The organism is Sulfuricurvum sp., assembly GCF_049587615.1.
In the GTDB taxonomy this organism is placed as follows: domain Bacteria; phylum Campylobacterota; class Campylobacteria; order Campylobacterales; family Sulfurimonadaceae; genus Sulfuricurvum.
Genome location: NZ_JBAVEF010000020.1, coordinates 1 through 84,569, shown reverse-complemented (window position 1 = coordinate 84,569; position 84,569 = coordinate 1). Strand labels below are relative to the sequence as shown.

Annotated in this window: 84 protein-coding genes and 1 rRNA gene; 54 read left to right on the top strand and 31 right to left on the bottom strand. The window is 44.5% G+C overall.

Features of this window, described 5'->3' with window-relative positions; genetic code table 11:
- Positions 1-111 (top strand): 5S ribosomal RNA (gene rrf / locus WB308_RS03960); the annotation flags it as partial.
- Positions 112-225: 114 nt separating this feature from the next.
- The gene (locus WB308_RS03955) at positions 226-780 is read left to right on the top strand and encodes a GNAT family N-acetyltransferase (RefSeq protein WP_424189216.1); all 555 of its coding nucleotides are present in this window, start codon (positions 226-228) and stop codon (positions 778-780) included.
- Here the strand turns inward: WB308_RS03955 and WB308_RS03950 are convergent.
- From WB308_RS03950 to WB308_RS03920, 7 genes are all read right to left on the bottom strand, one after another.
- On the bottom strand, positions 777-2,054 hold the full coding sequence (locus WB308_RS03950) for a trypsin-like peptidase domain-containing protein (RefSeq protein WP_424189214.1): 1,278 nt from the start codon (positions 2,052-2,054) through the stop codon (positions 777-779). The genes WB308_RS03955 and WB308_RS03950 overlap by 4 nt on opposite strands.
- 9 nt (positions 2,055-2,063) lie before the next feature.
- On the bottom strand, positions 2,064-2,525 hold the full coding sequence (locus WB308_RS03945) for a DUF420 domain-containing protein (protein ID WP_424189212.1): 462 nt from the start codon (positions 2,523-2,525) through the stop codon (positions 2,064-2,066).
- Positions 2,526-2,633: 108 nt separating this feature from the next.
- Positions 2,634-2,891: a 30S ribosomal protein S18 gene (rpsR, locus tag WB308_RS03940; RefSeq protein ID WP_424189210.1), complete on the bottom strand. Its 258-nt coding sequence runs from the start codon at positions 2,889-2,891 to the stop codon at positions 2,634-2,636.
- 21 nt (positions 2,892-2,912) lie between these two features.
- Positions 2,913-3,419 (bottom strand): single-stranded DNA-binding protein, encoded by a 507-nt coding sequence (locus WB308_RS03935; RefSeq protein ID WP_424189208.1) that lies wholly within the window; start codon positions 3,417-3,419, stop codon positions 2,913-2,915.
- Positions 3,420-3,438: 19 nt separating this feature from the next.
- Positions 3,439-3,822 carry a 30S ribosomal protein S6 gene (gene rpsF / locus WB308_RS03930; RefSeq protein WP_295013249.1) on the bottom strand — a complete coding sequence of 128 codons (384 nt, stop codon included), beginning with the start codon at positions 3,820-3,822 and terminating at the stop codon, positions 3,439-3,441.
- A 207-nt stretch (positions 3,823-4,029) separates the two neighbouring features.
- Positions 4,030-4,995, bottom strand: a complete 966-nt coding sequence (gene holA, locus WB308_RS03925; RefSeq protein WP_424189206.1) for a DNA polymerase III subunit delta — start codon at positions 4,993-4,995, stop codon at positions 4,030-4,032.
- Positions 4,988-6,973, bottom strand: coding sequence for an RNB domain-containing ribonuclease (locus WB308_RS03920; RefSeq protein WP_424189204.1), 1,986 nt, complete (start codon positions 6,971-6,973; stop codon positions 4,988-4,990). The genes holA and WB308_RS03920 overlap by 8 nt, the downstream gene beginning before the upstream one ends.
- Before the next feature lie 70 nt (positions 6,974-7,043).
- Between WB308_RS03920 and WB308_RS03915 the strand changes: the two genes are divergently transcribed.
- Positions 7,044-7,370, top strand: a complete 327-nt coding sequence (locus WB308_RS03915; protein WP_424189202.1) for a hypothetical protein — start codon at positions 7,044-7,046, stop codon at positions 7,368-7,370.
- A 174-nt stretch (positions 7,371-7,544) separates the two neighbouring features.
- Here the strand turns inward: WB308_RS03915 and WB308_RS03910 are convergent, their stop codons facing one another.
- Complete coding sequence (locus WB308_RS03910) at positions 7,545-9,170, bottom strand: hypothetical protein (RefSeq protein WP_424189200.1); 1,626 nt, start codon at positions 9,168-9,170, stop codon at positions 7,545-7,547.
- A 403-nt stretch (positions 9,171-9,573) separates the two neighbouring features.
- Here WB308_RS03910 and WB308_RS03905 point away from each other — a divergent pair, with 403 nt between their 5' ends.
- Genes WB308_RS03905 through greA form a run of 3 tightly spaced genes read left to right on the top strand, consistent with a single transcriptional unit; the run spans position 9,574 to position 10,755 of the window.
- A complete protein-coding gene (locus tag WB308_RS03905) occupies positions 9,574-9,810 on the top strand; it encodes an antitoxin (protein WP_424189198.1) in 237 nt (78 codons plus the stop codon).
- Positions 9,810-10,211, top strand: a complete 402-nt coding sequence (gene vapC / locus WB308_RS03900) for a type II toxin-antitoxin system tRNA(fMet)-specific endonuclease VapC (protein WP_424189196.1) — start codon at positions 9,810-9,812, stop codon at positions 10,209-10,211. The genes WB308_RS03905 and vapC overlap by 1 nt, the downstream gene beginning before the upstream one ends.
- A gap of 13 nt (positions 10,212-10,224) precedes the next feature.
- Positions 10,225-10,755 carry a transcription elongation factor GreA gene (gene greA, locus WB308_RS03895; RefSeq protein WP_424189194.1) on the top strand — a complete coding sequence of 177 codons (531 nt, stop codon included), beginning with the start codon at positions 10,225-10,227 and terminating at the stop codon, positions 10,753-10,755.
- 2 nt (positions 10,756-10,757) lie between these two features.
- Here greA and WB308_RS03890 read toward each other — a convergent pair whose 3' ends face one another.
- A complete protein-coding gene (locus WB308_RS03890; RefSeq protein ID WP_424189192.1) occupies positions 10,758-11,240 on the bottom strand; it encodes an Hsp20/alpha crystallin family protein in 483 nt (160 codons plus the stop codon).
- 133 nt (positions 11,241-11,373) lie between these two features.
- On the opposite strand from WB308_RS03890, the gene purL reads away from it, so the two are divergent.
- The gene (purL, locus tag WB308_RS03885) at positions 11,374-13,587 is read left to right on the top strand and encodes a phosphoribosylformylglycinamidine synthase subunit PurL (RefSeq protein ID WP_424189190.1); all 2,214 of its coding nucleotides are present in this window, start codon (positions 11,374-11,376) and stop codon (positions 13,585-13,587) included.
- Positions 13,588-13,851: 264 nt separating this feature from the next.
- On the opposite strand, the gene murA is transcribed toward purL, so the two are convergent.
- Positions 13,852-15,114, bottom strand: a complete 1,263-nt coding sequence (gene murA, locus WB308_RS03880; RefSeq protein ID WP_424189188.1) for a UDP-N-acetylglucosamine 1-carboxyvinyltransferase — start codon at positions 15,112-15,114, stop codon at positions 13,852-13,854.
- 85 nt (positions 15,115-15,199) lie between these two features.
- Between murA and WB308_RS03875 the strand changes: the two genes are divergently transcribed.
- From WB308_RS03875 to WB308_RS03825, 11 genes are all read left to right on the top strand, one after another.
- Entirely contained in the window at positions 15,200-15,634 is a 435-nt protein-coding gene (locus tag WB308_RS03875; protein WP_424189186.1) for a hypothetical protein, read from the top strand.
- Between the two features lie 2 nt (positions 15,635-15,636).
- The gene (locus WB308_RS03870) at positions 15,637-16,338 is read left to right on the top strand and encodes an exonuclease domain-containing protein (RefSeq protein WP_424189184.1); all 702 of its coding nucleotides are present in this window, start codon (positions 15,637-15,639) and stop codon (positions 16,336-16,338) included.
- A 105-nt stretch (positions 16,339-16,443) separates the two neighbouring features.
- Complete coding sequence (locus WB308_RS03865) at positions 16,444-18,408, top strand: diguanylate cyclase domain-containing protein (RefSeq protein ID WP_424189182.1); 1,965 nt, start codon at positions 16,444-16,446, stop codon at positions 18,406-18,408.
- 79 nt (positions 18,409-18,487) lie between these two features.
- Positions 18,488-18,868, top strand: coding sequence for a hypothetical protein (locus WB308_RS03860; protein ID WP_424189180.1), 381 nt, complete (start codon positions 18,488-18,490; stop codon positions 18,866-18,868).
- The gene (rsmD, locus tag WB308_RS03855) at positions 18,858-19,445 is read left to right on the top strand and encodes a 16S rRNA (guanine(966)-N(2))-methyltransferase RsmD (RefSeq protein WP_424189178.1); all 588 of its coding nucleotides are present in this window, start codon (positions 18,858-18,860) and stop codon (positions 19,443-19,445) included. Before WB308_RS03860 ends, rsmD begins: the two co-directional genes overlap by 11 nt.
- Positions 19,446-19,495: 50 nt before the next feature.
- Positions 19,496-20,542, top strand: coding sequence for a flagellar basal body P-ring protein FlgI (locus tag WB308_RS03850; RefSeq protein WP_424189176.1), 1,047 nt, complete (start codon positions 19,496-19,498; stop codon positions 20,540-20,542).
- The gene (locus tag WB308_RS03845; protein ID WP_424189174.1) at positions 20,542-20,832 is read left to right on the top strand and encodes a rod-binding protein; all 291 of its coding nucleotides are present in this window, start codon (positions 20,542-20,544) and stop codon (positions 20,830-20,832) included. The genes WB308_RS03850 and WB308_RS03845 overlap by 1 nt, the downstream gene beginning before the upstream one ends.
- Before the next feature lie 67 nt (positions 20,833-20,899).
- Positions 20,900-21,106, top strand: a complete 207-nt coding sequence (locus tag WB308_RS03840; RefSeq protein ID WP_424189172.1) for a flagellar biosynthesis anti-sigma factor FlgM — start codon at positions 20,900-20,902, stop codon at positions 21,104-21,106.
- 17 nt (positions 21,107-21,123) lie between these two features.
- Positions 21,124-21,552 (top strand): hypothetical protein, encoded by a 429-nt coding sequence (locus WB308_RS03835; RefSeq protein ID WP_424189170.1) that lies wholly within the window; start codon positions 21,124-21,126, stop codon positions 21,550-21,552.
- Positions 21,553-21,555: 3 nt separating this feature from the next.
- The gene (flgK, locus tag WB308_RS03830) at positions 21,556-23,388 is read left to right on the top strand and encodes a flagellar hook-associated protein FlgK (RefSeq protein WP_424189168.1); all 1,833 of its coding nucleotides are present in this window, start codon (positions 21,556-21,558) and stop codon (positions 23,386-23,388) included.
- Positions 23,388-24,182 carry an ABC transporter permease gene (locus WB308_RS03825; protein WP_424189166.1) on the top strand — a complete coding sequence of 265 codons (795 nt, stop codon included), beginning with the start codon at positions 23,388-23,390 and terminating at the stop codon, positions 24,180-24,182. The genes flgK and WB308_RS03825 overlap by 1 nt, the downstream gene beginning before the upstream one ends.
- A gap of 3 nt (positions 24,183-24,185) precedes the next feature.
- On the opposite strand, the gene WB308_RS03820 is transcribed toward WB308_RS03825, so the two are convergent.
- The 12 genes from WB308_RS03820 to WB308_RS03765 all read right to left on the bottom strand — a co-directional run bounded on the left by WB308_RS03820 (position 24,186) and on the right by WB308_RS03765 (position 35,966).
- On the bottom strand, positions 24,186-24,389 hold the full coding sequence (locus tag WB308_RS03820; protein ID WP_424189164.1) for a (2Fe-2S)-binding protein: 204 nt from the start codon (positions 24,387-24,389) through the stop codon (positions 24,186-24,188).
- Positions 24,386-25,564, bottom strand: a complete 1,179-nt coding sequence (locus WB308_RS03815; RefSeq protein WP_424189162.1) for a glutathionylspermidine synthase family protein — start codon at positions 25,562-25,564, stop codon at positions 24,386-24,388. Before WB308_RS03815 ends, WB308_RS03820 begins: the two co-directional genes overlap by 4 nt.
- A gap of 2 nt (positions 25,565-25,566) precedes the next feature.
- Positions 25,567-26,154, bottom strand: a complete 588-nt coding sequence (locus WB308_RS03810; RefSeq protein WP_424189160.1) for a hypothetical protein — start codon at positions 26,152-26,154, stop codon at positions 25,567-25,569.
- Positions 26,155-26,165: 11 nt separating this feature from the next.
- Positions 26,166-26,597, bottom strand: a complete 432-nt coding sequence (locus WB308_RS03805; protein ID WP_424189158.1) for a Sua5/YciO/YrdC/YwlC family protein — start codon at positions 26,595-26,597, stop codon at positions 26,166-26,168.
- A gap of 3 nt (positions 26,598-26,600) precedes the next feature.
- Positions 26,601-29,858: a carbamoyl-phosphate synthase large subunit gene (gene carB, locus WB308_RS03800; RefSeq protein WP_424189156.1), complete on the bottom strand. Its 3,258-nt coding sequence runs from the start codon at positions 29,856-29,858 to the stop codon at positions 26,601-26,603.
- Between the two features lie 66 nt (positions 29,859-29,924).
- On the bottom strand, positions 29,925-30,686 hold the full coding sequence (gene mreC, locus WB308_RS03795) for a rod shape-determining protein MreC (RefSeq protein ID WP_424189154.1): 762 nt from the start codon (positions 30,684-30,686) through the stop codon (positions 29,925-29,927).
- Positions 30,679-31,716, bottom strand: a complete 1,038-nt coding sequence (locus tag WB308_RS03790; RefSeq protein WP_424189152.1) for a rod shape-determining protein — start codon at positions 31,714-31,716, stop codon at positions 30,679-30,681. The genes mreC and WB308_RS03790 overlap by 8 nt, the downstream gene beginning before the upstream one ends.
- A gap of 8 nt (positions 31,717-31,724) precedes the next feature.
- On the bottom strand, positions 31,725-32,957 hold the full coding sequence (gene clpX, locus WB308_RS03785) for an ATP-dependent Clp protease ATP-binding subunit ClpX (protein ID WP_424189150.1): 1,233 nt from the start codon (positions 32,955-32,957) through the stop codon (positions 31,725-31,727).
- Positions 32,954-33,739 carry an acyl-ACP--UDP-N-acetylglucosamine O-acyltransferase gene (gene lpxA / locus WB308_RS03780; protein WP_424189148.1) on the bottom strand — a complete coding sequence of 262 codons (786 nt, stop codon included), beginning with the start codon at positions 33,737-33,739 and terminating at the stop codon, positions 32,954-32,956. The genes clpX and lpxA overlap by 4 nt, the downstream gene beginning before the upstream one ends.
- A gap of 5 nt (positions 33,740-33,744) precedes the next feature.
- On the bottom strand, positions 33,745-34,188 hold the full coding sequence (fabZ, locus tag WB308_RS03775) for a 3-hydroxyacyl-ACP dehydratase FabZ (RefSeq protein ID WP_424189146.1): 444 nt from the start codon (positions 34,186-34,188) through the stop codon (positions 33,745-33,747).
- A 51-nt stretch (positions 34,189-34,239) separates the two neighbouring features.
- The gene (locus WB308_RS03770; RefSeq protein WP_424189218.1) at positions 34,240-35,322 is read right to left on the bottom strand and encodes an epoxyqueuosine reductase QueH; all 1,083 of its coding nucleotides are present in this window, start codon (positions 35,320-35,322) and stop codon (positions 34,240-34,242) included.
- A 137-nt stretch (positions 35,323-35,459) separates the two neighbouring features.
- Positions 35,460-35,966 carry a peptidylprolyl isomerase gene (locus WB308_RS03765; protein ID WP_424189144.1) on the bottom strand — a complete coding sequence of 169 codons (507 nt, stop codon included), beginning with the start codon at positions 35,964-35,966 and terminating at the stop codon, positions 35,460-35,462.
- A gap of 102 nt (positions 35,967-36,068) precedes the next feature.
- Here WB308_RS03765 and WB308_RS03760 point away from each other — a divergent pair, with 102 nt between their 5' ends.
- The 22 genes from WB308_RS03760 (at position 36,069) to WB308_RS03655 (ending at position 58,587) form a co-directional block, all read left to right on the top strand.
- Positions 36,069-37,277 (top strand): sensor histidine kinase, encoded by a 1,209-nt coding sequence (locus WB308_RS03760; RefSeq protein WP_424189142.1) that lies wholly within the window; start codon positions 36,069-36,071, stop codon positions 37,275-37,277.
- Positions 37,258-37,923 carry a response regulator transcription factor gene (locus WB308_RS03755; protein ID WP_424189140.1) on the top strand — a complete coding sequence of 222 codons (666 nt, stop codon included), beginning with the start codon at positions 37,258-37,260 and terminating at the stop codon, positions 37,921-37,923. Before WB308_RS03760 ends, WB308_RS03755 begins: the two co-directional genes overlap by 20 nt.
- Positions 37,924-38,057: 134 nt before the next feature.
- Positions 38,058-39,398 carry an OprD family outer membrane porin gene (locus WB308_RS03750; protein ID WP_424189138.1) on the top strand — a complete coding sequence of 447 codons (1,341 nt, stop codon included), beginning with the start codon at positions 38,058-38,060 and terminating at the stop codon, positions 39,396-39,398.
- Between the two features lie 13 nt (positions 39,399-39,411).
- Entirely contained in the window at positions 39,412-39,726 is a 315-nt protein-coding gene (locus WB308_RS03745; protein ID WP_424189136.1) for a DUF485 domain-containing protein, read from the top strand.
- Complete coding sequence (locus WB308_RS03740; RefSeq protein WP_424189134.1) at positions 39,726-41,390, top strand: cation acetate symporter; 1,665 nt, start codon at positions 39,726-39,728, stop codon at positions 41,388-41,390. Before WB308_RS03745 ends, WB308_RS03740 begins: the two co-directional genes overlap by 1 nt.
- A gap of 105 nt (positions 41,391-41,495) precedes the next feature.
- Positions 41,496-43,319, top strand: a complete 1,824-nt coding sequence (locus WB308_RS03735) for a putative nucleotidyltransferase substrate binding domain-containing protein (protein ID WP_424189132.1) — start codon at positions 41,496-41,498, stop codon at positions 43,317-43,319.
- On the top strand, positions 43,319-43,933 hold the full coding sequence (locus WB308_RS03730; protein WP_424189130.1) for a 3'-5' exonuclease: 615 nt from the start codon (positions 43,319-43,321) through the stop codon (positions 43,931-43,933). Before WB308_RS03735 ends, WB308_RS03730 begins: the two co-directional genes overlap by 1 nt.
- 12 nt (positions 43,934-43,945) lie before the next feature.
- Positions 43,946-45,904, top strand: a complete 1,959-nt coding sequence (acs, locus tag WB308_RS03725) for an acetate--CoA ligase (protein ID WP_424189128.1) — start codon at positions 43,946-43,948, stop codon at positions 45,902-45,904.
- Positions 45,905-46,199: 295 nt separating this feature from the next.
- Positions 46,200-46,727, top strand: coding sequence for a YaeQ family protein (locus WB308_RS03720; RefSeq protein WP_424189126.1), 528 nt, complete (start codon positions 46,200-46,202; stop codon positions 46,725-46,727).
- Positions 46,728-46,895: 168 nt separating this feature from the next.
- The gene (locus WB308_RS03715) at positions 46,896-47,297 is read left to right on the top strand and encodes a prepilin peptidase (RefSeq protein WP_424189124.1); all 402 of its coding nucleotides are present in this window, start codon (positions 46,896-46,898) and stop codon (positions 47,295-47,297) included.
- Positions 47,290-47,556, top strand: a complete 267-nt coding sequence (locus WB308_RS03710) for a hypothetical protein (RefSeq protein ID WP_424189122.1) — start codon at positions 47,290-47,292, stop codon at positions 47,554-47,556. The genes WB308_RS03715 and WB308_RS03710 overlap by 8 nt, the downstream gene beginning before the upstream one ends.
- Positions 47,557-47,564: 8 nt before the next feature.
- Positions 47,565-49,202 (top strand): hypothetical protein, encoded by a 1,638-nt coding sequence (locus WB308_RS03705; protein WP_424189120.1) that lies wholly within the window; start codon positions 47,565-47,567, stop codon positions 49,200-49,202.
- 9 nt (positions 49,203-49,211) lie between these two features.
- Positions 49,212-50,408 (top strand): AAA family ATPase, encoded by a 1,197-nt coding sequence (locus WB308_RS03700; RefSeq protein WP_424189118.1) that lies wholly within the window; start codon positions 49,212-49,214, stop codon positions 50,406-50,408.
- A complete protein-coding gene (locus WB308_RS03695; RefSeq protein ID WP_424189116.1) occupies positions 50,399-51,970 on the top strand; it encodes a CpaF family protein in 1,572 nt (523 codons plus the stop codon). The genes WB308_RS03700 and WB308_RS03695 overlap by 10 nt, the downstream gene beginning before the upstream one ends.
- A complete protein-coding gene (locus WB308_RS03690; protein ID WP_424189114.1) occupies positions 51,952-52,896 on the top strand; it encodes a type II secretion system F family protein in 945 nt (314 codons plus the stop codon). Before WB308_RS03695 ends, WB308_RS03690 begins: the two co-directional genes overlap by 19 nt.
- Positions 52,893-53,723 carry a type II secretion system F family protein gene (locus WB308_RS03685; protein WP_424189112.1) on the top strand — a complete coding sequence of 277 codons (831 nt, stop codon included), beginning with the start codon at positions 52,893-52,895 and terminating at the stop codon, positions 53,721-53,723. The genes WB308_RS03690 and WB308_RS03685 overlap by 4 nt, the downstream gene beginning before the upstream one ends.
- 13 nt (positions 53,724-53,736) lie before the next feature.
- A complete protein-coding gene (locus WB308_RS03680) occupies positions 53,737-54,660 on the top strand; it encodes an SAF domain-containing protein (protein WP_424189110.1) in 924 nt (307 codons plus the stop codon).
- Positions 54,650-55,084 (top strand): hypothetical protein, encoded by a 435-nt coding sequence (locus WB308_RS03675; protein WP_424189108.1) that lies wholly within the window; start codon positions 54,650-54,652, stop codon positions 55,082-55,084. Before WB308_RS03680 ends, WB308_RS03675 begins: the two co-directional genes overlap by 11 nt.
- Positions 55,081-56,490, top strand: a complete 1,410-nt coding sequence (locus WB308_RS03670; protein WP_424189106.1) for a pilus assembly protein N-terminal domain-containing protein — start codon at positions 55,081-55,083, stop codon at positions 56,488-56,490. Before WB308_RS03675 ends, WB308_RS03670 begins: the two co-directional genes overlap by 4 nt.
- Before the next feature lie 167 nt (positions 56,491-56,657).
- Complete coding sequence (locus WB308_RS03665; RefSeq protein WP_424189104.1) at positions 56,658-56,852, top strand: hypothetical protein; 195 nt, start codon at positions 56,658-56,660, stop codon at positions 56,850-56,852.
- 148 nt (positions 56,853-57,000) lie between these two features.
- A complete protein-coding gene (locus WB308_RS03660; protein WP_424189102.1) occupies positions 57,001-57,723 on the top strand; it encodes an ATP-binding protein in 723 nt (240 codons plus the stop codon).
- 9 nt (positions 57,724-57,732) lie between these two features.
- On the top strand, positions 57,733-58,587 hold the full coding sequence (locus WB308_RS03655) for a DMT family transporter (protein ID WP_424189100.1): 855 nt from the start codon (positions 57,733-57,735) through the stop codon (positions 58,585-58,587).
- 1 nt (position 58,588) lies between these two features.
- On the opposite strand, the gene WB308_RS03650 is transcribed toward WB308_RS03655, so the two are convergent.
- Positions 58,589-62,092, bottom strand: coding sequence for a sensor domain-containing phosphodiesterase (locus WB308_RS03650; protein WP_424189098.1), 3,504 nt, complete (start codon positions 62,090-62,092; stop codon positions 58,589-58,591).
- Positions 62,093-62,308: 216 nt separating this feature from the next.
- Here WB308_RS03650 and WB308_RS03645 point away from each other — a divergent pair, with 216 nt between their 5' ends.
- Together WB308_RS03645 and WB308_RS03640 are read left to right on the top strand one after the other, a co-directional pair.
- Positions 62,309-63,016, top strand: coding sequence for a YebC/PmpR family DNA-binding transcriptional regulator (locus tag WB308_RS03645; RefSeq protein WP_424189096.1), 708 nt, complete (start codon positions 62,309-62,311; stop codon positions 63,014-63,016).
- Positions 63,017-63,133: 117 nt separating this feature from the next.
- On the top strand, positions 63,134-63,700 hold the full coding sequence (locus tag WB308_RS03640) for an outer membrane protein (protein WP_424189094.1): 567 nt from the start codon (positions 63,134-63,136) through the stop codon (positions 63,698-63,700).
- Between the two features lie 57 nt (positions 63,701-63,757).
- Here the strand turns inward: WB308_RS03640 and WB308_RS03635 are convergent, their stop codons facing one another.
- Positions 63,758-64,411, bottom strand: coding sequence for a lytic transglycosylase domain-containing protein (locus tag WB308_RS03635; RefSeq protein ID WP_424189092.1), 654 nt, complete (start codon positions 64,409-64,411; stop codon positions 63,758-63,760).
- Between the two features lie 98 nt (positions 64,412-64,509).
- Between WB308_RS03635 and WB308_RS03630 the strand changes: the two genes are divergently transcribed.
- The gene (locus tag WB308_RS03630) at positions 64,510-65,148 is read left to right on the top strand and encodes an HAD family hydrolase (RefSeq protein WP_424189090.1); all 639 of its coding nucleotides are present in this window, start codon (positions 64,510-64,512) and stop codon (positions 65,146-65,148) included.
- Between the two features lie 47 nt (positions 65,149-65,195).
- Here WB308_RS03630 and WB308_RS03625 read toward each other — a convergent pair whose 3' ends face one another.
- From WB308_RS03625 to WB308_RS03605, 5 genes are read right to left on the bottom strand one after another with little or no spacing between them, the layout of a single operon-like run.
- Positions 65,196-66,407 (bottom strand): ABC transporter permease, encoded by a 1,212-nt coding sequence (locus WB308_RS03625; RefSeq protein WP_424189088.1) that lies wholly within the window; start codon positions 66,405-66,407, stop codon positions 65,196-65,198.
- The gene (locus tag WB308_RS03620) at positions 66,404-67,117 is read right to left on the bottom strand and encodes an ABC transporter ATP-binding protein (RefSeq protein WP_424189086.1); all 714 of its coding nucleotides are present in this window, start codon (positions 67,115-67,117) and stop codon (positions 66,404-66,406) included. The genes WB308_RS03625 and WB308_RS03620 overlap by 4 nt, the downstream gene beginning before the upstream one ends.
- Positions 67,114-68,328 (bottom strand): efflux RND transporter periplasmic adaptor subunit, encoded by a 1,215-nt coding sequence (locus tag WB308_RS03615; protein ID WP_424189084.1) that lies wholly within the window; start codon positions 68,326-68,328, stop codon positions 67,114-67,116. Before WB308_RS03615 ends, WB308_RS03620 begins: the two co-directional genes overlap by 4 nt.
- On the bottom strand, positions 68,325-69,539 hold the full coding sequence (locus tag WB308_RS03610) for a TolC family protein (protein ID WP_424189082.1): 1,215 nt from the start codon (positions 69,537-69,539) through the stop codon (positions 68,325-68,327). The genes WB308_RS03615 and WB308_RS03610 overlap by 4 nt, the downstream gene beginning before the upstream one ends.
- A 57-nt stretch (positions 69,540-69,596) precedes the next feature.
- The gene (locus WB308_RS03605) at positions 69,597-71,726 is read right to left on the bottom strand and encodes a WD40 repeat domain-containing protein (protein WP_424189080.1); all 2,130 of its coding nucleotides are present in this window, start codon (positions 71,724-71,726) and stop codon (positions 69,597-69,599) included.
- Between the two features lie 130 nt (positions 71,727-71,856).
- Between WB308_RS03605 and WB308_RS03600 the strand changes: the two genes are divergently transcribed.
- Positions 71,857-72,180 (top strand): hypothetical protein, encoded by a 324-nt coding sequence (locus WB308_RS03600; protein WP_424189078.1) that lies wholly within the window; start codon positions 71,857-71,859, stop codon positions 72,178-72,180.
- A gap of 20 nt (positions 72,181-72,200) precedes the next feature.
- Here the strand turns inward: WB308_RS03600 and WB308_RS03595 are convergent, their stop codons facing one another.
- A complete protein-coding gene (locus tag WB308_RS03595; RefSeq protein ID WP_424189076.1) occupies positions 72,201-73,127 on the bottom strand; it encodes a class I SAM-dependent methyltransferase in 927 nt (308 codons plus the stop codon).
- 199 nt (positions 73,128-73,326) lie between these two features.
- Here WB308_RS03595 and WB308_RS03590 point away from each other — a divergent pair, with 199 nt between their 5' ends.
- The 8 genes from WB308_RS03590 to WB308_RS03555 all read left to right on the top strand — a co-directional run bounded on the left by WB308_RS03590 (position 73,327) and on the right by WB308_RS03555 (position 82,626).
- Positions 73,327-76,353, top strand: a complete 3,027-nt coding sequence (locus WB308_RS03590) for a chemotaxis protein CheB (protein WP_424189074.1) — start codon at positions 73,327-73,329, stop codon at positions 76,351-76,353.
- Positions 76,313-77,644, top strand: coding sequence for a sensor histidine kinase (locus tag WB308_RS03585; protein ID WP_424189072.1), 1,332 nt, complete (start codon positions 76,313-76,315; stop codon positions 77,642-77,644). The genes WB308_RS03590 and WB308_RS03585 overlap by 41 nt, the downstream gene beginning before the upstream one ends.
- Positions 77,631-79,520, top strand: coding sequence for a putative bifunctional diguanylate cyclase/phosphodiesterase (locus WB308_RS03580; RefSeq protein ID WP_424189070.1), 1,890 nt, complete (start codon positions 77,631-77,633; stop codon positions 79,518-79,520). Before WB308_RS03585 ends, WB308_RS03580 begins: the two co-directional genes overlap by 14 nt.
- A gap of 415 nt (positions 79,521-79,935) precedes the next feature.
- Positions 79,936-80,700: a BON domain-containing protein gene (locus WB308_RS03575; protein WP_424189068.1), complete on the top strand. Its 765-nt coding sequence runs from the start codon at positions 79,936-79,938 to the stop codon at positions 80,698-80,700.
- A 19-nt stretch (positions 80,701-80,719) separates the two neighbouring features.
- Entirely contained in the window at positions 80,720-80,869 is a 150-nt protein-coding gene (locus WB308_RS03570) for a lmo0937 family membrane protein (RefSeq protein ID WP_424189066.1), read from the top strand.
- A gap of 22 nt (positions 80,870-80,891) precedes the next feature.
- Positions 80,892-81,182 carry a hypothetical protein gene (locus WB308_RS03565; protein WP_424189064.1) on the top strand — a complete coding sequence of 97 codons (291 nt, stop codon included), beginning with the start codon at positions 80,892-80,894 and terminating at the stop codon, positions 81,180-81,182.
- Between the two features lie 96 nt (positions 81,183-81,278).
- Entirely contained in the window at positions 81,279-81,662 is a 384-nt protein-coding gene (locus WB308_RS03560) for a PA2779 family protein (RefSeq protein ID WP_424189062.1), read from the top strand.
- The gene (locus WB308_RS03555; RefSeq protein WP_424189060.1) at positions 81,637-82,626 is read left to right on the top strand and encodes a PA2778 family cysteine peptidase; all 990 of its coding nucleotides are present in this window, start codon (positions 81,637-81,639) and stop codon (positions 82,624-82,626) included. Before WB308_RS03560 ends, WB308_RS03555 begins: the two co-directional genes overlap by 26 nt.
- 83 nt (positions 82,627-82,709) lie before the next feature.
- Here the strand turns inward: WB308_RS03555 and WB308_RS03550 are convergent, their stop codons facing one another.
- The gene (locus WB308_RS03550; protein WP_424189058.1) at positions 82,710-83,396 is read right to left on the bottom strand and encodes a TIGR01621 family pseudouridine synthase; all 687 of its coding nucleotides are present in this window, start codon (positions 83,394-83,396) and stop codon (positions 82,710-82,712) included.
- A 133-nt stretch (positions 83,397-83,529) separates the two neighbouring features.
- Here WB308_RS03550 and WB308_RS03545 point away from each other — a divergent pair, with 133 nt between their 5' ends.
- Positions 83,530-83,748 carry an SHOCT domain-containing protein gene (locus tag WB308_RS03545; protein WP_424189056.1) on the top strand — a complete coding sequence of 73 codons (219 nt, stop codon included), beginning with the start codon at positions 83,530-83,532 and terminating at the stop codon, positions 83,746-83,748.
- A gap of 17 nt (positions 83,749-83,765) precedes the next feature.
- Positions 83,766-84,569: YHS domain-containing protein (locus WB308_RS03540; protein ID WP_424189054.1), on the top strand; the 804-nt coding region annotated here is incomplete at its 3' end.

The window sequence follows — 84,569 nt, the reverse complement described above, 5'->3', positions numbered from 1 at the left end:
TGGCTATAGAGAGGGGGAAACGCCCGGCCCCATTCCGAACCCGGAAGCTAAGACCCTCATCGCTCATAATACTGCATCTTTCAGGTGTGGAAACGTAGGTCGCCGCCTGGCTCTCAGATTTTTACTCTCCTCTTTTTAATACAATCCCAATTCAAGCAATCAAAAAAAAAACCTCATTATCACTCAAAATTAACATCTTAGCATCAATGCGGTATACTTTCTTTTATGAAACCAACACTTTATTTTCTCAGATCCTCCGAACAAAAAATTGTCACCGATATGCTTCATTATGCTATGCGCTTAGATGAAGTTAATATGAAGCTAGCGGATATACCCAAGCTCGCTATCTATGAAGAATTTTACGGCTTTACTAGTAAAGATTTGGGTTTATATGCACTCGTAGATAACAAGATCGCCGGTGCGGCATGGATACGCCGTTTAAATGAAGATCATGGCTCAAATGGCTATATCAACGACAACACACCTATTTTAAACATTGCCGTACTTCCTGAATTCAGGGCTAAAGGGATCGGTTCTGCGATATTAGAGCAGTTGTTTATTGAAGCAGGGGCATTGCATGAACAAATCAGTCTCAGCGTTCTGAGGGATTCTCATGCAATAGACTTTTATGAACGTCACGGGTTTATTCGCTACGATAACGGCAGTGCAGAGAAAAGTTTTGTTGATGGCTCTGATGTTATCACGATGACAAAACGATTGCATAGGGGTGAAATAACGCGTCCTAGTGAGGGATATGATCCAAGACGTTGGATGGATTAGTTTCGACTCATATATCCTTTGAATGCGGTTTTAGATCCAATAGGAAGTATATGGGTAGTGCCGTTACGTCCAATGGTGAGTAATGCGATTTCACCCTCTTTGAGTTTACTTAGCTGAGTATTGAACTCTTGTATTGATTTAACTGCGGTGCCATTGATCTCAAGGATTCTGTCATTTGGATCGATTCCGACAGTTTTTGCAATGCTGTAGCTAACTATCACTTCAATCCCTGTTGTATTTTCACGTAAAACCAATCCTGATTTTTCACTGATATCGGCTGTTCCTGCATTGGTCGTCTCTTTTTTTTCTATCGGAGTTGATCCCAGTTTTACTTCCAGTGTTTTTCGCTGCTTATCTCGAATCAATGTCAATGTTATTGTATCACCAGGACGGGACTGCTCAAGAGAGCGGTGAAGTTCCCCTCCGTCATCGAGGTTGATATCATTGTAACCTATAATGATGTCACCGCTTTTTAATCCACTTATGTGTGCTGGCGAATCCGGATCGATACGACTTAAAAATATTGAAGCCTTATACCCAAGTTTTCGTGATAGTCGTTCGGATACGAAGATCTCAGCCCCAAAATATCCCCGATCGATTCTTTTTTCATGTATTAGATGCGAGGCAACGCGATGAATATCGGCTATGGGGAGAGCAAAAGCGATATTAGTATAACTTCCCTGCTTTGAAAAATAAGTCGAGGTCATTCCGATCAATTCACCTTGCTGGTTAAAGAGCGGCCCACCCGAGTTTCCAGGATTAATTGCGGCATCGATTTGGATGAAACGGATATAGGGATAGTTAGGAAGGAAGCGATTAACAGCACCGACGATTCCATACGAAACACTATGACCTAATGAAAAAGGTGCTCCGATAGCAAAAACTCCATCACCAGCTGATACGCTCATATTTCCCTCAAGGAGAGTCGGTCCATTAAAAGTAGGTGCTTCTAAAACGGCTATATCCGTTTTATTATCTTTTGCGATGAGAATGGCAGAATATTCATTGTTGTTATGATCGATGATAGCAATTTTTTTAGCATCGCCGATTACATGGGCATTGGTTACGATATGGTGCTTATCATCGAGAATAAATCCGGAGCCTCCTGAATCGGCCGCGGTGAGTTCGCTCTCATCACCGCTTGGTTCACTTTTTTGCACTTTGATTTTGACAATGGAGGGGAGAACGGTTTTGACCTGCTTTGATATCCCATTAAATGGCTCAGAGGTTGCTAAACTACAAAGGAGAATTGCAATAAAGAAAAATATTTTCATGCGTATTCTTTAAAACAAAAAGAGATAAATAGAACATCCCATAATCGATGTCAGTGTCAATGCGGAAAATATCCATTTACCCATTTTCCGATGTTTTTCACTCTTTTCTAATATACCATTCTGATACGATTTATAGGTGGAAATGATCAGATAGATCCAACCGCCAACCGCCATAAGTGCAATAAAAATATGAACTACAAGGAAGAGAAGGAGAAAATCATACGAGAGAGGGCTTTGTTTCGCGTATTCGACAAATCCCCCTGTAAGACGTACTCCGATTTCAAAAATAAGTACCATAACGATCGTAATCGCCAGTATTATAAATTGACTTTGGTAATGGAGCTTGATATTGCCGCGGATCGCTTGATAGATGGAGAAAGCCAATAAAAAAGGGAGTATCGCAAAATAGAGGGTGACAATATCCATGTACATTAAGGCTCTAGTGCCTAAAAAACCCGGTTCAAAAAACATACGTATCCTCATAATGTAAATGCGACATTATAGCAAGTGATGAAAGTGATTGAAGTGCGATATAAAAGGAGGGAAAAAGTATGCCGGCAAAGTGCCGACATGCTGGGCTTAACTTTCGAAAGGAGCACCCGCGATCACTTTACGTGATACTGTGTATGGAATCAACGCAGCAGCGCGTGATTGTTTGATCGCGATCGTAACCATATCTTGGTGACGTTTACAGTTACCTGTCAAACGACGTGGCATGATTTTGAAACGCTCAGAGAGTGAATATTTCAATGAAGCTACATCTTTGTAGTCAATGAAATCAACTTTTTGCTCGCAGTATTTGCAATAACGTTTTTTGTATTTTCTTTTTTCTGACATGGTACTATCCTTGTGCTTTTTCTAAAACGGAATTTCGTCTTCGTTGATATCAATCTCTGGGAGATTGTTTTCCGGCATTCTTACCGGTGCGGGTTTAGAATACGACGGTGGCGGAGTATAAGCCGCTTTAGGTGCCGGAGCATCATAGCCGCTATTACCAGCATCGCTGTATTCGTTATAACCGCCCTGAGAACCACCCTCGCCACGTGAATCGAGCATTTGCATCGTTTCAACGATAACGGAGTGTTTAGAGCGCTTTTGGCCGTTTGTCTGGTCAACCCACTGTTCAAAACTAAGTCGTCCCTCGACGAGGATTTTACTCCCCTTGCGAAGGTATTGGTTGGCTACTTCACCTGAACGGCCGAAAAAAGTGATGTCGACAAAACATGTCTCCTCTTTTTTCTCGCCGTTTACCGTAAACTTACGGCTGGTTGCAATAGCGGTTTTTGCGATTGCCGAACCGTTTTGTGAATATCGAAGCTCGATATCTCGGGTAAGATTTCCAACCAAAATGACTTTGTTATACATAGGTTTTCCTTGTAATGACTTAAGAAGCTACTTCTTCTTTTTTCTCAGCAACAGCAGCAGTTGGAGCAGGTTTTTTGGTTTTTTCAACCATACCGTTCCAAGCAGCAATTTCACGTTTTGAATCGTATTTCATTGTTACGAAACGCAAAATCTCTTCGTTGATACGGAAACGACGTTCAATTTCAGCAATCGCAGCAGGTGCAGATTTGTAATACATAACGTAAAAATAACCGCGAGCGTTTTTCTCGATAGGGTAAGCCAATTTTTTCATTCCCATTGCGTCGCGAGCAACGATCTCACCGCCGTTTGCAGTGATAACTTCTTCAACGAGAGCGATGGTGTTTTTAATCTCTTCTTCTGTAAGAGTAGGTTTTACGATTACTAGGTTTTCGTAATGTCTCATAGCGTATGTCTCCTTATGGTGTTCGCCCCTTATGGTTGTTATACAGCACGACAGTCGTGTTGCAAAGAGCAAGGAACGCGCGGATTATACTAAAAATCCGCTTAATTTAAGTTTTGGTTATTAGCGGACACAGCTGTGTCCGGGCACTCTGCCGAAGAGAACACAGCGTTAGCGTAGTAGGGGGGACTTTGTTCCGGCGACGTATTTTTAAAGTATGCTTTGCAGTTTCAGCAGGGCGGATAGGAGGAGTGATTCTTGATCCGGTGAGCCGGTTGATTTCATCTTCAGCTCGGTATCGAGGAGGAGATTTATCCCCCGTTTGTACCCTTCAGGCGAGATTTTGATCGAGAGGGCGGCACGCTCTTTTTCGACAAATCCCGGAAGTTTGTACCCCAGTACGAGTGCCGAATCGGCGACACCGTGAATTTTGATAGCACTGTTAAAAAGATAGAGCTGTGTCAAAAATCCGCTGATAGCGGTGAGGAGCTGGATCTCATTTTCCCCTGATTCGAGGAGATGGCGCAGGAAGGGGAGGAACTCTTTTTTCTCGATGACACGGGCGATAAAGTGGTCGAGTTTGATTTCGCTCAGACCGAAAACGTGCTCGTCGATCTCTTTTATCGTGATCGGTTTACCTAAAATGGAGAGTTTGGAGAGCTCGTTGCAGGCGAGGGAAAGGTCATTGTTGTGGATGTCGAGGAGGTGAAATGCCGCCTGATTATCGAGCTGCACCCCTAGCGCTTGCGCTTCTTGCATGACAATGGCACGTGTTTCATTGGCAAAGGGATGAAAGAAACGAACCGATCCCGAATGGGAGCCTTTGAACGCGGTATCGGTCCCTTTGACATCCTCGCCGTAGTAGCAATAGATGAAGGTATTGTCAGGATTTTTTCCTACGAGTTCGACGAGGGTATCGAGTTCGGCTTTGGGGAGCTTTTTTTCGTGTTTGACGATCAGGAGGTTTTGATCACCGAAGAGGGATCCCTGAGATAGGTGGGCTTTGGCGGCGTTGAAATCGTATTCGTCATGATAGAGGCTGAGTACGGAGGCCCCCTCGATTTGAGAAAGTCTGTGAGCGTATCGGTCGATCAAAAAATGGCTCTCTCCAAAGAGTGACATGGCCCGCGGTGCGCTGTTGTTTTGGAGATGGCGGTCTAGCTCTTGTCTATTCATATAATTTTCCTGCGATATGACCGCTCGGATGAGTTTCATCTTCTTTTTCAATACGGCTTACAAATGAGGCGGTGATTTTTGCGGTGGCGAGGTTGGCGGTTTCGATTTTAACGATGATGTCATCGAAGAGCATAAGACCAAATTGTGAGGAAATCTGTACTTTTGCCCCCGTGATAGTGTCGTGAATCTCGGCGATGAACGGCTCTTCGGCGCGCATGACACGGGCTTTGAACTCTTGACCGATGACGGTGGCTGCCCAGCGAGCGAATTTACGCTCTTGGAATCGGATTTCGATGTCGCTTGCTTCACGCTCTTTTTCACTGATGGAGGTACAAAGAGACTCGATATTGCGCAATACATACGATCCCTCTTCGGTATCTCCTGCCGCAATTGCTTTGAGGAGGCGGTGGACGATCAGGTCGCTGTAGCGGCGGATCGGAGAGGTGAAGTGGGTGTAGCGATCAAATCCTAACCCGAAATGTCCCATGTTATATGGTGCATAGCGTGCTTGCATCTGGGCGCGGATGATGAGGGTATCGACTTCGCTGATCAGATCGCGTCGCTCCGCTTCGGCTTGGATCGCCATGATCGTCTCTTTGATCGAGCCTTGCGATTCGACGAAAATACCGATACTCGCCAACTCAGTGTAGAGGCTTTGGAGTTTCATCGGGCTAGGGGATTCGTGGATACGAAATACTCCCCGCTCGTACATCGATGCCGCCGCTTTGTTGGCTAGGAGCATACAATCCTCGATCAGTGCGTGCGACGGTGTCTCGACGGCAAACTCGGTGGAGAGGATATTTTGTTCCTCGTCAATCCGCATTTCCAGTTCGCTGGAGCGGAAGTTGTACCCTTTTTTCATTCGCTCTTCGCGCAGTTTGTAGGTGAGCACATTGAGGAGAGGGATATAGGCTAATACCTTCGCCTCTTTTTCGGTTTTGGCTTCCAGATTTCCCTCTAAAAAGGCATCGATCTCCTCATAGCTGAACCGGCGGTGGGAGTGGATGATAGATTCGTAGAGTTCAAAGGAGTCCATTTCATAGGTTACGGGATCGATGTGTATCTCAAAGGTGTAGGCGAGACGATCGACGAGAGGCTGAAGCGAACAGAGGGTTTCGCTGAGTTCTCTCGGGAGCATCGGGATGGAGCGGTGGGGGAGATAGATAGAGAAACTGCGGTAAATCGCTTCGGCATCGATCGCACCGAAAGGGTGGACGTATTCGCTCACATCGGCGATAGCGACGTAGAGGGTGGAGGTTTCGGGGATATAACAGATGGCGTCATCGAAATCTTTGGCGGTGACGGGGTCGATGGTGCAAAACGGCAGATGGCGCAGATCACGGCGGTTGGGATAGAGCGAGGCATCGACCTCTTTGGGAAACTCTCGTGCCATGGCCAAAACATCATCTTCGAACGCATCGTGTTTGTTGTAGAGGGCGAGGACGATTTTCTCATCCACTTTCGGATCACTGAGGTTGCCCAGATAGGCGGCTATCGTTCCGCTTTGGTTGTTGATCTGATAGAGTGAGCCTTCCGCTGTTTCGGGAAGATCATTTAGGGCAAATCCTGCGGGGTGATCGGTGCGGATGTCTTGGAGGCTCAAATAGCCGTTTTTCATCGTGACAACGGCGACACTGAACGTTTCGCTTCGCCCTGCGATGACGACGACTTTCGCCTGAGGACCGCCCCGTTTTCCGAGTAACCGTTGGGCGATGACCAAATCGCCGCTTTTCGCCCCCATCAGGTTATTGGTTTCGATAAAGTGGTCGCGGATACTCTCTCCCAATGTCTGAAGATAGGCACCGCTCTCAGAAGCCAAAGAGATGATACCTGCGCGGTATTGAGACGCGAGCTGATATTTGTTATCTTCATGAGTTAGAAGTTTTCGTGTAAGCCATTCATTAATGTGCTCACGCTCTTCGGGTGCGATATCTTGGTCATAAAGACCATGGGTAAGACGAATTAGGAGTGATTTCATGAGAGATATTATAGTCAATAAATACTTCTATGATAGAATAACTCCTCTAATTTTACAAAGGAACACACTAATGACACATGAAGCGATTTTAAACCAACTCGGATATGCCCCTAATGAAGCATTAAGCCTCCAACTTAGCCGTATCGAAGAGAATACTGGCGGGTATGAAAAAATTATCAAACATATTTTGGATTTGCACGAAGCACTTAAAACCGATGAATCATATGTGGCGATGTCGAACAGTAACGACTATTTTAAAATCAAGATCGATGCGACGAGTGAGATCAGTGCCGGTGACGCAATGGAGAAAATCAACCATTTTGCGGACAAGTATAAAGTGAATCTCCAAAAAGTAGAGGGGAAACCGACCTATTATATTCTCGGATTTGCGGCGTAAATGAAGTGGGGCGTTAGCCCCGCTTTTTGCATAACTCAAAAGTAAAAGATATGTTCCCGTTCGCCCTGAGCCTGTCGAAGGGTGTTTCGTTTATGGTTCGACGAGCTCACCACGAACGGAAAAGTAGGTTATAGGTCTCACCTGACACCTCAATTTCTAGCTTTTGTTAGAAATTTAAATGATTTTAAACTCATCAGGATCAACTTTAAAAATAGTTGAAAATGCATGTTTAGCCCATTTATTAACTTCCTCTGGAGTGTATTTACTAGTTAGCCATAGATAGTCATACTCAAACTTGCCTTCTTTTGTGATCCATTGCCTTGTCAAATCATAGGCACTAATCCAAGTATAAAATGTAGTCATTACATCTGTTAATTGTTTTTCTGCTTTATTTGGAAGTTTTCTAGGATAAATATCTCCATCAATATCATCAATAAATAAAGCTTCATGCTCAGCAAACATGTTAAAAGTTTGTTCGCAAATATTTTCTGCGGTAAAGTGATAACCAGCCCAACAAAAAAAAGCTGGATTGATGTATTTATCCTTTTGAAAATTTACAAATTTAGAGAACATCAACCTAATAGGGAAATTTTCTAAATTAAAAGCAAAAGTTTTCTCTTCCTCAACTAAATCTATAAATGAGGGAATGCTTTTACTCCAGTCAACTATTTTCTTTGCTCCATCCAATGGTGATTTGTAATTTGCAGCTTTACAAAGTTTATTGGATACTTCATAATATTCTTCCGAACTATATTTTTGTATGCTGTTTTTTACTTCAGGAAACTTTTCTTTAACAAGTTTGCATAAAGTTATAAATCTGATTCCTGGATCAGTAATATTTATGAAGTTTTCAAAATTCTCAATTTCAAAAGGAAACCCTTCCATAGGATTGATTGCAATATCACAAATCAATAAATATAATCCAACTAGTGGGTCATTTATACTTTCTGGAAATTGACTATCTGTTAAAGTTAAGAAATAATTGAATGCTTCAATATAGTCCCCAGAAAGCATTCCTAAATCATTAAAATCGTTCCAAGTTAATTTTTTTCCAACTCCAAAATATAAATATTGTATTTGTATAAATCGTGCTTGTCCTTCGTATATAGCCTTTAAACCAATTGGAGAAATGTACACATCGGAACCGTGATAAAAACCAGTTACTTTATGTTCATTCAATTTTCTGAATTTCTCATCCCAATTTTCAATTTTTGGAAAATACTTTTGTTCTTTGTCAAAACATTCAGTAAGTAGGTGGACAAATGCTGAATATGTTATATGAAAAGTGTGTCCAATACTTTCAAAGAAAGGGTCATTTACAACTTGTTCAGCTTTTTTAGGAAATATCACTAAGTATTTAAAAAACTCAATATCACTAAAATTATTTATAATGTGATTTATAACTTGAAATTCTTCATCAATAGGTTGAAACTCTTTTGCATTTAGTTCATTATATTTTTGAATTGATTTTACCGCACCAGTTATTTGTAAAAATCTATCTAAAAACGTTTTATTGGTATGCATTTGTATAGGATGAGTTAAACTCAACAAAAGTCCTGATGTTGAACCCATATGTTGCCACCAGTGGATTGTCTCATGTAAATAAGTTGAATAAGCTTGTATACCATCAAAATCAACTTGATCCATTGATACAATACCACTAGGGAGTGACTTAATTTTAGTATGGATGTCAGTTCTTAAACGCAATACAAATTGCATAGAATCATACAACCCAAGAGCATTATGAAATCCATTGTATTGTTCGTCATATGTTTCTAAATATTTTGAATTTAATTTCATGTCATCCTGTTCAATGTATTTCTAACTATTTATTCATACCCAAAATGTAGCATTTTGCTAGACATTCAAAATGCCCTACTATCAGAAATATCCAAGCAAATTTTTACATACCAACATATTTTTAAACATTTTACACCGATTTTCTTAAAATTATTTCCCTATCTCGTATCTTCAGCATACGAATGCAAAGGGTCAAAATTGCGTTACGGTACTCTTAGAAAAACATAGAAGAACGATATGATCCCGTTCGCCCTGAGCCAGTCGAAGGGTAAAAAAGTTCATGGTTCGACAGGCTCACCACGAACGGAAAAGCAGGTAATACAAGAAGCCTATTCACTATCTATTGACACAGGCTATTGTTTGGTATATACTTATGATATATATCTTTCAGAAAGGATCTGAAATGACAGTTATGGCAAAAGTGTTTCAAAACGGTCGTTCACAGGCGATTCGTATCCCAAAAGAGTTCCGCGTCGATACGGATGAAGTGTGCATTGATAAAATAGGCGATACACTGATTATAAAACCGAAAATAGAGAAGAAATGGGACATGTTTTTTGATGCTCTAGAGGATATTGATACTGGGGGATTTCTGGAAGATCGAGAGCAACTACCTCTTCAAACGAGAGAGATATTTTAATGCTCTATATGCTCGATACCAACATTTGCAGCTATATTATCCGCAATAAGCCCCAGAACATCAAAGAAAAGCTCAAATCTGTTGAAAAAGATCATACGATAGCTCTTTCTACGGTCGTCGTGTCTGAACTGATCTATGGCGCAAAGAAAAAGGGGGCTGAAAAGCTCTTTGATCTCGTCCTATCATTTATTGAGAATTTTCAGATCATGGATTTTGATAAAAACAGTGCATTGTCGTATGCTACCATTCGGGTAGAGTTGGAAACTACCGGAAATAGCATCGGTTCAAATGATCTGTTTATTGCCGCCCATGCCAAAGGGTGCGATGCGATATTGGTCACTAATAACACCAAAGAGTTTGAACGGGTTGAGGGGTTACGGTTGGAGAATTGGGTATGCTAAAAAGGACAAATAGATGAGTCAAAATGAACCCATGACCCCGCGAGGGTATGATGAACTCCTGCGCGAGTTTAAATTCCTAAAAGATGTCGAAAAACCTCGTGTAAATGTCGAAAAACAGCGTGCGGCGGAGCTGGGGGATCGAAGTGAAAATGCGGAGTATCATGCGGCGAAAGAGAAACTGCGTCATATCGATAAACGACTTTTTTATCTCAATTCGATGATTCAAAAAGCCCAAATGATTGATCCCTCATTACTCGATCACTCCCGCGCCCATTTCGGTGCAACGATCACGATTATGGATGTGAACACGGAGGCGGAATTTACCTATACGATTTGCGGAACATTGGAAAGTGAACCCGAAAACGGACTTATTTCGGTTCACTCACCACTCGCACGTGCAATGCTGGGAAAAGAGGAGGGGGACGAATTTAGCGTCTATCTCCCAAATGGAAGAAAGAGCTATGAAGTGAGTTCAATTACCTATATTGATATCTTTTCACTCAAGAAAAATCTGCGCAGTGAAAAAGAGTATAGTTTTCATTGATCCTATTTGATCTCAATTTTTTTTGAGGTTTTTTTCCCCGTTTTGGGAACGGTTATTTTTAAAACCCCGTTGGTTGATGCAGCGGTAATTGTTTCAAGATTAGCATCCTCAGGGAGCGAAAAACTTTGATTGAATTGCCGATACGATTTTTTCGACCCCTCTTTATTCTCCGATTCCTCTTTGCGTTCTCCCGAAATCATTAATCTATTTCCTGATGTTTCGATGGAAATATCTTTTTTATCCATCCCCGGCAGATCAATACTGATGAGGTACGCTTTATCACTCTCTTTCATGGATGAGGAACTGTAGGGAGAAATCATGCGGGGATAAGGGCGTTCGAAAAATCGTTCCATATCCTCCATATTCCAAAATGCACACCGTTCATCACACGGTTTTTCCGATTTGGATTGTGAAGTGGATACGGCCGCTGTTGCTACTAAAGGGACAGCGCACATTAGAACTAAAACAGATTTTGAGAAAGTCATAGGTGAACCTCCAAGAAATAATTTTAGGGTGTAAATGTAAACTCATTTTGTAAATAGAGGGTAAATTAAGGGGGCGCTTGATTAGCCTTTGGTATAATCGCGTTACTATTATTATTTTACTAAGGAAACTGCCGTGAGCACTCCCCTTCCAGACATCGAAAAAGTTCTAAAACAGCATAAATTGTCAATGGACGATTATGCCCATATTAAAAAAATCCTCGGACGCGAACCGAACCTCGTAGAAATCGGGATTTTTTCGGCCATGTGGAGTGAACACTGCAGTTATAAATCGTCTAAAAAACATTTGAGCGGTTTTCCGACTAAAGCGCCGTGGGTTATTCAAGGACCGGGTGAAAACGCAGGTGTCATCGATATCGGCGGCGGATATGCGGCGGTTTTCAAAATGGAGAGCCATAACCATCCGAGTTTTATCGAACCGTATCAAGGGGCTGCAACCGGTGTCGGCGGGATTATGCGTGACGTATTTACGATGGGTGCACGCCCGATTGCCAACCTCAATGCTCTCCGTTTCGGAAACGTATTGAACAAAGATGATATCAGTGCCCATCAGCGCTATTTGGTACGCGGTGTCGTATCGGGTATCGGCGGATACGGTAACTGTATGGGAGTCCCGACGATCGGCGGTGAGACGAGTTTCGATGAGTGCTACAACGGGAATATCCTCGTAAATGCCTTTACACTAGGGCTTGCAAAAAGCGATGAGATTTTCTACGGAAAAGCGGAAGGGATCGGCAATCCGGTTATCTACGTCGGATCTAAAACAGGACGAGATGGTCTCGGCGGAGCGGTTATGAGTTCGGATAGCTTTACCGAAGCGTCTAAAGGGCTTCGTCCTACGGTACAAGTGGGTGATCCGTTTACTGAAAAACTCCTTCTCGAAGCGTGTTTGGAACTTTTCAAAACCGATTACGTCGTCGGTATTCAGGATATGGGAGCTGCGGGGCTTACCTCTAGTTCGTTTGAGATGGCGGGACGTTCAGGCAGCGGTATGATTATGCATCTCGACAAAGTTCCTGCTCGTGAAGAGGGGATGATGCCGTATGAGTTTATGCTCTCCGAATCCCAAGAGCGTATGCTCATTTGTGCGAAAAAAGGGTCAGAACAAGCGATCATCGATATTTTCGAAAAATGGGATCTGGACTGCGCCGTGATCGGTGAAGTAACGGCGACGGGAAATATGGAGCTTTTCTGGCACGGTGAAAAATGTGCTGAGGTTCCGGTTGATCCGGTGAGTGAAGAAGCTCCGGTGTTGGATCGTCCGATGAGCCGCCCTGCGTATCTCGATGAGATTGTAAAAGTTAAACTTTCCGATTTCGAAGCGGTTGATAATCAAAAAGCGTTTGAAAAATTGATTGCTTCTATGGAAGTGGTGGATAAGCATTGGATTTATGAGCAATACGATTCAATGGTACAAACCAATACGGTTAAAAAAGGGGGCGAGCTCGATGCCTCCGTTATCCGCATCAAAGAAAACGGCGTAGCATTGGCGATGAGTGCCGATTGTAACGTTCGCTACTGCTATATCGATCCGAAAGCCGGAGCGGCGGCAGCGGTTATCGAGAGCGGTCGTAACGTTGCAATGAGCGGTGCAACCCCTAAAGCGATTACCGACTGTCTTAACTATGGTAATCCTGAAAACCCTGAAGTGATGTGGCAGTTCGGTCAAGGGTGTTTGGGAATCAAAGAGGCATGTGCTGAGTTGAATACTCCGGTTATCGGTGGAAATGTATCCCTCTACAATGAAACCAACGGAAAATCGGTATTCCCGACTCCATCTATCGCGATGGTTGGGGTAAATGAGGATCAAAATAAAGTATTGATGTCTGCTTTCCAAAAAGAAGGGAATGTACTCTATATAGTTGGTGAAAGCCGTTCGGAATTCGGCGGATCACTCTATATGAAAGAGCTTTACAATGTTGTAGCGGGAACGATTCCGGCTATCGATTATAATAAAGAACGTGCTCTTTGGAACCTCGTTATCGAAGCGAATAAAAAAGGGCTCCTTGCAGCGGCAAAGGATTGTAGCTCAGGCGGCGCGGCAATCGCACTTGCTAAAATGGCGTGTGTAAGCGATAAGGGGGTGAATGCCTCTATTACCGTTACGGATTCTCGTGATATTTTTGCGGAGAGTATGTCACGCGCAATCATTGAAGTTGCACCTGAAAACTGCAAGCCGTTTGAAGCGATGGTTGGATCTTTGGGATGTGAAAAAATCGGAACAGTTGGCGGCGATACTTTTACCCTTAATGATGTCTCCATGAGACTTCCTGAGATGCAAAATATTTACTACAATACTTTCAAAAATGTCATCGAAGGTGACCTGTAATTCTTCGTCATACCGTACTTGATACGGTATCTTTTTATTCTTTATGGATTCCGTGTCGTGGCACGGAATGACAGAAAAAATTCTACTTTCTTTCTTCTAATTTGGAACACTTTTTGCATGCTGTACTGTATGAAAAAGCTACTCAGAAAAATATTTCGAATCCGTCCGAAAAACTATTGCGAATACTATATTACTAACCTTAGCTATCGTTGCGGAGAGTAAAAAGAAGAGAGCGAGAGTTTTCCCGCAAAAAGGGGAAGGAAGTTATTCTTGTAAGCGCTCGATAGAGGCACCGAGTGCACGTAGTTTTTGCTCCAAATTTTCATATCCGCGATCGAGGTGATAGATACGGTGGACGTTTGTTGTCCCCTCAGCCGCCATGGCTGCAAGAACCAATGCACTCGACGCTCTTAGATCGGTTGCCATAACATCGGCACCTACGAGTTCGCACGGCCCGATAACGGTTGCGGTGTGTCCGCTGAGTTTGATTTCGGCTCCAAGACGCTGCAATTCACTGACATGCATGAAACGGTTTTCAAACAGACGCTCTTCGATAGTACTGGCACCTTTCGCACGGGTAGCAAGAGCTAAGAACTGCGCTTGCATATCGGTTGGGAATGCCGGATACTCTTGGGTCACGATATCGACGTGTTTGAGCTCAGCTGCGGGATACACCGTCATGGTATTTTCACTACACTCTACACGGCATCCCATTTGCTCTAACTTTGCCGTAACGGCATCAAGATGATCCGGGCGAACACGCTCTAATGTAACAACAGAATCGGTAATCGCTGCGGCACACATATAGGTTCCTGCTTCGATACGGTCAGGGATGACTTCAAAATCGACCATATCAATTGTTTTTCCACCGGTACCGATAATGGTGAGTTCTGAGGTTCCGATTCCGGTGATGTCGATACCGCTGTCACGGAGGATTTCGCACAGTTGAACCACTTCGGGTTCTTTGGCACAATTTACGAGGACACTTTTACCGTGTGCCAATGCGGCTGCCATGACAACGTTGGCTGTTCCGGTAACAGTGATTTTATCGAAGATGATATGAGCCCCTTTGAGCCCTTCGGGTGCTACGGCATGGACGTATCCGGCATGGATAGTGATCGTAGCCCCCATTTGTTCCATCGCTTTTAGATGTAAATCGATAGGGCGCTGACCGATAGCACATCCGCCTGGAAGGGAGACTTCACAATGTCCGAAACGGGCAAGGAGCGGTCCGAGAACGAGAATCGAAGCACGCATCGTTTTCACGATATCATAATTTGCCATCGTATGGTTGACGGTTGAGGTGTCGATTTTTAGAATATGATCTTCCAAAGTATAACTTGCACCGAGGTTACCGAGGAGCTTGAGGAGTGTTTTAATGTCAGCGACTTCAGGGGTATTGCTCATAGTGATAGGATTGTGTCCCAACAACGTTAAGGTAATAAGGGGCAATGCCGCATTTTTAGCGCCGGAAATGGTAACCGTTCCGCTGAGTTTTGTAGGGCCTTGAATACGTAAATAGTTCATTTATATCCCAAATAATAAAAGTTTCATATTATAAGCTAGTTGTGGTTAAAATTATCAAAATAGAGAGATATTTGAAGGAGAAAATGTGAGTTCGGCACTGGATAGACTGAAAAACCTGACGGCACAAATCTCCAGTTATGAGTTAGAGCGCAAAAGCAACCTCAAAGCAGTCGAAGATCTTTACGCTAAATTGGGTATTGATTCGAAAGTTGAACACTTTGAGGATTTGTTTGAGTATAAAGCGGTCAACCTCTCGGGGTTATCTTTATCAGATGAGGACTTAGGGGCTATTAAAGAGGGAAAATACGCTCAAATTATTGCCATTATTTACGATAAAAATGCAAAAGTTAAAAATAAAAATGTTTCTTTAGGGTATTACGGGCGTGTTGAAAAATTAAGCCCGGAACAAAAAAAAGAGATTATCGCTTTTGTTTTAGGATGGCGTTTTGAAAAAAGTTTCCGTACATTAGAACATTATCATAATCTAATGGCTTCGCTAAAATCTTCCGTTTCAGAGTAGTGATGCTGATTTTTCTCGATACGGAAACAACGGGTTTGGAGATCAAAGACCGACTATGTGCCCTGGGAATGATTACTGAAGAGATGAATCATTTTGAATTGATTAATCCCGGTAAAAAAATCCCTCCTTCTGCCTCGGCTATTCACCATATTACGAATGAGATGGTGAGTGATGCTCCGTCGTTTTCTCAATCGATCAGTGCTGAACAACTCAAATCCCTCAATACACCGGAAAACATACTCGTATCCCATAATGCTCCGTTTGAACTCTCCATGTTAGAAAAAGAGGGGATAACCTGGCAAGGAAGCGTTATTGACACCCTAAAATGTTCCAAATCGCTCATGGACGATTTGGAAGGGTACAGCCTGCAATTTTTGCGCTATGAACTCCGATTGTATCGTGATGAAATTAGAGTCTTTGCGGAGGCCGGAATACCTATAATTGCGCATCATGCCCTCAGTGATGCCTTGCATACCCGTATGATTTTGGACTATTTGCTCGATTTGGCAGATATGGATCGTCTCATAGAAATATCGAAAAGCCATGTTTTGTTATCACGTTTACCCTTTGGAAAATACGCTAAAAAAAGGATCGAAGAGATCGCTCTCAAAGACCCTGGATATTTGAAGTGGATGAGTGAGAGTTTGATGGATATGGATGAAGATTTGCGTTACAGTATCGGCTACTATTTAAATCGATTGTGATTCATATTCTAACAAAAATAATTTTTAATATTATTTTGTGATCATTATCTGTTAGAATATTGGCAGTAAAGTTTACCGATGTATTCAAGAAGGGCGGAATCTCTGATGAAAGGCCTTAAGTCATGTTTGATTGAAACGTTTGCGCGTCATAAAATTGAATATACTCCGTATTATCTTATTGTACTGTTCACCATTAACATGCTTATTGTCGCAAGCGTATCGATTGGATTACTCTACAATATTGGATTCGAGAGACAAAAAAACCGCCTTATCGATCTTGTAGAGACGCAGAGTGTGATGATTGATATCGTTGCAAGTCAAGCTACTATAGCTCATAATATGCATTCTTCCAATACCGTTATGCGTTCTATTGCGGCGAAATTTATTCGGCAGATCAATACAAAATACCCTGCTTACGGGGGGATCGGAAGAACCGGAGAATTTGCTTTGGGGCAACGGAATGGTGGTTCCATCGGATATATTCTAAAACAACGCTACTTCGATGAAAAAAATCAGATGGATATACCCTGGAAATCAAGCTTTGGGGAACCTATGCGCCGAGCATTAAGCGGGAAAAAAGGGGCCGGTGTTTATTTGGACTATCGTGGGGTTCCTGTTCTCGCCGCTTACAAACCGATTTCTAATCTTGGATGGGGGCTTGTTGCAAAAATAGATCTTGATGAAATTCGAGCTCCATATATCAAAGCAGCAGGCTATGCATTCTTCTTTACGTTGCTTTTGGCCGTTATCGGGAGTATTGCTTTTTGGTTTTTTGTAAATCCGCTGGTCAGTGAGATTGAAGACGCTCGTCAATTTAACTGTTTGCTTATTTCTAAGTCATCGATTGGATTAGTATTGTGTACAAGCGACGGACAAATAATGAATGCAAACCAATCATTTCTAAAAATTGTGGGACGAACTCTTGAAGAAATTTTGACGTTTAACTATTTTGATCTGATTGCTGAAAAATATATTGAAGAAGAAAAAAAGCGTTTAGCGGGACTGATCCAGACCGGGTCGCTCTCCACGTGTGAGAGCTACTATATCAACAGTGATGGAGCGTTGATTCCAATCAGGCTGTCGGGTGAATTGGTGACAATGAAAAATACTCACTATCTTTGGCTGAGTATTGAGGATATACGTGATTTTAAAAAACGGGAGGCAGAACTGTTGCTTTCATCTGTCGTTTTTGAAAATTTGCAGGAAGCTATTTTTATCACCGATAGCAAGAAAATAATCATTAAGACCAACAAAGCATTTGCGGCTGTAACCGGTTTTCCGATTGAAGAAGCGTTGGGAAAATCTCCGAGTTTCCTGAAATCGGGGCGTCATGATTCTTCATTTTACGAAAAAATATTTCTGGAGATTGATGCGACCGGAACATGGCATGGGGAAATATGGAATAGACGTAAAGACGGCACAATATATCCTTCGTTACAAAGTATTTCCGCTGTGTATGATGAGAATAATAAAGTGATCCGTTATGTCTCCGTACTTACGGATATCAGTATACAAAAAGCATATGAACAGCAGCTTTATGATCACGCACATAACGATACATTGACAGGACTTCCTAATCGTCTCTATTTCGAACAAAAATTTGATCAGACACTTCTTCGTGCACAGTATACGCAGCAAAAATTTGCCTTATTTTTCATTGATCTGGACCGATTTAAAGAGATTAACGACACGATGGGGCATGATATAGGTGATTTCGTGCTCCAAACAGTTGCTAACGCTTTAAAAGATGGGGTTCGATCTGAGGATTTGGTGGCACGCTTAGGGGGAGATGAGTTTGTTGTGATTATTGCTTCGATTTCCAATAGCCATGAAGCGATTCAAATAGCCCGTCATTTGATGGAGAAAGCACAACAAGTTGTCCAGATAGATGAACATACCCTTCAGCCTTCACTCAGTATCGGTATCGCTATGTATCCTGACCACGGTACTGAACGATCCGTATTGCTAAAATGTGCTGATGAAGCGATGTATTATGCCAAGCAAAATACTCAAGAACATTACTATATGTTTTCGATTGATGAAATTTCACAGAACACTTTAAAATCATAAGTGTCAAATAATCTATGCTAAAATACCGATAATATTTAATTTTTAATGTATTGAACAATATACATGGAGGGAGAGCATTGTGAAAGTAGCTATACAATGTGATTCGCCATTGTTGCAACGTTCCTTGGAACTTTTTCTCGATGGTCATTTAAGCTCACTCCGCCAGTGCGATATTTTGATTCGGGACAAAGATATCCGTGATGAACAGCACCCTACCTTTGTTGTCGGTGTGGGTGAAACTTCCGATTTGATTAAACCATTTTCCAAAGCACAGCTGCTTCACGCGTTAAGTCAAAAATTTGATTCCAAAAAGAACAACGCAGAGATGGCTGAAGAGGAGAAGATTGTCCCTCAAGAAGACGTTGTGAGTTTCGAAATTCTGGAGCGCCATATCGAGAAATTAACACGTGAATACCAGGCAAACATCCTCAAAGCAGTACGGGCATTTTATGAAAAGTAATCCAACCATCACTAAAAAAATTATTGCGGGAAAATACAAAGGGAAAACACTGAAGCTTCCCTCTAAAGAGACGACACGAAGTTCAAAGGGGATCGTTTTAGAATCTTTTTTTAATACGCTTCAGTTTGATATTATCGATTCGGTTCTGGTGGAAGTTTTTTCCGGAAGCGGTTCGATCGGGCTCGAGGCTCTTAGTCGCGGAGCCAAAAAGATCATCTTTATGGAAAAAGATCGCGATGCGATACGAACGCTTCGAGAAAACATCGCCCAAACGGATCCGAGAGCGTGTGAAATTGTCGAAGGGGACAGTTTCAGCAATATCGTTCAGGTAAAAAAGCGTCTCTCATCACTCGGAGAGAGTGCTTTTATTTATGTCGATCCACCGTTCGCTTACCGAGAGGGGATGGAAGAGATATACGATAAAACCATTGATATGATCGCATCTTTTCCTCTGGAAATGGCAAAATTGATCATTATCGAGCATATGAGTACATTGGAGTTGCCTGACTCAATCGGCCACTTTAACCGCCTTAAATCCAAACGTTTCGGGAAAACCTCTCTTACTTATTATGCGTAAGCTATTTTTGGAATAGCCTTTGCTTAATCCTTTTATCATAAAGGATGGGCATGAGAATTTTTATACTACTTTTTTGCGTACTTACCCTCTCTCAAGCGACCCGTATCAGCGAAGTCGCTAATATCGTCGGCGTACGTGACAACCAAATTATCGGTTATTCGCTTGTTGTCGGTTTGAAAAAAACGGGTGACGGTACGACATCCAAATTTACCCTCCAATCGATCGCGAATATGCTTAAAGCGATGAACATCGATATGAATCCGGTCGATATCAAATCCAAAAACGTTGCCGCCGTCGTGGTTACGGCTAAATTTGCCCCTTTTGCCCGTCAGGGTGATGCGTTTGACGTCACCGTATCTTCTATCGGAGATGCAAAATCACTGGAGGGGGGGACATTGTTGATGACTCCTCTCAAAGGGGTGGATGGAAAAATTTACGCGCTTGCACAAGGACCGATCACTATTGGCGGTAAAAATGAAAGAGGTTCCGGTGCTGAATCGCATCCAACCGTCGGGATGGTATACGGTGGCGGTTTGGTTGAGCGTGAAATTAACCAAGATATGGCGCATCAGCAAACGGCAACCTTATCTCTAAAATCGTCTAATTTTGCTAATTCGGTTGCCATCCAAAAAGTAATAAATACCAAATACCGTTCAAATGTTGCGACAGCCGTCGATCCTAGAACGATTACGCTGCAGCTGCCTCAAAACAAATCGATGGTCGAATTTTTAGCGGAAGTACAAAGTCTCAACATTGATTATGAACAAGATCAAAAAATCATTATCAACGAGCGTACGGGGACCATTGTCGCGGGTGTCGATGTTGAGGTGAAACCGGTAGTGATTACCCAAGGGGACATCACCGTCAAAATACTTTCCCAAAATTCCGTAGCTCAACCGGCAGGAAGTGTTGTAATGGATAAGAGTCTTGTTATCGGTTTGAATGAAAATGAAGTCTATACTGAAAAAGGGACGACAACGGTTGCCAATATCGCCCGGTCGCTTCAAAAATTGGGTGCCAGCCCCAAAGAGATGATTTCAATACTGCAAGCGATGAAAAGTGCCGGAGCTATCTCGGTTGATTTGGAAGTGATCTAATGGATATTTCATCGGTTCAGTATCATAAAGCGGTTCCTACCATAGGGACGAAAGATGGGGATGCGGTTTTACGTGAGAAGACCGATCAGTTTGAAGCGATTATTGTCAAAATGATGCTTGATGAAGCGATGAAAGAGGAAAAAAACCTTTTTAATACAAACGATCCGGGAGATAAGATTTTCAAATCAATGTATCGTGAAGAGTTGTCCAATGCCAGTGCCGGAGGATTCGGATTTTCTCAAATGCTATTTGAACACCTGAGTCAAAAGGGTGTGAAAACAGGGCAATAAACTAAATTTTTAATGGCTTTGGCCGATATAGTTGTTATACATCATAAACGGATAACAAGGATTCACCATGATCTCAAGTGTGAACGGTTCACTCATTCGAGGGGCATATCAAGAGCCATCATTAAAAATTAAAGAGCAGGAGAAATCCGTGCAATCTATTACAAAACAAGGTGACACAAGCCGGATCGAAGAGCTTAAAGCTTCTATCGAAAAAGGGGAATATCGTGTCGATATCGAAGCGTTGGCCAAGCGTATCGCGCAAGAGCTGACTTAAAATCAGAGGAGTTTATGATGTTGTCTTATCAATTGCAAAGTGCTATCAAAGATCTTGAATCTCTCATCTCTTTGTCACAAGAAGATATCAATGATATCAAAGAGGCGAATCATAATTCTCAGTTTGATCGTTTGGCGATAAAAGAAGAGAAAATTAAAAATTTTGAACATAAGAAAGCGATGATCGACCGCGAAATTTCAAAACTTATGACACAGCATCCCTCACGTCCTCTCTCTGAGCTTTTGGATAATGAACAACATCAACAACTCGATTCCCTCAAAGAACACCTTTCCCTGCTTCGGGAAGTCAATCAGCAATACGCCAAAATGGTTTTAAGTGTCGGCTCATTCTACAATACACTCTTAGAAAGAGTCGTTCCGACAGAGATGAATGGTTATCAAAAAATAGTCTCTGCCGAAGCATCTTTTTTGGAAGTACGAGTATAGACTATGGCATCAATATTTAACGCATTACATATCGGATACAGCGCTCTCAACGCAGCTCAAGTTGCTATCGACACGACAGGACATAATATTGCCAATGCTGAAACCGAGGGGTATAGCCGCCAGCGTGTGGTGACGGCTGCGGCCACCCCCATCAGTATCGATCCGGGACAGCGGGGGAACGGGGTACAAATCACTGAAATTACCCGTATCTTTGATAAATTCGTTTCCGATCGCTATATGAGCGCATCGCAAAATAAAGAGTATTCCGATACATTGAAAAAAAATCTCGAAGAGCTTTCCACCTATTTTCCTGAAATCGATAATGTCGGGATCAAAAAGGATATGCAAAACTATTTTGACATGTGGCAGTCACTTGCAAATAATCCAAATAACAGTGCTTTGAAAGTAGCATTGGCACAGCAGACACAAACTTTGACGCAGCATATAAATGAAACCCGTTTTCAGATAACCAAATTACAAGGCTCTTTAAACGATCAGCTGGAAGTCAATATTAATGAAGTCAACAGTATCGGAAAGCAGATTGCCGAACTTAACAAATCGATCAATGAAGCGGAAGCCGGCGGTATCAATAATGCGAATGACCTGCGTGATCAGCGAAACAAACTGGAAATGACACTTTCAAAGCTCATCGGTTCCAAAGTTTTAGTCGGGGGAGTGGGAAGCCGAAATGATATTGATAGAAATATCGCTATCGAAGAGGGGAGTTATACGATCCAAGCCGGAGGATTTAACCTCGTTGACGGAATCAGTTTCCATCCGATCGGTGTCGATAATCTAAGTAATAAAAATGGTTATAACGATCTTTATTATGAACGGCAAGATGGTGTAAGAATTCCGTTTGCGAGTAATATTACTGGGGGAAAAGTAGGAGCAATTTTAGAGCTTCGTGGTTCTATTATCGGTGAGAACGGTGAATTTGAAGATGGTTTTTTACAAGAAACCGTGAATAACCTGGATACTTTTGCCCGTGGAATGATTGAATCAACGAACAATTTGTATGCGCAAAGCGCCACATCGCAGATGCGTTCCAATCCAATGAGTTTTTCGGCCAACCAGCCGTTGATGAATACGGATGAGAATTTTAATACCGGTACATTCGATGTGGTTGTGTACGATATCGATGGCCAAGAGATTAGCAGACGTTCGATCACCATCGATGATATGACCGTCATTTCCGGTGCGAGTGGTGGGGTTGTTGAACAATTCGCCGCCTCGAAGGATGACAATAGTGATAACAATGCACTTAATGATATTGATGACATTTTAAATGCAAGTTTTGTCTCCAATGTTTTTCAAATAGATTTGAAACCGGGATTTGAATCACAAGGGTATACTTTTGCAATCGAAGATCAGGGGACAAATTTTGCCGGTGTGACCGGAGTGAATCGTTTTCTTGATGGTTATGATGCTAAAGATATTGCTCTTAACAGCGACTTTAAAAATGATCCGACACAAATAAGAGGCTATAAATCTCCGGAGGATGGAGATAATCAAGCGGCTTTAGATATGGTAGAACTCCAGTTTTCTTCCCTGGTATTTAAAAATGGGACCAATCTCTCTTCAGATACGTTGTACGGCTATTTTGATCGATTGGTGACGAATGTAGGGACACAAACGAATTCAGCTATCCAGAGAAATGAGTCGATTACGGCACAATACAATGCAATCAAGCAAGAGTACGATTCGGTGAGCAAAGTCAGTATGGATGAGGAATTGGCCAATTTGATCCGTTATCAAACTTCATACGGGGCAGCCGCGAAAATTATTACGACGATTGATGAGATGATGACAACCTTGTTAGGTATTAAGGCCTAATGCCTCTATTTAGTATTGCCGCGCTGGTTGGGGTAATCTTTTTCTCCTTTATCGGACCGTTGCTTTATACGGTCGATCCTTTGTTGTTGGACGCTAACGCTATTTTGCTTTCACCGTCGATGGACCATTGGTTCGGAACCGACAGATTGGGACGCGATTTGTTGTCCCGGTTGATGGAAGGGGGGCAGGTGTCGCTGTTAATCGGATTTTCCAGTGCTCTTATTTCTACCTTGATCGGGTTGCTGTACGGTGTGAGTGCGGCATTATTGCGCGGAGGATTTGATAAACTTTTTATCGTTATTGTGGATCTATTTTTAACGTTTCCGACCCTCTTTTTACTTTTGACGCTTGTGAGTTATGTCAATGCATCGATTTGGATTTTGGTGTTGATTATTTCCATTACAGGATGGATGGGGACGGCACGGCTTATTCGTTCCGAGAGTTTTGCCCTTGCGTCTAAACCGTTTATCCGTATATTGGACATTGCAAATGTCCATCCGCTCAAAGTTATTTTCAAATACTACGCTCCGCTTCTCGCTCCGATCGTATTGGTCAGTTTTACTTTCGGGGTAGGGGGAGCGATTCTGGCTGAATCAGGGCTTTCATTTTTAGGTTTGGGGATCGTTGCACCGCAGATGAGCTGGGGGAGTATTCTCAGCGGCGGTAAAGAGGTGATCGATATTGCATGGTGGGTAAGTTTCTTCCCCGGCCTCATGATCTTTATCGTCACTTTTGCGCTGATGAATATTTCCAATGCACTACAGACAAAAATGAATCAAAAAGAGGTAAGGTAAGCTTTAACCCTGTTTCAAAAGGGATTCGGCCGCTTTGAGGGCATCGGGGAAGGGGAGATCGACGTCAGGACATCCGCTCTCCATACACTCGCTGCATCCTCGCCCCGCGTCGGTCCGTTTACGGATCGCTTCGGCGTCGTTTCCGACCTCTTTCATCGCTTCGATAATCTCATCAAACATGATGTTTTGACACGCGCATACTTTCATCTCAGTATATGCCCTACGAATTTGGACATATTATTGAGGATTTTACCGCCGCGACGGAAGCCTAAGCCGCATGCTTCGTAGGCGAAAAAGACTCCGGCTTGGTAGCTGTTTCCTTGAGGATCACGTGGAAATTCGACGTACTCTTGGTAAATGGGTTTAAAGTTACCGTAAGGCCCGTCATTGGCTTCGATCACAGAGCCTGAGACATCCATAATCCGTACATTCGCCCCTTCGCGTCCGAACATACGTTTCTCTACCTGTTGTGTCCCTTTGAGAGGCTCGAACGACGTTTTGAGCAGATAGGGGGAATCTGGAAACAGGTCGCAAAGAATTTTCATCATCCCTTTGGATTGAAAGAGGAGTGTGTAGGCGGGATTGAGGATAATCGCTTTTTGATTTTGCATAATGGTAGTAAGCTGGGTTGCAAGTTCGCTCTCTTCGATGGCGATATCTTCCCACGGGTAGAGTTTGAACCAATATTCATAGGGCTCTTCCGCACTGTCATAAATCCCCTCATCGTCAAATTTAACACCGCCGAGGGGTTCGAATCCCGTCTCAAATCCGGCATCGATGGCCATTTGTTGTAACAAACGAACGGTCTGTTCCTCTTCGATATTGCCGCTGATGGAACTAAAGAGAATTTTCCATCCATCGTAGTGCTTCTCGAATCCTTCGGGATCGTCAAAAAGGGTAACAAGTCGGCGGAAGTTATCGCTGATAGCCTCATAGACGTTGTTAAACTGACGCTCTTCATCCATGCCGTTATGTTTGAGCAGTGCCCACTGTAAAATAGCAGTTTCAAAAAGGGACGTCGGGGTATCGGCATTAAACTCGATCAGTTTTATCGGTGCTCCGCCGATTCCGCCGGCGAGGTCGAATCGTCCGTAGAGATGCCAGTGTACATCGTTTTCCCAGCTTTTTTTAATCGGTTCAATCAGATTGAAAGGGATGCCGAGATCGAAAAAGAGGTTGTTGTCGATAACGTGCTGGGCAGCACGGGTATACATATCGTAGAGTTCATTGACCGCTTCGTAGTACGCTTCGGCTTCAGCATCGCTGAGTACAACCAGCTCGTTGGCAATATATTTAGTAGTATCGCTATCCGTATGCCATCCGAATCCGAATTCTTCTAAGGTACGGTCATCTATCGCTTTGATGCTTTGGAGGGAGACCATACTCATCCTCCGAAACTGCTGCTCGAAGCAGTACTTTTAGACGCGGAATTACCAAAGAAACTTTTTTTCTGTGTATTTGATGTGGCGGTAGAAGCTCCGCCGGCAGCTGAACGGTGATAGGCAGATCGGTTGGAGGCATCTTGGTGTCTTTGAACATTTTTGTTATTCATTAACGCATTTCCGATCATGTTACCCAATAATGCTCCCCCCGCGGCGGCAAGGATAGTTCCTGCGAGTCCCATCCCTTCACCTTGAGGTTCGGCGTTGAGCTCTGATTTTCCCTCCTCCATTTTTTTGTACTCTTGGTCGGCGAGTTCTTTCATCTCGGCTTCGCTCATGACCCGTTCATGTACGGTGCCGTTTTCATCGGTTTCTTTGATAATCGCACGGCTTGGGCCCTCTGTCGGCATCTCTTCAACGATAACGTATTTTCCGCTGCTGAGTTGTTCGACAACGAGGAATTTGTTTTGTCCTTCAGCTTGTCCGGCTGATTGTTCTTCAGGAGCGCTTTGGCATCCGCTGAGGGCACTGAGGACGATGATCCCCATGGTCCCCATCATAATATGTTTGGCTGAGGTAAAATGTTTCATGTGATAGACTCCTAACGTAATTGTTTTAAGTGGATGGTGTTGAGGTAAAATATTTTTGATGCAGATTGTTCATGAAGACCGCGAAAATCTTCAATGATAACGTCGCTTACAGAGCGGCAAAAGGCACTATCGTAATTTTTGCCGCTTTCATTGGCCGAGGTTGAATAAAGCCATCCGTACGGTTGAATCAGTCGTGCATGTTCTGGATCGTTGACATAGCGAAAGGCTTGGTTTTTGACGACAAAGGTCGTTTTTCGTGCATACCGAATACGGCGCTTGTGGATGGAGGGGATACGAATGTCTTGGCGCAAGTTTTTCAACTCTGCATAGACTTTTAAAAAGGGCTTATTTCCTGGGCGCTGTTTGATCTCTTCTAAACGGTTAGCATCTTGCGAGAGAAAACCGACAGTGGTGTCGGTTTGGGCGAGGAGGATTTTTCCCATTGATTAGGGGATGAGATAATCTTGGATAGCGTGAGGTTCCATCCAGCTGTCATCTTGCATGTGTGACATTGCTTCGATTGCGGCTCGGGCTGCACTGAGCGTCGTGAAATACGGGGTTCCCATACGTAATACGATTTGGCGGATCTGCTCGGCATCTTTTTTTGAGGTTTTGTTATCGGAAGTGTTGATAGCCAGAGAAATTTCTCCGTTTTTCATGACATCTTCAATATTTGGACGCCCCTCGCTGATTTTAAGAACCGCTTCACATGGGATTCCTGCTGCTTCAATCGCCTTTTGGGTTCCGCGTGTTGCCACAAGTTTGAATCCTTGTTTGTGCAATCCGCGTGCGATTTCAGGAGCATGGACTTTATCCATTTCGATAAACGAGAGAAAACACGTTCCCGATGTCGGAATTTTATTTCCGGCTGCTAGCTGGCTTTTTGCGAAGCTCACGCCAAAATTTTGGCTGATACCCATAACTTCTCCGGTCGATTTCATCTCTGGAGAGAGAACCAAGTCGGCGCCGTAGAGTTTGTTGAACGGGAATACCGCTTCTTTGATCGCTACGTGCCCTTTGAGACGTGGTTTCAATAGACCGTCCGCTTCCATAACGATGTTGTAGTTGTCGTAGAATTTCAACGCATTGCGTAATGTGTCGCCGAGCATAACGCGGGTAGCGACTTTTGCCAACGGCATTCCGGTTGCTTTGGAAACAAACGGTACGGTGCGGGATGCACGAGGGTTAACTTCGATGAGGTAAACTTCGTTTTGGTAGATCGCGTATTGGATATTGAGCAACCCGATTACACCGAGCCCCAAGGCGATTTTTTTCGTTTGTTGTTCAACTTGCGCTTGAATCTCAGCACTAAGGCTCACCGGAGGGAGCGAACAGGCACTGTCTCCCGAGTGAATCCCTGCTTCTTCGATGTGCTGCATGACCGAACCGATATAGACCTCTGTACCGTCGGAGATCGCATCCACATCGAGCTCAACTGCTTGATCGAGGAATTTATCGACGAGAACCGGAGAGTCGTTACTGACCGATACCGCTACATCCATATAGGTACGGAGTTCATCTTCGTTGTAGACGATACGCATAGCCCGTCCGCCTAAGACGTATGAGGGACGTACGAGTACCGGATAACCGAGCTTGTTAGCGATCTCAAATGCCCCTTCTTTAGTCATTGATAGACCGTTTTCCGGTTGTTTGAGCCCTTGTTCTACAACGAATGCGGAGAATTTTTCACGGTTTTCCGCCAAGTCGATGACTTCCGCCGAAGTCCCCGCGATTTTGGCACCGATTTCGTGGAGGCCGTTTGCAAGTTTTAGCGGTGTCTGTCCTCCGAAGTGGACGATGATCCCATCAGGCTGCTCCGCTTCGACGATAGAGCGGACATGTTCGAAATCGATCGGTTCGAAGTAGAGAACATCAGAGGTATCGTAGTCGGTCGAGACGGTTTCAGGGTTACAGTTGACCATGATCGTCTCGATCCCCATCTCTTTGAGGGCGAACGAAGCGTGAACACAGCAATAGTCAAACTCAATCCCCTGACCGATACGGTTTGGTCCGCCGCCGAGGATCATCACTTTTTTCTTGTCGCTTTGACGCGGTGTTTGAAGTCCGAGGCGAGTGATGTTGGTGGTTGAATAGAGATACGGGGTCAATGAACCAAACTCTGCTGCACAGGTATCGACTTCGTTGTATTCGAATGCGATTGCAAGGGCTTTGCGAGCATTATAGACATCACTCTCTTTTGCACTGCCGCCGTTTTGAGTGATCAATTTTGCGATCATTTTATCGGAGAACCCTTCGGTTTTGAGGCGGCGAAGTTGAGGTTCATCTGTAAGTGTTGCTGTTGAGATAGTTTTCTCTTGAGCGATAATTTCTTCGATTTGGGTTAGGAACCACGGGTCGATTTTAGAGAGTTCAAAAATTTCCTCTTTTGAAAGCCCCATACGGAAACCCTGTCCTACATAGAGGATACGCTCCGCATTCGGGCGACGAATTTCGTGTTTGACAAATTCGAGATCGCCCTCAATTGGGTCGAATCCGCTCAGACCCGTCTCAAGTGAACAAAGGGCTTTTTGAACCGATTCTTTAAAAGTACGGCCGATCGCCATCGCCTCACCGACCGATTTCATACTGGTGGTAAGCGTCGATTCGGCTTCTGGGAATTTTTCAAAGGTGAAGCGTGGGACTTTGGTAACGATGTAGTCGATGACCGGCTCAAACGCCGCAGGAGTGCCTGTAATGTCGTTGGTGATCTCATCGAGAGTGAAACCTACCGCAAGAAGGGTTGCTACTTTGGCGATCGGATAACCGGTTGCTTTGGATGCAAGTGCCGATGAACGGGATACCCGTGGATTCATCTCGATGACGATCATCCGTCCGGTTGCCGGATTGACGGAGAACTGTACATTCGATCCTCCGGTATCGACACCGATTTCTCTTAGAATCGCAAACGATGCGTCACGCATACGCTGATACTCTTTATCGGTCAAGGTGAGAGCAGGGGCAACGGTGATGGAGTCTCCAGTATGGACACCCATCGGGTCGAAATTTTCGATCGAACAAACGATGATACAGTTATCGTTACGGTCACGGATAACCTCCATCTCGTACTCTTTCCATCCCAAAAGCGACTCTTCGATCAAGATTTCAGTGATCGGAGACTCATCAAGCCCGCGCTGTGCGAGAAGTTTGAATTCATCGATGTTGTACGCAACACCGCTTCCACCGCCCGCAAGGGTATACGACGCACGGATAATGATTGGGAAGCCAATCGCTTCCGCTGCGGCTAAGGCTTCTTCCATGTTGTAGGCATAACGGGAGATAGGGAGGTCCATCCCGATTTTAACCATGCACTCTTTGAACGCTTGACGGTCTTCTCCCTTTTTGATAGCACTTGGATTGGCACCGAGAAATTCGATCCCTTCCAACATCCCAAGTTCATGCATTTTCATCGCGGCATTAAGAGCCGTTTGCCCCCCCATGGTAGGGAGGATAGCGTCAACCTTCTCTTTTTTGATAATCTCGGCAATAATTTCGGGCTTGATAGGTTCGATGTAGGTACGATCGGCAAATTCGGGGTCGGTCATGATGGTTGCCGGATTCGAGTTAATCAAAACTACGCGGTAGCCCAGCTCTTTGAGCGTCTTGACCGCTTGTGTCCCTGAGTAGTCAAATTCACAGGCTTGACCGATGACGATCGGGCCTGATCCGATGAGTAATATCGTTTTGATGTCGTCGCGTTTTGGCATTGAGACCCCTCGTCATAAAAATTTTATTATTATAGACGAGAAGCACTTAAAATCCGATTACAGCGGTTATCTTATCTGTGTAATGACGTGGAAATAAGCGGGATTTTTGCCGTAAAAATAAGGTTCGATTACCGCACTTTGATAACCGCTTGCTTTGGTGATGGAGACTACTTTTCCAACCTTTAGCCCTGCCATAAAAATACGATCCAATCCAGAAGTGAGCACTTCATCTCCCACGGAAATCGGAATCCATGTGGGAATAAATTCGACGATTAAACGGCGTCCGTTATTGCCGCGAACAATCCCCGGTGCCTGTGACGCTCCTACATTAACGGCATAAGAACTTTTCACATCCCCGTTGAGCAATGCTATAGGACGTTTATTATTGGAAACGACAATTCCTGCGGCATAGCCGCGATAGAGGAGGCCATACACTTTTTTGGGATCGAATTTCTCCATTTCTATCCATACACGGTGCGGATCGCCGAAACGAACATACGAAAGGGTACGGACTAAATGGGTTTGCGGGGTAGTTTGGAAGCTGCTGTTGTGCTCTTGAAGCAATTTCTGGTACTCATCGGCTATTTGATGAAGGTTTAAAAGCTCTTGTTCATAAAAACGATTTTTTTGGCGAAGATCTTGAATCGTTGCTTGCTGATTAAAATGTTCATCTACGGTGTGCTGAATGGATTCTACACTATCTCGATACGATGATTTAAGGGCAAGATTCAGATGAATGATTGGAGATTGGAACAACGGGGTAAAATAGAGTGCGCCACCCACCAAAAGGGCGAGTAGGGCAAGAACGGATAACGTCTGTTTATTCATTGTCGAAGAGTTCGTGGAGTTGATCGATCTCTTCTAAGGCACGTCCGGTTCCGCGAGCAACGCACAGGAGTGGTTCATCCGCAACGTAAACCGGAATTTTTATGATTTCCGAGAGATATTTATCGAGTTGGCGGATCAATGCTCCCCCTCCGGTAAGGATAACACCGTTATTGACAATATCACCGGCCAAATCCGGCGGCATGTTTTCGAGTACATCACGGAGAGCTTCAAGGATCTCTTTAAGAGGATCGCGCATGGCTTCACGGGCATCTTCACTGGAGAGTTCGATTGAAGTGAGAAGACCCTCAACCTGGTCACGTCCGTTGATGATCATTTTAAGTTCTTGTGCGAGCGGCATTGCCGTACCGATATTGATTTTGATATCTTCAGCGATACGTTCACCGATTAGGAGATTGTATTTGCGTTTGACATAATCCATGATCGCACGGTCGATTTTATCTCCGGCAACGCGGATCGAGCGACAAAGGACCAAACCACCCAATGAGATAACACCGATTTCAGTCGTTCCGCCGCCGATATCGACGATAATATTCCCTTTGGGCTCACGAATATCAATCCCTGCACCGATTGCGGCTGCCATAGGTTCATCAATCAAATACACTTCTCTCGCACCCGCACTCATCGCCGATTCGCGTACCGCTTTACGTTCAACCTGTGTCAGTCCATAAGGGATACAGATGATAATGCGGGGACTGATAAGGCTGCTCCGTCCGTGCGCTTTTTCGATAAATTTACGGATCATTTTTTCGGTCATATCGAAATCGGCGATAACGCCGTCTCTCATAGGGCGAATCGCTTTGATATTGCCCGGAGTTTTTCCGACCATCTCTTTGGCTTCACGACCGACGGCTAATACTCTTTGTTGGCCGTATTTTTCCATTTTTACCGCAACGACGGAGGGTTCATCGATAATGATCCCTCTTCCTTTTGCAATGACAATGGTATTGGCTGTCCCTAAATCGATAGAGAGATCGTTTGAAAACATTCCGATAAGTTTATTAAATAGCATGGACTCTCCTAGGCACTTTTTTGATTCGGTTTTTTGATATAAACAGGCTGTGTATTTTTTTCTACGACATCTTTGGTGATAATCACCTCATACCCTTTGTATTCAGGAAGTTCATACATGGTATCACCCATGATCTCTTCCATGATCGCACGAAGTCCGCGTGCTCCTGTTTTACGTGCTAATGCTTTGGTGGCAATTGCCGTTAGGGCTTCTTCTTCAAAAGAGAGTTCAACATCGTCGATCGCAAACAGTTTTGTATATTGTTTTACCAAACAGTTTTTCGGTTCGGTGAGGATTCTCACCATCTCCTCTTCGGTGATTTTGTTCAGCGATGCGATAATCGGCAAGCGCCCGATAAGCTCAGGAATGAGTCCATAGCTTACAAGATCATCCGGCTCAACGTTTTCAAAGCTGTCATCGATGTCGGTAGTGCTCCGTTTGTCATGGCCGAATCCCATGACATTGTTCCCTTTTTTACGTTCTAAGATTTGACCAAGACCGTCAAATGCTCCGCCGCAGATAAAAAGAATTCCCGATGTATCGATTTGGATGAAATCTTGATTCGGGTGTTTGCGTCCCCCTTTAGGAGGGATATTGACGACGGCACCTTCGATGATTTTGAGAAGTGCCTGCTGTACCCCTTCTCCCGATACATCACGGGTGATAGAGCGGTTTTCGCTCATTCGGGAAATTTTATCGATTTCGTCGATAAAAACGATCCCCTGTTGTGCACGTTCAACGTCACCGTCTGCCGCCTGGAGGAGTTTTGTGAGAATGTTTTCGACATCTTCACCGACGTATCCCGCTTCGGTAAGACTGGTGGCGTCAGCGATAGCGATCGGGACGTTTAGGACCCGTGCGATGGTTTGCGCCATCAGCGTTTTACCGCTTCCGGTCGGTCCGATGAGCAAAACATTCGATTTGGCAATTTCGGTTTCATCTTCCACATCCGTGTGTTTGAAAATGCGTTTGTAATGGTTGTAAACGGCAACGGAGAGGAGTTTACGTGCGCGTTGCTGACCGATAATGTACTGCCCTAAAAAGGTATTGAGCTCTTTGGGGGTTAAAAGCTCAGTGCTTTTGTGCTCATGGGGAATACTGTTGTCTCCCTCGGAGTCTCCGAACATAATCTTATAAGCGGAAAAGACACAATTTTTACAGATATAAACATTGTTTCCGGCGATGAGCGGATTGTGATCGCTCTCCTGAGCGTCACAGAAACTGCAATGGCGGTGAATCATGATTGATTCCTTTCATACGGGATACCCCGTTTGGTGTTGACAATAAAGGTACAAAGATTTTTAACGAATTCGCTTGTAGCGCTTTCAAGCAAGGCCGCGGCCTGCTCTTGGAGCGGTTTTCCCGATTCGAACAATTCACGATACGCACTACGGAGCGCATCGATGTCGCTTCGTTCGACATGGCGGCGTAAACCGTTGAGATTCAAGCCGCGCAGGACCGCACGATTCCCTTCTGCCAAACAATAGGGAGGGACGTCTTGAGAAAGAGCAGATGCCCCTGCGATCATTGCATAATCGCCGATTTTGACAAACTGATGGACCGGAGTCATTCCGCCGATAACAGCGTAATTACCCATCTCGACATGTCCCGCCAACGTCGCGGCATTGGCAAGGATACAATGGTCCCCGATAATAACGTCGTGACCCAAGTGAACGTATCCCATAAAGAGATTGTGGTTTCCTACGACCGTTTTACCGCCGCCGCCGGCAGTACCGGGGTTAAAGAGGGTGAATTCACGGATTTTGTTGTAATCGCCGATGATAAGTTCAACTTCTTCACCTGCGTATTTTAAATCTTGGGGTACCGATCCAAGGACGGCATGAGAAAAAATCTCGTTGTACTCACCGATCGTTGTATTGCCGTAAATACACGTGCCCTGTGCGATTTTTGTCCCTTTCCCGATTTTTGATTTACCGGAGATAAAGCAAAAAGCCCCTACTTCTACATCGGGTCCGATGATAGCACCCTCTTCGATAATAGCCTGTGGTGAGATTAGACTCATACGACCTACTTGTCCACGATCATGGCTTTGAGTTCGGCTTCAGAGACGAGGGTGTCATCCACGTACGCTTTTCCCTCCAGCACCCAAATCGAGCCTTTGTGTTTAACCACATTCATTCGGTATTCCAAACGATCTCCAGGGCGTACCGGAGCACGGAATTTGGCACCGTCGATACTCATAAAATAGACGACTTTTTGTGCCGCTTCTTCTTCGGTCATATCCATGCTTTGGAACGCCAATATTCCTCCGGCTTGCGCCATCCCCTCTAAAATCATAACGCCAGGATAGATCGGATGGCCTGGAAAATGCCCTTCGAAGATCTGTTCGCCGATGGTGACGTTTTTATAGCCGATAAGGGACTCATTAGGAGTCAATGCGGTGACGCGGTCGACAAGGAGAAAAGGAAATCGGTGAGGTAAAATTTTTTGAATTTGAATCACATCTATCATATTATTGGACACCTTAGGGTAAAAAATCGCCCAATTTTACCGTAAAATCGGTTAATCAATGATAATGAGTTTCTCTTTTGTGTCGTCGTAGGTTTTGGTTTCTAATATGAGATTGATTTTAGCGGTTGGAATCACATCGACAACCATGATAGCCGAGGTATTAAAGGGACTTTGGGTGAGGTGTGAGCGCAAGGCGATTTCGATATCGATACTCGGCGGAGAAAACATTAATGCTTTAACATTTGCATAATCAAGGTGTGTGAGGGCATTGAAAGTTTCGCAGGTGATAAAGCGGACCTCTTCGCGGTTGAGGTAAAACTGTCCATTAATCTCAAAATCAATTTTTCCCTCGGTGGTCGTACGGCTGATTGTGGAGTAAAAGAGGGGATAGGATGGGATAACGCAACCGCCCGATTTTACCGAAGCACGCACGAGGCGGTAGTTCAAAAAACGTTCTTTGACGATGCGGTAGGGAGTGTTTTGTTCTTCGAGTTCCATCCGTTTCGTATAGAGTTCAAGTCGCTCTTCAATCGAGGCGGGGAGAATCTGGTTGGAAAGAGGGGAGAACATCTCATCCATCAGCCGATGCTGCTGATCACGCTGCATCGTGAGACCATAGATACATCCGCAGTAATCCTGACGATAGAGCTGTTCTTCTTTGCTGACACGGCTTTGATCGTTCGTTCCCCCGTTTTTGCGGTAATCGAAAGCAATAAATTCTACACCGTGGGAAGTATGAAACGCTTCACCGCTGCGGATCAGCTGCTCTTGGGATTTCTTGGGGCTGACGAGAAGGGTGGTGGTCATGGAACGTTCACCGAGTTCGAGTGCTTTATGGGCACTTACTTCAAAACGTTTATCAAAGCATACTTCACAGCGCGCCCCTTTTTCGGGTTCTTTTTCAAGCCCCCGAACGGCATTTATCCAGTTTTCATAATCATAAGGCCCTTCTATGAGCTCAATCCCCAGTTTTTTGCAGCTTCGCATAACGTCTAAAAGGCGGAGGCGGTATTCGCTGTAGGGGTGGATATTGGGGTCATAGAAGAACCCGACGAGTTTTTCATCGGGGTATTCGTGCTGCAACTTCTCGATAAAGAAATGGGAATCGACGCTGCAGCAGATATGGACGAGCATAGTTAAAAGCCTTTGAAAAGTTTTTGAAAAGTGCGGTTCACTGCACGTGGGCTTTCCGCCGAGGACATTGTGCCCCTTGCGGGTAAAACTCAGCGTTAGCGTAGATACATGGGCTTTGCTCATGTGTCGTTTTGAAATTAATTCTTCTCTGCGAGAATTTCTACACTTTCGATGGTGTCGCGCATTTGGATGCTGTCAAGAACCGCCATTGATTCTGCATCATCGCTTTCGATACCGCCGAAAACGGTATGAACACCGTCAAGATGAGGAGTGCTTACGAAACAGATAAAGAATTGGCTTCCGCCGGTATTCGGGCCCGCATGCGCCATAGAGAGAGCACCTTTGACGTGACGGTGTTTGTTGAGAGCCGTTTCACATGGGATAGCCCAACCCGGTCCGCCTGTACCGGTGCCGTGAGGACATCCGCCTTGCGCCATGAACCCCGGGATTACGCGGTGAAAGTTAAGACCGTTGTAAAAGCCGTCATTTACGAGTGCAGCAAAGTTGGCAACCGTATTTGGGGTTTCATCATTATAGAGTTTGATCCACATAACCCCTTTTGCCGTAGTCATTTTTGCCCACTGGTAGCTTGCGAGCTCTTCAGCGGTAGCGTTGTAATTTTTAAGTTCTTTGCGTCCGAACATGAATGTGATCCTTGGAGGAAATTTTTGAAATTATAGTAGATCATTCTTAACCAATCGGTTGTAATCGGTTATAATAGAGCGAATTAATTACTCGGGGGTCGTATGGAATCATGGTTGCAGCGCCGGCTGTCTGATATCTCTCTACGCGATCTCAATTTTTATACGATTGTTTTCATTTTACTTTTCACGGTTATTTTTTCCTCTCTTTTGATTTACGATGAGTATCGGCAGTTTGCACTGGCTTCGGATACGACCTTATTCGGAGTACGAGGTGATCCTCATGCTCTCAAGGGAAGGCTCATTAAAATCATTGTCGAAATCGCTACCCTCGCGTTGATTTTATTCGGGTTTATTATCGGGATCTCTAAAATAGTCAGCAGTATGATTGCCCGGGATATGGAACGGTTCATGGATTTTTTTGAAGCGGCTCATGAAAAGATGGCATCGATTGACAAGGAAGAACTTTATTTTAGCGAATTCAAACGTATGGCAGGTTATGCCAACGAAATGGCAGTGACTCTCCAGGAACAAAAAGAATCGTTACAAGAACTTAATGCCGGATTGGAAGAGAGAGTCCGTTTTAAAACCCAGGTGCTTCAACAAAAAAATGAAGCATTGGAAAAAGAGCAGCGTTTTTCACAAGGATTGCTGGAATCGCACAAGCAATTTATCCGCTACGCCATTCACGAAACCCATACTCCGCTCTCGGTCATAATGGCAAATATCGAGTTATTTTCAATGAATGAGGGGCGTAACCGTTATCTGGCCAAAATCGAAGCGGCCGTCAAAAATATTTTTAGTATTTACGATGATCTGAGTTATTTGGTGAAAAAAGATCAGATCGAGTACCCTAAAAAAGCGATTGATTTAGGAGAATATGTTGAAAAGCGGCTGGAGTTTTTCGATGAGGTTGCCCATTTTTCGAATCTCTCTTTTGAATACGTCAAGCTTCCTCACCCCGCATGGATCTTTTTTAATGAGACAAAACTTCAGCGTGTCATCGATAACAATCTGACCAATGCGATCAAATACACCAAAAGCGGCGAAGTGATTCATGTCGGGATTGAAGACAATGTGGAACAATGTATGTTTTGGATCGAGAGCCGTTCAGAAAAAATTCTTGACGCACAAAAGATTTTTGAGGCATACTATCGGGAACGTAAGAAAACGGATGGATTTGGTCTTGGGCTGAGTTTGGTTAAATCGATCTGTGACGAGGACGGGGTCGAAATTAAAACGTTTTCCGATACCCAGTCCACACGTTTTGAATATGTATTTAAAAAGGGAAGCGGTGAAAATCTTCTTACTTGAAGATGAGCCTATGCTCAGCGAAGCGATTCATGAATACTTGCTTTCATTAGGACATCGTGTCGCACTCTGTGATAACGGTACACAAGCGTTTGAGCGGCTGAAAGATGAGACGTTCGATTTGTTAATCCTCGATATCAATGTTCCCGGGATGAATGGGTTGGAACTCTTGGAAGCGCTTCATACCTTTAAAGTCCGTACTCCGGCGATTTACATCAGTGCCCTCGTTGACATCGAAGGGATCAGTCGCGCGTATGATCTAGGATGTTATGATTATCTAAAAAAACCGTTTCATCTCAAAGAACTCTCCTTGCGGATTGATAAAGTGATGCAAAGTTGTACTCTTCCCAGAAATCATCTTCGCCTTTCACACAGTTACAGTTATGATGCTTCTACATCCACATTGATGTGTGAAAACGTAACACATCCGTTAACCAAAAGACAGCTGCAAATCATTGATTTATTGGCACGTAATCGGGGGCGGGTCGTTGATTTTGATCAATTTAGAACCTATGTCTGGGACGAAGAGTACGTGGATAATGCAACGATTCGGGCTGAAGTGAGCCGTTTGAAAAAAAGCCTCAAAGAAGACTTCATCCAAAATATTCGGGCATTAGGTTACATGATCGATATTCACCGCAGCCATTGATGTTACTTTTCTATACATTTGCCCCTATTAATTTTCATTTTTAACGATAAATTTTTCTAATTTAACGATTGCTACGTTCGTGCTACGTTTTGTTTTCATAATGACAGTGTGAAAAACTAGTTCAAGGAGTGAGAATGAGAGGTATAGTATCTCTGTCGCTTGTAGCGTCGGCTTTGGTTGTCAATGCTTTTGGCGCCGATGATTTGGCCGGAATGTTCAAAGAAGGGAAAGCAAGCGGACAAATCCGTGCTTTCTATATTGATCGTGATTATTCGGGAGGAGCTACCGTTCATAGAGACGGGCTTTCTCTCGGGGGTTACTTGAAGTATGAAACGGGTGCATGGAATGGACTGAGTCTGGGTGCGGCATTCTATACAACTAACAAACTGGACAGTAAAAGTTCCGTCGCTGGCGAGAATGATACCACTCTCTTCGGTGCAAATGGAGAGAACGAGACATACCTGGGTGAAGCGTATGTACAGTATAAAAACGGTAACACGGCATTCAAAGCAGGGCGTCAAAAATTGGATACCCCAATGGCAGGGAGCGATGACGCACGTATGCTTCCCAATCTTTTTGAAGCGTATGTCCTCAGTAATACCGATGTAAAAGATACGACGTTAATCGCAGCACATGTCACCAAATTTGCAGCGGGAACGTTTGCCAATGCTTATAACTTTACAAGTGGGGTATCAGGCCAAACGTTAGCATTGACTTCTGGTTACAGCGGTGTGGCAAATGCTACCAACTATGTCGGACAATTTACGGATATGGGTGAATACGCTATCGGTGAAAATACCGGTGGAGTGAGTGTTGCAGCCGCTGTATATACAGGCATCAAAGGGCTTAAACTTCAAGTATGGGATTACTATGCCCATGACATCTTGAACGCAGTGTATGCGGAAGCTAACTATGGATGGTCTTACTCAAGCGGTGTAGCTCCGTATGTGGCAGCGCAATGGATTAATGAACGCGATGTCGGTTCTAACAGTGTAACGGACAAAATCGATAGCGATTTTATCGCGGCTAAAGCAGGGGTAAAAGTAGCGAACTTTGACGTATACGGTGCGGTTTCACATAACAGCAAAAATGCCGATGCGGCTATCAACGGCGGAACCATCACTCCATGGGGCGGAATGCCGGCGTATACACAAGGGATGGTTACGCGGCACCAGTTTTTGGCGGGGACTGATGCGTGGAAACTTGCAGGAACTTATGACTGGAAAGATTCCGGCATCAACTTGACCACGGGAATATATTACTCCTCTTTTGATATGGATGCTTTAAATGATTATGGCACTGACCATTCTTGGACTGCAACCGAAGCAGGATTTGATATCATATACAATCCACAAGCGATCAAAAATCTCCAATTGCGTCTTCGTGGAAATTTCCCGCGTGATTTTAAAGAGACAAGCGACGGTGTTGGAACCGGTTGGGACGAATACCGCGTTATCGCAAACTATAACTTTTAAAGGAGGTTAACTTATGAAACAAGAGATGGTTGATCGTATTAAAAACGATCCTGATTTTATTCATCTTGTCAAAACACGTAGCAAATTTGCTTGGACATTGACAATCGTTATGTTGGTGATCTATTTTGGCTTTGTATTGGTGATCGCATTTGATCCTTCACTTTTGGGTACTCCACTTTCTGCGGGGTCCGTGACCACGGTCGGGATTCCGGTCGGTGTAGGTGTCATTGTCAGTGCGTTTATTCTTACCGGGATTTACGTTCGTCGTGCAAACAGCGAGTTCGATGATCTAACCGCTAAAATTAAAAATAAAGCTAAGGGAGAGTGATGAAAACGTTATTGATGGTACTTCTCTCTTCTTTTGCGGCGTTCGCAGGTGACGCACTGAGCGGTGAAGTTGAAAAACAAGCATTGAACATGTCAGCAATTATTATGTTCTTAATCTTTGTAGGGGCAACTCTCGGGATTACCTATTGGGCGGCAAAACGTACCAAAACGGCAAAAGATTTCTATACGGCCGGCGGAGGGATCACAGGGTTCCAAAACGGTATGGCGATCGCCGGGGATTATATGTCTGCGGCATCGTTTTTGGGGATTTCAGCCCTCGTTTATGCGAAAGGGTATGACGGTTTGATCTACTCGATCGGATTCTTGGTCGGTTGGCCGATTATTTTGTTTATGGTGGCTGAACAGCTCCGTAACCTCGGTAAATACACATTCGCGGACGTTGCATCGTACCGTTTGCGTCAAACCCCTATCCGTACTTTGGCGGCATTCGGTTCGATCTTGACGGTTGTATTGTATTTGATCGCTCAAATGGTAGGGGCTGGAAAACTGATTCAACTCCTTTTCGGTTTGGATTATGAGATCGCCGTTATCCTTGTCGGTGTATTGATGATTCTCTACGTAACGTTCGGGGGAATGCTCGCAACAACATGGGTTCAAATCATTAAAGCGTTCTTGCTCCTCTCAGGTGCGACGTTTATGGCTATTGCGGTTATGGCTCACTATAACTTTAACTTCGAATCCTTGTTCGCAACTGCGGTACAAATGAAAGAGACAACCTCTATTATGGCTCCGGGCGGATTGGTCAGTGATCCGATTTCTGCGATCTCTTTGGGTATTGCGTTGATGTTCGGTACAGCGGGTCTTCCGCATATTCTTATGCGCTTTTTCACTGTTAGTGATGCAAAAGAAGCACGTAAGTCGGTTTTCTATGCGACAGGGTTTATCGGGTATTTTTATATCTTGACCTTCATCATCGGTTTCGGTGCGATTGTTATGGTATTTCAAAACCCGCAATATCTTGACCTTGCAAAACAAGCGGTAGACGGCGGAGCTCCGATCCTCGGCGGTGATAACATGGCAGCGATTCACTTGAGCCATGCAGTAGGCGGCGATTTCTTCCTCGGATTTATCTCAGCCGTTGCGTTTGCAACCATCCTCGCGGTTGTTTCCGGTCTTACATTGGCCGGTGCATCTGCAATATCCCATGATTTGTATGCGAGTGTTATCCGTAAAGGTAAAGCGGATGGAATGATGGAGATGAAAGTTTCTAAAATCTCAACGGTTATTTTAGGTATCGTAGCAATTTACCTCGGTATCGCGTTTGAAGATCAAAATATCGCGTTCATGGTCGGATTGGCGTTTGCGATTGCGGCAAGTGCGAACTTCCCGATTTTGTTCCTCTCTATGTATTGGTCAAAACTTACCACTCGCGGTGCATTGCTCGGCGGATCACTCGGGTTATTGACAGCGGCAGTTCTTGTGGTACTTGGGCCGACCGTTTGGGTAGACGTTTTAGGAAATGCGGAAGCAATTTTCCCTTACAAATATCCGGCTCTTTTCTCAGTGAGTGCAGCGTTTATCGGAATCTGGTTCTTCTCGATTACCGATAGTAGTGAAAACTCACGCAAAGAAGAAGAGGCGTACGAAGCACAATACATCCGAAGCCAAACCGGTATCGGTGCTGAAGGTGCAGTAGAACATTGATTTGAACGCCGAAGGATCATATGCCCCTTCGGCTACGCTAGCCGCTATGGCACTGAAGCTTGCCCTGTGCAGGGCAGATTTCTTTCATCGAATTAGGAGTTACCTTTGAGTCTGTTTGACCAAAAAGCACTATTGATGTCGATCCACCCTTTCGACCTTTTAGGCGAGAGGATGATCGAAAAACTGATGACCCAGATGGATATTGCCTATTATCCCAAAGAGACGGTATTAATCGCTCCGAGGGTGAGGGCAGAATCGCTCTACATCATCATCAAAGGTATTGTCAACGAGAGTATTGACGGTGAACTCCAAAACGTCTATGGGGAGCGCGACAGCTTTGACGCCAACTCCCTCATATACGGTAATACCCAAAGCACCTTTAGTGTCGCCGAAGATCTTATCTGCTACGAACTCCCCAAAGAATCTTTCCTCAATCTCCTCCAAGATGTCGAACCGTTTCAAAACTACTTTATGCAAGATTTCATTACCAAACATCAAAACCTTAAAGAACGACAGCACCAAAGTGAACTGACACCGTTTATGGTTTCCCGTGTCGATGAAATCTATCTCCATTCTCCGTGTTTCGTTGAGGCAAATTCCGCTATACGTGAAGCACTCCAAAAAATGGCGGATCAGAATGGCAATGTTATTTTGGTTCGTGATGGGGAGAGAGTGGGAATCGTAACCGATACGAACCTTCGTGAGAAAGTTTTGTTGGCGGATAAGAGCAGCCGTGATCCGATCGGTGAAATCGCAACGTACGGTTTGATTACGATCGAGCGGAGCGATTTTTTATTCAATGCGCTGCTTTTGTTTACCAAACACGGTGTTAAACGGCTGGTTGTTACGGAGGGGGATAAAATCGTCGGGACTTTGGAACAGCTTGATCTGCTGAGCCATTTTGCCAACCATACCCATCTGATTGCGGCATCGATTGATCGTTCTACGAGTATCGACGAACTTCAAAACGCTCAACGTTCATTGACCCACCTTGTCCGATCCTTGACGACTAAAGGGGTTCGGGTACGGTACGTTTCCAAGCTCGTCAGTGAACTGAATGCCAAGGTGTATCGAAAAGTATTCGAGATGGTCGTTCCTCCATCACTTCAAGATAAATGTGCTTTGATCGTGATGGGAAGCGAAGGCCGGGGGGAGCAGATTCTCCGTAGCGATCAAGATAACGGTCTGATCATTCGTGATGGCGAAGACGAGACTGTTTTTGAACCTTACATGGTGCAATTCAGCGAGTACCTGCTTCAGTTGGGATTTCCGAAATGCAGCGGTAATGTTATGGTTTCGAACCCCTATTGGCGACATACCGTATCGGGATACCAAAAGTTGATCGCAGGATGGCTTGATACCCTTAATGAAGAGTCGTTGATGGGACTCTCAATTTTTATGGATGCTCATTGCGTAGCCGGGGACGAAAAACTATTGGAAGCGTGTCGAGAGTCGTTGTTAACGCAGTTTGAAGGGAGAAGCGATATGCTGGCTCACCTTGCAAAATCGGTTTTGGCTTTTGAAACCCCCTTGAGTCTATTCTCAGGCTTCGTTTTGGGGCGTGCCGAGCATGAAAGTGAATTTGATATTAAAAAGGGGGGGATTTTCGCCATCGTCCACGGTATCCGAATCCTCTCTTTGGAGCATAAAATCATACAGACCAATACAACGGAGCGGATCAAAGAGCTTAATAATATCGGATTGTTTGATAAACGATTCGCCAGTGAATTGATCGAAGCGTATGATACCTTATTGAGCATACGGCTCCGTTTTATCCTTGCGCAAAAGCAGGGGAGTGATGAACAAAATTACGTTAATCCTAAACTGCTGAGTAAAGCCGAGAGAGACTTGCTCAAAGATGCGTTTAAAATCGTCAATACCTTTAAAAAGTTTCTCACCTACCATTTCCATTTGGGAATGGTGGTTTGATGTTCGCTTCGATCAAACGTGCATGGAACCGTCGTGGACTAAACGACGAAAATTATGCATGGATGTTTGAGCCGTACAGCGGAGATGAAGTGGTCGTTTTCGATACAGAAACGACAGGTTTGGACACCAAAAAAGATGCGGTACTCAGCATCGGTGCGGTGAAGGTCAAAGGGGATCGTATTTTGACCTCGGAAAGTTTTGAAATTTTTTTAAAACCATCCAAGGAAATCAGCGTAGAGAGCATCAAAATTCACCATATCCGGCCGTGTGATTTGGAACATGCACTTGAACCGTTAGAAGGGGCAAAAAAGTTTCTCGAATTTATCGGAAATCGCCCTCTGGTAGGGTATTATTTAGAGTTTGATATGGCGATGATGAATCGCCTGATCAAGCCGTGGCTTGGGTGTGAACTTCCCCATAAACAGATTGAGATTTCAGGGCTTTATTTTGATAAAAAAATTGCTTTGATTCCTCAAGGAAACATTGATTTACGCTTCGATACAATCCTCAAAGATTTGAACATTCCGAGGATGGGACAGCATAACGCATTGAACGACGCAATTATGACCGCAATGGTCTATATAAAATTAAAAAACACACTTAAACTACACTAAGGAGCCTTAACTATGAGTGATATCGTAAAACCAATTTTTCAACCGAACCGTGAGTTTGCTAAAAATGCCCGTATTAAAAATATGTGTGAGTATCATGATTTGCAAACATGGGCACAAGAGGATTATGAGGGATTCTGGGGACATTTTGCGAATGAGAAAATCGACTGGTTTTCACCGTACACCCAAGTGCTCGATGAGAGCAACGCGCCGTTTTACAAATGGTTCGTGAACGGAAAACTTAACGTTGCCCACCAATGTATCGACCGTCATCTCTCTTCACGCAAAAACAAAGCGGCGATTATATTTGAGGGCGACCGTGGTGATAAACAAATCATTACTTACCTTGAACTCTATTACAACGTCAATAAATTTGCGAATCTTCTTAAAAACGAGTTTGGTGTCAAAAAAGGTGACCGCGTTGTTATCTATATGCCGATGATTCCTGAAGCAGCGTACGCGATGCTCGCATGTGCCCGTATCGGTGCGATCCACTCGATCGTTTTCGGCGGATTCTCGTCTGAAGCATTGAAAGACCGTATCGAAGATGCGGAAGCAAAATTGGTCATTACCGCTGATGGAGCGTATCGCAAAGATAAACCGTACATGCTCAAACCGGTTGTTGACCAAGCGATCGATGAGAAATCTCCTGTTGAGAAAGTTCTCGTCGTCGAGCGTAATAATGAAGACATCACTTGGGTAGCGGGACGCGACTATTCGTACAACGAACTCATCAAGTCTCAATCGAGCATTTGCGAAGCGGAAGTTATGGACGCCGAAGATCCTCTTTTCCTCCTTTACACATCCGGTTCTACCGGAAAACCAAAAGGGGTTCAACACAACTCTGCAGGGTATATCCTCTGGGCACAAATGACGATGGAATGGGTATTCGACGTCAAAGAGAACGACACCTACTGGTGTACGGCAGACGTCGGCTGGATTACCGGACACACCTATATCGTTTATGGACCACTCGCGATGGGTGCGACGACGGTAATGTTCGAAGGGGTTCCGACCTATCCGGATGCGGGACGTCCGTGGAAAATGGTCGAAGAGTACAAAATCAACCAATTCTATACCGCTCCGACTGCGATCCGCGTATTGCACAAAATGGGCGAAGATGAGCCGGCAAAATACGATCTCAGCTCTCTAAAAGTCCTCGGAACCGTCGGTGAGCCGATCGACCCTCCGGCATGGAAATGGTACTACGAAGCCGTCGGCGGAAGCAAATGCGCGATCGTCGATACCTACTGGCAAACCGAGACGGGGGGACATATCGTCTCTCCATTGCCGGGTGCGACACCGATCAAACCTGCCTGTGCGACCTTCCCGCTTCCGGGGATCATCGCTGAGATCCTTGATCCTCAAACGGGTGAAAAGGTCGCACCAGGAGAGGGTGGTTATATGTGTGTAACCCGTCCTTGGCCGTCTATGATCCGCGGAATCTGGGGCGATCCTGAGCGTTTCGTGAAATCGTATTTCGGTGATGTCAAAAAAGAGGGACAACCGGTCTACTTCACGGGTGACGGCGCAATCTATGACGAAGAGGGATACATTACGATCACGGGACGTACCGATGACGTTATCAACGTTTCGGGTCACCGCATGGGAACTGCCGAAGTTGAAGCGGCATGTAAAAAACACCCTAACGTCGCTGAAGTAGCCGTCGTCGGTAAACCGCACGATATCAAAGGTGAGGGGATCTTTGCCTACATCGTCCTCAAAGGCGACGACACCGTCGGCGAAGAGATGAAAATGGTCAAAGAGATCAACAAAGTGATCATGAAAGAGATCGGTAACATCGCTATCTGTGATGACATCGTTTTCGTTCCGGGCTTGCCGAAAACACGTTCAGGAAAAATCATGCGCCGTATCCTTCGCTCTATTGCAAAAGGCGAAGCGATCACTCAGGATATCTCAACGCTCGAAGATCCAAGTATCGTTGCGACGATCGAAACGAAAGTCAAAGGGTAAGTTTTACAATAGTAAAAAATATGTTATAATTTTTTCGTGAGTATAGCTTTGTTGTAGTTAATGGAGCGGCAATGGTCGAGGGAGTAATTACCCCTCGGCCTTTTTTTTTGCCCTCCAAAAACTACAACAAGGGGGACTTAGTGGATAAGCTTATACTCACACTACTGCTTATGTGCATCTTTGCACCTATGCTCAATTGAGTGTAGCCAAGGGGTTTGCTCCCCTTGCCCCCCCAATTTTCTAGTATCGTCTAAGCCCCTTTATGCCATAATCGCTTACTTACAAGGGAGTTCTTATGGCCGCAGGTTCAACGATCTACAAAGCACAACTCAGTATCGCCGATATGGATCGCAACTACTACGAAACTCATGAGATCACATTAGCCCAGCACCCCTCGGAGACCGATCAGCGTCTTATGATCCGACTTGTATCCTTCGCTCTCAATGCTTCTGATCGTCTCGTCATTACCAAAGGGATCGGGGGAGACGACGAACCCGAACTGTGGGAGAAAGATTACAGCGGCGATATCGTACTGTGGATCGATCTGGGACAGATGGATGAAAAACGGTTGCGCAAAGCGTGCGGGCGATCGGAACGGGTGATCGTCTATACCTACAACCTCAAGAGTGCTACGGCGTGGTGGCGTCAATACGGCGCGACGTTTGCACGGTTTAAAAATCTCAGCGTCATCCATCTGCATGCGGAGGGGATAGAGAAACTCTGCGAAAGATCGATGCGGCTGCAATGCAATATCAGCGACGGTGAGCTCAGCTTTCACAGCGATCGCGGCGATGTGACGATAACGCAGGAACAATGGCAATAAAAAACTCTTTTTCTATTTTATTACCTTAAATCCTTCCTCATCATTTTACAATCTTCTTCTAAATGCCAACCTAATATTGTTAAAAATTAATATTTTTAGAAAACAATAAGGTCACACTCCTTATAATGCTCATCACAAAATAATCACAATTACTTATAAAGATATTACTTGATTGCATTAGCTTTTTTTATGTTTGTTTCAACCATGGTTTCATGGATTGATGCTCGCTATTCGCTTATTCCAGATAAGTTCATCCTTCCTGCAATTGTACTGCTAGGTTTAATAATGGCGATAGAAGGGTATCTGGATAGTAATCACATTTTGGCAGTGATCCTTATAATTGTGATATTTTTAATACCGATCGTACTTAATCTCCCTTTTGGAGGGGGTGATTTGCGTTTTGGAGCATTTTGCGCATTATTTTTGGGATTGGAACCGTTAGGATATTTTCTTGGATTGGCAGGGATTGTTCATTTGATCATTATGGCATTGTTACGCAAACGTGAGTTTGGATTCGCTCCGGCGATGAGTATTGCATCTCTTGTCGTATATGGAGCTGTTCATGCGTAGGGGTTCTGTCGCTATTGTTCCCTTATTGTTTGCCCTTATGCTCTTTTTCTGGTTTATGTGGTTTTTGGGAGGGGAAAATGATTCTCTTCATGAAATCAATAATGTTGAAAATTTGCAGCATATTCAAGAAGAGTTGATTATATCAGCGACACAGCAATACATCGTGTTACAACAGAATGGGATGAGTGAAGCGGAGGCTAAAGCTTCGGTCAACACTTATGTGACCCATATGATGAAACTCAATAAGATCCAAGAGTAGGAACAATGATGATAAAAAGAATAGGGATAGGTGCGCTCTTATTGACATCTATTATTTATGCTCAAACGGCTACAACAGAGACTATCTTTCATCCTCTGGGGAATTCTCTTGGCAAAGATATACACGGGAATGAGCTTTATAAGCAACAAGTGACGATCTCAACAACCAATTATGAAGTCAATACCTTTTGGAATCGTTTTTTTGATCCTGAAAATAAAACAAGAAGCTTTACTCAGATTAAAACTACAGCCACTGCACAGTTGAGCGTCGAAGCCTCTTCGGCCTGCTCTATCGCAGGAAAAGGAGAACTTGCCTCGCAGGGGTGTTCAGGACAAAAACCATTTTTGGTAAATGATGTATCCGTAGCCGGACTTGCTAATGAAGCCAGTGTCAGTTTGATGTTTCAACCGGTTTATAAGGATGCCGGCACTCCTACAGGATTATACACAGACACATCGGCGGATGCAATGATCTATCCGCTTGATATTCAACGAGATGAAGATTATTACAAAAATGATGTGCCATTAGGTGCGAAAAAATCGTTTTCCAGCTTTTTTTCAGAGATTTTCCAGTTTTTCTTCTCTTTTTTTGGTTTTACATCTCAAAATAGTACAGATTATCTAGACTCTCCTGTGGTCAAAATTGACAATGTTACATCTGCAGATGATGAACGTCAGCGTTATAGAGCCAATATTATTGCTGGGGTACAACAGAAGTATTTAATGTCGACGGGTACAGATCTTCATCCAGGCTTGTTATACACACCTGTTTCTCTTCTCCATTATAAGCAAAAAAACAAAGAAGAAAATGTTGCCAGTTGTCAATCAGCGTTTTGGCCGATGACCATGATGTGTCGCATAATGACTGGATTCACATCAATGTTTTTTAATACAACATTATTGAAAAAAAATACATCCGGAAGTGCGGTTAAATCTGACCTTATTACCCTTGATACGGAAAATGCGTTGCTCGCGCTAGCGGGTAAAATAACGCCGGCAAAAGTGCAGACGACGGCTACTTCTGCACCTACCTCATTGTTTTCAGGCATGTTCAACTGGATGAGCAAAATGATGAGCATGATGTTCGGTACAACTACGGTGACTGCTACTACCCCTGTTTACTCAGAAACAAATTATCAGTTTACAGACGCGGAAGCAATGACAATGACATTAGCGGTAACAAAGGATGGCGGGGCAACGGTTGACCGTTTTGAGACTTTTAAACTCATGGGGATTCATTCGACGAATGCTGCTCAGGGGAGTGGTGATGAGACGTGTACCGTAGAAAAAAAGGAAACAACGTATTCTTTCTTTTTCCCGACAGGTACCGCGACAACGTATGAAACATTTTACAAATCAAAAGGAAGTACTGCGACTGCTTGGTCTATGAAGTTACAGACAGGTGGATTTATATTTATGCCAACATACACGACGTATAACACCCATCAATTATGGGTGTCATGGTGTGCCGGAAAAGGGGTAGGTGGTTCTTCTGTTGATGGAGGTAAAACGTATACGGTAAAAAGTTATAACAATAACGGTATAGGCTTGGGCCGGGGATTAATACTGGATCTTAAAAAAATTACGCTCAAGCCTACGGATCCGCTCAGCACAACACAGATTAAATTGATAACTGTAACACACTAAAGGTAGCCTATGATCATTGCATACGTTTCGACAATCGAAAAAGAGTGTTTTACTCGTTTAAGAGAGTTTTTTGACGATGTCGTCAACTTGAATAGAATTGACGAGTTTATCAGTTTTTATGCTTCGCATCGTAATCGGGATATTGTCCTCATTTACCGTGTCGAATCCATGACTGAGTTAGAAATGCTTCACCAGATTAATTTCAGCAATAATATTTATATTATTGTTATCGGTCCTGATGATATTAACCTATCCTTACGCGCCGGCAAGATGGGAGTTGATAAATACATCAGCCGAAGTGACGTCAATCCCGAAGCGATCAAACAAATGGTTGCCCACTCTCAAAGCGTCATAAAAGAGCGTCGGGGAAAAAGCAATATCGCCGTCTTTACCGGTATCAGTGGCGGAGTGGGGACAACGACTATCACGATGAACTTAGCGGCGATGGTAGCGGCTAAGCATCCGGAAAAAAATGTTCTCTTTTTGGATTTTTCTTACACCAAATCGGTATCTAATCTTTTTTTTGATGCTTTTCAACCTCAAAAAAATATCATCGATATTGCGTCGTTAGCCCGTTTGGATTTGGAAGATTTGTTTGCTAATGGCTTAATGAAATATGATAAAAATCTTTTTTTTATTCCGGGAATTCAGCGTCATACCGATCGTGAAACCTTGGAAAAAGCGGAAAATATTCAACGCTTTTTGGCCTTTATTACGTTTGCGAAACAATTTTTTGATCTTATTTTGATCGATGTGGGAATGTTTGAAGATGTTGAACTCGAGATTGATATCCAAGAGATCGCCGATCAGATTTTTGTCGTTACCGAACTGAATATTCCAGCCATGTCGATTTTGAAAACCTACATCGATATTATCGATAAAAGCGGCTGGTACAGCAAAACTCATATTCTTGTCAATCGTGAAGATTCGTTTGGCACCGTGACCCAAGATGAGGCAACGATGATCCTCTCCAAAGATTCCCGTCATAAATTTGAAGTCGATTTTACCCTCCCCAATGATGCCAAACATTTACGTCCCTGTTGGAATGAGGCGATGCTGGTGTGTGAAGAGTTTCCGGAGAGCAACTTCGTTAAACGACTTGAAATGATGATCGATCGTTATTTTTTCACTACGTCGATGGAACAGGTAACTGAAACCAAAAAACCGCTCAATCCCCTTTGGACTAAGGTGAAACAATGGCTTTAAAAGAGAAGATGCTTCGGCGCACTGCACAGATTGCCCAAACCGTTATTCAACATTCTCAAGATATTACTCTAGAAGATGAGGAAATGGTGCAAGGATGTCAGGTTTTTTGTTTTCCGATGCTGTATCAAAACAATGATTATCTGGAGTTGGCTTATACTATTTACGATACTTTTATCGAAAAGCTCAATCCTAAAATCCAGCTCACTGAAAAAATGATTCGTGAAGTAATTGCGCGACATATTGCCGAGTACAGCCTTCCCAAAGCAAATTTAAAAAATGAGATTATTGAATTGATTGTCGATAATCTCCTTTATTATGGCCCAATTTCGGCGATTATACGCAATGCGGGACATGATCTGAATGATATTATCATCAACACCAAAGATTATATTGATGTCATTTATGGCGGACAAACCATTATAACTCCCTTTAGATTCCGCTCAGAAATGGAACTGCGTCGTATTATCAATCGAATGCTCAGTGAATCGAACCGCAAAATCGATGAGTCCCATCCTATTGCGTCGGCCAAACTTGCAGATGGTTCACGTATAGAGGTTCAAATTCCCCCGGTTGCAGCCAATGTGGATCGAGAAGGTAAACCAGGTTCGTACGTCACCATCCGTAAATTCCGTGAGATCCCTTTATTGTTCGAGTCGATGCTGGATGGGGCGCAAATGGATTTAAAAATAGCCTATTTTCTGTTGAAAGCAGTACAGGGAAAGCTCAATATTGTCGTATCGGGGGGAACTTCGAGTGGAAAAACCACTTTTTTGAATGCGATTACCCGTTTTATTGATGAAGGGGACCAGCTTTTAACGATTGAAGATACTAAAGAGATGAAACCGCAAATGCCCTGCCACAGCATTAGGTCATTTGAAGCTCGCATGGAGAACGAGGAGGGGGTCGGGGCGATTACGATCGAGCAGTTACTGCGTACTGCCCTGCGATCGAGCCCTCGGCGGATTATTGTAGGGGAATGCCGCGGGCCTGAGATCGTCACGATGCTGAATGCGATGAATACAGGTCATCCCGGGTCAATGACGACCGTCCATGCCGACGATACGAAAGAGGCGATTATTCGTATTGAAAATATGTTTTTGGAGGCGCGTCCAAGTGCTAACATGACCTTTGTCCGTTCTCAAATTATCAGTGCGGTGGATTTGGTAATTCAGCTGGTTCGTTTTCCCGATGGCCGGCGTCGTGTTGTCAAAATCTCAGAACCCGAAAAGAGAATGGAAGAGAACGGTATCGTCTCGATGCTGGATATTTTTGAATTTAAACGCAATTCCTTTAATGGAAATCCGACGGATTCAAACGGAACATTTAATGCGGTGAGTGCACCGGTACGATCAATAAACAAAATGGCACAAAATGGTGTGGAGATCGAGAAAAAGATTTTTGACCCCGATTTTATTGTTACCAAAGACATGCTGATTGGCGAGTTAAAAAGTTTTCATCCCAGTAGAATGTGCGGATGGGAAGATCATTATTTAAGTGAAATTATCAAAAACAGTTATCAAGAAGGGAAAAGCATTTTGGAACGATGGCCGAATTTGAAATGATGACGATCTATCTTGTTTTTGCCTTTTTATCGCTCTTAGCGGCGACAACAGTGTATTGGTTTGGCATTGAGATGTACCATTACCTCCGTTTGGTACGGCTTAAAAATATGGTTGCGGATTCGTATGGAAATGAGCATGGATCCTTGGATATCAATACAGAGGATAGCGATCTCAATGTATGGGAACAACGGATACAGAGAATGTTGAGGTTGGCCGGTTTGGAGATTAAGTCCTGGCAGTTGTATGCGATTACTCTACTGGTGTCGGCTGTTTTTGGTACAGGTTTTGTCCTCTTTCTGCAGCATTGGTTGGGATTGATAATCGGTGTTTTTGCGGGGATCGGTGTCGTCATTATGGTGTTAAACGGAAAAAAAATGGGACGAAAAATCGAATTCAACCGTTCTTTTAGTATCGCCATTTCTGTCCTTGTTAAAATGATGCGTAATGGTATTGGATTCGAACAGGCGTTGAATAAATCAGTAATGACATCGAATTCCGTGATGTTTCGAACCATTTTTGAACGCTTTTTACATGAGAAAAATCGTATCGGCGAAATCGAAGCATTTGAGAATATGAATCGTCATATCGATTCAAAAGAGCTCCGTATTTTTGCTCTTGCTGTCAAAATCGGTCGTGAGAGCGGAGGGCACTTCTCGGCAACACTGGAAAAAGTGGAGGAGACCCTTCGGTACCGTAAGAAAATGCAGGACAAGGTGAGTGTCGTGACCCGTGAAGCAAGTATCGGTTCTTATATGGTGGCCTCACTCAATATCCTTTTGTATTTTATGATCGATATGAATTTTAACGGAAAAGTGAATGAGTACTTTTTGAATTCTGAATGGGGTCGTTGGCAATTATTCGGGATCGGTTTGTGGATGATTATCGGATTGGCAGTCAATCGTCTGATTACAAGGATTGAGGTATGAGTGTATTAGTGGCAGCGGCTTTTTTTGCCCTTTTGAGTGCGATAGGCGCTTTTGGATACTACGCCTACCTCACGTACCGACGCAATCGGTGGATGCAGGAAATTTTCGATGTCCAACAAATAGATATTATAGAAGATCACTCCAGTAAATTTGAGAAAATGTTCAAGCTTAAACTCACGCGTGCCGGATTGAGTAAAAAACAGTTGATTGAGGTTGCATTGGCGGGTGTTATCGGCGGTGGAGCTTTGGTGGTGCTAATTTTTATTTTGGACCTGTCATTTTTCATGAATATGCTCCTTGCTCTGGCAGCATTATCGATGGCAGTGGGAACCGCTCCATTGTATTTGGAAGAGCAGATATCGGCACGGATCAAACGTATTGAAGAAGACCTTTCGATTTTCATTGATTTGTTGATCATTATTTTAGAAGGTGGAGGGGGATTGAACAATGCGATCGATCAAGTGACGCGAGACGGTGCAAGTGTTATACGGCGTGATTTGTTGGAAGAATCAAAGTTGTTTAAAAACGAGTATGTAACCTACAGCAGTGAAATTGCGTATGACAACCTGATCCGTCGGACGGGATCAGACGCGATTGCGACCATCGTCAATTTTATGCGCCTCTCCGAAGAGACAGGAATCGGAGTCAAAACAGTTTTTGAAAATCAATCGCGCGAGATTAAAGAACAAGAGATGTTGATGATCGAAAAGAAAGCGGCAATGATGAATGTTAATTTGACGTTAATCATGTTTTTGTTTATCTTGCCGGCGATGATCGCAATGATCGCTTTTCCCATTTCGGCCGATGCACTCATGAGTGGATTATAAATAAAGGAAATGTATGAATAAGAAAAGAAATATTCTGCTTGGAGTCGGATTTTTGTCCTTGGCGATATTTGCGATAATAGTAACGGCAATGATGTATGTGATACGTGAACAAAATAGCTCCGATTCAGAAAAGAACGTTGCGGTCTATGTGGCGACAAAAAATATTGTAACAGGCCAAAAAATTACACCCGATGATATTGCACTTCGTTCACTTCCGTACGATTATGTCGGAGCTGAACCTCTCTCGATGGCGGATATTGTTGATCACTATGCCCGTGTTGATATTATGAAAAATGACTACTTGCGTTTTGAAAAGCTGAGTCTGAAGATGCCATCCATGAGTGAACCCATAGCGGATGCCCAGAAAATATTGGAGAATAATAGTTCGAAAGAGGGGGCGACGCATGATGTCATCAGTATCCCATTGAATGTTTTTAAAAATCCTGATACGTCATTGCGGGTAGGAGACCATATCGATATTGTCGGTATATCGGAATACGGTGAGGAAAAACACCAATTTGCGACGCATTATATTGCATTGAATCTTTCCGTGAGTGGATTTATGAAAGATGGTAAAAAGGTTGAAACGATTGTGTCCGTTACCATAGATGAAAAAACGCAAGCTTCGACCAAAGTCCTCGCCGATGAGATTCTTTTGGAGATGTCCCCGAAAGAGATTGGCCGTTTTTTGAGTCTTTATTATCGTTCGCAAGAACTGAATAATGATCGTTCCCATAATTCGAATAATCTCTATCAGGGACACATTTGGATGATTCAATGCAACTCTGCCGGTTCTGCTGCTGAGGAAGCACTGAAACAAAAGATGATGGCTGGGCCTACTCTCCCTCGTCACACCAAACATAATACGGTGCGGCCTTTGCCTGCTCTACCGAAATTGATAGCGTCTCCCAAGGGAATAGTCTCTTATGAACATTAAACCAAGATGGCGAAAAGGGTTCGGCCTTGCCCAAATCATGGCGATGATCATTGTGGTCATCCCAACGTTTGCCTTTATTATAACGATACTGTTTGATTACTGGACGGTGATGCAGCTGGATAATCGATTGAAACTGATGAGCCATCGCACTATTATTATTATCGATAACAACGAAACACTTGGCACCTTTTCACTCCCGGAAGCTGAAAAAACAGTCATAGCATCATTATGCCCTCCCAGTATGCCTACACTGACTTTTGTCAGGATAGGTGATATGCCAGCGGGACAAACTAAAATTGAGTCTACCCTCGCGTATGATAAATTTAATCATTTAGAAGCGAAGAGCGTGAGTTCGATCATCACGTCGTATTCGTATCGCGATCAAAATGGATCGTTTAAACAAGAATGTAAAGGAACACTGTGAAAATTCTACTGATGTTGATGGGGATAATGGTATCGCTTTGGAGCCGGGATTTGGTTGTTTTCGAAAATGAATTTCATGTTTTTACGGCAGAAAAATCGTTTAATCAGGTCGTTGTCGGGAATCAGGATGTGCTCAAAGTGACGGTTATGGACTCTTCTGCTAAGCCCAATCAAATTTTGCGCTTATTCGGCAAAAAAAGCGGAAATACCTCGCTTCTTATCCGTTATAACGACAATACCGTTGAAAATTATCAAGTCTATGTGAATCAAAATCTAGGTTTTGTCCAAAAAATGATCAATACGATTGCGCCAAAGATCACTCTTCATCGCGCAGGGGACGGTTCGACAGTTTTAGGAGGACATTTTAGTGATCCGCATCAGAAAAAAAGGGTGTATGAACTTTTATCCAATGCGGGAATTGATGCTAACAAAACCATGGATTTAAGTCAGACCAAAACAGTCGAGAAAATGATCCGTACCAAATTATACCTGGTGTCGATTGACAATGATCGTGCCGAAGAACTCGGCGGTGCAGTTGGACTCAACTATTTTGCCAAGAATGGTAAAGTAGCCATTAACTCGACAGCCAAAACGTATGCCACATTTAGCGGTTTTTTACTCGATCAGACAGGGGTATTCGCCGATACGGGCAAAGCATTGTTGGCAAATTTGAGTTTCTTGCAATCCAAAGGGGTAGCTCGAATTCTAGATGATACGGTTTTGCTCAGTACCGAGGAACAAAATGCCTCTTTTCATGTTGGCGGGCAGGTTTATATCCCCATCGGTATGACCTATAACAATAACAATTTTCCGACCATCAATTTGGAAGAAAAAGAGTATGGGTTACGTATGACAATACGTCCAAAATTTTTGGAAACAGAGGGATATATGGGGATTAATGTCGGTATCTCCGACAGTGAATTCGATATCGATCCAACCCATCGGGTACAATTGGGTGAGAATATTTATGTTCCGGCATTTAGATCAAAAAATATCACTACGGATGTTGTAGCCCAAAGCGGTCAGGTGATTGCCTTGGGAGGGCGGCTTCATACCGAATCGATGAACCAAGAAGAGAAAGTTCCATTGTTGGGTGATATTCCCCTTTTGGGTTACCTGTTTAAACGGACGGTCGACTCCAAAAAAGCAAATGATTTACTTTTCTTTTTGGTCCCTGAAATCGTCGATTCGAATAAACCCATGAATGAAGCCGATTTTTACCACACGTTCCAACATGAAGCGGATGAGATGCATGAGCTGCAATCAATAATACCACAGGCAATTCCCCCTAAACCTGTAGAAGAAGTGGTTGCAAAACCATCTGAAAGTGTTGCCGAGAGGGCTGAGGGGCGAGAGCATCAGATGGAAACGCGCAAACTTTTTCTTCGTAATAATACCTCCTCTTAAGAGCAGATGGGATGATCACGGAAGGTGAAGAAAACCTATAAGGCAATGGCCAAAAACTAATCTCAAAATATAAGCATAGCTGATAATAAGAATGGTAAAAAATAATTTGTAATTTATAATTAATAGTGATAGAATACCATCACAAAAATATCACAAAGGTTTAAAAAATGTTAAAAAATATATGGGCTCGTATTAAATCGCAAAAAGGGATGAGCGGCGTATTGGTCGCTGTATTATTGGTTGTTGTGGGCGTTGGCTTAGTTGCCGGTGTAAATACGTACATGAAAAGCGCACAAGGAAAAGTAGAAAAAGCTGGAAATGATGCTATTGATGCTGCTGTTCCTGCTGCTCCTGCCCAATAATGTCGATGCAGAGACGCCATTCGTCTCTGCTGCTACTTTTAGGATTCCGCGCTTTTTTTCTTTCTGAATTACTCCTCTCTTTATCTTTAAGTCCATTTGCATTGGCTATACTTACTCTTACAGATTTACATTATGAACGGATCAATCCATGAAACGAAAAATCGGAAAATTTAAAAGCTCTATTGCGACCCTCGAACTCCAAGACCGCGTATTACGCGAAAATACGTTGATTTTGGCAGAGCCGGGATCGGGTAAAACACATCTTGCGAATAAAATCCGTGAATTTGTTATCGAGAGCGGCATCCCGACCCTGTATCTCGATTTCTCCGATCCAACCCCGGATCAAGTTGAAGAGAAATTCAAAACCAGCAGTGATTTTCACTACATGCGTTTTGACGAGAGTGATGCGTTCAATGCTGCTTTGGATGCGGCGATTGCGGAACGACAAAACATTTATATGGCGGTCAGTCCCTCCTTTTTTGCGAGTAAACGGGATATCAAAAGCAAGCTTTCCCAAATGATGCAAAAGCGGGAGCTTTTGGACAACTATTACTACATTATGCAGGAGATTGCGAGTCTGGAAGGGTTTTACACCAAATTCGAGGACTTCATGTTTTACATTTTCGATCTCGTCAATCTGAAAAAATTCGGACTCACCTTTTTGGCGCAGCCCCATGAGATGTTTGAAAATCCCCGTATCAAACTGCTGTTTTCATTCCTTTTCGTCGGGCGCTGTACGAATGCGTACTATTACAACACGACCGTTCTAAGATCGATGGAGCCGAATACCTTCTTGTATCAGCACCGTGTCGATAACCGTTCTCTTCTCTTTAACAACATCCAAAGCGACATCGTATTTATTGACAAGTAAGCCTCTTCTTTGATTCCTCTCCCTTTTTTAATGATCCTCGCCATGATGCTCTGGGGCGGGGGATGGGCTGCTCTTAAAATTCTTACCGAAAACGTACCGTGGGAAGTGGTGACCTTTTGGCGCTTTGCCCTGATGAGTATCGCATTTTTGCCCATTTTGTGGTGGTACAAAAAACCGATCCGTATTTCTGTCCACTCTTTTGGATGGGTGAGTGCGAGCGCTTTTTTGAACGCGGTATTTATGGGATTGTCGTTTTGGGGCGTTTCGGTGGGAACGGCAGGGGCGGGAGGCGTTCTCATTACAACGCTCAGTCCGATACTCACGGTATTGATTGCCATCCTCTTTTTAGGGATGAAACCTTCCACCCGTCATGGGATCGGACTGGTTATCGGTCTGGCCGGGGGAGCGGTTATGCTCGAAGTGTGGCACAGTGAACTTCTGACGCACGGCGGAAACCTCATTTTTCTTTTGTCTGCTCTGGTCTGGGCCCTACTGACCCTCTGTGCACAGAGGTCGCGTTTGCATATTGATCCCATCCATTACTCTTTTTTATTGGGGCTGATCGCAACGATCGGGATGTTTTTTGTTGCGTATTCGCATGGAATAGGGAGTGTCGTGAACCAGGATATCCGCTTCTGGAGCGCTCTGATCTATCTGGCGGTACTGGGGCAGACGGTTGCTTCAACGATCTATTTTATCGCTTCGGGTGAGATGGGTTCGGGACGGGCAAGTTCGTACATGTTCTTGGTTCCGGTGTTTGCCTTGGTTTCAAGCTATTTTCTTTTGGATGAGATCCCCTCACTCGCCTTAGTGATCGGCGGTTTGATCAGTATGATTGCGGTCTATTTGATCAACCGCAAATAAGCTATTTTTTGTTTCTAAAGATTTCAAATTCCTCTATCGGAAGCGGTTTTGAGAAATAGTACCCCTGAATTTCATTGCATCCCTGTTCATGAAGATACTCGAGTTGGGCTATCGTCTCTACCCCCTCGGCTATCGTTTGTAAGCCCAAGCTTTTTGCCATGCTGATGATCGCGGCGACGATTGCTTTGTCTTCGGGATCAACATTGATATCTCGAACAAAGGATTGATCGATTTTGAGTTTATAGATATTGAATTTTTTGAGATAACTGAGGGAAGAATATCCGGTCCCGAAGTCATCAATGGACATTCGGATTCCCCTTTGATGCAAATCATTCATAATATTGATCGCTCTTTGCGGGTCATGCATCGCGATACTTTCCGTGAGCTCAAGTTCTAAATATTCCGGCGGCAATCCTACCTCATTGAGTATGTCAGCAACCAGTATGGGGAGGTTGAGAGAACGAAATTGGACCGCAGATAGGTTGACCGCCATTATGATTGGTCTCCTTCCCTCATCCATCCATTTTTTTGCCGTTTGTACAGCAACGCGCAATACCCATTCTCCTATCGATAAAATGGTTCCGTTCTCTTCGGCGATAGGGATAAATTCGGCCGGTGAAACGTTTCCAAAATCGGGATGGTACCATCGCAGGAGAGCTTCCGCTCCGATGATATCCTTGTTCTCAGTGGAAAATTGAGGCTGATAATGGAGCTGTAGCTGGTTTCGCTCGAGAGCGTGACGCAGTGCATTGCCCAATTCGAGGTGGCGGGAAGAATTTTTTTGCATCTCTTCGGTGAAAAAATAAAATCCGTTTCGACCCTCTTGTTTGGCATGGTACATTGCCGTATCGGCATTTTTATAGAGGGTTCCGAAATCCGTTCCGTCATTAGGATAGAGTGCGATGCCGATAGAACCGGTTACACTGAGTTCATGCATTTCGATGTGGAAAGGTGTTTTGAAGGCGTCCAAAAGTTTCTGTGCAACCTGCGCCGCTCCATGCATGGAAATATTGGGAAGTAAAAGGATAAATTCATCCCCTCCCAATCGAGCGATGGTGTCCTCTTCTCGCAGCATGGATTGGAGCCGTTTGGAGGCTTCGATCAGTAAGTCATCGCCGATACTGTGGCCTAACGTGTCATTGATATCTTTAAAATGATCGAGATCGAGGAACATAACGGTGATTTCGCGATGATTCCGCTTGGCAAGACTGAGTAAGTCTTGGATGCGGCTATCGAGTTGTGCACGGTTAGGCAAACCGGTCAGCTCATCAAAATTGGCAAGATAGTGAATCCGTTCTTCCGCGGCTCTGCGTTCCGTGATATCTTCTCCGGATGACAATATACCGATGGGATGTCCCTCGGCATCAAACAGTGGTGTATTGTTCCACAAAATGAGCCGCTCTTCCCCTTGTTGGGTGAGAACAGGATTTTCAAAAGTGGAGACATTCAATTTGTTTTGTTCTAGCACGTCATGACTTACATCTTGAATGGTTGTTCTCAATCGCGCCGGTATAAAGTTCTCTATCCAATTTTTACCGATGACTTCATCCGCACGGTAGCCGATAATCTCACACCCCCGACGATTAATCAGTTTGACATTCTTATCGACATCTAAAATCAATATCATGACACCCACAATATCGAGATAGTTTTGAGCGGTCTCTTTTTCATTTCTGAGTGCTATTTCACCCATTTTTCGTACCGTTATGTCTTCATAAATACCGACGATACCGGCGATTTCATGATTCTTGTTATAAAGCGGTACTTTGGAGGTACTGAGCCAGATAACACTTCCGTCCGGGGTGGTTTGAGGCTCTTCAAAAAAGAGTTTCGGGATACCGGATTGCATTACACGCAGATCATCGGCACGATAAAGCTCAGCTTGCTCTTTCCAACAGAGTTGCGTATCATTTTTTCCGATGACGTTTTGAGGATCACTCTCTCCGGCATCATTGGCGAAAATCAGATTGCATCCCAGATAGTTGAGCTCTTGGTCTTTCCAAAAGATGCGTACCGGAGAGGTGTTGATAATCGAGGTCAAAAGATTATTGGTATCCGCGAGGGAACTTTCAGCTGCATCTCTCGCCCGGTCCCGGTCAAAACTCTCCAAAGCATAGCTGATGTCCATCACCATCTCTTCGAGCAGTTTTTGCGCCGGTTCATCAAAAGCGCCTTTCTCTTTAGCATACAGGGTGAACACCCCTATCACGTTGCCGTTGCGTTTTAGGGGAAGTGCCGCGGATGAGCCCCAGCCGTATTGTTTACCCCGCTCATGCCACTGTGCGGTTATCGGGTCATTTTGAAAATCTTGACACCAGAAAGGTTTGTCTTCATGAAATGCACGCCCTGTCGGACCCTGTGCACTCGGATCATTGGGATTGGTAGAGATCCTAAGCCCTTTGAGATAGTCGGTTCCCTCCCCGTAAAAACTCACCGCTTTAAAATAGTCTAGGGATGGGTCGGTCATACCGATCCATGCCATTTGCATCCCGCCGAAGTGGATGGCATCACGACAAATGACGGGAAACAGTTCTTCTTCATCGCGAGAACGTACGATCGCCTGATTGCATTGGCTTAAAGCTGCATAGAGATTTTTTAGCCGTTCATTATTGGCAATCAGCTCTTGCAGTCTCGTTTGTGTCTCACCAAGCCACCCGATCACACTCTCTTGTGTTCCTGGTTGCACGATGATAGGGTGGGAGAAATCTCCTTTGCCGATTCGGGAAATATGTTCATGTACTTCATCGATACTGCTCCCCAATATCGACTTAAGAAGCGAATGGAGGCGCCCAAGCATCAAGAAAAATAAAATTCCGATCATAATAAAAACAAGGCGCAAGATCAGGGCTGTCTTTTCTGCCATCTCTACGGCTTTGGATGTTCGCTCGTCCATAAGCGTATAAAATTCGTTGATAGGGCGCATAATAGAGGCTTTGGCTTCATGATAGGTTGCATCATGGAGAAGCTCCAGGGCTTTTTGTTTTTGAATGAATCTTTCGTCAGTTGAGCCTTTGGTATCGATCAGCTTCATGGCTGCAAATTCTATTTTGGTGAGTGCATCGGAGTTGTTTTTGGCTTCGGAGAGTTTGGCAAATTCTGTTGCGGTAAATCCGGCTTGACGCATCCTGTCGATGAGCGCGACAGCGTCGTTACTCTGGGGACGCGGACGTGTATCGTTTAATTCAACCAAATCCCAATAAATATTTTGATAATCATGGGGGCGCGGTTTTTGACCGTTCCGGATATCGAGAATTTCTTGATAATGTTTTTTGTAGAGCGGATTTTCAGTCACGATGTATGTTCGAACCATTCGCGTTAAATCGTCTGAGGATTGGCGTAACTCATCGGCGAGGAGAAACGAGTATAAACGAGCTTCATTGGTTCGGTCGATCTGTTTTTCCGCGTAGACATAGATGCTGAATGAGAGAATTAAAAGTAGTAATATGGCAATCGTTTGCCAAAGACTTCGGATAAATGGGGAAGAAAGATATTTTGATACGAACACATCGCCTCTTTATCGGAAATATTGAATGATTACGATGATAGCATAGATCTAATCATTAGCGTTCGATTCGTTGCCAAAACATTCTAAAGTAGAAATAATTTGCAGGTAATTATGAGAAAAAATATCTCTTTTGCGCATTGTTGTTGGAAAAGAGAAAATTTGTCATAATCGACTAAAGCGGCTATAATTGCACAATTTTTTCGAGGAGCATACCGTATGGGAAGAGCGTTTGAATATCGTAAAGCCGCCAAAATGAAGCGTTGGGGAAATATGTCGAGAGTATTTCCAAAATTGGGCAAAATCATTACGATGGCGGCCAAAGAGGGTGGGGAAGATCCCGATATGAACCCGAAACTCCGCACGGCGATTTTGACGGCAAAAGCGCAAAATATGCCGAAAGACAACATCGAAGCGGCGATCAAACGGGCTTCCGGTAAAGATGCTATTTCTCTGGCGGAGATGAATATCGAGGGAAAAGGGCCGCATGGGGCACTGTTTTTTGTAGAGTGTGCTACCGATAACAATGCTAGAACGATTTCAAACGTCCGTACGATTTTTGGTCGTGCCAAAGGGGAAACCCTCAACAACGGTTCTTTGGAATTTATGTTCAGCCGAAAAGCGGTGTTTCGATTTCCAAAGCCTGCTATGGACTTGGAAGAGCTTGAATTTGCACTCATCGATGCAGGGTTAGAGAGTATCGAAGAAGAAGAGGGTGAAGTGAGTGTTTATGGCGAATATACCGCATTTGGAGCACTCTCCGCTGAACTTGAAAAGATGGGGATTACCCCTGACAGTGCCGCATTGGAACGTATTGCAAACTCTCCGGTAGAGTTTAGCGATGAACAGATGGCGGATATCGAGAAACTGATCGATAAACTCGAAGAGGACGATGATGTCCAGGCGGTTTATACCAACATCGGTTAATTTTTCCCCATTTGGGGAAGCTTCTGCACTTCCATCACACTTTTATCACATATAATATAAACTTTTACACCATTATTTGCTATACTTTATCCAATCTATTACGTTGCAGGAGAAAAAATGAAATTTTCACGATGTGCCAAAACGGCTTTGCTGGCCTCTTTACTCTTTGGATCACTAGCGAGCGGACAAGAGTTTAAAGTGCTTCCGATCCTGGATAAAAATTTTTGTCCAAATATCCAAGTCGGTGTATCAGCAGGTTATATGAACCTCAAAAATGTCAATGCCGAAGGTTCAACGGTAGGGATCGAAATCTCTCTTGATTGTCCGGTTTTCACCTTGCCGTGGGATAATCTCCGACAGCAAATCATGTTGAACCATTTTGACAGTGACGGTTTGGAAATGACCAATCTCGAATTCAACCCGTATTATCTCATTACGTTGAATAACGGCGTTGAATGGGGATTCGGACCTGGTTTTGGGGTCATTTTTTCAGATACAGATCATAAAAGTGATACGGTATTCACACTGCAAGCCGGAACAGGTTTAAAATACAACATCAGCAAAGAGCTCTATACGGGTGCCGATCTACGATGGCAGTGGACCCAAAAAGCGGAATTAGCACAGAATTATACAGAAGATCTTGACAATTATCGTGCACAGGTAAAAATCGGATACCGTTTCTAAAAGCGTTGCTCGTGAACCCCGCTTGCGGGCGGGAAGAGTGGGCGGTGGGTCGAGTTCTTACTCATCCGGATGGGTGGTGTTGGTATAATGAACTTTTGCATCCAACAGAAGTGTTTTTGCGAAGTGTGCCTTGGTTCCTGAGGGAAAATGGGGATCTTTGAGGAGCACGGATATTTTGGTACTTCTATTTTGCTCGATCAGCCGTTTGAGTTTCCCCTCCCCCATCGCATACGCGAAATCCGCCAGATACCAGCTTCCAAACTCTTTTTTGAGGTGTAGGATATACCGTATTACCGCATCGGTTGAGCGGTCAACATCGAGCCGTCCATCATTCCCTTTTTTGACCGATAATCCGAAATTACGGGCACTTTGTTTACCGAATTGCCATAATCCTGCTGTCCCGTAACCTCGTGCAGAGGGGTTGAACTTTGATTCGGAATAGGGGATGAGGGCAAAGAAAGGGGGAATGCCGGCATCGGCAAACTTTGCCTCGATTCGTGAGAATTCCTTTGTCGTTGCTTGATACCGTTTGTAGAGGGGAGGGAGGGTGCTGCGATGCCGCTCCAGAGTCGTATCCAATGCGGAGGTATCCAGTAGAGACTCTTCACTCCCCAAGGAGAGGAGGGAGAGATTGATGGCTTCTACGTCGCTGCGCCCGTAAAGATTCAGAGTCGTAAAAACAAAAAGGAGTAAAAAGAGGTATTTTTGCATTACTGTCCTTTATTGTTAAAGCTCAATCCTAGCGTAATAGGTTTAACAGGTCAATTCTATCGGAGTATGTTACAATAGACGAAAAAAAGCAATCTTTGATGAAAAATAAAAAACAGTTCATTCTATTTGACAATGACGGCGTATTGGTTCATACAGAACCTCTTTATTACGAAGCAAACCTGAAAACCTTTGCCGAAATGGGGATTCAGGTGGATGAAAAATCTTATCACGAGATTATGATTGCAGGTAGCAGTATTTTTTCGATAGCGGAATCGAAAGGGTTTAATGAACATGAGATTCGGTTATGGCGTGACAAACGAAACGAATACTATCAAGAGTTGATTTCCAGTCAGGATATTGTGATCCCCGGTGCGCTCAAGGTCATCGAAGCACTTTCCAAACGTTTTCAGATGGGGATTGTCACCACCTCACGGCGGGTTGATTTCGAAATGATTCATAAAGAGGGGCATTTTACACAGTATATGGAGTTTATCTTGTGTGTCGAAGACTATCCGCGTGCAAAACCGTATCCAGACCCCTATCTGGCAGGACTTTTGCGTTTTAAAGCGACCCGGGATCAAGCGATCGTGGTCGAAGACAGCGAACGGGGGCTACGTTCGGCTTTCAATGCCGGTATTGATTGCATTATTGTCGAAAATGCGTTTACTGCAACCCATGATTTTACGGGTGCGCTCTCCCGAATCAAAAAGCTGGACGGACTTCTCGATCTACTTTAAAGCTCAGCAATCAAGAGCGCTGAGACTCCCTTTTTTGGCGTAGAGGGTTATTCATAGCGTAATGCATCGATCGGATTGAGCCGGGCCGCTTTGCGGGCGGGAAAATAGCCGAATACTACCCCTACGAGGGTAGAAAAGCAAAAAGCAATCAGAATCATGGAGGTGTTAAAGACCAGCGGCAGATCGAAAAAGAGGCTGATCCCCACTCCGACGCTGATCCCCAATATAACGCCGATAACTCCTCCGAGAGAAGAGAGGACGATCGCTTCGACTAAAAACTGCAGAAGAACTTCCCGCTCCAGGGCTCCGATGGCAAGCCGTATTCCGATCTCCCGCGTCCGTTCCGTGACGGAGACGAGCATGATATTCATAATCCCGATTCCCCCGACCAAAAGGCTGATTGCCGCAACGGCACCCAGTAGTATCGTGAGGGTCTGGGTCGTGGTGGAGAGGGTTTGGACGATTTCGCGCATGTCGCGAACATTAAAATCATTTTCGTCCCCTGCATGGATACGACGCCGTTCTTGCAGCAGCGCGGTAAGGGAGGATTTGACATTTTCGATCATCGAAGAGGTGGTAGCCGAGACCATGATGACCGAAATATCGCGATTACCGCTGATACGGCGTTCAAACATTCCCAACGGGACGACGATGAGATCGTCTTGATCCATTCCGAACATGGATGCCCCTTTTGTCTCCAGCACACCGATAACATGACACGAAAAGTTTTCTAAACGGATCGAGGAGTCGATAGGATCCTGATCGCTAAAAAGCTCTTTGCGTATGGTCGCTCCGATGACACAAACCGCTTTCCCCCCTTGCAGCTCCGCGCCACTGAATATTCTCCCCGACTCTATTTCCCAGTCTTTGACGGTGAAAAAGTCGTTGTCGCTTCCCGTTACGGTTGTCGAGTAGTTTTGGTTGCCGAATACCGTTTTCATCCCCTGTGTACTGATAGGGGCGATCGCGTGTATCTCCGGAACTTCACGTTTGATACTTTCAATATCGCTATGGGTAAAAGGTTTTGTATTGACATCTGGGTTTCGAGGCCCGTGGCGATCCTGTCCTGGCTGAATCACCAGCATATTGGTTCCCAATTTGGAGATGGTGTTGGTAACGTAGGCGGTTGTCGCATCGCCCAGCATGACCATCGCGATAACCGATGCAACCCCGATGACAATCCCCAGTGTTGTGAGAATCGAGCGCATGGTACTGCGGCGAATCTCGCGCAGGGCAAGTAAAAAAGCGTTCCAGATCATGGGAGGGCCTTTGTTTCAGGGAGCGTATCAATCTTACCGTCCCGGAAATGGATCGTCCGTTTGGCGTAAGCGGCCATATCATGTTCGTGGGTGACCATGATGATCGTGATCCCCTTTTCCCGATTAAAAGATTGGAGCAGTTCCATCACCTCGATGCTTTTGGCAGTGTCGAGATTCCCGGTTGGCTCATCGGCGAGGAGGACAAGAGGGTCGGTGACGATGGCCCGTGCGATAGCGACCCGCTGCTGCTGACCGCCTGAGAGCTCGCCGGGGGTATGGTGGGCGACGTGTTCGAGTCCGACGCTGCGCAACGCCTCCATCGCCTTGGCATGGCGCTCGTGCGCCGGAAATCCACGATAGAGCAAAGGGAGTTCAACATTTTCGATTGCGGAGGTTTTTCCCAGCAGATTGAACCCCTGAAAGATGAATCCGATGTAATGGCGTCGGAGCAGGGCGCGCTGATCACGCGAGAGGGTTCCGATATCAACCCCTTGGAACAGGTACTGCCCGCTGCTGGGGGTGTCGAGACACCCGATGATGTTCATAGCCGTTGATTTTCCCGATCCGCTGGGTCCCATAATGGCAACGAATTCCCCTTGGGCGATCTGCAGATCGACACCGCACAATGCAAAGGTTTCGGCCTCGCCCTCTCCATAGGATTTAACCGTCTGGCGCAGCTCAATGACGAATTCGGGAAGAGTATTTATCATGGTTCTTGGATCCCGATTAAAACCGAATCGTTGACGCTGAGATTTGAGCTTGTGATGACGGTCGATATCCCGTCGCTTTTACCGGTTTTAACCGCTACTCTGAGGGGTTTGTTGTCTCGCAGTACCCATACCTGGCGTGTAGAAGCATCGGCGTTATTTTTCGCTTTTTTCTCATCGTTCTTTTGCTCGGAGGGAGGAGTGAAACGGAACGCAGCGTTCGGAACGCTCAGGACGTTTTTGAGTACGCCGGTGATGATGTAGGCGCTTACCGTCATCCCCGGTCGTAACAGCTGATCAGGATTCTGTACCGTCACGACGGCGTCATAGGTAACCACCCCATTGACAATTTGCGAATTGAGCCGCAGCTGCGTAATGCTCCCCATAAATGTTTTGCCCGGATAGGCATCAACGCTAAACCGGGCCTTCTGTCTCTCCCTCACCTCTCCGATATCGGCTTCATCGACACTGACAATCGCTTTCATCTGCGTGAGGTCTTCGGCCATCGTAAAAAGGACCGGTGTTTGCATCGAGGCGACGACAGTTTGCCCCGGCTCAACTTTGCGTTCGAGGACGATGCCGTTGATCGGGGAGACGACGATCGCTTTATCCAGATTGTACTGATACGATGCGAGTTCATCGGATGCTTGTTTAGCCTGTGCGAGGGCGGCATCGTATTGGGCCTGGGCTTTAGCCATCGCCGTACGGATATTATCCATCTCCTGTTTGGATGGGTAGTTGCCTTTGGTTGCCGTATACATTTGGCGAACCCGTTCCCATTCGTTTTGAGCGTAGCGGAGGGCTGCCTTCGCCTCGGCGACATTGGCTTGGTATCGGGAAAGGGCCGCTTTGGAACTCTCGACGGCAGAAGCGAGGCGGGTCGTGTCGAGCCGCGCCATCAGCTGACCTGTTTTGACCTCATCGTTGAAGTCGACGAGAACCTCGGCAATCGTTCCGGAGACTTCGATCCCTACGTCGACGGTATTGGTCGGTTCCAGATTTCCGGTGGCGGAAACGGTCGTGGTGAGGGTTTTACGCTCCACTGCCGCACTTTGATACGCCACCTCCTCCTGTGAACTCATTGCATAGGCATACCATCCCACTCCCATCAGCAGGAGTGCAATGATCCCTCCCCACAGATATTTTTTGCGGGAAGGGGCGGAATTTTGGGTAAGTCCCAACGTGTTTTGAATCGTATCGGGTGAGGGGTTCATAGCGTCTCCTTGCTGGCGTTGATGGCAAAATGGAGTTTGGAAAGTTCCAGCTGTATGTTGATTTCATTGATCTTAATCGTGTACTCTTCGATCGCTTTCGAATTGGTTATGGTCTGGAAGTCATACCCTGTTTTCGTTCCGGCATCGTATCCGGCTTTGGTCGCCGTAATCAAATCCTCATAAAGGGAAAGATTTTTGCGTGTGATAGCGATGTAATGGCGATAGCTTTCGATGAGTTCGAGTGATTGCGCATACGATGCTTTGGTCGTCCGCTCGATATCGGCGCTCTCGGCAGCTTGTTTGAGATAGGCGGCTTTGGATTCCTGAATCGCTGCGGAAGCGTTGTAGGTCAAAGGGAGGGTTATGGATACCCCTGCGCTGTAAAAATTGCCGCTGTAGCCATTGGGGAGTTCTTTGGGATCATACTCTTGGTACCCTGCTGAACCGTTGATGGCGATAGAGGGAAGATAACTGCTTTGTGTCACATTGTAGAGGGATTCGTAGGTCTGGTTTTGAGAGCGGGCATAGCGCAGATCGAGATGATTTTTCAAGAACTCCTCTTCTTTCACCAGAGTAAAAACCGGCAGAACGAAGGTGTCCGGATCGATGTCACTGAGCTTCGCTATCTCCAGCCGCTGCCGGGAAATCTCATATCGGAGCGTTGTTGAGGTTTTAAGCTCTACGCTTTTGTTCATCAACGCGTTGTTGAGCTCTGTAATATCGGCTTTTCCGGCATCAAAGAGATGGCGTTTGATGAAAATTTCAATATCGTAATTATCGATTTTTTTGGTGCTTTGTTCGAGTTCGTAACGCTTTTTCCGGTAGTTGAGCAACGCGGTAAAGAGCTGATTGTTGAGGGTGGCGATTTGCTGATGCAGCGCGATCGTTTCGGTTTGTACTTTCGCATCGGCGTATTCGATCTGATACACGATCCCTCCGGAGCGGAAGATGTCTTGCGAAATCGATCCGGAGAGTGTTTTGAGATCACTGTGATAATCGCCGGACGCACTTTTATCGTAGCTGTACGACCCTTTCAGATTCAGCGGCGATATCCAATTGTATCGGAGTTTTTGATGTTCGGCTTTGTACTTGTTTTGCTGTTCGTGCAAAACGGATTGTTTCTCAGCAGATAAAAGCTCCGTTTCTTCCGCTTTTATGCAACTTTGGGATAAAAGTATCGCTATCAGATATAGGGGTGTCAGTGCTTTCATAAGGTATATTGTACTCCCTTTTTTTCATAATGATCATCAAAGCCTGAAACGGTATTGTTAAGCTATTTTACTGCGCAGTTCCGTGATGTGGTATATCCACTGGTCTCGTTGTTTCGGGTACAGAAGAGATTGCTCAAGCTGCGGGGTGATACGTTTGTGCTTGGCTATCCGCAGCAGGTGGCGTATTTCCGTATCCATTCCGAACAGATCGCAGTAGTTGGCTACGCCGACTGAAAAAACGTCAGGGTTGGAGTCGAGCAGTTTTTTGAGCTGAACATGATAGGCGGAACGTAATAGGTCCCCGATCCGCTCATGCCGCCCGGGCAGGTTGATGAGATTTATAAATTCTTTTTTGATTGCAGACGCATCCCCTGCTGCGGCATACTGCTCACATCGTTCTAATTTTTCCTGCCATACTACGTTAAGCTCCTGTGCCCACGGCAAAATCATCAGTTCCGAATTCCCATCGATCAAGCTGTAGGCGGAACGCCAGTGGCTGTGGGTTATCGCATGGTGGAGATTCACCGCAAGCGAAACAAACATTTTAAGATGGGCGAACTCTCTTTCGTATTGAGGGATCAGACTGAACTCACCCAGGAGTAACTGGGCATATTCAAAGTTTTGTTTTTTCAATGCTTCGGTAATGGCGGCTATCAGCTCGCCGGCTTCTTGGATGAGCTCATTGTAGGAAGGAAGTTTACGTAAGAAGGGATAGCGTAGGGTGAGTTGGTTGATCTGCGTGTAGTTGTGTTCATGTACGGCTTTGGAATACCTTTTGAAAACATCGGTATTCTGAATCAGCAGAAGTACGAAGGGACGCTTGGCATTGACCGTTGCAAAAGGGGCCAGTTCGGCCTGAGCCTCTCTTTTCTTTTCCATGAACATCAATTGTTGCGCTTTTTTGAACCGTTCGCTCCATTGCTCTTCCACTTTTGCGTAGAGCGCAGTGGAGTTTAAAAGGGGAAATTGTTCAACAAGGCCATAGAACGGGGAAAATTTCTGATGATCGGAAAGATACATCAGCTGTTTCATATGCGAGAATGCCGCTAATAATGCACCGATCTCTTTTGCCTTGGTCGGCTGGAAGGGCTGCAGTTGCATTTTTGCCTGTTCAAGCTCCCCTTTTTCGAGTAAAACTTTGGCGTGTTGTAGAGTGCGTTGAAACAGGGATTCCAGAAGGTGATAGGTTTGGCTCTCTTTGAGCAGAGGCTCTTGTTCACACAAAAGATACGCTTGTGCATACGATTTCGATTCGACAAGCCTTTCGAGTTCATGAAACGGGAGAAGATCGAATTTAAAAAGTTCTCCGGCTACGGTTCCGACGTAGAGGTTATTATTGTCATCTTTGCACAGTGCTGCGATCGGCTGATCGACTTCAATATAGCGCTCATAAATAATCTGCATCGTATTGGCATTGATCAAGGGAACATACGGTTTGTCTCCGACGGCCAGGACATAAGGTTCTTCCCCGATTTTGAGCAGCCGAGCAATGGTATTCATGGAAGTAGAGAGACGCTGATTGGGGTGTTTCCCTTGCAAATCGATTTTTAAAAGGGTTCCCCCTTTGTTTCCGATGATGAGACTCTCTTTATAAAAGAGCAAAGCAGTATTTTCAACGTAACTCGGATGATACCGCTTGGTATGGGTCTGGGATCGGTACTCGGTTAAAACGACACTGCCTCCATACCCGGATGTGGCCAGACGATTCCCTTCAAAAGTCAAGGCGGAGACAAAATTAGTTTTTGGTCTGATATACAACGAGGTATATTCAGGATAGGAGTGCAACCTGGAGAGGAGAACAGGCGAATCGTAGCGCCAGAGCAATACCCTCCCTTGGTTGGTCCCGCAGACAAAATGGAGACCATTGGGTGCAAACATGAGTGTCGTAGGGGTTTGCTGATCGAGTTCAAAACGGGTGAGTACTTTTTTGTCTTCAAGATCAATCAGGGTTAAGGTTTCACTCTGAGTGGTTCCGAAAAGAAAGTGCATACGGTTCGGATCAAAAGCGCATAAAAGGTGAGTATTTTCAGGAATATTCAGCCGTATGATTTTTTGGTTTGTCCCCGTTTCGGTATTGTAAAGATAAATTTCATGAAAAGCGGTTACAACGCCGAGCAGGGGATATTGAAGAGGCTGTATCAGAACGATGGGTGATTCAAAGCGTGTCAAACCGGTTTTAATAGGCATATTTTTTGGGTTCTCTGTTTAGAGTTTTTGGCTGTAACTGCAGTATAGCACAACATAACTCAGATAATATCGTTTTTTGTAATGATTGGTTACAATAGGCTGAACAGATTTGATGCAAGGAAAAAAACCGATGCAGACAGACAGAAAGAAAATCATTCAGTATGCGCTTGATTTTGATATTGACAACATCAATACTTATTCGGGATATAAGGGTGATTTGATCGTCAAAATTACGACCAAAGATATGCATGCGGTTGTCGCAATACGGAAATTTGCGAACAGCCTGGATGTGAAAGAGGTTGTCGTGAAACAAAACCCCCATCTTCTTGAATTCGAAATTTTTTGTGTGACTCCTGATAAAGAAGTGTATCATTTGAAAACAGAAAAGGTGATGGAGGAGATTCATAGCAAACATCCGGTTAACGATGTGTGGGGCGAAACAAAAATGAAATAAGGGTAGGTAATGCAAACGTCTTAACCTATTTTTGTCCCGGTCAAAAAGAGATAATCTTTTCCGGTCAGAGTCACTCGAAACTTTTTTTGCTGTAAATATTTTTTGCAGTAGTAGATATCTTTTACCAGGATTGACATCTCCGAATAGGGATAATTCGGAGCCTTCGCTCCGTAGATCATCTCACCCCCCATCCAGCGGCAGTTTGGAAATCCTACAATCATCGCCCCCTCGTGAGTGAGATAGTTTTGGACCAAGGATGCGAAAAGCGATTTGAACTCCAAGCTGCTGCTTTGCAATGTCCCGATCGTGATGATGAGGTCAAAACGATCCAGATTCAAAGAGGTGAGATCGTTGATGTCGTGAACGTAAAAGGCGGCATTCCCCTCATCAAACCGTTCACGGGCGACGCTGATCGCACTTTCGGAGTGGTCTATCCCGACGAGTTCGAGATTAGCATACGTTTCCGTCGGTAAAATACGGCGGATCAGATCGAACTCATCCCCCGTATTGATCCCCAGATTGAGAATCCGTTTTCTCTCCCCGACCTTGACGCTTCGCAAGGCGCGTAGATAGGCGCTCAAAAATGCCGGTTCTTCGTTTTTGTGGATGGAAGCAAATCGGGAAGCCGTTCCGTATTTCTCCTCTTTGGCTATGCTCGCGTGAAACGAGTCGCTCAGGTTGAGTTTTTCATAGGTGATGAGGATGGTATACTCGGAGGCCGGTTTTGGGGTAAGGAGGCGGCAAAAGAGCAGTTCGCCAAGATCGCTCCATGCTTTGTAGCTGCGGTAGAGATAGCTGTTTTCTTCGATGGATATAACCTCTCCGGCATAAGCCCCGCGTGCGATATCAGGGTTGAGGACTGCAAACGTTACGGTATCGGATTCTTTGAGGGTGTTATGTACCCATGCTAGGATATCGGTGAGGGGTTCAGAGGTGAAGGTTTTCATCATTCGCTAGAGGCCAATCCTATTTCGTTTAGAATCTCTTGTGTTTCATTGTAGTATACAAGAGCTTTATCCTCCTTTATCTGGGGGTAAGCAGCTTATCTCCCCCTGTCGAGCATGGTTGAAACTGTTTATGATAATAATTAACCAATAAAGCAATATAATGAATGCCAATGTTTATCGGTATTTGCAGGAGATCCTAATGACAAGAAAAAAAACGACCAAGACTCCGGCAACACAGGTACCTCATATCAACTTTCCGATTGTCGGTATCGGTGCATCCGCGGGGGGATTGGCCGCTTTTGAAGCTTTTTTTTCGAGTATGCCGAGCGAAGGCAACCCTGATATTGCTTTTGTATTGGTACAGCATCTTGCCCCTGAGCATACCAGTCTACTTGCTGATCTCATCCAAAAATATACCAAAATGGAGGTATTTGAGGTTAAAGATGGCGTTGTCGTCCGCCCTAACTGCGTTTATATTATCCCTCCCGGTTTTGATATGGCACTTTTAAACGGTACGCTTCAGCTGCTAGAACCGACAAAATCACACGGTCATCGTATGGCGATTGATTTCTTTTTCTCCTCATTAGCTCAGGATCAACGGGAACACTCCATTGGAATTATCCTCACCGGTACCGGCAGTGACGGAACGCAAGGTCTGCGTGCCATAAAGAGCGAAGGAGGTATGGTCATGGTTCAAGAGCCGACTTCCGCTGAATATGACGGTATGCCGCGTAGTGCCGTTGCTACGGGATTGGTTGATTATGAACTCCCATTATCAGAGATGCCATCACAGCTCATGAACTATGTCACGCATCTCCTCGGAAATCCAAATTCTTCTGTGCTGCCTGAACAAGAGAAAGAGAGAGAAAGTGCATTAAAAAAAATATTTATTCTGCTGCGTACCCATACGGGTCACGATTTCTCCCAATACAAACCGAGTACTATTTATCGACGCGTTGAACGTCGTATGGTGGTTCATAAGATTGAAACCATTCATAAATATGTTCAGTTTCTGCAACAAAAACCGGTTGAGATAGAGGAACTTTTTCGTGATCTTTTGATCGGTGTGACCAAGTTTTTTCGAGATCCAGAGACATTTGCGATTCTAAAGGAGAGGATTATCCCCAAGCTCTTTGAGGATAAACCGGCAGGATCGACGATACGGGTTTGGTCGAGCGGATGTTCGAGCGGTGAAGAGGCATACTCTATCGCTATTTTGCTGTATGAGTATCTAGAAGAGAGTAAACAACACTATACGGTGCAGGTATTTGCGACCGATATTGATGCTCATGCGATAGCGATTGCACGCGCAGGGGTCTACCCATTGAGTATTGCCACCTCTGTATCTAAGCAAAGGCTAAAGCAGTTTTTTACCCTAGAGCCCGATGGCAGCACCTACCGAATTCATAAAAGTATTCGAGATTTATTGATATTTTCAGAACATGATCTGATTAAGGACCCTCCCTTTTCCAAACTCGATTTGATCAGTTGCCGCAATCTCATGATTTATATGAGTGCAGAGCTTCAAAAGAAGATTATACCCATGTTCCATTATGCATTAAATCCTAATGGAATCTTATTTTTAGGTTCATCCGAGAGTATCGGTGAGTCGAGCGATCTTTTTTCCACATTGGATTTAAAGTCAAAACTCTACATGCGAAATGACCATATCACTGGCAACAAATATAAGAATTCCAATACGTATTTACTCCCTGTAAAGGAAATACACAGTACGTTTCCCGAAAGGGCTATGAAGTCACTATCACCCAAAAAACTACCGTTGCGGGAGTTGACCGAGCAGGCTCTTTTACAGCAACTAGCCCCCTTCGCAGCCCTTATCAATGAAATGGGAGATATCCTCTATCTCCACGGTCGTAGCGGAGCGTATTTGGAACTGCCCTCCGGTGAATCGAGTACCAACAATATTCTGTTAATGGCGCGGGAAGGGTTGCGACGTGATTTGACCATAGCATTGCATAACGCTATCGCAACCAAAGAAATCGTCCGCTCATTGGGGCTGAAGATTAAAATGAACGCCCATTTCATTATTGTTAATCTCACCATTCGTCCTGTCGCAACCGGTTTGAATACGTTAGAAGATGCCTATTTGTATCTTGTAATCTTGGAAGAAGCCTCTTTGTTGGATTCCGAACAAGCAAAGCAGGGTGTTTTGCGCGCCTTTGCGGAATCAGACACCCCCGATGCAAACGCACATCTCTACATAGCGGCCCTTAAACAAGAGCTGTTGTCCAAAGAGGAGTACATCAACATTGCCAAAGAGAAAATGGAGAGCGCAAACGAAAAGCTAAAATCATCCAATGAACAGATGCAATCGGTGAACGAAGAGCTGCAATCTGCCAACGAAGAGCTGGAAACGTCCAAAGAGGAGTTACAATCGACGAATGAAGAGCTCTCTACCGTGAATGCTGAACTCCAGACCAAAGTAGCAGACTTATCGCAAGCCAACAATGATATGAACAATCTCCTCGCCGGTACAGGGGTGGGGACCGTCTTTGTCGATCATCAGTTACGAATTCTCCGTTTTACTTCCGAAGCACGGAAGATTATCAATCTTATTCCCGGGGATGAGGGGAGACCGGTGGCTCATCTGGTATCCAATCTCGTGGGCTATACCCATATGGTCAGCGATGTTCAGTCGGTATTAAATACCCTCGTACCCAAAGAGGTGGATGTACAAACGACCTCAGGGCGCTGGTACGCTATGCGTATTTTTCCCTACCGAACCCTCGATAACGTCATAGAAGGGGCGGTATTGACGTTTATGGATATTACAGAAATTGCACAAACACGTGAAGAACTGGTAAGAGCCAATGAAGCCCTTCGACTGGCTGTCGTGGTACGCGATGCCAACGATGCGATCACGGTTCAGGATCTCAACGGCCGTATCCTCGCATGGAATCCGGGTGCTGTCCGTATGTATGGCTGGAGCGAGGCGGAGGCATTGGCGATGAACACAGGGGATCGGATACCGCAAGAACTCCGTGAAGAAGCATTACACAAAGTGCATCAGCTTAGTCTCTCTGAAATTTTGGAGCCGTATCATACCCAACGGATCACAAAAAGCGGAGAGGTGATAGAGATTTGGTTGACCGCCACGGCGCTGGTAAATGAATTCGGAAAAGTGTATGCGATTGCCACGACCGAGAGGACCAAAAAATCGGTCAATGATTCAAAAATGGGGGAAGGTAATGTACAGACGACGTAAAAACGACTCACATGTAAAACCTACTTTACGCGATCTGGCCGAAAAGATCGTTCGAGAAACGGAAAAAGAGTCGAGGGAAAGTCTGGATGCACTTTCTTATGATGAAATTCGCCATATCCTCCATGAACTGCATGTCTACCAAATCGAGCTGGAGATGCAAAATGAAGAGTTACGTAAAACAGAAGAAGCTCTGGACTATGAGCGAAAGCATTATTTTGAACTGTATGATCTGGCACCGGTAGGATATTGCACTCTCAATGAGCAAGGGATAATTATTCAAGCGAATCTCACCTCCGCCGCGTTACTAGGATTGTCTCATCATGCGTTAGTGAATCAATCCATTGCTCGTTTTATCCTTAAAGAAGATCAGGATATCTATTATTTTTACCGCAAAAAAATCATTGAGACGGGTGAGTATCCTTCCTGTGAGTTGCGAATGCTCAAAGATGACGGGACACAATTTTGGGCACATTTATCGGCAAGCAGACATAAAATTACCGGTTCTGTCCTTGAGATTTATCTCATCATCAGCGATATTAGTGAGTACAAAAGATTGGAAGAGCAATTACGGCTTAAAGAGGAGATCGTATATTCTCAATCACGACAATCAGCGATAGGGGAGATGATGTCGATGATTGCTCATCAGTGGCGGCAACCGCTCAATAACTTAGCCCTTTTAAATCAGGACAACTACGTCAGAATGAAACTCGGGAGACTGGATGAAGAGAGTTTTGATTACTCCCACGCTATGATCGATAAAAATTTGCAGTTTATGTCCAAAACCATCGATGATTTTCGAAACTTTTTTAGACCCGATCAAATAAAAGAGCAAACAACGATTGAAAAGGTTTTGGAAAGTACCCTCGCGATGATCGGTACCAGTTTAAAAAACAATACGATTGACATAATTCGCCAAAGCAGCAGTGAAACAGAATTAATGATCCACAAAAATTCGCTCATCCATGTATTACTCAATATCCTCAGTAATGCAAAAGATGCTTTTGAGATCAATAACACCCCCCAAGCTACCGTGATGATCAGTGTCGATGAAACCCTCAAAGAGATCAAAATCAGTGTTTGTGATAACGCAGGAGGGATTTCTGAATCGATTTTAGATCAACTGGCACAACCTTATTTTACGACCAAAGGCGTTTCGGGTACAGGTCTTGGTCTCTATATCTCCCGTACCATTATCGAAAAATATTTTTTCGGAACGCTCCACTGGAATAATAATACCTCCAACGGCGCATGTTTTGTCATTACTTTGGATAAAGACCATGTCAAATCTTAATAATAGGGCTAAAAAACTCCCGAAAAACTCCCAACAGAAACTTCGCCAACATGCCGAAAAGATTCTTATTAAAAAAGCAGAACCCCCACTAGAACCTTTATCCCTTGAAGAGACCCAAAAAATTCTCCATGAGTTGCGTGTACATCAAATCGAACTGGAGATGCAAAATGATGAGTTGACCCGTGCTCAAATCGTCATGACAGCACTTCAAGAAGATTATAGGGATCTTTATGACTTTGCACCGGTTGGGTATTGCACCCTAAATCCTAAAGGGGTCATTGTCCAAGCCAATACGACGGCAGCTTCATTGCTGGGGGTGACTCGAAATACATTGCTTCAGCAGAGTATTTCCAAATTTATCCTAAAAGAAGATCAAGATGTTTTTTATCTATTCCGTAAAAAAACGGTGAATTCACAAGTTCAGCAGAGCTGTGAGCTACGCATGCACCATCTTGATGGAAGGCTGCTTTGGATGCACCTTTCTGCGACATCAACTACCTCCTCCTTTCGATTGGTATTAAGCGATATTACGCGCATCAAAGAGTATCAGAGGAAACTCGAACATATTGCCTATTATGATGTTCTAACGAAGCTTCCAAACCGTACGCTATTCGCCGATCGCCTCCACCAAGCGATGAAACAAGCCCTTCGCCACACTCAACCGCTCGCTATCATTTATCTTGATCTGGATGGATTCAAGCGAATTAATGATGCTCACGGCCATGATGTCGGAGATCAGTTTCTTATTCGTATCTCTGAACATATCCAAGAGACGATGCGTGAGGGGGATACGCTTGCTCGAATCGGTGGCGATGAGTTTGTCGTCGTTTTACCGGATCTTGCATCGATTAAAGAGTGTATCCCTACGCTGGACCGTTTACTGAAGGCTGCATCGAAAGAAGTTTATATCGATGAACTGGTATTAAACGTCTCTGCCAGTCTTGGTATTACCTTTTACCCGCAATCCGAGGCGGTAGATGCCGATCAGCTGTTACGTCAAGCCGATTATGCTATGTATCAAGCCAAGCTAGCGGGAAAGAATCGCTACTTTGTATTTGACACGGCTCAAAACGGTATTATTCGAGAACTTTATGAAATAATTGCACGTATTCAAAAAGGGATGGATACACATGAATTTATCCTCTATTACCAACCAAAAGTCAATATGCGCACCGGAGAAATTATCGGAGTAGAAGCGCTTATTCGCTGGCTGCATCCAGAAAAAGGGATTATAAATCCTTTGGATTTTCTTCCAAAAATTGAAGATCATCCCCTTATCGTAGAAATAGGTGAATGGGTAATCGATACGGTACTCACCCAGATGGAAGAGTGGCATGTGATTGGACTTGATTTTCCGGTCAGTGTGAATATCAGTGCCAAACAACTCCAGCAAAATAATTTTTTGGAAAGACTTCGAGAGATTCTCTCTCGCCATATGGATATTTCACCTTCGAAGTTAGAGTTCGAGGTACTGGAAACCAGCAAACTTGAAGACCTTATTCGAATCTCTGATATTATTAAAGCGTGTTCGGTTCTTGGGATACACTTTGCCCTCGATGATTTCGGAACGGGGTATTCCTCTCTGACGTATCTCAAACATCTGCCTGTCTCCGTTCTTAAAATAGATCAAAGTTTTATCCGCGGAATGCTTGATAATCCCGACGACCTTAGTATTTTAAAAGGGGTGATCGGTTTGGCATCCGCATTTCATCGTCAAGTTATCGCTGAGGGGGTAGAAACCATCGAACACGGTAAAATTCTTATGGAAATGGGATGTGATTTAGCACAGGGGTATGCAATTTCCCCTCCTATCCCTGCAAATCAGGTGTTACATTGGTCACACGTATGGAAATCCGATCCTGTATGGAGAGATTAAAATCCCTACACTGTTCGTATTAACTATATTGGTGCTATAATATTATTAATCGATCAGTGTATCTCATAGAAACTGCTTTTGTAGCAGCCTAAATTTGCCTGATTGATTTTTACCTCACGTTTACCTATCCCTTCCTATCCCCTTTTTTTGCAGCTTATTTTGCCTAGGACAATCCAATACCTTTGCAATACATAATCATAAATTGTTGTTAAATATTTAAGTTTATGATTGCATTGAGCATTTAATATGTTATAGTATTATTAATGATTAGGTATGCATAGAACACAAAGGGAGGGATGGTGTTCGATGATTGTAGTAAATCCAATCCAAATGGTGTCATAAAGATACTGGCTAGAACGGTATATTGGAATGAGTAGCTCTCTGGATAGGAATTAGACAACGTAAAGGAGGTAGTATGAATTTTAATAAAATCAACTTTCAAAAAAAGAGTCATCCAAAGAGGATGAATATTGCGATGGCAGCAGCTGTTTTATTAGCTACGGCTGTTCCTTTGTTTGCATCGGAAACGGATGATCGCATCGAATCGTCGTTTAAAAAAAGTTATGTCTATAAAACGTACCTCAAAGATGAACATATTGTGATTAACTCCAAAGACGGAGCCGTTACTTTATCCGGTGATGTGCTGGACGAATCGCATAAACCGATGGCACAGGATACGGTTGAAGCGTTGCCTGGGGTCAAAAGTGTCGAGAATAATATCGTCATCAAAAACGATAAGTCTGATACGTGGCTTAAGATGAAAGTACAAAGCGCACTTGTATTTCACAGCAATGTCAATGCCCGTAAAACAGAAGTATCGGTAAAAAATGGAGTGGTTACCCTCAAAGGTAAAGCCAATAGCCAAGCCCAAAAAGAACTTACCGCTGAATACGCCAGAGACGTCGAAGGGGTAAAAGGGGTAAAGAACGAAATGACAATAGCAAAAGCTGATGATACTATCGGTGAAAAAATTGATGATGCTTCGATCACTGCTCAGGTAAAAATGACATTGATGATGCACAAATCTACGGGGGTTATCCGAACCAGCGTTACTACGAACAATGGGGTAGTCACAGTGAGCGGTCAAGCTAAAAATGATGCTGAACGCGATTTGGTTACCAAGCTTGCCGAAGATGTTGGCGGTGTTACTCATGTTGTCAATAACATGACCATTGAATAATACACAAAAGGGCTCAAATATGTTGTGGACAATAGTGGTAATTCTATTGGTTTTATGGGCATTAGGCTTGGTCACCAGTTACACATTGGGTGGATTTATCCATCTGTTGCTCGTGGTAGCCATTATTGTTGTTCTGATCCGAGTGATTCAGGGACGACGCGTGCTCTGATGAGCAAAATAAGGAAAATAGTATGAGCGATAAAGCACTGTATCAACAAAAAAAAGAGGCAGAGATTGCGATCTGGAAATCAGAGATTGTTAAACTCAAAGCGAAAGCTTCTCTGGCAAGTGCCGATGCACAGATCGAAATGAACAAACATATTGATGCGCTTGAAAAGAAAATCGATGAGGGAAAAACAAAGCTTTCCGATTTGATCAAAGCGACCGATGAAATGTACGAATCGATGAAAACCAATGTGGAATCAGTATGGGATTCCGTAAAAACAGCGTTCAATGACGCCGCTTCAAAAATCAAAAGTTAGAGGAAGACCAAAGGGTATTTTTCATAAAAATGCCCTGATCTGAAGCTCGATCTTAATAAGTAGTCTCTACTTAACAGTAAAGGAAAAGTTATGTACATGTCAAAAATGATTTTATCATTCGTAGTGAGTATCACATTGTTCGCTCAAGTTTCATGGGCTCAAATGGCTTCAACAGAAGCAGTGTTCGAACAACCTGTATCGGTTTCAACACACGAAAAAGTGAGTCAATTTGTTGCACGTGAGGATGTTGCTAAAACATTTGAAAATATGGGAGTTGATCCTAAAATGGTTGAACAAAGAATTGCTTTGATGAGCGATGAAGAGGTATCAAAAATCTCTTCTCAAATCGATACATTGCCGGCTGGTGGTGATGCTCTTGGCGCGATTATCGGTGCTGCTATTCTTATTTTCATTGTTTTATTGATCACCGATGTTCTCGGATTTACAAAAGTATTTGGCTTCACCCGCGCAGCACGTTAATCTCATGATGCACTACTGCCGTATAGTATTGTATACAACCGTTGCCATCATTATGGCAACGGGATGCGTCCCTAAAGATCCGTTTCCTCCGGAGCAGCATTACGCATCATCGAGTATCAATGTCCCTTTTATCCCTCCCCGTTCAGAGCTGTGCGGTTCAACATCTATTGAGATGGTGGCTTCGTATTGGCAATCGCAAACGAATTTTTCTCCAAAACTCTCCACACAAGAACTGGATGCTCGTACCCTTATTCCGGCAAAAGGGGGGACATTGCAAATAGAGATGGTTATCGCTGCGCGATCTAATGGTTTGATTGCGTATCCGTTAGATGCGACATATGAAGCACTGTTTTCAGAACTCTACGCTCATCATCCCGTTATTGTGTTGGTAAATCGCGGTTTTTCATGGCATCCGCTTTGGCATTATGCACCGGTGATCGGATACGATGAGGAAAAACGAAGCATAGTAGCCCATTTTTCGGATCAGCCGAACGAAGCACTCTCGATTGGAACCTTTTCGGCACTGTGGAAACGAAGTGGAAACTGGGGAGTTGTCCTTCTTCCGCCGGAAGAGCTTCCAGCATCGGTTTCACCAAAAACATTTTTGCGCGCGGTATATGAGTTTGAGAAATCAGGGAATGCAGAGGAAGTTATTGTGGCCTATCAAAGCGGACTGAGACGCTGGCCGGATAATCCGGATCTTCTTTTTGCGTTGGCCAATGCCTCTTATAACGCGTCACGTTGGATTGAGGCAGAGGAAAACTATCGTAAGCTTTTAGCTCTAAATCCATCACATCCTCTTGCGTTGAATAATTTGGCAATGGTTTTATGTCGTTCTCACAGATCAGACGAAGCATTAATATTGCTCGATAAGGTTGTGAGTGATGATATTAAAATACAATCGATTATCAAAGCCACCCGTGAAGAGATTCTCTCGGGCTGTATTCCATTGCCAAAAAAATAAGAGGGTATTGCATTAAGAGCATTTCAAGATCAAATAAGCCGTATTTTTGTTAAACTGAGTGATAGTAGGCAAATGAGACAGTACTAAAACTGTGTCCAAGGTTCTGACCATTGGTGTATGTGTATTTTACATGCTTCGCTGATAAATCGCTCCCCCTCATCGGGCGGTGAAACAAAACAAAATTCTTCATCATTCAGACGAAATCGCAATGCATAGGCATGCAGATACCCCCGTTCCTCTTTGCGCGCTTCATCGGATGCCGCATAGCGCTCATCTCCCGCGATGGGGGAGCCGAGGCTTTTTAACGCAACTCGGATTTGGTGGGTTTTTCCCGTATGGGGTTTGATCAGGAAAAACCGCTCATGGGTGCGCAGGGCACAGCTTACAAACTGGGTGATGGCGGGGTTCTCCATGGTGGATAGGAGCTTGTAGTCCCCCCGGCGCGCTTTGGACATGTCCCCCTTGATCCATCCCTGCTTTTTTTTCGGTTTGCGTATGCTGATGGCGAGGTAGTATTTCTCGATTGCACGCGTTTCGAACATCTCTCCGAACCGGGCGGCAGTTTCGGCGTCCTTGGCCAGGATCACGAGCCCGGAGGTCATTTTATCGAGGCGATGGACGGGGAAGAGGGAAATTCCCAGTTGTTCGCTTGACCGGACGACGAACCCTGCTTCCTCTTCGGAGTGGAAATTGACCCCCTCAGATTTGACGGCAACGACGAAACGGTCGTTTTCATGGACGATACGGATGGCAGGATGATGCGTTTCCAAACGGGTGTTCGCTCCGAAAATAGTATGTCTAATTGTACCGACATTAACATACAGTTCGTATTGCGTCGCGCAAAAGTGCTACAATGATATTAGGTTTCCTAATACAATGTTAAATACTCAAAAGGGGGCGATCATGGTTGATTATGGAATGCACGGATGGGCTATGGGGTTTTTCTGGCTGATTCCCATCGGGTTGTTTCTGGTATTTGTCTATCTTTTCAAAGGGAATAAGCCTTCACCGTCGGCCAGAGAGATTCTGGACCGTCGGTATGCCAAAGGGGAAATCGACACCCAAGAGTACCGCGAGCGGCTGAGGGAACTCGGTTACAAGCACGAGGGAGAGGACGATTAATCCGTAAGGGAGAAAAGATGCCAAAAGACATTGTCTGCGGGATGGACGTCTCTGATTCCACCCCCTACCAAGCGGAAGCGGATGGAGAACATTACTATTTTTGTTCCGAATCGTGCCGTATGAAATTTACCGACCACCCCGAAAACTATCTGCACAGTTCTCCACACCCTGCCGAATGCCCCGATAACAGTTGCACCCTCGACCATACGATCTATACCTGTCCCATGCATCCCGAAATCGAGCAGGAAGGTCCCGGATCGTGCTCCAAATGCGGCATGGCACTCGAACCCAAAGAGGTGAGCCTTGCGGAGGGGAATGACGAGACGGACGATCTGACGCGTCGCTTGTGGGTGAGCGCTTTATTGGCGAGCGCAGTGTTCATCAGCGCGATGGGATCGGAAATGTGGCCGGAGGCGTTCGAGAGAATCATCGATCCGAAACTCCGTCAGTGGTGTGAACTGATCCTCTCGGCACCCGTCGTGTGGTGGGGCGGGTGGAGCTTCTTTACCCGCGGTGTGCAGTCGCTCCGCACCCGCAATTTCAACATGTTCACCCTCATTTCGATGGGGATCGGCACGGCATGGATTTACAGCGCCGTAGCGGTGATCTTCCCCGGTATCTTCCCTCCCCACATGCAGATGCACGGGGTGATCCCGGTCTATTTCGAAGCCGCGGCGGTGATTACGGCGCTGGTGCTGCTCGGACAGGTGCTCGAAGCGCGCGCCCGCAGCCGCACCAACGAGGCGATCCGATTGTTGCTCGCTCTGGCACCGACGACGGCCCGGATCGTCCGGGACGGGGGGAGCGAAGAAGAGATCGAT

What these genes read in the sequence shown, in the direction of transcription:
- WB308_RS03660 (WP_424189102.1), top strand. Translation starts at nt 57,001, where the DNA reads ATGAAACGAAAAATCGGAAAATTTAAAAGCTCTATTGCGACCCTCGAA.
- WB308_RS03570 (WP_424189066.1), top strand. Translation starts at nt 80,720, where the DNA reads ATGTTGTGGACAATAGTGGTAATTCTATTGGTTTTATGGGCATTAGGC.
- WB308_RS03890 (WP_424189192.1), bottom strand. Translation starts at nt 11,240, where the DNA reads ATGACTTTCTCAAAATCTGTTTTAGTTCTAATGTGCGCTGTCCCTTTA.
- WB308_RS03675 (WP_424189108.1), top strand. Translation starts at nt 54,650, where the DNA reads ATGAACATTAAACCAAGATGGCGAAAAGGGTTCGGCCTTGCCCAAATC.
- rpsR (WP_424189210.1), bottom strand. Translation starts at nt 2,891, where the DNA reads ATGTCAGAAAAAAGAAAATACAAAAAACGTTATTGCAAATACTGCGAG.
- rsmD (WP_424189178.1), top strand. Translation starts at nt 18,858, where the DNA reads ATGAAAAGTAATCCAACCATCACTAAAAAAATTATTGCGGGAAAATAC.
- mreC (WP_424189154.1), bottom strand. Translation starts at nt 30,686, where the DNA reads ATGAATAAACAGACGTTATCCGTTCTTGCCCTACTCGCCCTTTTGGTG.
- holA (WP_424189206.1), bottom strand. Translation starts at nt 4,995, where the DNA reads ATGAATAGACAAGAGCTAGACCGCCATCTCCAAAACAACAGCGCACCG.
- WB308_RS03730 (WP_424189130.1), top strand. Translation starts at nt 43,319, where the DNA reads ATGTTCGCTTCGATCAAACGTGCATGGAACCGTCGTGGACTAAACGAC.
- WB308_RS03695 (WP_424189116.1), top strand. Translation starts at nt 50,399, where the DNA reads ATGGCTTTAAAAGAGAAGATGCTTCGGCGCACTGCACAGATTGCCCAA.
- WB308_RS03815 (WP_424189162.1), bottom strand. Translation starts at nt 25,564, where the DNA reads ATGGTCTCCCTCCAAAGCATCAAAGCGATAGATGACCGTACCTTAGAA.
- WB308_RS03700 (WP_424189118.1), top strand. Translation starts at nt 49,212, where the DNA reads ATGATCATTGCATACGTTTCGACAATCGAAAAAGAGTGTTTTACTCGT.
- WB308_RS03610 (WP_424189082.1), bottom strand. Translation starts at nt 69,539, where the DNA reads ATGAAAGCACTGACACCCCTATATCTGATAGCGATACTTTTATCCCAA.
- WB308_RS03705 (WP_424189120.1), top strand. Translation starts at nt 47,565, where the DNA reads ATGATAAAAAGAATAGGGATAGGTGCGCTCTTATTGACATCTATTATT.
- WB308_RS03600 (WP_424189078.1), top strand. Translation starts at nt 71,857, where the DNA reads ATGCAGACAGACAGAAAGAAAATCATTCAGTATGCGCTTGATTTTGAT.
- WB308_RS03625 (WP_424189088.1), bottom strand. Translation starts at nt 66,407, where the DNA reads ATGATCTGGAACGCTTTTTTACTTGCCCTGCGCGAGATTCGCCGCAGT.
- WB308_RS03620 (WP_424189086.1), bottom strand. Translation starts at nt 67,117, where the DNA reads ATGATAAATACTCTTCCCGAATTCGTCATTGAGCTGCGCCAGACGGTT.
- WB308_RS03935 (WP_424189208.1), bottom strand. Translation starts at nt 3,419, where the DNA reads ATGTATAACAAAGTCATTTTGGTTGGAAATCTTACCCGAGATATCGAG.
- flgK (WP_424189168.1), top strand. Translation starts at nt 21,556, where the DNA reads ATGGCATCAATATTTAACGCATTACATATCGGATACAGCGCTCTCAAC.
- WB308_RS03790 (WP_424189152.1), bottom strand. Translation starts at nt 31,716, where the DNA reads ATGCTATTTAATAAACTTATCGGAATGTTTTCAAACGATCTCTCTATC.
- WB308_RS03710 (WP_424189122.1), top strand. Translation starts at nt 47,290, where the DNA reads ATGCGTAGGGGTTCTGTCGCTATTGTTCCCTTATTGTTTGCCCTTATG.
- WB308_RS03950 (WP_424189214.1), bottom strand. Translation starts at nt 2,054, where the DNA reads ATGAAAATATTTTTCTTTATTGCAATTCTCCTTTGTAGTTTAGCAACC.
- acs (WP_424189128.1), top strand. Translation starts at nt 43,946, where the DNA reads ATGAGTGATATCGTAAAACCAATTTTTCAACCGAACCGTGAGTTTGCT.
- WB308_RS03605 (WP_424189080.1), bottom strand. Translation starts at nt 71,726, where the DNA reads ATGCCTATTAAAACCGGTTTGACACGCTTTGAATCACCCATCGTTCTG.
- WB308_RS03740 (WP_424189134.1), top strand. Translation starts at nt 39,726, where the DNA reads ATGAAAACGTTATTGATGGTACTTCTCTCTTCTTTTGCGGCGTTCGCA.
- murA (WP_424189188.1), bottom strand. Translation starts at nt 15,114, where the DNA reads ATGAACTATTTACGTATTCAAGGCCCTACAAAACTCAGCGGAACGGTT.
- WB308_RS03645 (WP_424189096.1), top strand. Translation starts at nt 62,309, where the DNA reads ATGGGAAGAGCGTTTGAATATCGTAAAGCCGCCAAAATGAAGCGTTGG.
- WB308_RS03575 (WP_424189068.1), top strand. Translation starts at nt 79,936, where the DNA reads ATGAATTTTAATAAAATCAACTTTCAAAAAAAGAGTCATCCAAAGAGG.
- WB308_RS03820 (WP_424189164.1), bottom strand. Translation starts at nt 24,389, where the DNA reads ATGAAAGTATGCGCGTGTCAAAACATCATGTTTGATGAGATTATCGAA.
- WB308_RS03850 (WP_424189176.1), top strand. Translation starts at nt 19,496, where the DNA reads ATGAGAATTTTTATACTACTTTTTTGCGTACTTACCCTCTCTCAAGCG.
- WB308_RS03590 (WP_424189074.1), top strand. Translation starts at nt 73,327, where the DNA reads ATGACAAGAAAAAAAACGACCAAGACTCCGGCAACACAGGTACCTCAT.
- WB308_RS03765 (WP_424189144.1), bottom strand. Translation starts at nt 35,966, where the DNA reads ATGTTCGGACGCAAAGAACTTAAAAATTACAACGCTACCGCTGAAGAG.
- WB308_RS03955 (WP_424189216.1), top strand. Translation starts at nt 226, where the DNA reads ATGAAACCAACACTTTATTTTCTCAGATCCTCCGAACAAAAAATTGTC.
- vapC (WP_424189196.1), top strand. Translation starts at nt 9,810, where the DNA reads ATGCTCTATATGCTCGATACCAACATTTGCAGCTATATTATCCGCAAT.
- WB308_RS03825 (WP_424189166.1), top strand. Translation starts at nt 23,388, where the DNA reads ATGCCTCTATTTAGTATTGCCGCGCTGGTTGGGGTAATCTTTTTCTCC.
- WB308_RS03870 (WP_424189184.1), top strand. Translation starts at nt 15,637, where the DNA reads ATGCTGATTTTTCTCGATACGGAAACAACGGGTTTGGAGATCAAAGAC.
- WB308_RS03865 (WP_424189182.1), top strand. Translation starts at nt 16,444, where the DNA reads ATGAAAGGCCTTAAGTCATGTTTGATTGAAACGTTTGCGCGTCATAAA.
- WB308_RS03920 (WP_424189204.1), bottom strand. Translation starts at nt 6,973, where the DNA reads ATGAAATCACTCCTAATTCGTCTTACCCATGGTCTTTATGACCAAGAT.
- WB308_RS03840 (WP_424189172.1), top strand. Translation starts at nt 20,900, where the DNA reads ATGATCTCAAGTGTGAACGGTTCACTCATTCGAGGGGCATATCAAGAG.
- WB308_RS03565 (WP_424189064.1), top strand. Translation starts at nt 80,892, where the DNA reads ATGAGCGATAAAGCACTGTATCAACAAAAAAAAGAGGCAGAGATTGCG.
- lpxA (WP_424189148.1), bottom strand. Translation starts at nt 33,739, where the DNA reads ATGAGTCTAATCTCACCACAGGCTATTATCGAAGAGGGTGCTATCATC.
- WB308_RS03545 (WP_424189056.1), top strand. Translation starts at nt 83,530, where the DNA reads ATGGTTGATTATGGAATGCACGGATGGGCTATGGGGTTTTTCTGGCTG.
- WB308_RS03910 (WP_424189200.1), bottom strand. Translation starts at nt 9,170, where the DNA reads ATGAAATTAAATTCAAAATATTTAGAAACATATGACGAACAATACAAT.
- WB308_RS03745 (WP_424189136.1), top strand. Translation starts at nt 39,412, where the DNA reads ATGAAACAAGAGATGGTTGATCGTATTAAAAACGATCCTGATTTTATT.
- WB308_RS03685 (WP_424189112.1), top strand. Translation starts at nt 52,893, where the DNA reads ATGAGTGTATTAGTGGCAGCGGCTTTTTTTGCCCTTTTGAGTGCGATA.
- WB308_RS03805 (WP_424189158.1), bottom strand. Translation starts at nt 26,597, where the DNA reads ATGGGAAAAATCCTCCTCGCCCAAACCGACACCACTGTCGGTTTTCTC.
- WB308_RS03945 (WP_424189212.1), bottom strand. Translation starts at nt 2,525, where the DNA reads ATGTTTTTTGAACCGGGTTTTTTAGGCACTAGAGCCTTAATGTACATG.
- WB308_RS03720 (WP_424189126.1), top strand. Translation starts at nt 46,200, where the DNA reads ATGGCCGCAGGTTCAACGATCTACAAAGCACAACTCAGTATCGCCGAT.
- WB308_RS03835 (WP_424189170.1), top strand. Translation starts at nt 21,124, where the DNA reads ATGTTGTCTTATCAATTGCAAAGTGCTATCAAAGATCTTGAATCTCTC.
- rpsF (WP_295013249.1), bottom strand. Translation starts at nt 3,822, where the DNA reads ATGAGACATTACGAAAACCTAGTAATCGTAAAACCTACTCTTACAGAA.
- WB308_RS03690 (WP_424189114.1), top strand. Translation starts at nt 51,952, where the DNA reads ATGGCCGAATTTGAAATGATGACGATCTATCTTGTTTTTGCCTTTTTA.
- WB308_RS03905 (WP_424189198.1), top strand. Translation starts at nt 9,574, where the DNA reads ATGACAGTTATGGCAAAAGTGTTTCAAAACGGTCGTTCACAGGCGATT.
- WB308_RS03680 (WP_424189110.1), top strand. Translation starts at nt 53,737, where the DNA reads ATGAATAAGAAAAGAAATATTCTGCTTGGAGTCGGATTTTTGTCCTTG.
- greA (WP_424189194.1), top strand. Translation starts at nt 10,225, where the DNA reads ATGAGTCAAAATGAACCCATGACCCCGCGAGGGTATGATGAACTCCTG.
- WB308_RS03580 (WP_424189070.1), top strand. Translation starts at nt 77,631, where the DNA reads ATGTCAAATCTTAATAATAGGGCTAAAAAACTCCCGAAAAACTCCCAA.
- WB308_RS03750 (WP_424189138.1), top strand. Translation starts at nt 38,058, where the DNA reads ATGAGAGGTATAGTATCTCTGTCGCTTGTAGCGTCGGCTTTGGTTGTC.
- WB308_RS03635 (WP_424189092.1), bottom strand. Translation starts at nt 64,411, where the DNA reads ATGCAAAAATACCTCTTTTTACTCCTTTTTGTTTTTACGACTCTGAAT.
- WB308_RS03615 (WP_424189084.1), bottom strand. Translation starts at nt 68,328, where the DNA reads ATGAACCCCTCACCCGATACGATTCAAAACACGTTGGGACTTACCCAA.
- WB308_RS03640 (WP_424189094.1), top strand. Translation starts at nt 63,134, where the DNA reads ATGAAATTTTCACGATGTGCCAAAACGGCTTTGCTGGCCTCTTTACTC.
- fabZ (WP_424189146.1), bottom strand. Translation starts at nt 34,188, where the DNA reads ATGATAGATGTGATTCAAATTCAAAAAATTTTACCTCACCGATTTCCT.
- clpX (WP_424189150.1), bottom strand. Translation starts at nt 32,957, where the DNA reads ATGATTCACCGCCATTGCAGTTTCTGTGACGCTCAGGAGAGCGATCAC.
- WB308_RS03560 (WP_424189062.1), top strand. Translation starts at nt 81,279, where the DNA reads ATGTCAAAAATGATTTTATCATTCGTAGTGAGTATCACATTGTTCGCT.
- WB308_RS03585 (WP_424189072.1), top strand. Translation starts at nt 76,313, where the DNA reads ATGATTCAAAAATGGGGGAAGGTAATGTACAGACGACGTAAAAACGAC.
- WB308_RS03665 (WP_424189104.1), top strand. Translation starts at nt 56,658, where the DNA reads ATGTTAAAAAATATATGGGCTCGTATTAAATCGCAAAAAGGGATGAGC.
- WB308_RS03845 (WP_424189174.1), top strand. Translation starts at nt 20,542, where the DNA reads ATGGATATTTCATCGGTTCAGTATCATAAAGCGGTTCCTACCATAGGG.
- carB (WP_424189156.1), bottom strand. Translation starts at nt 29,858, where the DNA reads ATGCCAAAACGCGACGACATCAAAACGATATTACTCATCGGATCAGGC.
- WB308_RS03595 (WP_424189076.1), bottom strand. Translation starts at nt 73,127, where the DNA reads ATGAAAACCTTCACCTCTGAACCCCTCACCGATATCCTAGCATGGGTA.
- WB308_RS03760 (WP_424189142.1), top strand. Translation starts at nt 36,069, where the DNA reads ATGGAATCATGGTTGCAGCGCCGGCTGTCTGATATCTCTCTACGCGAT.
- WB308_RS03810 (WP_424189160.1), bottom strand. Translation starts at nt 26,154, where the DNA reads ATGAAACATTTTACCTCAGCCAAACATATTATGATGGGGACCATGGGG.
- WB308_RS03915 (WP_424189202.1), top strand. Translation starts at nt 7,044, where the DNA reads ATGACACATGAAGCGATTTTAAACCAACTCGGATATGCCCCTAATGAA.
- WB308_RS03770 (WP_424189218.1), bottom strand. Translation starts at nt 35,322, where the DNA reads ATGCTCGTCCATATCTGCTGCAGCGTCGATTCCCATTTCTTTATCGAG.
- WB308_RS03630 (WP_424189090.1), top strand. Translation starts at nt 64,510, where the DNA reads ATGAAAAATAAAAAACAGTTCATTCTATTTGACAATGACGGCGTATTG.